Source organism: Salinibacterium sp. SWN248 (genome assembly GCF_015864575.1).
Lineage (GTDB): Bacteria > Actinomycetota > Actinomycetes > Actinomycetales > Microbacteriaceae > Rhodoglobus.
Map to the genome: position 1 here is coordinate 228,511 of NZ_JADYWW010000001.1, position 115,343 is coordinate 343,853.

Here is a 115,343-nt window from a genome sequence, read left to right on the forward strand (position 1 = left end):
GACCTCGGAAAGGGTCGCACCGAGGGAATCGCAGATGCGCTCCTCGAGACCGCCTCCAACGCCGTAATTGACGAGCTCCCCGGCATCTCGCGCGCCGAAGGTAACGACAACGCCAAGAGCCAGCTCATCGCTGACCCCGACACCAAGATCTGGTTGGGCACAAGCAACGACAACACGGCCGGCGTTTACCAGGCCCTGCTCGACTCCGGCGTAGCAGCGGATGACGACAGCTACCTCGTCGGCTCGCTTGACGCCACCAACGAGACGCTCGACATCGTGAAGGATGCCAACAGCATGTGGCGTTTCGCCTTCATCCTGCCCGCTCAGCTACTCGCAGAGAGCAACGCCTCGCTTCTGCTCAAGGCCGCGGCCGGCGAAGAACTCGAAGACACCGTGCTGACCTCGATTCAGGTCACTCCCGAGAACGCAGAATCTTTCTACGTTCAGTAAGCACGCAGCACTTGTCCCGCCGTCGACTCCATTGGGTGTCGACGGCGGGACTTCTAAAAGAGAGCAAGTCATGACATCCACCACTGAGAGCGTTCGACTCCGCTTCGACAAGATCACGATGCGCTACGGCTCAACTCTCGCGGTTGATGGCATCGATCTCTCCATCAAAGCGGGTGAAATCGTCGGCCTGCTCGGCCACAACGGCGCAGGCAAATCCACCCTGCTGAATGTGGCAACAGGGGCTGCCACAGCGACATCAGGCGCTCTCTGGCTCGACGGCGAAAAAATCCCTGCCGGATCTACACCAGGCGAGATTGCTCACAGCGGGATTACCGTCATCCACCAGGAGCCAGCACTTGCTTCTAACCTCTCGATCATCGACAACCTGTTCCTTGCTCGATCGAATGTGCCGGGCCGCGCAGAACGGTTGCGCCGCGGCCGCGAAGCACTTGACTCAGTCGGCGCGGAAGGACTCGCGCTTGACGTCCCCGTTGGGGCGCTGACTCTAGGCGAACGCCAACTCGTCGACCTGGCCAGAGGCTACCTCGCCGGTGAGATGAAAGTTCTCATGCTCGACGAACCGACGGCAGCCCTCGGCGCCGCCGAAACGGAAGCGCTGCACGACCTCATTCGCCGCCTCGCTAGTCAGGGAACCGCGGTCATTTACGTTTCGCACCGTCTTCCCGACATCCTCGAAGTCTGCGAACGCATTGTCGTTTTGCGTGGCGGCGAACTCGTCATGGATCATCCCGCCAGCGGAATGAGCCTCGCTGCACTTTCCGCAGCTCTAGCCCCCGAAGTCGACTTCGATTCCGAATGGCATCCCGAGATCGGTGAAGAACGTCTCGTGGTCAATGACGACGATGGGCCGTTAGTTTTCCGTGACGGCGAAATCGTGGGGCTCTTCGGCATGGCCGCCGGGGAACAGTTCGACCTCCTTGCCACACTCTTCGGCCTCGGCAATCCTGTCGACGCGACGCTCTCCGGGCGACGGTATCGCGCCCCTTCGCCGCAACATGCGATCACAAGTGGCGTGCACCTTGTCCCTGCCGACCGTGAGGTCGACGGGCTAGTCGTCGGCATGAGTGCCATCGACAACACTTTCCTTCCTTGGCGCGGCCGCCTCGGGCGCGCAGCAATGACGAAGCAGTACGCCACCATCCGGGACACCCTCAACGTCGTCGGCCCCGATGGCGACGCGCCCATTGCGAGCTTCAGTGGCGGAAACCGTCAGAAGCACCTGCTCGCCCGGTGGATGTTCCCCGTTGCCCCCAAGGTGCTCTTGCTCGCCCAACCAACGCAGGGGGTCGATATTGGCGCAAAACACGACATCAAACTCGCCCTCCGGGCACTCGCCGCAACGGGAGTGAGCGTCATCATCGCGTCAGCCGAGACCGACGAGATCGCTTCACTGTGCGACCGCAGCTACGTGCTCGCCCACGGACGCCACCAAGAACTACACCGCACTGGAGGCTACGAAGAGCGCCTCCTCAACACCCTTCTTGATCTCACTTCAGCCGAAAGAAGCCCCGCATGAACCGCATCAAAATCGCTCTCGCCCAGAACGGGACATTCATCGCTCTCCTCGTGATGATCATCTTCTTTGCGTCGATGAATCCGCGATTCCTCAGCCTTGCAAATGGCCAGACCATTCTTCTGCAGATCGCTGAGCTGGGAATCATTGCTCTGCCACTCGCCTTCCTCGTCATGTCAGGAACCCTCGACCTGTCCGTAGGTTCCGTCGCTAGCTTGAGCGCTGTCGTATCGGCCATGGTGATGCTCGAAACCAACTCTGCGCTGTGGGGCTTTGCGGCCGCAATTGTGGTCGGAGTGATCACCGGGGCGCTGAACGGACTTCTCGTTGCGTACCTCAAGCTCAATCCCCTCGTCATCACACTCGGGTTCCTCAGTGTGTGGGGCGGCTTAGCGTTGTTCCTCACGCAGGGTTCGACCCTGGTGGGATTCCCCGATTCCTTCAAAGCGCTCGGAACGATGACAATCGGGCCCGTGCCTCTTCAAATCATCATCCTTGCCGTCGGCGTTTTCTTGGCGTGGTACGTCCTGAATAGAAACTCGCTGGGCCGCAATGTGCTCGCAATCGGTGGTAACCCGCGGGCCGCTCACCTCATGGGCATCCGGGTTCCCCGCACGATCTTCTCGCTCTTCGTCGCTACCGGAGTTGCTGCCGCCATTTCAGGAACTCTGCTCGCCGCCAAACTACAGTCCGCCCCTCCTACGGTAGGCAACGGTATGGAGATTCAGGCCCTCACGGTAGTGCTGCTTGGTGGTGTCGCCCTTGAGGGAGGCATGGGCCGCATTACGGGCGTCGTGTCCGGTCTGCTCTTTGTGGGAGTGCTCCGCAACGGCCTCGTCATCATGGGCGTCTCGCAGTTCCTGCAGACCATCCTTATCGGTGCCACTCTGGTGGTCGCTGTGCTGCTCGACGGCTCAGTCCAGCGCCTGCTCAAGAAATCGTGGACGACGCTCGACGTCAAGAAGTCACCGAATTCCGATACGGCGAAGACCGAGGTCACAGCCTGAGCGCTTCAACCGCGCGATAGCACCTGCCGTTGCAGCAGGCACAGAGTGGAAGGTGGGAGAATTAGAGGATGAAGATCCTCTCGATTCAGTCAGCAGTCGCGTTCGGCCATGTCGGCAATTCAGCCGCGGTGTTCCCGCTGCAACGCATCGGCGTTGAGGTGTTGCCCGTTTATACGGTCAACTTCTCTAACCACACCGGCTACGGCGCGTGGCGCGGACCGATGATCGACCCGAGCGATGTGTCTGAAGTTATCGCCGGCATCGAGGATCGCGGCGTCTTCCCCCAGATCGATGTCGTGCTCTCCGGCTACCAGGGCGGCGAGGGCATCGGCGATGTCATCATCGACACGGTTGCACGCGTCAAGGCAGCGAACCCCCGCGCGATTTACTCGTGCGACCCCGTGATGGGCAATGCGAAATCCGGATGCTTCGTGGCCCCGGCCATCCCGATCCTGCTGCGTGAGCGCGTGGTCCCGGTCGCTGACATCATCACCCCCAACCAGTTCGAGCTGGGCTTCCTCACCGAAACCGACCCCGACACGATCGAGTCGACGCTCGCATCCGCCGACCTCGCCCGCGCCATGGGCCCGAGCACGGTTCTCGTAACGAGCGTTGAGCGCCCCGACCGTGAGACCGACACCATCGAAATGATGGTCGTGACGGATGCCGGAGCCTGGATCGTGCAGACCCCGCAGCTTCCGATGAAGGCCAACGGTTCCGGTGACGTCACGGCCGCTCTCTTCACCGCCCACTTCACCCGCACCGGCGATGCCGCGGATGCACTAGCCCGCACGGCATCCAGCGTCTTCGACCTGCTCACCAAGACCCTCGAGTCGGGCGAACGCGAACTGCAGCTCGTCGAGTCGCAAGAGTTCTACGCGAACCCGCAAATGCAGTTCACTTCGCGTCAGGTTCGCTAGTCGGCAGAAAACCGGGGCAAACCCCTACAGACCAATAAGAAAAGGCCCACCAATCGGTGGGCCTTTTCTTTTACTTCTACTGTGCGATTGCACTGTGCGCGAGGGGGGACTTGAACCCCCACGTCCTTTCGAACACACGGACCTGAACCGTGCGCGTCTACCAATTCCGCCACTCACGCGTGGGTTGAGTTGAACACTCAACTGAGTGAGATTATCACAGCGCCCGACCGTTCAACGATTCCATGCCCAGAAGTTCAACAGTGACGATTCCCAGCTTCGTCATATAGAGTCGATAGCTGTCCGTGTGCCTAAAGCCACGGGTTCAACCAGACTTGATCCAAAATCTGTCCCACCAGACAGAACTACAGACCACACCCCTGGGGGTTACCGCGTGAAACGATTGCTGATCATCAGCACAATCATGGCTGTTGTCGTGAGTGTGACTGTTCCAGCCGCAGCACACATGGAGCCTTCGTCGCGCGATATCGAGTCGACTGCTTCTGCAGCTTCGGCATCCGCAATTTTGCAACAGTCTGCTGCCGTCGCCACGACTGAGCCTGTTCAGAGTGTGCCGATCCAGTCCTTTGCTTCTTCGGTAGAAACCGAAATCAGCGCCGCAGAGCGCGACAAGCTCTCGATCAAAGAACCTGAGCCTGAGCCAGAGCCCGTTGCAGAGGTTTACTCCGCGGGGGCTTCCGGTTCATTTGCGGGAACCTACGACGGTGCCTTCGCTGGATTCCTTGCCGTCTGGCCCGCCAACGCTCCCGTCAACGACGGCTTCGGCTACCGCGGCTCAGAATTCCACGGCGGCATCGACATCATGACCGGCAGCGGGGCGACAATCGTTTCCGCTTCCCCCGGAGTTGTCACCCAAGTCACCTACGGTGGCGGCTGGGGCCAGTACGTCAAGATCGATCACGGCAGCGGAGTCTCAACCCTCTACTCGCACATGATTGCAGGATCGCAAATGGTCTCCCCTGGCCAAACTGTGGCAGCAGGCACCCCCATCGGCCTGAGCGGCAGCACCGGTTACGTCACCGTCGCCCACCTCCACTTCGAGACCTACGTCAACGGCACTCGTGTTGACCCGATGGGTCTCCTGCCCTAATTGCTCGACCGTGGGTAACGGGTTAGCCACAAGCACCGGCTAACATCGACGTACTACAACGAGCCACAACGAGGAGAGCTTTGGGTCTTCTGGACAACTTTGAACGAGGTCTCGAACGCGCCGTCAATGGCGCTTTCGCTAAGACCTTTAAAAGTGGTCTGCAACCCGTCGAAATCACGAGCGCCCTGCGCCGCGAACTCGACACGCAGGCCGCCGTTGTATCGCGAGAGCGCATCCTCGTACCCAACAACTTCACGGTGCGCCTCGGCCAAAGCGACTATCAGCGCATGGCTGGCCTCGGCAGCACGCTCATCTCCGAACTGACCGAGTTGGTGCAGCGTCACGCTACCGCCCAGCACTATTCGTTCTCAGGCGGCATCTCTATCGTTCTTGCCCCCGATGACTCTCTCAGCCAGGGAATGATCGAAGTCGATTCCGTCAACGTGAAGGGCACCGTGGCCTGGACTCCGGTACTCGACATCAACGGCACCCGTCACACCCTCAAACACGCCCGTACGATCATCGGTCGCGGCAGCGAAGCCGACATCACCGTCGACGACAATGGCATTTCCCGCAAGCATGTGGAGATCCTGTGGGATGGCAGCCGGGCCGAAGTTAACGACCTGAACTCCACAAATGGGTCAAAATTGAACGGATCTCCTGTTTCTCGTGCACCACTCGCGCCGGAATCCGTGATTGATATCGGTCGAACCCGTATCGTATTCCGTGTGCTTGCCCAATCTGCAGATGTCGACCAGCCCGCTGATCGTCGCGACGACGGGGGGTTCACCCTATGAGTGAACTAACCCTCCTTTTGTTGCGCGTCGCGTTCCTGGCCATCATGTGGGGCTTCATCTTCGCTATCGTCTACGCGCTGCGCTCCGATCTCTTCGGAGAAAAGGTGCGTCGGATGCCCGTACAGAGCGCAGCTCAGGCGCAACAAGCCGCCGCTCCCACCGCTCCTGCTCCCGCCGCAGCCCAGCCCACGCGCCCCGTACCGCCAGCTCCTGCCGACGGAAGCTCGCTTGATGCCACGCGCCTGGTAATAGTTTCTGGATCAAAAGAGGGGCTAGAGATTTCGCTCCCCGAAGAACAGCTGACTATCGGCCGCTCAAGCGAGTCCGGCTTGGTTATCCGTGACGACTACACCTCAACCCATCACGCACGCTTGTTGCGTTGGGCCGATAGCTGGGTTGTTCAGGATCTCGATTCCACGAACGGCACTTTCTTGGCTGGCCAGCGGGTGAGCGTTCCGACGCCCATTCCGTTGAATACGCCGATCAAGATCGGCACTACTAGCTTCGAACTGCGACGGTAATTGAATGGCCACTTCGGGCAACAGTGCTGCCGCATCCCATGTGGGTAAGGTTCGGGCTAATAACCAGGACAGTGCGTACGCCGGCAGTCATTTATTTATTGTTGCGGACGGCATGGGTGGCCACGCCGGTGGTGATGTCGCCTCGGCGATAACGATCAAGCACGTTGCAGAAGCCGACCACGTTTTCGAGACAGCGGAAGAAGCTGCTCAGGTATTGCACGACACGCTACTCGCCGCCAACCGCATCCTGTCTGACACCGTCATCGAACACAATGAGCTCACCGGTATGGGCACCACGGTCAGTGGAATGGTTCGTGTCGGCGACAAGATGGGCATGGCGCATATTGGCGACTCGCGCATCTATTTGCTGCGCAACGGCGCCATGAAGCAGATGACGCACGATCACACCTTCGTGCAACGTCTGGTTGAAAGCGGTCGCATCACGCTCGAAGAAGCTGCCGTGCATCCGCGCCGCTCTGTCTTGATGCGCGTGTTGGGCGACGTTGATGCGTCGCCCGAGATCGATACGGACGTTTTTGACACGCAGGCCGGTGACCGTTGGTTGCTGTGCTCCGACGGGCTGAGCAGCTTCGTCACCGAAGAGAAGATCGCGGCAATCCTTCGTCGCGTAACCGATTCGCAGGTCGCGACCGAGCGTCTTGTTCAGGCGGCTCTCGATCAGGGCGCCCCCGACAATGTCACCGTCGTGTTGGTGGATGTCGGTGACGACGCGTCGTCAGCCCACGAGCCGCCGCTCATGGTTGGTTCCGCAGCTTCCCCGCTCTCGTTCGAGCCGACGATCGTGAAGAAGCCGGTTCGTTTGCCGAACCTCCTGCTGCACCCGTTGAAAGCGACGCAGACCGACGACAGTCACTTCGAGCCAGAGTCTGACGAGTACTACCAGGCCATCATCCGCGAGGATCGCCGCCGCGTTCGCCGCCGCCGCATTTCGTGGATTACGTTCATCACTCTCACGATCGCAGCAATCGTGGCTGGTCTTGTTGTTGGCTACCAGTACACCCAGCAGCAGCACTTTGTGGGCACGGATGACGGCAAGGTCGCGATTTATCAGGGTGTGCAGCAGAGCATCGGCCCGATTTCGTTGTCCCACGTCTACCAAATCACCGACGTTCGCGTTGTCGATTTGCCGCTCTACTTGCGCACGAGCGTTGAGCACACCATCAACGCGAGCGACCTTCAGGATGCCCAACGCATCGTAGAAATGTTGTCTGATGCCCGTATCCCCTAGCGCTGATGCTCGGGCCTCGGCTGCAGCCGGCCCTCGAGCTATCACCGAAAACATCCGCCTCAAGCTGCGGGTTCCTGCCCGTCTGCGCAACCTTGAACTGCTGCTGATCATTGTGGCGATCGGCATCAACTTGGGTGCGATCGCGCTCGTGCAATTGGGCGCGCTTGGCCACCTTGGCTACACCGTCTTGGGGCTCTCGGGACTGCTTGGTGTGCTCGTGTTCGCAATGCACATCACGCTGCGTAAAACAGCGCGGGATGCCGACCCTCTGATCTTGCCGATCATTACGGTGCTCAATGGCCTCGGTATTGCCATGATCTACCGCATCGACTTGGCGGATGAATCCACTGGTTGGGGCAGCGGCGGCGTTCGCCAGATTGTCTGGACCGGCATTGCCATCGTCATCGCCATGGCGGTGCTGATCATCATCAAGAATCACCGGGTCCTGCAGCGCTATCGCTACATTGCGATGTTCAGCGGTATCGCACTGTTGCTGCTGCCGCTCGCTCCCGTGATCGGTGACACACGTTTCGGCGCGCGCCTGTGGGTCCAAATTGGTGCGTTCTCGTTCCAGCCGGGCGAGCTCGCCAAGATCGCCCTCGCTGTGTTCTTCGCCGGCTATTTGGTGTCGGCGCGAGATTCCCTCTCCATGGTCGGCCGCAAATTTATGGGAATGACCTTCCCGCGTGCCCGCGATCTCGGCCCCATCATCGTTGTCTTCGTGGCATCCATGCTCGTGTTGATCTTCCAGCGCGATATGGGTACCGCCCTGCTTTACTTCGGTCTGTTTCTTGTGATGATCTATGTCGCCACGGGGCGTTCGAGTTGGATTCTGCTCGGAATGGCCATGTTCTTGGGCGGCGCTTTTGTTGCCAGCCGCTACCTGACCTACATCTCCGGGCGCATTGATGCGTGGCTCGACCCCTTCAACCAGGAGGTCTACGAGGCAACCGGAGGAAGTTACCAGTTAGTCCAGGGCCTCTTCGGTTTCGCTGACGGTGGCCTTATAGGAACCGGCCTCGGACGCGGCAGTCCCGAGATCACGCCCCTCGCTGAGAGTGACTACATTGTGGCGTCGCTCGGCGAAGAACTGGGTCTTATCGGCATCTTCGCAATTCTGGCGTTGTACCTTCTGTTTGTGTCTCGTGGATTCCGCATCGGCTTTGCCGGTCAAGATGATTTCGGCCGCCTCTTAGGGGTCGGTCTCGCTTTCGTGATCGCTCTGCAGGTGTTTGTTGTCATCGGTGGTGTCACGCGAGTGATTCCGTTGACCGGTCTCACGACGCCGTTTTTAGCTGCCGGTGGATCGTCGCTGGTTGCTAACTGGATCATTGCAGCGCTTTTGCTGCGTCTCTCCGACACCGTGCGTCATCAGCCGCAACTCGTTATTGAGCCTTCGATCGAAAACCGATTGGTGGTGGGACAGTGAACCGTGAACTTAAGCGAGTGAGCACCGTCGTGCTTCTCATGTTCGTGAGCCTGTTTATCTCAAGTTCTGTGATTCAGGTCGTCACTGCCGACAGTCTGCAAGCGGACGGCCGCAATGTACGCACGCTCTACGCGAGCTATTCGGCCGAACGTGGCCCCATCCTCGTCAACGGCGAGCCGATCGCGTACTCCGAACCTGTCGACGACGAATTCAAGTTCTTGCGGGTCTACCCGAAGGGCGAGTTGTACGCGCCCATCACCGGCTACCTCACTCTGAACCAGGGAAACACTGGTCTGGAGAACTCGCTCAACGACTACCTCAGTGGTTCCTCCAACGATCAGTTCTTTGATCAAGTGAACTCGATCCTCACCGGACAGAACCCCACCGGTGCTGCGGTCGAACTGACAATCGATCCTGTGATTCAGCAAGCGGCCTGGGATGCACTCGGAGATCTCAAGGGCGCGGTCGTCGCCATCAAGCCCGATACCGGCGAAATTTTGGCCATGGTGTCCAAGCCGTCGTATGACCCCAACGAGTTGGCCGTTCACAACACGAGCGAAGTCATCGATGCGTACGACCGTTTGCTCGCTGACCCCGACGACCCGTTCTTCAACCGCACGCTTGCCGGACCTTTGGACCCTCCCGGGTCGACGTTCAAGCTCGTTGTCGCGGCTGCCGCTCTCGAGAGCGGCGACTACACCGCAGAGAGCACGTTCCCGAACCCTGCAGAATTGCAGTTGCCGGAGAGCACCTTCGTCATCAGCAACTCCGACAGCGCGACGTGTGGCTCGGGCAGCACCGCGTCAATTGCTACGGCCATCCGCCTCTCGTGCAACATCCCCTTCGCTCAGCTGGGTGCAGAGCTCGGTTCCAACGCTATTCGCGAGCAAGCCAACCTCTTCGGCTTCAACGAGAGCGTCTCCGTGCCACTGGCATCAACCGAGAGCGTTTACCCGCGCGCTCTTGACGCTCCCCAGACGATGCTCTCGGCCTTCGGTCAATCCAGCGTTCGTGCTTCCCCGCTGCAGATGGCCATGGTGTCGATGGCGATCGCCAACAGCGGCACTCTGATGCAGCCCAATCTTGTTGAGAGCATCGTGTCCTCCGATCTCACAACCATCCAGTCCTTCGAGCCAACTCTGTTCAGTCAGGCACTCAGTCCGCAAACCGCCGCCGCACTCACCCAAATGATGGTGGATGGGGTCAGTAACGGTGCTGCGAACACTGCCAGTATTGACGGGGTTGAGGTTGCAGGGAAGACCGGTACAGCGGAAAACGGAGAAGGCGAGCCATACACGTTGTGGTTCACCGGATTCGCGCCGGCAAATGATCCAGAAGTTGTTGTCGCGGTAGTTGTCCAAGACGGTGGCGGGCTAGGACAGTCCGGCACATCGAGTGGGCTCTCCGCACCAATTGGGCGTCAAGTACTAGAGGCGGTGCTAAACAGATGAGACCAACTAGTGGACTCACATTCGGCGGTAGATACCAGCTTTCCAGTCGCGTAGCGATTGGCGGCATGGGTGAGGTCTGGCAAGCAACAGACCTCGTGATCGGCCGAACGGTTGCGATCAAAATCCTTAAGGATGAGTACCTCGGCGACCCCGGGTTCTTAGAGCGTTTTCGCGCCGAAGCGCGCCACGCTGCCCTCGTCAACCATGAGGGCATCGCCAACGTCTTCGATTACGGAGAAGAAGAGGGCAGCGCCTACCTCGTCATGGAACTCGTTCCTGGCGAAGCTCTCAGCGCCATTATTGAGCGCGAACGCGTGCTCGACCCCGACCGCGTTCTCGACATCGTGTCTCAGACTGCCGCCGCTCTCCAGGCTGCTCACGCCGCAGGTCTCGTGCACCGCGACATCAAGCCCGGAAACCTTCTCATCACGCCAGAAGGCCGCGTCAAGATCACCGACTTCGGCATCGCGCGCATTGCCGACCAAGTACCGCTGACCGCGACCGGTCAGGTCATGGGAACAGTTCAGTACCTCTCGCCCGAACAGGCCAGTGGTCACCCCGCCTCCCCCACGACTGACATTTACTCCCTCGGAATCGTCGCCTACGAAGCTCTTGCCGGGCGTCGCCCGTTCACGGGCGAATCGCAAGTCGCGATCGCGATGGCACAGATCAACGAGACTCCACCTGAGCTGCCGATGACGGTGTCCGAACCGGTGCGCAACCTTGTGTACGCGTGCTTGGCTAAGTCACCTGGCGACCGCCCCGCATCCGCTTCGCATCTGTCCCGTGCAGCGCAGTCGTTGCGCCGCGGGGATGTCGCTGCTGCTGCCACCGCTGTTCCCGGCATCTTGGGCGATAACTCTCATGCCGCCACGGTGGGCCTCAACTACGGGAACAACACACAGGCAACTCGAGTTCTCACGACCGCGAACCCGGCCGGTGCTGCCGTCACCACCGGTGAGGTCCTCGAGGAAACCAAGCGCCGCAATCCGTGGACCTGGCCAATCGTTGCGTTGATTTCGTTGCTTGCGGTTGTCTTGATCGGTGCGATCATCGCGCTGCTCGCCAGCCCGGGCGACGAAGAGCCTGTCGCGACAAGCGCATCGCCGAGCGCATCGGAGACTGTAGCTCCCGAGCCAGAACCCACGTCCACGCTAGTCGCGCTCAGTGAGGATGAGCTCTTGGACCGCAAGCAAGACGCGGTCGCGCAAATCTTGGAAGAGAAGGAACTCGTGCTCGATGCTCAAATCGGCACCGAAGCGCCTTCGTCTGAGAAGGTCGGATTCTCATACCAGGCAGCCCCGACCGGCAACGTCTCTAAGGGCGAAACCATCACGGTCTACTTCTACGACAAGATCGCGGTGACGCCGAATCCGACGCAACCTTCTGCAACGACCCTGACTCCACTCGGCCCGTACTACGGAGACGAGCCTGTCACTGTGAAGTGGACGTCCTATCAGGGTTGCCCCGCTGGTCATCCCCTCACCTCGTTCAACTTCCTCGTTGTCGGTGGGCCAAGCGCAGGAGCTTCCAGCTATGCCGCGGGCGTGAACCAGTTCGAAATCACGTTGCCGCCAAATGAGGGCGACACTACAAAGATCTCGTACACCGCCGTGTGCACCGATCTTGAATCGCCGTCATCCGAACCCGTAACGGTCACTATCGTTGCCAGTCCGTGAGGCAATATCACTACTCGCAACGGATAGACTGAGGCGGTACTAACCGCGACAACAAACAGGAGTGAACCAGTGAGCGAAGGCGTGGCACAGGGCGTACGCCAGCTCGCTGGGCGATACCAAATTGGCGAGCTGCTCGGCCACGGTGGTATGGCCGATGTTCATTTGGGAATGGATACGCGACTGGGGCGCCGGGTAGCAATCAAGCTACTCAAGCCCTCGCTCGCTAACGATCCCGCTTTCCGCACCCGTTTCCGTCGTGAGGCCCACGACGCAGCAAAGATGGCGCACCCTACTATCGTGCGAATTTTCGATGCCGGCGAAGAGTCCGTAATCGATGAAACGGGTCATGAGACCCTCATCCCGTTCATCATCATGGAATACGTCGACGGTCGGCTGCTGAAGGACATCGTCGCTGAAGGCCCGATTGCTCCCGACGAGTCGGCGCGCATTGTGTCGCAAGTACTCACCGCTCTCGAATACTCACACCGCGCTGGCGTCGTTCATCGCGACATCAAGCCCGGCAACATCATGGTCACCAAGAGTGGCCAAGTGAAGGTCATGGACTTCGGAATCGCCCGTGCGGTGTCGGATTCTGCTGCCACGATCGCCGAGTCGAGCGCTATTGTCGGCACCGCCCAATACTTCTCGCCGGAGCAAGCCCGCGGCGAAGGGGTGGATGCCCGTTCCGATCTCTACTCCACCGGCGTTGTTCTCTTCGAACTTCTCACCGGACAGCCTCCGTTCACGGGAGAAAACCCTGTTGCCGTGGCCTACCAGCACGTCAACTCCGAGCCTGTTCCCCCGAGCACGATGGTGGCCGCGGTCTCCCCCGCTCTTGATGCTGTCGTATTGCGCTCGCTCTCCAAAGATCGCTTCGACCGCTACCAAAGTGCTGCCGAGTTCCGCACCGATGTTGAGGCTGCTGCTGCCGGTTCCGTTCCCGAACGCAAACAGCTCGCATCCACAGATTTCAATTCCACGCTCTTCGGCGTCAACCCGAACGCAACGGCCGGCAGTGATGCCACGTTCCGCCAGCTCGCGGTTGATGAGAATGACCGCACCCCACGCACTCAGAACCGTCCTCCGGTTGCCTGGATCTGGGGCGGCATCGCCCTCATGGCCGTCATTATCGTGTCCGTTGTGGTCTGGGCGTTCAGCCTCACTCCCGCTCAACTCAGCGGAACCAGCGCCGTAGATATCCCCGATGTCGCAAGCCTCACCTACGACGAGGGTGCCGCTCTGCTCACGGAGCTCGACCTCGTTCCCAAACGCGTAAACCAGGCCAGTGAAACCGTCGAAGAGGGCATCATTATCCGCACGGATCCTGGCCCCGGCCAGACTGTTCCGCTCGGTCTCGAGATCCAAGTTGTGGTGTCGCTGGGGCGCACCCCGGTGACTGTGCCCAATGTCAGCAATATGCAAGAAGACGCGGCGATCAAGCTCCTTGAGTCGGCGGGGTTGGTCTACGGAACAAGTTCCCAAACCTATTCGCCGAACCTCAAAAAGGGCACCGTTATTAGCTCTGACCCACGCGGGGATGCCGAGCGCAATGCAGACGGCGCCGTCATCCGTGAAGGCGAGACAGTCAACTTGGTTGTCTCCAACGGACTCGTGCAGGTTCCCGACGTCACCGGCAAAGACATTGGCGAAGCCAACACCACGCTCACTGGCTTGCAACTCAGCGTGAAGCTGAATGCGGACTTCGGATGCTCGGGCAATACGGTCAGCTACCAATCGATCGTCGGCGACCAAGCTCAGAAGTCCGAGATCACGCTCCAATACTGCGCCGGCTAAAACGGCAGCAACGAGCCACCGCCTAACTGAGCACGGCAAGATTCGGCCGTACGCCGCAGCGCGCGCCGATTCCTCTAGTTGTGAACGAGTGGCGTAAGCGTCTTCGCAAGTGCGGGAGCTTCGGTCATCCCGACCCGAGATAACCAGTTGCCGAGCATCAAGTAGCCACCCTCGGTGAGCACAGACTCGGGATGGAACTGAACGCCGTACACCGGCTGTGTCGCGTGCTGCACGCCCATGATGATTCCATCGTGCGTGCGCGCCGTGACCACGAGGTCGTCTGGCACAGTGCCGTCAACGATCGCGAGTGAGTGATAGCGCGTTGCCGTGAATGGCTGAGGAAGGTCACGGAAGATCAGGCTGTCGTCGTGTTCGATCTGCGAAGTCTTGCCATGCATGAGCTCAGCCGCGTGAGTGACCGTTGCGCCAAGCGCCTCGGCGATCGCCTGATGCCCGAGACACACTCCGAGCAACGGAATACCCGAGGCAAGAGCGGCGTGCACGATCGGGATGCTCACTCCAGCGTCGGCCGGCGTGCCCGGTCCAGGCGAGAGCAGCACGGCGTCGTAGTCAGCAAGAACAGCGGCTGCGTCATCCGCGCTAAAAGCGTCATTGCGCACGACCTCGGTTGTGGCACCGAGTTCAAGCAAATACCCGTTGAGGGTGTAAACGAAGCTGTCGTAGTTATCAACAACAAGGATGCGGGTCACTGTTGCACCGTCGCATCCAACGGGGTGACGAGGGGCAACGCCCACGGGAAGACCCACATGAACAGCGCAGCCACGATGGCCGCGGCCATCACCAACAACAGGAGAACGCGAATAATTGCGGGTCCCGGAAGCACCCGCCAGAGGGCAGCGTACATTAGCCAGCTCCTTCGAGATTGAGGGCGATCGCCGAGATCTCCGAGGGGGCACCCTCAGATCGCGGATACCAAGTGTCGTACACCGCGTAGGCGATGATGCGCTCGTCGGCGGTGTGGATGGGGTTGCAGCTCGTGAGCGTCATGATGCGATCACTGGCCGCTGCTCCCCCGAACTGAGGAACAGGCTCCAGAACTCCAACACCGGATGCCAGAACATATTCAAGAGAACGGTAAACGTAACGGTACCAACCGGCTTCGGTCTCAACATAAATGCTGTCACCGAGCTGAAGCTTGTCGATATCGAAGAAGGGGTCACCGTAGCCGGTGCGGTGAGCAGCAACCGCAAAGTTGCCGACCTCGCCGGGCATTTGGGTTCCGGTGTAGTGGCCAACGCCTTGTGCATTGAGCACGCTGTAGAGGCTCACGCTTTCGGCGATCGGAATCGCGTAGTCCTCGCCAAAACGCGGAACGATCAACGTGCCGAAGGCGATTGCTTGTCCGGGAGCTTCGTCGACCACGGGCACGCCGGGGTCGGCACGCTCATCCGGCGCCAGAGTGACAGCTTCGCCCTTGCTCCACTCTTGGCTGAGCTCGAGAGCGTCATCGCGCTGTGCATTGCTGACGAAATAGCTGTTTACCCAGGTCTGCCAGACAAGAAAGAGCAACACAACTACGCCGGCGGTAATGAAGATTTCACCAAGCACTCCGATGAAGGAGATAGGGCGGCGGGCCTTCGCACTGCGCCGCACGCGGCGGCCGTCTTCGAGAACCATAAGCGCAATTCTATCCGCAGACTCTGCGTGGTTTCCGCGCGGCCGTTCGGCACTCAGGGCGTTCGCGCTAGAATCTCTCCCATGGCCCGTAACTCTGCAGAAAAATCATCGTCGCGTCCCGCTGAAGACGCTCCCAACGCGGTCTGGTTCAAGCCCGTCATGTTTGGCTTCATGCTGATTGGGCTCGCCTGGATCATTGTGTTCTATGTCAGCAACCAGCAGCTGCCCATTGCTTCGCTCGGAAGCTGGAACATTCTTGTTGGTTTCGGAATCCTCTTCGTCGGATTCCTGATGACTACGCGGTGGCGTTAGAAATTACACGCGTGTAGTTATACCCAGTGTTAATAACCCTGTGGATAACTTTTAGTCAGCTATAGAACGAAGATCCGCACCAGCGTCAGGCTGATCAAAGCCACGACAACGAGCGCCACTAAAGCGATCTCGGTATTCGTGCTTCGCTTGTTGCGTTGACGCAAAAAGATGAGTGCGAGAACGGCACCCGTGATGAGTCCACCCACGTGGGCCTGCCACGAGATGTTCAGTCCGGGGATAAAGCCGGCGACCAAGTTGATCACGAGCACGATCAACAGCACTCGGTTGTTCACGCCCATGCGGCGCTGAATGACGAAGAACGCGGCGACGATTCCGAAGATCGATCCGGATGCGCCCAACACGACCGAGGTCGGGGCAAGCAGCAGCACGGCGACCGAGCCACCCAGCGCGCTGATCAGGTAGAGCGCGATAAACCTCGCTCGCCCCAGCGGAATCTCCAAGGTGCGCCCAAAGATAAAGAGCGTGAACATGTTGAAGCCGAGATGGAAAATGCTGCTCGTCGAATGCAGGAACGCAGAGGTGATCATCCGCCACGGCTCAACCGCCGTCAGGGGCGGGTAATACACAAGCGCTTGAGTCACGCCGAGACCTGGAATGAGCTGCAGCAAGAAGATTGCGACAGTCAGGCCAATCAGCGTGTAGGTGACTACAGGCTTGCCTTGAGAGGCTCGAGCCGCGCGAACCAGAACAGGTTTACGTTTCGGCCCATTGGCGCGGGCTTCTTTAATGCACTCGGGGCAATGTACGCCCACAGCTGCCTGCGTTTGGCAGCTGGGGCATACGGTGCGCCCACATCGTTGGCAGAGCGTAAAACTTTGCCGGTCAGGATGCCGGTAGCAATAATTGCCGCTGGCATCCGGGGATGTGGTCACGAAGGTTAGACCTCGTCGATCGTGACGGACTCGATGACGATGTCGGTGAGGGGCTTGTCGCTGCCGTCGGTGTCAACAGCTTCGATTGCGTCGACTACCTTGCGGGACTCGTCGTCAGCAACAGCACCGAAGATGGTGTGCTTGCCCTGAAGCCACGGAGTAGCAACGGTGGTGATGAAGAACTGCGAACCGTTGGTTCCCTTACCGCCGCGCGTTCCGGCGTTCGCCATAGCGAGGATGTAGGGAGCCGAGAAGTCGAGCTCGGGGTGGATTTCGTCGTCGAAGTTGTAGCCGGGGCCACCGATGCCCTTACCCAGGGGGTCGCCACCCTGAAGCATGAACTGCTTGATGATGCGGTGGAAGATCACGCCATCGTAGAGAGGTGCGTTGGTCTTCTGACCGGTAGCGGGGTGGGTCCATTCGATGTCGCCCTTGGCGAGACCAACGAAGTTAGCAACGGTCTTCGGCGCGTGGTTGCCAAAGAGGTTGAGACGGATTTCTCCGAGGTTTGTCTTGATTGTGGCAACTGCGGTGTGTTGAGACATAAGGTCAATTCTTACATAGCCAACCTGAGCCTATGATCCGGGTTATTCAGCGTGCTCACAGCCAAAGCAGTGCGCACACAGAAGAGGCCATGGCAGTATGGACTCACCGATCGACCATCTTTGGAGGTTTCCCGTGGCACTAACTCGCAAACGCCGGAAAGAACTCAAGCGCTTGAAAGGTCAAGCTGAAGACCTGTGGGCCGACCAAAAGGAGCTGCTTGACCATGCTTCTGCGGTCGTCCGAGAGGCTAGCCACCAGGCTGCCAACTACGCCCGCGAAGAAGTCAGCCCCAAGATTCACAACACGATCGACTCCCGGGTGAAGCCCGTTGTGTCGTCATCCGTTGCTGGAGCCCGCTCAGTGGCCGAGAGCACGCGCTCCAAGGTCAAGGGTGATGTATTGCCTGCAGTCACGTCAGCGCTCGGCACAGCCCTTGCCGCTCTCGAGGTAGCTAAGAATCAGCAGGTTCGGGATGCGTTCGCTCGCGTTTCGGGTCTCGCTGCGACTGCCGGCGAGAAGACCGGGCTTATGAAGGCACAACCGCAACCCAAGTCGGCCGGCTTCGGTCGCTACATCCTCATCGGTATCGGCGTAGTCGCTGCAGTGGGCGTCGCGTACGCCGCGTGGCAGACACTTCGCGCGGATGATGACCTGTGGATCGACGACGAAGCAGAGACGGCGTAGCCTTCCGCTGCTTCACACCGCACACGGTGTAGCTCCAACCTCTAATAGTTCTGGCCCGGTTCCCAAGGAACCGGGCCAGAACTATTTTTGTGCGTGGAGTGATCGCTCGCGCTGACTAAGTCAGGCAAGTGCTCCGTTGGCGACAACAACTTGGCCGTCGACCCCTCGGACGGCCCAGGCGCCGCAGCATTGGCTGTGACGTCTTTGCCTCGCAGCTCGCGGGAAGTGTCAGCGTGAGACTTTCCGCAGCCGCTTTACTCGCGCTGTACGGCCCATAGGAGGGGAATGGCGTGCACGCCACCGGGGTGGGAGAAGTTCACGCGTGCTCCGCCCTCCTGCACCCGTCTGGCGGCCCGCTGAGAGACCACAAACGTGCCGCGGATGTTGGTGCGGTGCATCCGATCTCGTCGGCGACATCGCCGCTCACTGCGAGTGACCCCCGGGAACGCAAAAACCCCGGCCAGAAGACTGGCCGGGGTTTTTGTTTCTTGCTGTGGAGCCTAGGGGAATCGAACCCCTGACCTCCTGCTTGCAAAGCAGGCGCTCTACCAATTGAGCTAAGGCCCCAATTTAAGGAACCTCTTGTGGAGATTCCAGTGGGGGTACGTGGACTTGAACCACGGACCTCTTCGTTATCAGCGAAGCGCTCTAACCGCCTGAGCTATACCCCCGTTGGGCAGATACGAGAGTACCGCATTCTGACCGTTTGGCGTAATCGACTAGTTGTTAGTGAAACCCACGAGGATTCCGCCAGTAAGTCGAACGCTGAAGTTATAAAGCATACTCGAAATTGCACCGAGTGCAGTACCGATCAAAACGTTCAGGATCGCAACGACCAGCGAGAATCCGCCGACCTGTGCGAGCGAGAACGTTGTCGCCACGCTAAAGGTTTCGTCGCTCAAAATATCGCGGAAGATCTCATCGAGTTTTCCGAAAATTCCGGTGGAGTTCAGCACGATCCACACCAGGAGCGATGCCACCACGAGAACGATTCCTAAGGACACTGCTACTAGGAATGAGAACTTAACAGCCGACCAGAAGTCGATGTACACCAGCTTCAGGCGAACCTGTTTCACTGATGTTTGGCGCTGCGACTTGCGCTGCAGCTTCTCTGCGACACTACTCATCTACCGACTCGTCCTTCCCAGCAGGGGCATCTTCGCTTGGAACACTATCGTTCCCAGCTTCAAGTTCTTTTTTCTCTAGATTTCGTTCGCTGTTTCGTGCGATTGCAATGATCTTGTCATCCGCCGCAAAGCGAGCAAAGACCACGCCCATAGTGTCACGGCCCTTGGCCGGAACCTCAGCGACAGATGAGCGTACCACCTTGCCACTGGCAAGGACCACAAGAACTTCGTCCTCATCCCCGACCATCAAAGCGCCCGCCAAGTCACCACGAGTGCCGTCAAGTTTGGCAACCTTGATGCCCAAACCACCACGACCCTGAACACGGTATTGGTCGGCAGCAGTGCGCTTTGCGAAGCCACCCTCAGTGACGACGAACACGAAGCCACTGTCGGGCACCACACTCGCGCTGAGCAGCTGGTCATCCTCACGGAAGCTCATACCCATCACACCCGACGTTGAACGACCCATGGGGCGCAACGCTTCATCGGATGCCGTGAAGCGAATCGACATTCCCTTGCGCGACACCAACAACACGTCGTCGGTGTTCTCCACCAGCAGGGCCGACACGAGTTCGTCACCTTCCCGCAGATTCACGGCGATGATGCCACCGCTGCGGTTGGTGTCGTATTCCGCGAGGGCCGTCTTCTTGACGAGACCGTTGAGCGTGGCCAGCACTAGGTAGGTGGACTGCTCGTAGTCGCGGATGTCGAGAATCTGAGCGATCTCTTCGCCGGGCTGCAGCGCCAAGAAGTTGGCAACGTGCTGCCCCTTGGCATCCCGGCCACCCTCTTGCAACTCGTAGGCCTTGGCGCGGTACACGCGGCCGGTGTTCGTGAAGAACAGCAACCAGTGGTGTGTCGTGGTGACGAACAAGTGGTCAACGATGTCATCGGCGCGGAGTTGCGCGCCCTTGACTCCCTTGCCTCCGCGGTGCTGGCTGCGGTAGTTGTCGCTGCGGGTGCGCTTGACGTAACCGCCGCGCGTCACAGTAACCACCATCTCCTCTTCGGGGATGAGGTCTTCCATGCTCATGTCGCCATCGAAACCCATCATGATTTCGGTGCGGCGGTCGTCGCCGTATTTGGCAAGCAACTCCGTCAGTTCTTCACTGACGATGTTGCTCTGGCGTTCCTTGCTCGCAATGATGGCCTTGAATTCAACAATTTCGAGCTCGATAGCATCGTGCTCGTCGATGATCTTCTGGCGCTCGAGGGCTGCGAGTCGACGCAGCTGCATGTCGAGAATTGCGCGAGCCTGAATTTCATCGATGTCGAGGAGATCAATCAATCCGTTGCGGGCATCTTCAACGGTGGGCGAACGACGGATGAGGGCAATAACCTCATCAAGAGCGTCTAGAGCCTTGAGGTAACCACGCAAGATGTGGGCACGTTCTTCAGCCTTGCGAAGGCGGAATTCGGTGCGGCGAACGATCACTTCGATCTGATGGGTAGCCCACTCAGTGATGAAGCCATCGATCGAGAGCGTGCGCGGAATGCCATCGACAATTGCGAGCATGTTCGCGCCGAAGTTTTCCTGCAGCTGCGTGTGCTTGTAGAGGTTGTTGAGAACAACCTTCGCCACAGCATCGCGCTTGAGCACGATGACGAGGCGCTGGCCCGTGCGGCCCGAAGTCTCATCGCGGATGTCGGCGATGCCGGCAAGCTTGCCGTCCTTGACGAGGTCGGCGATTTTCAGTGCCAGGTTGTCGGGATTCACCTGGTACGGGAGCTCGGTGACGACGAGGCACGTGCGACCCTGAAGTTCTTCGACATTAACTACGGCACGCATCGTGATCGAGCCACGACCCGTGCGGTACGCATCCTGAATTCCCTTGATACCCAGAATCTGCGCGCCAGTCGGGAAGTCAGGTCCCTTGATGCGCTGAATCAGCGCCTCAACGAGCTCTTCGTGAGAAGCATCCGGGTTGGCCAAGTGCCAGAGAGCACCCTCGCCAACTTCGCGGAGGTTGTGCGGCGGGATATTCGTGGCCATACCGACCGCGATACCCACTGAACCATTGACGAGCAGGTTCGGGAAGCGGCTCGGGAGAACCGTGGGCTCTTGAGTGCGACCGTCATAGTTGTCTTGGAAGTCGACGGTGTCTTCTTCAATGTCCCGCACCATTTCCATAGCGAGCGGGGCCATCTTGGTTTCCGTGTAACGGTGGGCAGCAGCACCATCGTTACCGGGAGATCCGAAGTTTCCTTGGCCTAGCGCCAGTGGATAACGAAGGCTCCACGGCTGAACCAAACGAACGAGCGCGTCGTAGACCGACGAGTCACCGTGCGGGTGGAACTGCCCCATGACATCACCGATGACACGGGTGCACTTGGAGAAACCCTTGTCTGGGCGGTAGCCACCGTCGTACATTGCGTAAATAACGCGACGGTGCACAGGCTTCAAACCATCGCGCACCTCGGGAAGCGCACGACCCACGATGACGCTCATCGCGTAGTCGAGGTAGGAGCGCTGCATCTCCAGTTGAAGATCGACCTGGTTAATCTTGTCGTGCCGGTCGTCTACGGGTGCATCTTTGAAGGTCTTCTTCGGAGTTTCTTCGTCAGCCATTAAGTGTCAATTCCAGTCTGTGTCAGTCGCGAGTGCGGGCGCCGTGTGCTCTGAACGAGCTAGATGTCTAGGAAGCGGACGTCTTTAGCGTTGCGCTGGATGAAGTTTCGGCGAGACTCAACGTCTTCGCCCATGAGGGTCGAGAAGATTTCGTCTGCTGCGGCAGCGTCATCCAGGGTGACCTGAAGCAACGTGCGAGTGGCGGGGTCCATCGTGGTTTCCCACAGTTCCTTGTAGTCCATCTCACCAAGACCCTTGTAGCGCTGGATCCCGTTATCTTTCGGCATGCGCTTGCCTTCTGCAAGTCCCATTTCGGTCAGGGCATCGCGCTCAGCATCGCTGTACACGTATTGGTGCTGCGCGTTGCTCCACTTGAGGCGGTAGAGCGGCGGCTGTGCCAAGTACACGTAACCCAAATCGATCAGCGGACGCATGTAGCGGAAGAGCAGAGTGAGAAGCAACGTCGTGATGTGCTGACCATCGACATCAGCATCGGCCATCAAAACGATCTTGTGGTACCGAGCCTTCTCGGGGTCGAAGTCTTCGCCGACACCCGCGCCGAACGCGGTGATCATTGCTTGGACTTCCGCGTTGCCGAGTGCGCGATCGAGGCGCGCCTTCTCGACGTTCAAGATTTTGCCTCGCAGCGGGAGAATCGCCTGGAACTCGGGGTTACGACCCTGAACGGCGGAGCCGCCGGCCGAGTCACCCTCAACCATGAAGATCTCAGACAGCGACGGGTCTTTACTCGAGCAGTCGCGCAGCTTTCCGGGCATTCCACTCGACTCGAGCAAACCCTTACGACGAGTCTGTTCGCGCGCCTTGCGGGCAGCGAGTCGAGCTTGGGATGCCTGAATAGCCTTGCGAATAACGTCGCGCGCCTGCGTGGGGTTGCGATCGAACCAGTCACCGAGCTGCTGGCCGGCAATGCGCTGAACGAATGCTTTGGCTTCGGTGTTACCGAGCTTGGTCTTCGTCTGACCTTCGAACTGAGGTTCGCCGAGCTTGATCGAGATAACCGCGGTCAGTCCTTCACGAACGTCATCTCCCGAAAGGTTGTCATCCTTTTCCTTGATGATGTTCTTGTCGCGCGCATAACGGTTAACCAGAGTGGTGAGCGCAGCGCGGAAACCCTCTTCGTGGGTTCCACCCTCGTGAGTGTTGATGGTGTTGGCGTAGGTGTGAACACTTTCGGAGTATCCCGCCGTCCACTGCATCGCTACTTCGAGCGAAATCTTCTTCTCAGTGTCTTCCGATTCAAAGGCGATGACATCCGGGTGGATGAGTTCGTTCTTCTTCGTCTTGTTCAAGTACTCCACGTAGTCAACGAGTCCACGCTCGTACATGTAGCTCTCGGCGATTTCTTCTTCACCGCGCTCGTCAGTGATGGTGATGCGCAATCCCTTGTTGAGGAAGGCCATCTGCTGGAAACGTGCGCGGAGCGTCTCAAAGTCGAACTCGACTGTCTCGAAAGTCTCTTTGCTCGGCCAGAAAGTCTGCTGGGTTCCTGTTTCGTCGGTGCTTTCACCCTGGGCAAGGGGACCTGTCGGCACACCGTTAGCGAAGCTCATCCGCCAGACGTGTCCCTGACGACGAACCTCGGTATCAATTTCTGCGGAGAGTGCGTTCACGACGGAAATGCCCACACCGTGGAGTCCACCCGACACGGCGTAACCGCCACCGCCGAATTTTCCACCCGCGTGAAGGATGGTCATAACGACTTCTACAGTGGACTTCTGTTCTTGCTGGTTCAGATCGACCGGGATACCACGGCCGTTGTCGCGAACCCGAACCGAGCCGTCTTTGCGAAGCCAAATGTTGATCGTGTCGCAGTAACCCGCGAGAGCCTCATCCACAGAGTTATCCACAACCTCATACACAAGGTGATGGAGACCGCGGGGGCCGGTGGAACCGATGTACATACCGGGGCGCTTGCGCACGGCCTCAAGACCCTCAAGGATCTGGATCTGATCGGCACCGTAACTGTCAGCGGCAACATGACCGTTGGCAATGATATGGCTTTCGGGCACGTCGTTCTCGGGCGTCGATGTCATCTGAAGTTAGGCTCCTGCCGCTAGTTCACGCTGGCCATTCGGAGAGGATAACTCCCTGAGGAGGCGCGTCCGACGGCTTCTGCGATTCTACCAAATTCCGAGAGGCTGCGGCGCTCAAATTGCCTTCTGCGGGAGTTTCTTTAGTAGCGTGACCTATTTTGCCTTCCTAGCCGTAAGTATCTCGCGGGCCCCTACCTGGAATTGATCTGGGGCCTCTTTTCCACGAAGGGGCGTTGGGCCCTTCAAAGCGCACGGATTCCACGCCTGCTTCTGGATGCTGTTGAGCAATCGTCGTTGTGATGTGTCCCCGCATGAGTCGAAGCTGAGTTGCCCACGCTGTCGAATCGCACCGAATGGTGAGAACACCCTCTTCAATTCCGATCGGTTCAGAATGTTCCGCAGTCTCGGCACCGACGATTGTTGTCCACGCTAAGAGCAATTCGGAGCGCGCCAGCGGAGAACTCCACCCCATACTCACGGTGAGGCTATCCATCACATCGCCTAATCCATGCGGATCGCGACCGGGAGCAAAAGGCACGCTTGTGCCGGGTTCTTTACGATTGCGCTTGCGCGCCATATAGGAACGTTTACTGGCATCGCCAAAAACATCGCGGAATCTGAGGTAGACCGCTACGTGTTCATCCACAGCGGGATCGCGGTCATTCATTGCTGATTACCTCCCCGGCGCTGATGTGAACCACATTCGCGGCGAGCTCGGTCGGAACGTCTCCGAAGACTGCGGCCGTAATGAGCACCTGCTCGAATCCTGCGATCGACGTCGCCAATCGTTCGCGACGAGATTGATCGAGCTCAGCAAAGACATCATCCAAAATCAGCACGGGGTCTCCGGCTGAAGACTCACGACGCAACAGCTCGGCGGATGCCAATTTCAGTGCGAGGGCGAATGACCAGGATTCACCGTGGCTGGCATACCCTCGCGCCGGCAACCCATTGAGTCCGAAGATGAGGTCATCGCGGTGTGGCCCTACGAGAGTTATTGCCCGGTCTCGTTCTGCTTTTCTTACGGATGCCAAGGCGGCAGTAAACGATGCAGTCGCGTCAGCGACCGAAATTATTTCACCGACTGCACTGGTGGCCACGGCGTTCTCAGGGTCATCCTGCCGCGAAATGATGCTCAGCGAGTTTGCTAATGACGCACCGTGATCGGCACCGACAATGCGTTCGTACGCACTCGAAACCTCCGGGCTTAAGTCGGCGACCAGTGCGCTGCGGGCGCTTATGATTTCGGAACCAAATGCAACGAGCCGCTCATCCCACACATCAAGGGTGCTTAATTGGGTGTCCCTAACACCGGATGCGCGTGCCGACTTCAGCAGCATGTTGCGTTGTTTCACGACACGTTCGTAATCGCTCATCACGCCGCTAAAGCGCGGAGAGCGAAGCACGAGAAGTTCATCGATGAAGCGTCGACGACCCGAAGGTTCGCCGCGCACGAGCGCCAGATCTTCGGGCGCGAAGAGAACACTCGAGAAGTAGCGCGGAAGTTCGCGGGTGCGGATGACCGAACGATTGATCTGGGCACGGTTAGCCCCAGATCGATTGATCTGTACCTCAGCCAGAAACTTTCGTTCGTTGTGTTCGAGACGAACTCGAACAATCGCGGCATCCGTCGACTGCCGAACCATGGCGTGATCTGTAGAAACACGGTGTGAACCAAGGGTGCTCAAGAAGCCGAGCGCCTCGACCAAATTTGTTTTGCCTTGACCATTCGAACCAACAATGAGGGTCGGTCCTGCCCCGAGTTCAAGAGTCAGGCCCTTGTAATTACGAAAGTCCTTGAGCTCCACATGAGTTACACGCATTGCGGCGAAGCTTAACTCTTGCGGACGCTATGCCCGCCGAACTGATTGCGGAGAGCGGCGACCGCCTTCATAGAAGGGGAGTCTTCTTGGCGAGAAACAAAGCGCGCAAAAATGGCGGCACTAATAGTCGGAACAGCAACGGCCTGGTTGAGGGCTTCGTGCACGGTCCAACGGCCCTCCCCTGAATCCTCGACGTAGCCAGCAATGTCAGCAAATTCGGGATCTTCTTCGAGAGCTTTGACGAGAAGTTCAAGCAACCAGGAGCGAACGACTGTTCCTCGCTGCCAGGCTTTGAAGGTGCCGGGAACGTCTTCGATGAGATCCTTGCGGCTGTCGAGGAGTTCGAAACCTTCGGCCCAGGCCTGCATAAGGGCATATTCGATGCCATTGTGGACCATCTTGGCGTAGTGACCTGCTCCAACGGGGCCAGCATGAACAAAACCCTCTTCGCGCGGGCCTTCGGGGCGAAGCGCGTCGAAGATCGGCATCGCTCGTTCGATATCCGTCTTGTCCCCACCGGCCATCAGCCCGTAGCCGTTTTCAAGTCCCCAGATTCCGCCAGACACTCCAACATCTACGAAGGAAAGTTTGAGTTCTGCGAGCTGATCACGGTGAAGTTGGTCATCGGTAAACCGGGTGTTTCCACCATCGATGACGAGATCGCCCGGTGTGAGCAATGCCGCAACATCGGTAATTACAGAATCTGTGATCGTGCCGGAAGGAACCATGACCCAAATAATTCGGGGTGAAGGCAGCGCATCTACAAGATCCGACAACGCTGTGACATCACTCACCTCAGGATTGGGGTCGTAGCCCGTCACTGTGAGGCCATGAGCTCGCATGCGCTCGCGCATGTTGCCGCCCATTTTTCCTAGGCCAATAATTCCAACATGCATGATTTCTGCCATGACCTACCTCAACAAAAGGTTGGGCTGCAGGAGGTACTTGTAGTTATCGCTGCCCGGCTGATCCTTCGACGACTGACTTGTAATGAGCACCGGGCCAGGCTTGTTCGGATTTTCGGTTTTGGTAAACGAAATTCGTACAAATTCTGAATGCACCGAACTCAAGCCATCAATCAAGAACTGAGGCTTGAGCGAAACGACCGTGTCATCGCCGGTCAAGAAGGCATCGATGGTCTCGGATGCCTGAGCTTGCTCGGATCCGATCGCTTCCAAAGTCACACCTTCAGTCGTGAAAGTGAAGCGCAACGCGGCTTCCCGCTCGAGCACGAGAGAGACTCGACGAACTGCCTCGATGAGCTCGCCCGTGTTCATGACAGCGAAGTTATCCACAGTCTCGGGAAAAAGTCGGCGAACCGGTGGAAAGTTGCCCTTGATAAGCAACGACGTCACAGTTTTTCTGTCTGCTTGGAACGCGATGAGCTCGCGTTCGTCAGAACTCGTGATGGCGACGGAAATCTCTCCGCTGTTGCCGAAAGTCTTTCCCACTTCAACCAAAGTCTTGGCCGGCACCAGGGCTGTTGCTGCTTCGACTCCGGATGCTCCGGCATCCCATTCGATGTCACGAACTGCTACTCGGTAGCGGTCAGTGGCAACAAGCGAGATGTTATTTTCAGAAACTTCGAGCTGCACACCTGTAATGACCGGGGTGACGTCGTCACGCGATGCAGCCACGGCGACCTGAGAAATTGCGGCGGCAAAGAGATCAGCCTTGAGCGTTCCGACCTTGTCGGAGATCTGAGGAAGTGAGGGATACTCTTCAACCGGCATGCTCGACAAGGTGAAATGACCGGTGCCACACGCAACAGTAATTTTGTTGTCTTCGGTGCTAAAACGCACGGGAGCATTGGGAAGTCGGCTGGCAATATCTGCCAAAAGCTTGCCAGAAACCAATACGCGACCGGGCTCTTCGACCTCGGCGATGATCTGTGTTCGAGCGGAAACTTCGTAGTCGAACGACGAAAGAGTGAGCCCTTCGTCGGTAGCTTCGATCAAGACACCGCTCAGAATCGGCAGCGTTGTTCGCTGCGGCAACAGTTTTACCGCGAACGAAACCGCCTCGCTGAAGACGTCACGATTGACTTGAAACTTCATGAACTACCCCTAACCGGATCACGCTCTGGCCGTTAATACTGGCACAGCCAATCCACTTGCGAACTACAGGTTATTTGGGATTCAAATTTCATTCTTTAAAGGTCACACTCTTAACCGTTGTGGATTCTGTGAATAACTCGACGGATTTCATGTAATTACTGGAAACTACATTCGTGTGACTTGTTGACGAGCAGTGGAGAACACTCGCACTCTTCGTGGAAACTCGAATCACAGGAATTCTTGATTCCACAGAAATTTTCTTGTGGTCAACAATCTTTCCGGCGAGTTGGGGAGGTTATCCCCAAGTTATCCCCAAGTAGGAAAACCTATTTTTGGCTGAAACGCTGGTTTTGTTTGATGCGGCTAGTGAGCTCGGTGACCTGGTTATAGATCGAGCGACGCTCTTTCATGAGCTCGGTGATCTTCTTGTTGGCGTACATCACGGTGGTGTGATCGCGGTTTCCGAACAGCTGACCAATCTTGGGCAAAGAGAGGTTCGTCATTTCTCGACAGAGGTACATCGCGATCTGACGTGCTGTGGCGATGGCTTGCGAACGAGAAGAGCCATAGAGGTCGTCAACCGAAAGCTTGAAGTAGTCAGCGGTGTGATTGATGATGTCGACTGGCGCGATGACGTTGTCTTCATCAAGAGTGATGAGATCTTTCAACACGGTCTGTACAAGAGCCATGTCGACTTCGGTGCGGTTGAGGCTCGCAAACGCGGTAACCCGAATCAACGTTCCTTCGAGCTCACGAATATTTGACGAGACCTTCGACGCCATGAATTCGAGGATGTCGTTGCCCACCTGCATCTTCTCGCTCTGGGCCTTTTTGCGAAGAATAGCGATTCGCGTTTCAAGGTCTGGCGCCTGGACGTCAGTAATCAGGCCCCACTCGAAGCGTGACCGCATCCGATCTTCAAAGCCGGTGAGGTGCTTCGGGGGCAGATCACTGGTGATGACCACTTGCTTGTTGTGATCGTGCAAGGTGTTGAAAGTGTGGAAGAAGGCCTCCTGAGTGGAGTCCTTACCCTGCAGGAACTGGATGTCATCGATAAGCAGAATGTCGATCTCACGGTAGCGAGACTGAAATACTGACGCCCGGTTATTAGCGATCGAGTTGATGAAGTCGTTCGTGAATTCTTCTGAGCTCACGTAACGCACTCGGATGCCGGGGTACAGGCTTTCGGCATAGTGCCCGATGGCGTGCAACAAGTGAGTTTTACCTAGACCCGACTCTCCATAAATGAAGAGGGGGTTGTAGGCCTTGGCCGGCGCTTCAGCTACGGCGACTGCCGCGGCGTGAGCGAAACGGTTGGATCCACCAATGACGAAATTGTCAAAGCTGTATTTGGGGTTGAGTCGCGAATCGCTGCGACGAGGTGTTGATGTTTCGACAGGCTTTTGTGGTGTCGGTTCGATGTAGGGCTGCTCGGTGCGCGGTATTTCTTGCGAAAGCGCATCTTGCTGGATTTCTGGGTTTACGACGGTGGCGAAGTTCGAAATGCCGTGTTCGTCGTCGAGAGCTGCAATCGCGTCGATGAATGGCTGGCGAAGTCGCTGCTCGAGCATTCCGCGCGTGAGCTCGTTGGGAACCTCGAGATAGAGGGTGCCGGCCATGACGCCTTTTGGTTCAACCAGGTTCACGAACCCCTGTAGTTGAGGGGTAATTCGCTCATCACCGTTGAGGTGTGTCAGAACTGTTTGCCACAGTCCTTTAGTCGGGTCGGGTGTTTCCGACATTCTTTTCCCATCCCTTGGCAGTATTTACTCACAGGCTTATCCACTGGTGAGTACAGCTATTCTCGCTGAAATACTGCGGTCTTTTGGCCGTTGTGCACTGATAGTCATCGTAGTTGTCCACAGCATGTCGTTACCAATAAGGATGTATTCTGTGTGGATAATGCGCCGTTGCACAAAGTGTGGTTTGACCGCACCCGTTTAACGCCGTAGTTTTAATCAGTTGACTTCTGGCCCTTGGGCCTACCAATTCTTCCCGGCTGCTAGAGCTGGGCCTTGGAGATATAGCTATGAGCAAGAGAACTTTTCAGCCCAACAACCGTCGCCGCGCGAAGGTTCACGGTTTCCGTCTGCGTATGCGCACCCGCGCGGGTCGCTCGATCCTGAGCGCTCGTCGCCGCAAGGGACGCACCGAACTCTCCGCGTAATCTCGTCCGGTGTTGTCTAAGGCAAACCGTGTGGCGCTTCCGAGCGATTTTCGCTTGGCGGTGCGTCGCGGTCGTCGTTTCACAGCACCGCACTGCGTTGTCCACATTGTGAACAATGAGCGGTCTCAGGGCGTTCGCTTTGGTTTCATTGTTTCTAAAGCGGTTGGCAATGCGGTTGTACGCAATCGAGTTCGGCGTCGGCTTCGCGCTGCTGCTGCTCAACTTCTTCCTCACGTCCAGTCGAATGTAGACATTGTGGTTCGTGCTCTGGCAGGTTCTGAGCAAGCTGAGTGCACTACGCTTCAGGCTGAGATTGCAGAAGGGATTGACCGCATCGTGGTGAAGGTATGAGTTCCGTCGTTACGTTCGCGCTGCTCATCCCGCGAAACCTCTGTGTTCTCATTTTGCGCGTCTACCGTGCAGTCATATCTCCGCTGTACGGAGACGTCTGCCGGTATTACCCGTCGTGCTCTCACTACACTCTTCAAGCTATTCAGCAGCACGGTGTTTTCCGTGGTGTGTGGCTTGGCTCTCGTCGAATCCTTCGCTGCCACCCGTGGGCAGAGGGCGGTATCGACGACATCCCGGCTCGCCGGCATGACCGCTACCAGATCACCCGGTTCGGCTTTGTTATAGCCGCAAGCCACGAAAGGGGCTAACCACTTCATGGATCTTTTTGCTTTCTTTGGCAATCTGCTTTGGCCAATCAAGTGGGTAATCGAGGCAATCCTCGTCGCCTTTCACGAAATCCTTACCTTCTTCGGAATGGATGCGGATGCTGGCCTGACCTGGGTTCTTTCGATCGTCGGTCTCGTCTTGGTTGTGCGCGCAGCATTGATTCCGGTCTTTGTGCGCCAGATCAAGAGCCAGCGTCGCATGATGGAAGTCGCGCCTCAGCTCAAGAAGATCCAGGACAAGTACAAAGGTAAGAAGGATCAGTTCTCTCGTGAGGCGATGTCTCGCGAAACGATGGCGATGTACAAGAACGCGGGAACCAACCCGTTTAGTTCGTGCCTCCCTCTTCTTCTGCAGATGCCGATCTTCTTCGGACTCTTTTCGGTGCTGCGCAACGCACAGCTCGAGGGAAACGCTCCTGGTGTTGGCCTCCTCAACGCTGAGCTCTCAGAATCCTTCGGAACCTCGTCACTGTTCGACATCGCTCCCCTGCACCTCGCGATCAGCACTGCAGAGGGCAACGTAGCCGTCATCGTCACCGCCGTCATCATGGTCATCCTGATGACCGGCTCGCAGTTCATCACCCAGCTTCAGATCATGTCGAAGAACCAGTCGGCTGAGATGAAAGCTAGTCCCATGTACCGCCAACAGCGGATCATGTTGTACCTACTCCCCCTCGTTTTCGCCTTCTCCGGGTTCACTTTCCCCTTGGGCGTCATGTTCTACTGGCTCGTTTCCAACTTCTGGACAATGGGTCAGCAGTTCCTCGTTATTCGCAATATGCCGACTCCCGGTAGTGAGGCAGCGCTCGCACGCGAGGCTCGTCTAGCGAAGCGCAATCAGCGCAAGGGAATCATTGAAGAGGCTCCCGAATCTGATTCCGGAACCGCGGTAATTGAGGAACCCAAGAATCCGCAGCGGGATCAACCCGTAAGTAAGAACCGTGCAAAGAAGAAGCAGGGAAAGAAGAAATGACGAACGTTTCTGACGTCGATACAACCGCAGTCGAGTCCGCTCCTGTGGAAGATCGCGAAGATCGCACAACTGCTCAGCTCGAAGAGGAAGGCGACATTGCCGCCGACTACATCGAGGAGCTGCTCGATATTGCGGATCTCGATGGAGACATCGAGATTGACGCCCGTGCCGGTCGCTCCTACGTCTCAGTGACGTCGAGCGAAGACACAAACCTCCGCCTCCTGTCTAAGCCTGAAACCGTCACGGCACTTCAGGAACTCACTCGCATCGCTGTGCAGAACAAGACGGGAGCATTCTCGCGTCTCATCCTGGATATCGGAGGTTCGCGTGAAGCGCGTGCTGCTGAATTGTCGAAGCTTGTAGACACGGCCGTGGAGCGTATCGAGGCAGGTGCGGATTCTGCCGCACTTCCGGCGATGTCGTCCTACGAGCGCAAGCTCGTTCATGATGTCGTTGCGGAGCGTGGGTTTGTTTCGCAGTCGAGTGGTGAAGGTCGCGACCGTCACACTGTCATCACGCGTTCATAGTTTCACGTGAAACATTGACTGACGAGTTAGGGCTTGAGCGCGAGCCGGAAATAGCTGCCGAGCTGTTTGGCGATCGCATTGATGTCGCGCGCGCCTATACGGAGAGCCTTGCTCTTCGAGGTGAGGAGCTTGGACTCATTGGTCCGCTTGAGGTGCCCCGTCTGTGGACGCGACACATCGTTAACTGTGTACTCGTCGCTCCCCTGCTTCGTCCAGGGCTTGTGGGAGATATAGGTAGTGGCGCCGGTCTTCCGGGTATTGTTCTCGCAATTGCGCGGCCTGATGTCGAGTTCGTCTTGATTGAGCCGATGGAACGCCGGGTTGATTGGCTCAAGGCAGAGTCTGAACGTCTCGGCTTATCCAACGTTGTAGTCGATCGTTCTCGTTCACAAGATGCTCCGTATGCTGAGGCCTTAACTCAGATTACTGCTCGCGCGGTCACTGCTCTTTCTAAGCTCATCCCCTCAACCGAACACCTTCTTGCGCCCGGCGGCGAGATGGTCTTCATGAAGGGTGCCCGCATCGATGAAGAGATTGAAGCTGCTGCCAAGGCGATTCGCAAGGCTCGACTCAAGGATGTTGAGTCACTTGTTCTCGGTGAGGGGATTACCCCCGAGATCACTAGGGTCTTTCGGGCTAGAGTGGACTGATTCGGCCACGCTCTGAGCTGCCTCCAGTCCTACCTATTGTCACCACCCCGAGAGAAAGTTTCACGTGAAACATCCCGAAAGCGAAGTCAACGAACAAGGCAAGTCGTTCGATGAAACCACGCCGCTTGCGCGGGAGATCGCGGATCTGACTCGCCGTCGCGAGGCAGTAGCCTCTGCTTCACTCCCCCTCCCGGAGAAGCCCCGGGTATTTACCGTGGCAAACCAAAAGGGGGGCGTCGGAAAGACAACCTCTACAGTCAACCTTGCTGCTGCTCTCGCCCGCACCGGCGCTCGAGTCCTAGTGATCGACCTCGATCCGCAAGGAAACGCGTCTACTGCTGTCGGCGTTGAGCATCGTTCTGAGACTCCCAGCGTCTACGACGTCATGATCAACGACGTTCCGATGGCGGAGGTCGTGCAGAAGAGCCCGGAATTCAACGCGCTTTACTGCGTTCCCGCCACGATTCATCTCGCCGGCGCGGAGATCGAGCTTGTCTCTCTCGTCGCTCGCGAACAACGCCTTCGTTCTGCGCTCGATGCTTTTCTTGCGGAGACGCTAGAACCGTTCCACTATGTGTTTATCGATTGTCCGCCGTCGCTTGGTCTCCTCACGATCAACGCTTTCGTGGCCGCTCAAGAGGTCCTCATTCCCATCCAGTGTGAGTACTACGCGCTTGAGGGTTTGAGTCAGTTGCTTAACAACATCAAGCTAATCGAGCGTCATTTGAACCCACGTCTTCGGGTCTCGACGATTCTGATGACGATGTACGACTCCCGCACTAATCTTGCCAACCAGGTGGTTGACGATGTGCGTCAACACTTCCCCAAGCAGGTGTTGACCACTGTTATCCCTCGCTCGGTGCGCATTTCTGAAGCACCCAGCTACGGGCAAAGCGTCATTAGTTATGACCAGAACTCCCCCGGATCGCTCTCCTATCTTGAAGCAGCGGCCGAGATTGCTTATCGAGGAGCACGCAAATAATGGCAGCACCAAAACGTACTGGTCTTGGTCGGGGTATCGGCGCGCTTATCCCCTCGTCGGATGAGAACGAAGAACGCCCCGTCGACGTCTTTTTCCCGGGTGGGGAACTGACACCCGAAAAACTTCGCTCGGTTCCTGGCGCTCGGTTAGCGAGCCTCTCCCCTCTTGATATCGTTCCCAACTCTCGCCAACCGCGTACTGAGTTCCGTCAAGAGGAACTCGAAGAGCTGATCGTCTCGATCCGCGAAATCGGTGTTCTCCAACCGATCGTGGTGCGCCCCGTCGTTGGTGCTCTTGAGGGTCAGCCTCAGTACGAACTCATCATGGGTGAACGTCGACTTCGTGCGAGCAAGCACTTAGGCCTCGCCACAATTCCTGCTGTCATCAAGAGCACCGCCGACGAAGACATGCTTCGGGATGCCCTGCTCGAGAACCTGCATCGCGCCAACCTCAACCCTTTGGAAGAGGCGTCGGCTTACCAGCAACTTCTGGCCGACTTCGGCATCACGCAGGAGCAGTTGGGCGAACGCATTGGTCGCTCGCGCCCCCAAATCACTAACACTTTGCGTCTTTTGCGCCTTCCAGAAAGCGTTCAGCGCCGCGTTGCCGCCGGAGTGTTGTCCGCGGGACACGCTCGAGCGCTCCTATCGCTTCCTGACAACGCCGGAATGGAGCGTTTGGCAGAGAAAATCGTCAATGAAGAGCTCTCCGTTCGTGCTGCTGAAGCAGCTGCGGGCTCGCTCTCGACCAAACCGCCGCGCTCCAAGCCCTCCCGGGGTAAGAAGCAAGGCCATCTGGATGAGATCGCGGAGCGCCTGGGCGACCGTCTCAACACTCGTGTGAAGGTATCGCTTGGTGCCAGCAAAGGCCAGGTCGTTATCGACTTCGCAACTGTGGCGGATCTAAATCGAATCCTCGAAGAAATCGGCGACACCGGCTTCAACTCTTAGCCAGCTCCTCGTCAGCCGACCCCGAACGCGAGGTCTTCTTGATCCGGGACTTTTTGGTTCCGGTTGCCTCAGTTTCGTTAGAGCGCTAGGTTCGCGGGCACAATCGCTAAACTTTTCTAGTTCTAGTTCTAGTTCTAGTTCTAGTTCTAGTTCTAGTTCTAGTTCTAGTTCGGGTGCGAGTTCTAGCCCGCTGATGGCGCTCGCGCTGTAGAAGCTGATCCCTGCTCTGTGCATCGGCACGAGCTGTGTGAATAGTCGTTGATCGAATCTAGGTTGCAGTGGGATTGCGTGTTGCCGCGCGCAGCTGATGCGTGCGGTGTGGTCACTCCCCCGCAAACCACTGGACGCGCGGGCACTGGAGCGGGATTCACGGCCGGCGCCTGATAGCCCTTGTATGCCAGGGGTGGTTCTCGGGACTTTCCGCTCGGGCCACACAAGTGGGACTGCCGCCCGGTGAACCGCCGCGACCTGTCGACGATTGGGCCCTAACCTCGGTTCAGCAACCCTATTGCTCCCGTTCGAAGGGCGAGCGCCTGAAAGGATCGCGCTCGCGCTGATTGGGAAGCGACTGTTCCACGTGAAACATTGACCGAGGCTTTGGCTCGCCCTGTCGTCGGGTCTCCATGTTTCACGTGAAACTGTGGCGCTGGCGCTGGCGCTGGCGCTGGCAACGGCAACGGCAACGGCAACGGCAACGGCTCTGCAAAGCTAGGAGCCCGAACCGGCTAGTTGCGGATGTTCCACGTGAAACATTGGGCAACCGGGAGGCATTTAGCGACGGAATCTTCCCCGCTGGGCCACCCGGTGCGCCAGCGGATCATTGCTCCGGCGTTTGTTGGAGGGATGAATGATTGCCCGAAAACGGCGCGAACCGAGTCGACGACGCGTTGTGCAGAAGGCGGGACCGCTCCCCCGGCGAAGGCGAAAGCGGCTGCTTAGCCCTCCATTGCGATGTCGGCGAGAGCAGCGTAAACCCAGCCTAGGTCATGTCCCGCAGCGACGAGTGCTTGGGGAAGGATGGAGGTCTCGGTGAGGCCGGGCAACACATTTGCCTCGAGGAACCAGGGCGTTCCTGCGCCATCTACGATGAGATCTACCCGTGACAGGTGACGAAGTCCGAGCGCGGAGTGGGCTGCGAGAGCGGCTTCGGCTGCACGATCGGCTTCACCATCGCCGATTCTGGCCGGGGTGTAAAAGCGCGTCTGACCAGCATTATAGCGAGCCTCGAAAGTGTAGGCGCCATCCACTGGTTCGATCTCGACGGCGGGCAGAGCAACTGGACCCATGCCGCTGTCGAGAATTCCGATGGCAATCTCGACACCGGTAATGCGTTGCTCGATGAGAGCCACGTCGCAGTAGTTGTAGGCGTTGACCATCGCCTGTGGAAGGTCTGAACGGTCAGTCACGATCGAGACACCCTGAGCGGAACCACCCTGAGCGGGCTTCACGACGAGGTCACCCGAGAGTTCATCGGCGAGCTCATCGAGGATGCTGTGGGCTCCGAGTTCACGGAAGGAATCACGGGACAACGCAATCGAGAGCGGCGTGCGTACTCCGACACGGGAAACGAGTGCCTTGGCGGTCGGCTTGTCCCAGGCGAGGCGGGCGGCATCCGCGCGGGAGCCGACATACGGAATGCCGATGAGATCGAGAAGACCACGCAGAGCACCATCCTCACCGCTGGCGCCATGCAGGGCTGGCCACACGACATCCGGCTTCGATTCACGAATGTAAGGAAGCAGCGTGGCATCCGGGTCGCGCAGCTCAACGATCTTGCCCTGAGCGCGCAATCCGTCGGCAACACGGCGACCGGACCGGAGGGAAACGTCGCGCTCGTGCGAGATTCCGCCGGCAAGAACGAGAACGCGGGTGGGTGAATCGTTCATGAGGGGGTCCTAGCTGAGGTTGGCTGGAGGGTTGATCATCGACGGTGTGGGAGGCGCAACCGTGAGAGGGGCTGTCTGCGAGAACGTGCTGAGCAACTCAAGCTCTCCGTTGATCACAGTGGAGAGCCGACGAATACCCTCACGGATGAAGTCAGGGGTTGGATAACAGAACGACAAGCGCATGTTGCTGCGCCCGTTTCCATCCGCGTAGAAGGCCGTACCCGGCGTGTAGGCCACTAACTCCTTGACCGCACGGGGCAACATCGACTTCGAATCGAGGTTGTCGGGAAGTGTGACCCAGATGTAGAAGCCACCGTTGGGCACAGTCCACTCGAGGTCGGGTAGATAGTCGTCGAGAGCGTCCAACATGGCATCGCGGCGTTCGCGGTAGACACCACGGAAGGTATCGATCTGCCCCTTCCAGTCAGAGACATTCATGTATTCGCTAATGATGTTCTGAGTGAAGGAACTCGGTGACAACACGGCCGCCTCGTTCGCTAAGATGAGTTTCTCTCTAATTGCGTGAGGCGCAAGCACCCAACCAACCCGAAAACCGGGGGCGAGAGTCTTCGAGAACGTGCCCAAGTAAACGACACCGTCTTCTTCGACGGAACGCATTGCATGCGGCGGCGGACCATCGAAATAGAGGAGACCGTAAGGATTGTCCTCGAGCACCAGAATGCCGTTTTCCCGGGCAATTTCCAACACTTCGAGGCGTCGCTCCCAGCTGAGAGTGACTCCAGCGGGGTTGCTGAAGGTCGGAACGGTGTACAAGAACTTGATGGTCTTGCCTGCGGCGCGCACCGAGGCAATATGAGCCCGCAGCGAATCGGGAACGAGCCCGGACTCATCCATCTCAACGTGCGTTATCTCTGCCTGGAATGACTTGAAAACGACCATTGCCGTGACATAGCTGGGGCCCTCGGCAATAACGACGTCGCCGGGATTGATGAAGAGCTTCGTGACGAGCTCGAGGGCGTGCTGAGAACCGGTGGTGACGACAACGTCATCCACGCTGGCTCGGATGCCCTCGAGGGCCATCACTTCAAGGATTTGCTCGCGAAGCGCAGGCAATCCTTGGCCGGAACCATACTGAAGTGCCGCCGGACCGCGATCGCGCATGACGCGATCGATGGACTCGGTGATGAGGTCTTGAGGCAACGCGGAAACATAGGGCATGCCGCCGGCGAGCGACACAACTTCGGGGCGCGAGGCCACGGCAAACAACGCTCGGACCTCAGAGGCGGCAAGGCCGGAGGCGCGATCTGCGTAGTGGTCGAACCACTGGTCGAGGTTGTTTGGCTGTGTTGTCATGGGCAATCCCGTTCGGTTGACTTTAAACAATAGGCGTTTGACCCTTGGGACTCGAAACTGAGCAAGGGTTATCGGGGTATCTCGGCCAAACCAGACTCGGCTTTGCTCCGAACAACGTTCAAAGCAGATGCATAGAAACCCATGCTGAACTCATGAGAGCTGCTCTCGTCGTGTGCAGAATCCGCCACAACCGCCGCCTCGCGCTGGCGCCCCTCGACCATGAAATTGAGAACACTAGTGAACGCTCGCACCACATGGACCGAATCAGAGATCGGGGACCTCACCGGCACCGTTGCAATCGTGACGGGGGCAAATTCTGGGCTTGGATTCGAGACGAGCCGTGCCCTGTTGAAGGCTGGCGCGCACGTTGTCATGACGATGCGCAGCGCCGAGAAGGCCAACGCGGCCAAGCAGGCACTGCTTGACGACCTTGGTGCGGTGTCTCTCGAGACGATGCTTCTTGATCTCGCGGATCTAGAGTCCATTCGACGTTTCAGTGAGATGTTTCACGGGAAACATTCGCGCCTCGACCTCTTGGTCAACAACGCGGGAATCATGATGACGGATGCCCAACTCACGATCGATGGGTTCGAATCCCAACTTGGCACCAATCACCTGGGCCACTTCGCGTTGACTGGTCACCTGATGGACCTGATTGAGTCAACACCCGCAGCGCGCGTGGTGAGCCTTTCCAGCCTCGCTCATCGCTGGGGTTTCATGGAGTTCAGCAACCTCATGTTCCACAATGGCTCGTACACTCCCCGGGCGGCCTACGGTCGCTCCAAACTGGCTAACCTTCTCTTCGCCTATGAGCTTCAACGCCGCTTCGACGCTGCTGGGGTCGATGCGATTTCTGTGGCAGCCCATCCGGGAACTGCCGGCACAGGCCTCGCAGATCATCTCTTCAACCGTTGGTACCTGCGTCCACTGAAGGCGCTGGTGTTCCTGGGGCTGCAAACACCCAAGCAAGGCGCGAGGCCGTCTCTGCGGGCAGCAACTGACCCTACAGCGCAGGGCGCCGACTTCTTCGGTCCCAGCGGCCGCAACCAACATCGGGGCGCTCCTGTGCGCGTTGAATCGAATGCAGCCTCCCATTCCCAAGTCGACGCGGCGAAGCTCTGGGCCGAATCAGAACGCCTCACGGGGGTTAACTACGAAAGCCTCCGCACACCCACCAAATAGTGGATGCCGGAGGCTTTCGACAGAGACTGAGCTTTAGGCCAAGAACTCTGCGAGGTCTGCTTCAATCGCAGGCTTCGGCTTTGCGCCGATAACGGTCTTCACGACCTCGCCGCCCTTGAAGACCTTCATCGCGGGGATGGAGGTGATCTGGTACTTCATAGCCATCTGGGGGTTGTCGTCAACGTTGAGCTTGACGATCTTGATCTTGTCGGAGTTCTCGCTGGCGATCTGGTCAAGGATCGGGCCAACTGCGCGACAGGGGCCACACCATTCAGCCCAGAAGTCCACCATGATGGTGTCCTTTGAGTTGATGACGAGTTCTTCAAAGTTGGCGTCGGTTACTTCTGTTGCTGCTGACATGACTAATTCCTTTGTTCGATGGGACGTTTAGGCGGAGACAGCTACGGGAGCTGCTGGTTCCGCGGGCTGGATTGCGCTGGCGACAAGTTCGCGGGGCAGTGATGCGAGGTAGTGCTCGGCATCGAGAGCAGCGACGGTGCCGGAGCCGGCGGCCGTTACTGCTTGGCGGTAGGTCGGGTCGATGACATCGCCGGCTGCGAAAACTCCGGTGATGTTGGTGCGAGAGGAACGACCATCCACTGCAACGGTTCCGTCGGCGTTGATGTCGAGCTGGCCGTGTACCAAGTGGGTGCGGGGGTCGGCGCCGATCGCGATGAACAACCCGCTGAGGTCAACGTGTGAGGTGGAACCATCCACGGTGTCCGTGAGATCGATGCCATCAACGAGGGTGGAACCAGTAATGCCGGTTACAGCCTTGTTCCAGAGGAACTCAATCTTCGGGTCGCTGAAAGCACGCTCCTGCATCGCCTTCGAGGCACGCAGCTCGTCCTTGCGGTGAATCACGTAAACCTTTTCAGCAAACTTGGTGAGGAACGTCGCTTCTTCCATGGCCGAGTCTCCCCCACCAACGACAGCGATCGTCTTCTGGCGGAAGAAGAAACCGTCGCACGTAGCGCACCAAGAAACTCCATAGCCGCTGAGGCGTTCTTCGTCGGGAAGGCCGAGCTTGCGGTAGGCAGAACCAGTCGCAAAGACAACCGCGAGAGCTTCGTGCACTTCTCCGTTGCCGAGCGTGACCTTCTTGACCTGGCCCTCAAGTTGAAGGTCAGTGACGTCGTCGAGAACAATCTCGGCGCCGAAGCGTTCAGCTTGCTTCTGCATTTCCATCATGAGCTCGGGGCCCTGGATGCCGTTGGCAAAGCCGGGGTAGTTCTCGATCTCGGTGGTCTTCATGAGCTCGCCACCGGCCTCAACAGAGCTCGCAATGACGAGTGGCGCAAGGTTTGCGCGCGCCGCGTAAATCGCAGCGGTGTACCCAGCTGGGCCGGATCCGATGATGATGAGTTGGCGCACTTTTCGTGTCTCCTTGGGATTGTGATTACCCGGTTCAACACATCCTAGCCACGGAGTATTCCGAGTGGCTGGGGCGTGCGGGGCTAACACCCAAGAGTTCGGAGTGCCGTCACTTTAAGTTCGATTCGTGGCGAGAAAAGTGTGCAGGAGCGGAATGATTAGCGACGGCGTAGGCGGGCCATGATCGGGCCCACGAACGCGAGATACTCATCATTCTTGGTGAGAGCCAGAACGGTTGCGTACACCAGGAGCATGGCTGTGCCTGCCATCGCGATCGAAGCAAAACCACCAACGAAGCCCGAGACGACGAACGAGCCTTCACCGAATCCGCCCAGCAGCATCAGGATGCCGTAGCCGACGCCAGCGGCCGGAATCATGGCTGCAGCAAACCACAGGATGCGGCGCATCAGCGGAAGCAGCGCGAATCCCGGTACGCGTTTGCGGATCACGAAGAGTGCCACCGTGGTCTGGATCGTGCCGGAGATCGTAATCGCGGTCGCGAGACCCATCGCGATGCGATCTACGGGGAACGTGGAAACGAAGAGAGCGGCAGAGATGTAGAGAACTACTTGGAAACTCTGCAAGAAGAACGGGGTGCGGGTGTCTTCGAACGAATAGAACACCCGCTGCAACACGTACATCATGCTGAACGGCACGAGCCCGACCAGATAGATCATGAGTACACCCGACAGCGCGACGACTTGCTCGTGATCGTTGCCGAAGAGGGCACTGAAGGGAAAAGCGATGACGATGAGTCCTATTGCCGCGAATACCAGCAACATCAGGATGGAGCGCAGCGCGCCCGAGACATCGGTGCGCATTGAGACGAGGTCTTTGTCTCTCGCGTGACCACTCATCCGTGTGAAGTAGGCCATTCCGATTGAGACGGCGATTACCGAGTGCGGGAGCATGAAGATGAGCCAGGCGGTCCCCATGGCGAAGACGGAGGCGCTGCCGGAGGCGCGAGAGGCAACGTTCGTTTCTACGACCGCGCCGATCTGGGTGACCAAGATCATGCCGAAGGTCCACGCGGCGGCCTTACCTGCCGTTCCCAGGCCAACCCCGCGCCACTGGAACTCGGGACGATAACGCAACCCCGCGCGGTGCCAGAAATAGCCGAGCAGGGTCGCTTGCACGGCAATACCGAGTGTCGCGCTTCCAGCGAGCACGGCAATCATGTCCGGAGTCCACGCTGTGGAGGAAAGGCCGTCGGCTGTGCCAAACAAGAACTGGAAGATGAGGAGGCCCGAGACCATCACCACGTTGTTGGCGACAGGAGCCCACGTGAACGGCCCGAACTTGCCGCGAGCGTTCAACACCTCACCGAGGAGTGAATACAGCGCGTAGAAGAGAATCTGCGGCAGACACCAATAGGCGAATGCGGTAGCGAGGGCGACCTCGTCGGCCCCGAACTTCGCGGTCGTCTGCGTGTAGAGGTCGACCAAGAGAGGAGCGCTGAACGTTGCCGCAACCGTCACGGCGACAAAGATCACGATTCCGAGAGTCACGAGGCGGTTGATGAACTTTTGGCCGCCGTCTTTATGCACGGCAGCGCGAACGATCTGAGGCACGATGACTGCGCTGAGCATTCCACCGGCCACAATCGCGTAAACACTCTTGGGCAACTGATTGGCGATGGCATACGCGTCTGCACCGGAGCCGATGACGCCGAGGGTTTGAGCGAGCAGAATTGCGCTCAGAAAGCCCAGGATGCGTGACACGAAGGTTCCGGACGCCAGAAGCGCACTCGCCCGACCGATGCTCGCTGCTTTGGGGGTGGGGAGCCCCAGCGAGGCGCTGGGAATGCCGGGCTCAGGCTCGGCTTCGGGACCGGGCTGGTTAGTCATTGACAGGCTTTCTGCGACGAACGATGCTGCGGACAAAGCCGACGGTAAAGATGACGACGACGACAGCGCCGAAGGCCAGCACGAGCGGGGTCTCCCAGCCAGCCTGCACGTTGATCTCGCTGACTGTTGTGGAGCCAACGCTGAGGCCGGTGCTGCTGGTGAGACTGATCTCGACATCCACAACACCGTTCGACAGCGACTGCACAGGAACCTCGCCCTTGGCTTGCGAGTTCGCTTCAATCGTCAGTTCTACGCGGCCGTCCCCCACGGCCAAGAGGCCGGTGCGCGGATCAACCGTGATGTAGACGGTGACGGCCTGGTCGAGATTGTTGCTCACGGAGACGGGGAGGAAGCCGTTGTCGGCCACGAGGAGGAAATTGCTGGCTTCCACGACGGTCACCGAGGTGCGTAGGTCGCGGGAATCAACGAGGAAGCGGTTGACCTCGGTGAGCCAGTCAGCGGGATCCTCGGTTTCCACAGTGCCAAGTACATCGAGCAACTCGAGCCGGCGTTCGGCAACAAGGGCTTCAGGGTCAGCGGCGATGGAGAAGAAGGTTCGTTCCGCTCGTGCGGCCGTGAACACGCGAGAAACGTCAGTAATGCGCGATTCGGACTGAGGCATGTCGTTGATCGTTGCCGTGACCGCTGGTGTCGACGCGAGTTCGGTGAGCGTGACCATCGTGATTGACGGGCTTGCCGTCATGGTGGCGAGAGCAGCGTCTAACCTCGCCGAGCTCAGCTCTAGTGAGTGGTCGATAGCGATGAGAACGGATGCGGTGCCCGCCGTTTGTGCTGCTCCGGCGTTGAGCACCGCTTCGCTGAGGGCGGTATCGGCCGCGGTGACGTCGCGGTCGACGGTAGAGCCGAGGGCATCATCCATTGCTGCTGAGGCGGTTGCGTCGGCGACGAGAGCAGTAACACCATCGATGGTGGTTACTGAGCCAGCGCCGGCCGGTCGAGACACATTCGTCGACGAGAGCACGATGGTGCTGTAGCCACGTTCAGTAAAGGCGGCGAGGTCGCTGGCAACAACGGTGTCAGTGCGGGGCCGAAGAAAACCATCGATCGCGTAGTCCCAGGAGAGCAGATCTTCTGTTGTCGGGTACGCCGGCACTGCGTTGGGGTCGTCTTCCATCGGATCAGATGTCTGCGTTGGCGCAGGCGTCGAATCTTCAGCGGCGCCAAAATTGGCCGCATTCAGTGCGAAATCGAAAGAGATCGGCTCCAGAGTGGCGCCCACCTCCGACTGAGTCGCCAGCGTGACATCCGCGTTGGCATAGGGCAAAGGAACGAGCTCATTGCTGATGAGCGAAAGCCGCTCAAGCCATTCCCGCGCAGAGTCGGGGGCGCTCGTGCCCAGCACGCGAATGGAGGTCACAATCATGGGGTCAATGGCTATCGCGACAGGCTTGCCTGCCATGGCATCCAGTTGGCGCGTGAGCAGACCGAGAGGTTCGGTGTAGTCGGCGAGAGTGTCGGCATCAAGAAGGCCGCCGTTGGTGCTGGGAACCGTCAGTGGTGCGATCACGGCGACATTGGTCGCAACGGATGCCGTCGTCAGCGCCGGAGCATCGGTGACAGTGGGCGCGGCGCTGGCTCCGCTCGCGGCAAGAGTAAGCCCGAGACCGAGCGCCAGGGCGGCACTAAAGACTCTTATAGGCAAGGGACTACCCCGTACTCTCGCGTGGCCAGCATGGTGTGAGTTTATTCGTCCTTGTCTGAATGGTGGGTGCTTTGCGCGGTTGGGGACAAATTGCACTCGGCGCTCGTGCGAAACTAGTCGCATCATGGAGAGTGTTGCCCACGCGATCGAGAGTCTCGGACAGCTTGCCGACTCTAAACCCGTAGCCACCTTATCGGCGCGCTTCGCTGCCGAAGGATTCGAACTCGCCCTTGTGGGTGGTCCGGTGCGGGATGCGTTCTTGGGCCGCAAGGTCACGGACCTCGATTTTGCGACCAATGCCACCCCTGACGACATCATGCGCATGGTGAAGCCGATCTCCGAGGCCCAGTGGGATATCGGTCGGGACTTTGGCACGATCGCTGCCCGCATCGACGGTGAGACGGTTGAAATCACGACGTACCGTGCCGATAGTTATGACGGTGCAACTCGCAAGCCCGTTGTCGCGTTCGGTGATTCGCTCGAGAAAGATCTGGAGCGTCGCGACTTCAGCGTTAACGCGATGGCCCTTCGGCTGCCTGAGCGTGTGCTCGTTGACCCGTGGGGTGGTGTCGAACATCTGCTCAGCAAGACGCTGACCACTCCTGGCTCCCCCGAGGTTTCATTTGGTGATGACCCGCTGCGGATGATGCGTGCCGCCCGCTTTACGTCCCAGCTAGGTTTCACGGTCTCCCCCGCGACCGTCGAGGCGATGAAGCAGCTCGCTCCGCGCCTCGACATCGTGAGCGTTGAGCGGGTGAGCGATGAGCTGACAAAACTGTTGAAGACGGATGACCCGGTGCCGGGCATCCGCCTCATGGTCGAAACCGGTCTCGCCGACCAGGTGCTGCCTGAGGTCCCTGCCTTGAAGCTTGAAGTGGATGAGCATGCTCACCACAAGGACGTCTACGAACACTCCCTCACCGTGTTGCGTCAGGCGATCGATCTCGAGAAGAGTCGCCCCGGCATTGAAGGCCCCGACCTGATCCTGCGTCTTGCCGCGTTGCTGCACGACATTGGCAAGCCATCGACCCGCAAGATCGAGCGCGGTGGCGTTGTGACTTTCCACCACCACGATGTTGTGGGTGCGAAGCTCGCGACGAAGCGTTTGCGCGCACTGCGCTTTGACAAGGAGACCATCACCTCGGTGTCGCGCCTTATTGAATTGCATCTGCGGTTCTTTGGCTACACCGAGGGCTCCTGGACCGATTCGGCCGTGCGCCGTTACGTTCGGGATGCCGGTGACCAACTTGAGCGTCTCCACATCATTACGCGGGCGGATGTCACCACCCGCAATGTGCGCAAGGCCGACCGACTGTCATTTGCCTACGACGATCTCGAAGACCGCATTGCGGCTATCGCTGAGGCGGAGGGAGTCGCTGCAGTTCGTCCCGATCTCGATGGAGAGCAGATCATGGCGATCCTGGGCCTCAAGCCCAGTCGTGAGGTGGGCGAGGCCTACAAGTTCTTGCTCGACCTGCGTCTGGATGAAGGGCCGCTCGGCGACGAGGAAGCAGAAGAGCGTTTGCGGGCGTGGTGGGCTGCGCGCCAGTAGACGCCCGCTAGCGAAAGCGGCTTTTCTTCTCGCCTTGAGTATTGGGGCGCCAAGCAACTACACTGGGCAGGTTGTCTGACTGCCCTTAGGCAGTTCGATGAACGTCAACACCCTCCTGTTACAGACCGTCTGTAACCGTTTAAGTCCGAAGGAGGTGGGTTTGTGACGCATCAGTACGAACTCATGGTCATCCTCGATCCAGAGATCGACGAACGCACCGTGGCTCCCAGTCTCGACAAGTTCCTCAATGTCATCCGCAATGACGGTGGCACCATCGATAACATCGATATTTGGGGTCGCCGTCGTTTGGCCTACGAGATCAACAAGAAGACCGAAGGCATCTACGCCGTCGTCAACTTCACCGCAGAGAGCAAGTCAACAGACGAGCTCGACCGCCAACTCTCACTCAGCGAAGCTGTCATGCGCACCAAGGTGCTGCGTGCAGAAGCTGGGTTCGCTCAGGTAGCTGCTGCCAAGAAGGTTGCTGAAGAGAAGGCCGCCCGCAAGGCTGCTGCTCCAGCAAAGACTCCTGCAGCCGCAACCAAGGCTCCTGCTGACGAAGCTAAGGCTGCTCCGGCACCTGCCGCTCCTGCTGCTCCTGCTGACGAAGCCAAGGCTGAAGCGGAAGCTAAGTAACCGTGGCCGGCGAAACAGTCATTACGGTCGTGGGGAACCTCACGGCAGACCCCGAACTGCGTTACACGCAGGGCGGACTTGCCGTAGCTAACTTCACCATTGCCTCTACGCCGCGCACCTTCGATCGAGCATCCAACGAGTGGAAAGACGGAGAAGCACTTTTCCTCCGCGCTTCCTGCTGGCGTGAATTCGCCGAGCATGTTGCCAGCTCACTGACCAAGGGAACCCGCGTAGTTGCGCAGGGTCGTCTTCGTCAACGTTCCTACGAAACCAAAGAGGGCGAAAAGCGCACGAGCATGGAACTGGAGATCGACGAAATCGGTCCCAGCCTCCGTTATGCAACGACGCAGATCACCCGCGCCCCCCGTGACAGCTCGGCCCCTCGTGGAGTCCAGCAGAACAACGGCGGCGGCGGCCAGGCAAAGGAAGAGCCGTGGGCAGCTAGCGCTCCCGCAGCCTCATCCGGCGATGTATGGAACACCCCTGGTAACTACTCCGACGAGACGCCTTTCTAGGCACTCGACGATCAGTCTTATTTACAGAAAGAAGTAACACTCATGGCAGGAAAGAGCAGCGGCGACCGCCGCAAGCCCATCCGCAAAGGCAAGGACGGCAAGAACGCCGCACCAGCCAAGTCGATCCGCGTAGGCGTTATCGACTACAAGGATGTCGCTACGCTTCGCAAGTTCATCTCCGAGCGTGGAAAGATCCGCGCTCGTCGTATCACCGGTGTTTCCGTTCAGGAGCAGCGTCTCATCGCCACGGCCGTCAAGAACGCCCGTGAGATGGCACTGCTGCCTTACGCCGGCGCGGGCCGTTAAGGAGCCACCGACATGTCAAAGCTCATCCTCACTCACGAAGTGACTGGTCTCGGCGCGCCTGGCGACGTTGTAGACGTAAAAAACGGCTTCGCTCGTAACTACCTCATCCCCCAGGGCTTTGCCGTGGCGTGGACTCGCGGTGGCGAAAAGCAGGTCGAGTCCATCAAGGCAGCACGCGCATCGCGCGAGCACGCCACTCTCGAAGAAGCTCAGGACCTGAAGGCTCGCCTTCAGGCAACCAAGGTGAAGCTCAGCGTTACCGCTGGTCGCGAAGGCCGTCTGTTCGGTTCAGTCAAGCCCGCTCACGTGGCTGACGCTGTTGCCGCTGCAGGACTTGGCGACATCGACAAGCGCAAGATCGAGATCTCGTCGGCAATCAAAACTGTTGGTGACCACGAAGCTACGATCCGTCTGCGTGACGACATCGTTGCGACGATCACTCTTCAGGTGGTTGCTAGCAAGTAACTGCTTTACAACAAGGACGGCGGGCCAATCGGCTCGTCGTCCTTGTGTTTTAAGGGCCGTTGTCAAGCCTTTTGTGCACAGGATTACGAAAAATACGGAACCCTCAATCTCGACTTTAGGCATGTTTTTACACATTGTGTGTGAAAACTAAAAGTGCAGGTCAGAACACTCTAATTCGCTTTATCCCCCGTTGTTTCCACAGTTGTTTCCACAGGTTGTTCACACGGCGCCCGGCGTTTCGTCCGAGTTGTGCACAGGTTTATACACATCCCCAGTTGTGGGTAGTTGATTCTGCTTCGTAGGGTAAAGCAGCCTTGGAGCGGGTCCCAGTGTGGAGCCTGCCCGAGTGTCAGGGGTTACTCGTATAAATGGAGTTACCCCACTAGGAGGAAAACCATGTCGATCGCGCACCTAGGCCTCTCGGGCGACGAACGCCAGTCCGGCGAATCGCGAGGCAGCTCACGTGGCGACCGCGTACCTCCCCACGACCTTCTTGCAGAACAGAGCGCCATCGGCGGAATGCTTCTGAGCAAGGATGCCGTTGCCGACGTCATCGAAACCGTGCGCGGAGTGGACTTCTACGTCCCGAAGCACGAAACCATCTTCAACGCAGTGCTCACCCTGTACTCGCACGGAGAACCCACCGACGTTATCGCCGTCACCGATGAGCTAACGAAAACGGGTGAACTCTCCCGAGCCGGTGGAGTCGAGTACCTCCACACGCTCACCGGTCTTGTTCCCACCGCAGCCAACGCTGGCTTCTACGCCACCATCGTCACCGAGAAAGCGGTTCTTCGCCGCCTCGTTGAAGCGGGTACCCGCATCGTCCAAATGGGTTATGCCAGTGAGGGCGAAGTGCTCGACCTCGTGAACAACGCACAGGCCGAGATCTACTCCGTGACCGGTGGAGTCGAAACCGAAGACTACGTACCCCTCACGACGGCCGTCGAGAGCGCGATTGATGAAATCGAAGCAGCTCGCGGCCGCGACGGCCAGATGATCGGTGTTCCCACCGGATTCGCTGAGCTCGATGAACTCACCAACGGACTACACCCCGGGCAGCTCATCATTTTGGCCGCGCGACCAGCTATTGGTAAGTCGACTCTTGGTTTGGACTTCGCTCGCGCAGCATCCATCCACCATGATCTGCCGTCGATTGTGTTCTCGCTAGAAATGGGTCGAAGCGAAATCGCTATGCGACTGCTTTCGGCAGAAGCCAGCGTTCCGTTGCAGCACATGCGTAAGGGTTCGGTACACGCCAACGACTGGACCACGATCGCTCAGACGCGTGGTCGCATCAATGATGCTCCGCTGTATATCGATGACAGCCCCAACATGACCCTCGTTGAGATTCGCGCCAAGTGCCGCCGGCTCAAGCAGAAGGTCGGCCTGCGCATGGTCATCATCGACTACCTGCAGCTCATGACGAGCGGTAAGAAAGTTGAATCGCGTCAGCAAGAGGTCAGTGAGTTCTCGCGTGCACTCAAGCTGCTTGCCAAGGAGCTTGAAGTTCCCGTCATTGCTATCTCCCAGCTGAACCGTGGACCTGAACAGCGCGCAGACAAGAAGCCGGCCCTTTCGGACCTTCGTGAATCGGGATCGCTCGAGCAAGACGCCGATATGGTGATTCTGCTGCACCGCGAAAGCGCGTACGAAGCAGACAGCCCCCGCGCCGGTGAGGCCGACCTGATCATTGCCAAGCACCGTAACGGACCGACTCGCACCGTCACCGTGGGCTTCCACGGTCACTTCTCGCGCTTCGTCGATCTACCGCCAGGATCGTAGGCGAGTCTGTCGGGCCTCCGCCGACAGGGGAAAGCCACAAGCGGCCTACACTAGAAGCATCCGCTTGTTGAGAAAGAAGGCGATCGCTTGACTAGTGCTCACGCTGAGCCGCTGCCGGCATCCACTGCGTGGTACGTGCCGCTAGCCCGCGCTATTCCCGCCATCGCCTTGGCGATTGTGATTACCTTCTCGGCCGACCATTCGTCGCGCCTCGGTCTTGTTACCCTCGCCAGCTTCACGCTCATCGTCGGCGCCGTGCTTCTGACCGCGAGCATCATGTCACCGCACCGGGGAATCGCCCGATCCTTTACGATCACGCAGGGCGTTGTTACGCTCGCCACCGCCGTCGCCGCGTTTGTTGCGACCGGCGGAGGTCAGGCCTACTTCGTCTTCTTGCTAACCGCGTTCGCCGCCATCACCGGCTTCCTTGAGCTCTACCTCGGGCTCCGTAGCCGCGGCCGCGATGCCTCATCCCGTGACTGGGTCTTCGTCGGCAGCCTCACCGCGCTGCTCGCGCTCGTCGTGTTGCTTGTACCGCCAGGATTCAGCCAGCCCTACACCGGCCCCGACGGAATCGACCGTGAGCTCACGGCATCCATTGTGGTGGTCGGTCTTCTCGGAGCTTATTGGGCCATTCTTGGGGTGTACCTCGTGATTGCGGCACTCTCGCTCAAGTGGAGTAGAACCGATCATGATGTTGTTACCGCAGTCGTGCAAGAGAAAGAAGAATAGTGGCCTCCCCAGACAAGCGTGATCGCACGCGCCCAGCCGAAATGCTCGGTCTTTCCGCAATTTTCGGGCTGTTCGCCGGTCTCGTCGTTTTCATGTCGACGCGTGAATTGATGCTTGCCCTGATCTTTGCCGGGGTTGCCTTCATCGTCTCGCTTATTGTTATCGCGATGCTCGTGCTCGCCGTGCGTCCAGACAAGGACGAACTTCTTGACATGGATGAACAGGACCGCGACGCCTCGCACTAGTCTGCTCTGACGCGCGGCTTTACTCGCTCACCCGCCTGAAACGGCTGAATCGGGCCCCGATTGATCTCTTTGGCGCGCCCATAAGTTGATCCGGCTGTCGACTAAAACTCCTTTGACTCCCAGTCTTTATTAAGGTTAGGCTTACCTAAGCAACACTCGCTGCAGCGGGTGTTGCCTTTTTACGCCCGACCGCTTTCGGTCATCCGAAACAACTAAGGACATCATGAACTTTGCACGAACCCGGCACGGAGTACTCGTTGGAGTACTGGCTCTCGCGCTTGCTGCCTGCAGCACCGCGACGCCTGAAGCTGCAGATTCAGACGGAGCAGAAGCATCCGTTCAGTTCGAGGACAACAACGGCAGCCAGACGCTCGCGACGCCGCTCACCTCGGTAGTCGCCACCGACAACCGCACGTTCGAGACTCTCGCCTCCTGGGGTATCGAACTCAGTGCCGCCGCGGTTGCCCTAATGCCCAGCACGATTTCGTACACGCAAGACGACTCGATCATCGACCTGGGCAACCACGGCGAGCCTGACCTCGAGGCTGTGGTTGCCGTCCAGCCCGATGTCATCATCAACGGGCAGCGGTTTGCGCAGTACCACGACGACTTCGCCAAGCTCGTACCTGACGCCGTGATCGTTGAGCTCGACCCGCGCGAGGGTGAGCCCTTTGACGCCGAGCTCAAGCGCCAGACCACCGTTCTCGGCGAGATCTTCGACAAGCAGGCAGAGGCCGAACAGCTGAATGCTGACTTCGACGCCGCCATCGAGCGCGTGAACGCGGCGTACAACAGCGAAGACTCCGTGATGGCTGTAATCACCTCGGGTGGAGAGATCGGATACTCGGCTCCGAGCGTCGGTCGTACCCTCGGCCCGCTCTTCGACATCTTCGACTTCACCGCCGCACTGGATGTCGATGACAGCAGCGAGGACCACCAGGGTGATGACATCTCGGTAGAGGCAATCGCTGACTCCAACCCCGACTGGATTCTCGTTATGGACCGCGACGCCGCAATTCTCGCCGACGACCCCACCTATGTGCAGGGCAGCGAAGTTCTTGAGAACTCCGAAGCACTCTCGGGCGTCACCGCGGTGAAGGAAAGCAACCTCGTATACATGCCGGCTGACACGTACACGAACGAAGGCATCCAGACGTACACCGAGTTCTTCAACGCACTCGCTGACGCGCTAGAAGCCAAGAACTAGCGTCACTCACGCCGTTCGGTGCTGGAGCGTGCCCCCGGGCGAACTTCAGCACCGAACGGTTCTGGCCTTCAATCAGAAACTCTCACTCACGGATGACGTCAACACTGGCCCGACGGCGGCCCGCCAACACGACCACCCTCTTCGACTGGAAACTCCTGCTCGCGACGGTGGGCGTTGTTCTGCTGCTGATCGCCTCCCTCTTCACGGGTGTCTACGACATCTTCGGGGCGGATGACGGCCAAAGAATGTTCGGCATCACGCGCGTTCCGCGAACGATCGCCCTGGTGCTCGCGGGCGCCGCGATGGCAATGAGCGGCTTGGTCATGCAGTTGCTGACGCAAAACCGTTTCGTGGAACCAACCACGACGGGCACTACCGAGTGGGCAGGTCTTGGACTGCTCACCGTCATGATCCTCTTTCCGGGAGCCAGCATCCTCGCCCGCATGAGCGGTGCGGTCGTAGCCGCGTTCATCGGCACCGGAATCTTCTTCCTCTTCTTGCGCCGCGTCACGCTGCGTTCCTCGCTGATCGTGCCGATCGTCGGCATCATGCTCGGCTCGGTGGTCGGCGCCATCTCCACCTACATTGCTCTCTCGACGGACATGCTTCAGAGCCTCTCCGTGTGGTTCGCCGGCAGCTTCACCTCGGTGATGCGCGGGCAGTACGAACTGCTCTGGATCGTTGCGCTCGTCGTCGTCGTGATCTTCCTGTTCGCCGACCGACTCACCGTGGCGGGGCTCGGCCAAGACATTGCGACGAACGTCGGCGTGAACTACAACCAGATTTTGCTGATCGGCACAGCGCTCATCGCAGTCGCGACCGGAGTGGTGACGGTTGTCGTGGGCAATCTGCCGTTTCTCGGCCTGATCGTCCCGAATATCGTGTCGATGTTTCGTGGCGACGATCTGCGCAGCAACCTTCCTTGGGTCTGCCTGCTGGGCATCGCGATCGTGACCGTGTGCGACATCGTCGGCCGCACGATCATCATGCCGTTCGAAGTTCCCGTGTCGCTCATCTTGGGTGTCGTGGGCGCGATCGTCTTCATTGCCCTCCTGTTGAAGCAGCGCCGTCGTGCATAGTCCCGTGGATGCGCAGGAGAGAGCGACTGTTGGCGTCGGGGCGCCGGGCGTGACTGGCCCCTTCCCGACGGTCAAGGCGCGTCGCCGCTACTGGATACTCCTCAGCATCCTGAGCGTGGCTGCTGTCGCAATCGCCGTTGGCCTGCTCGCGTGGGACAACCCGATGCCGGTGGGCACCGAAGGGTTCTGGCTCATCGCTGAGCTGCGCGCTACCAACGTGATCGTGATTGCGGTCGTGGCTTTCTGTCAGGCGATCGCCACCGTGAGCTTTCAGACGGTGACGAACAACCGGATCCTCACGCCATCCATCATGGGCTTCGAGTCTCTGTATGTGGCGGTGCAGACCTCTGCGGTGTACTTCTTGGGCATCAGCGGCATCGTCGCCCTACAGGGCCTCCCCCAGTTCTTGCTTCAGATCGCCCTGATGGTCGGGCTCTCGCTGCTGCTGTACGGCTGGTTGCTTACGGGAAAGTACGGCAACCTGCAGATCATGCTGCTCGTGGGCATCGTCATCGGCGGCGGGCTGGGAGCAGTGTCGACGTTCATGCAGCGCCTGCTCACGCCCAGTGAGTTCGACATCCTGACGGCCCGCCTGTTCGGCTCCATCTCGAATGCGGATGCCAGCTACCTGCCCATCTCGCTCGTGCTGTGCCTGGTGGCCGGCACCGCGCTGCTCTCGCAAGGTCGCCGCCTCAACATCATTGCGCTGGGTTCGGATACCGCCACGAATCTAGGAATCAGCTACCGCTTCGAGATCATGCGCGTGCTGTTCTTCGTCTCGATCTTGATGGCAGTCTCCACGTCGCTCGTCGGCCCGATGACCTTCTTTGGGTTCTTGGTCGCGACACTCGCTTACCAATTCGCGGACACCTACGACCATCGCCACATCTTCCCGATCGCGGTATTGGCCGGGTTTGTGGTGCTGGGCGGTGCGTACTTCGTGATGAAGAACCTGTTCTACGCGCAAGGAGTGGTGTCGATCATCGTTGAACTTGTCGGAGGAACCGTCTTCCTCATCGTCATTCTGAGAAAGGGACGACTGTGATCACCCTGAACAACGTGGGCAAAAGCTATGGCCACGAAATCACTATTGGACCGGTCGACCTCACGATCCCCGAGGGGGGCATCACCGCGCTGGTGGGTCCGAACGGTGCGGGAAAATCCACGCTGCTGACCATGATCGGCCGCCTGCTCGGGATCGACTCCGGTCACATCGAAGTAGCGGGCTTCGACGTCGCAAAGACGAAGTCGAAGGACCTCGCCAAGATCATCGCGATCCTGCGGCAAGAGAACCACTTCATCGCCCGACTCACGGTGCGTCAGCTCGTCGGGTTCAGCCGCTTCCCGTACTCGCAAGGTCGACTGACCGAAGCGGATGAGGTGGCGATCAACAACTCCATCAGCTTTCTGAACCTTGAAGGCCTGCAAGACCGCTACCTCGACGAGCTCTCAGGCGGACAGCGCCAACGCGCCTACGTTGCCATGGTGCTCGCGCAAGACACCGAATATGTGCTGCTCGATGAGCCCCTCAACAACCTCGACATGAAGCACTCGGTCCAGATGATGCGCCACCTCAAGCGCGCCGCCCAAGAACTCGGCCGCACCATCATCATCGTGCTCCACGACATCAACTTTGCCGGGCACTACGCCGACCATATTTGCGCCGTCAAGGATGGCCAGGTCACCGAATTTGGAACGCCCGCTGAGATCTTGACTGATGACGTGCTCACTCGAATCTTCGATACCCCGGTGCAGGTCATCGACGGCCCTAACGGTGCCCTCGCTGTGTACTACTAGCGCTGCAGCGGCACCCGCGTCCCCCCCCCCCGAGTCGCGATGGTGTGGTTAGACCGCCTTTCGGAAATTCAGGAGATTCTGCGGAGAGTGTTCGCGGCTGCCGCCACAACGCCCGGGTTGTTCTGTGTCTCAGTAGGCTCCCGCGCCAGATTTCCTGAGTTTCCGAAGGGGCGCGGCGCGGAGGGAAGTGGCGCGGCGCGCAGGCCGGCCGCGGAAACACTAAAGGCCGGCCTCACGACGAGACCGGCCTTCTATAGAGCGTGAACTACTTGGTGTCGCCGAGGTAGTCGACGAGCGAGCTGGCAAGGCCGACATAGGTCGCGGGAGTGAGCGCCTGCAGACGTGCTTTGGCATCCGCACCAATGTCGAGCCCTGAGATGAATTCGGTGAGGTCGACGGAGTTGATGCGCTTGCCGCGCGTGAGTTCCTTGAGGATGGCGTAGGGGTCGCTGATGGTGCTGCGGCCCGCGGTGACCTCGGCACGAATGACCGTCTGGATGGCCTCGCCGAGGATCTCCCAGTTGCTGTCGAGATCAGCGTCGAGAGCGACCGGGTCAAGGGCGATCTCCTTGAGGCCGCGCTCGATGTTGTCGAGAGCGAGCAGCGAGTGACCGTAGGCGACACCCACGTTGCGCTGCGTTGTGGAGTCAGTGAGGTCGCGTTGAAGTCGTGAAGTGACGAGCGTCTGAGCGAGCGACTCGAGCAGAGCGCTCGAGAGCTCGAGGTTGGCTTCAGCGTTCTCGAACCGGATCGGGTTGATCTTGTGCGGCATCGTCGATGAACCGGTTGCACCCGCCTGCGGAATCTGGCGGAAGTAGCCCATCGAGATGTACGACCACACGTCGGTGCAGAGGTTGTGCAGCACGCGGTTGGCGTGACTCGTGGCCTGGTACAGCTCCACTTGCCAGTCGTGGGATTCGATCTGCGTGGTCAGTGGGTTCCAGTCGAGCCCAAGCGACTCCACGAACTCCTTCGAGAGAGCTGGCCAGTTCTGCTCAGGGTCTGCAGCGAGGTGGGCGGCGAACGTGCCGGTAGCTCCGCTGAACTTGCCGAGGTAGCTGATGCCTTCAATGCGAGTCAGGATGCGGTCGAGACGGTACACGAAGACCGCGAACTCCTTACCCATGGTGGTCGGTGTCGCCGGCTGACCGTGGGTGTGAGCGAGCATCGCATTGTCGCGCATGAGCTCGGACTGCGCGCGAAGCGCATCGAGCACGATACGGAACTTAGGCAGCCAAACTTCGCGCACGGCATCCGAAATGGTGAGCGCGTAAGAGAGGTTGTTGATGTCTTCGCTCGTGGCGGCGAAGTGGGTGAGTTCAGCGATCGCGGTGAGGCCCAGCTCGTCGAGCTTGGCGCGCACCAGGTACTCGACGGCCTTGACGTCGTGGCGGGTGGTGGCTTCGAGGCGAGCGAGTTCATCGATCTGCTCTTGGCCAAAATCGGTAGCGAAGGCGCGAAGGGCGGTGACCTGGTCGGCGCTCATCGGGCTCGAACCAAACAGGCTCTTGCTCGTGAGGAAAATCAGCCATTCGACTTCAACGTGCACGCGGGCCCGGTTGAGGCCTGCCTCGGAGAGGTGCTCGCCCAGAGCCGAAACGGCGGGGCGGTAGCGGCCATCGAGGGGGCTCAGTGGTTGAACGGGCAACGGGCTCATGGGGCTCCCTGGTTGTTGGGGGTTGGTGCGTTGATGCCTGGCGTGATCTGACGAAAAAGCGAACTGCAGGCTTTCTCAATCATGCCGAGGACATGATCGAAGAGTGCGGCATCCGAATAGTAGGGGTCTGGCACATCGACAAGAGGAGCGAGTTCGTTGTCAAAGCTCAACATGGGCTGCACTTTTGACCGATCTTGATCGTTGGGTGCCCACGTGCGCAGAATTCGTTCCTGTCCTCGATCGAACGCGACAATGAGGTCGAACTTGTCAAACCATTCGGGGTCGAACTGGCGGGCGCGATGCCCAGAACCATTGTAGCCGCGTGCTGCAAGGGCACTAATGGTGCGGTCGTCGGCTGCTTCGCCTACGTGCCAGTCGCCGGTGCCCGCTGAGGTCACCGCGATGCGGTCCTGGAGCCCAGCTTCAGCAACGAGTTCTCGGAACACGGTTTCGGCCATGGGCGACCGACAGATGTTGCCGGTGCACACGAAACAGACCCTGAAGGCGGTCGAGTCGGAGAGTGCTCGCTCGAAGGTCATGGTTCATTCTGTCGCAGTTTCAACTCCTCAACATCGCTGGCTCAGGGATTTCCTTCCCCGATGCGTGCTGGCAACCAGTGCGTGGGGCGGTGTTTGGCGAGAGTTGTGGCATCGAAAGGCGATCAGTGAATACACCTCTGGATGCGACTGCCCGCGTCGCACTTGAATTTCAAGCCCAACAGCTCCGCATGATTATTGAACGGCTCAGCTCTGTGCGGGAGCTACTCCCCCGCGCAGGCATCGACTGGCGCGGCCCGGCCCAAGAGCTGTTCGATGCCGGGGTGCTTGAGCTGCACCGCGACCTAGCGCAAGCACGAACCTTGGTCGAGACGGCAGAACATCGAACGATGTTGGCGCTTCAGCAGATGGGCTCCTATGTCGGATGAACTCATCATCTCCGGTGGTGGCAGTGTTTCGGTATCTACGGAGGAAATGCTCGTTGCTGTCGGCGCACTCCAGCGCACGGCCGAAATGACGCGGGACATCGCTGGTGCCATTCAGATGGTGGATGCCCGGCTCACCATTAGCCAATTGGAGACGCTCGGCATCCCCACCGCTGCCGCCCGCGCCGAGGATGATCTCGACTTCGCTTTCTCTGATCTTCAGAGAGTCGCTCATCGTGCCGAGCACCTGAGTAATCTCGTGCGATTCGCTGCCGACAGCTACGGTTTGGCCGAAGCCTTCGCCGAGGGAGTCTCCCGCAAGATCATGGCCGATGCCGCGGCGTGGCTCGGTTTTTTGTTCCCGACGCACGCCGCAGTGTTGGCTTTGTCGGTGACAGCGGTGCCGATTCTATTGGGGGTCACAGCAGCAGCTCTCGTCACGGGCCGCAATCCAGCAGAAGTGTTCGTCAGCGAAAAGTTCACTGCTGAACTCAATGAACTCATTAGCGATCCGGCGTATGTGCTCGCCGTTCGCTTCGGTGTGATGAATGCCGATGAGTTCTTGGCGGGAGCCGCAGGGTTACCGCCATCACTAGTGAGTGTCTTGAGCGCCGCGGGTGTTCTGGGGCTTCCCACCGCAGCCGGGGCGATCCAGCGGCTAGGAGGTGTCGCCGGGGTGCTGAAAGAAACGCCGGTGCAACTGGTCAGTAAGAGCGACACCACTCGCGTGGAGCCCGCTCATTCTGTCGAGGAACGCGCCGACCGAATTGCCCAACCGACCCCAGATTTGCCGTTTCAGATCCGAATAGAAAAGACATCATTTCCTGGAGAGGACGACTCATTCGAGGTGTACGTTTCCGGAACCGTTGATTTCGCTTTTTCTGACTCCGAGCAACCGTTCGATGGCACGAGCAATCTCAGCCTTGCTGCAGATCACGAAGCAGCGGCGTATAGCGCTGTGGTTGCAGCGATGGCAGAAGCGGGTATTACCGCCGAAAGCGCGGTTGCTTTGACCGGGCATTCTCAGGGGGCAGCGATCGCCGCGCGGCTCGCAGAATCGGAAGACTACAACGTCACCGGTTTAGTCGGATTCGGAGGCAACACGGGTCAGATCACGATCCCACCAACGGTTCCCACGCTCCTCTTCGAGCACAGCGATGACATCGTTCCGGCTGCTGGGGGGATTCAAGGAAATCAGCACGCGGTGATCGTGGAGCGAGAGGTCTTTGCTGGCCGTCCGCTACCCGACGGTGTTATGGCGCCAGCCCATCAACTGGACGAGTATCGAGAAACGGCGCGCCTCCTGGACGGCACAGACAGTGAATTTCTTCGCGATGCTGTGTCGAATCTAACGCCGACCGTTCACAAGGATGCTGTAACCACCGTCACTAGTTACGAGTACGAGCGGGTGCAGCCTTAGCGCTTGCGGCCTACGACGGGCCGAACCAGGATGCCGATGAACCAGCTGATGAGACCCAAGACGAGCGCACCAAGCACTCCCCACCAGAACCCGTCAACAACGAGGCCGAAACCGAAGAGACCCGAGATCCAGCTCGTGAGCAACAGCAGCAGACCATTCACCACGAGAGCAAGAAGGCCCAGCGTCAGAACGTACAGCGGGAAAGCGACAATGCGGATCAGGTTGCCGAGCACCCCATTCACGATGCCGAAAACGGCAGCGACCAGCAGGAAGGTCACAATGACCTCAACCGTTCCGCCCGGAGCGAAAGGAATGATCTCGACCCCGGCAACAACCACCGTAGTCAGCCACAAAGCAAGAGCGTTGATCAGCAAGCGCACGATGATTCTCATACGACAACTATGCAGCACGCGTTTGTGCTGCCGCAATGACCATCCACTGAACTGCGCCAGAACCCGAGATGCGGTCCGAGACACGACCCGACGCATAACCGAACCTCCAATTCGACCGGCACATTCTCACAGGCGCGAAACGAACATGCCCACTCACGGCCCTAGGCTGGTGAGGTGACCAGCAAACGAGTACAGCTTCGGCCCGAAATCGCCGCCATCGTGCCCTACCGCCAGGGTGCGCCTGCTGCCGCGGATGCCTTCAAGCTGTCCTCCAACGAAAACCCTTACGAGCCGCTGCCGTCAGTGCTCGCGCAACTCTCAACCGACACCATCAACCGCTACCCCGACGCATCCGCCGCTGTATTGCGTGCGCAGATTGCTGAACGCTTCGGCGTAACCCCCGACAGTGTGCAGGTCGGGGCAGGTTCGGTAGCAGTGCTCGCGCAACTCGTGAGCGCCGCCGCAGCCCCCGGCGACGAGGTCATCTACGCCTGGCGCAGCTTCGAGGCGTACCCGCTTCTGGTTTCCGCCGCCGGAGCCACGAGCGTGCAGATCGCGAACCAGGGCGACCACCGGCACGACCTCGCAGCCATGAGTGCCGCCATCACGGCATCCACTCGTGTCGTGATTGTCTGCAGCCCCAACAACCCCACCAGCACTGTGGTTACGGATGCCGAATTCCGCGATTTCATGGCAACGGTTCCCGAGAACGTTCTTGTCGTTCTCGATGAGGCCTACCGCGAGTTCGTTACCGACGCCGATGCCGTGCGCGGAGAGACACTCGTCGGCACCTACCCCAACCTTGTATTGCTGCGCACCTTCTCCAAGGCTTACGGCCTTGCAGGCCTCCGCATCGGCTACGCGGTTGGCCCCGAATACGTGATGGATGCAGCGCGAGCGGTAGCGATTCCGCTTTCGGTAACGGAGATTGCGCAGAAAGCAGCGATCGCATCCCTCGAACATGAAGATGAATTGTTGGAGCGGGTGACCCGCATTAATACGGTGCGCGACAGGATCGTTGCCGGCCTCAGCGAGCAAGGCTGGGACGCGCCCGCCCCCAACGGCAACTTCGTCTGGTTGCCCACCGGGTCAGCAACCGACTGGGCTGCAGAGGTGTTCCGGTCGCACGGGATCGTCGTTCGTGCACTCGGCGAAGGCCTTCGTGTAAGTGTTGGCGAAGAAGAATCTGTGGAGAAACTCCTAAGAGCAGCGCAAGAGGTTGTCACTTCAAGGGAAACGATCTAACGCTGGCCGCGTTAGATTAGTCGAATGTCTTATACCGCCGCGACGGTTCAGCTGCTGTCTCCCGAGGGCACGCTCGTTCACAGCGATGCCAGCGAACAGTACCTCCCGTATGTCGACAAGCTCAGTGATGATGCTCTGCAGGAATTCCACCGCCACATGGTGGTGATGCGCCGCTTCGATATTGAGGCAGCCAACCTGCAGCGTCAGGGCCAGCTTGCCCTCTGGGTTCCGAGCCACGGCCAAGAGGCCGCTCAGGTCGGTTCAGCACTCGCCGCTAAGCCGCAAGACCACCTCTTTCCCTCCTACCGGGAGCACGTCATTGCGCTCATGCGCGGCGTTGACCCGATCACGATTCTCTCGATGTTCCGCGGGCTCAGCCACGGCGGGTGGGACCCGAAAGACCACGACAACTTCCACCTCTACACGCTGGTGATCGGCTCGCAGACCCTGCACGCCACCGGTTATGCCATGGGCATGAACCTCGAAGGCCGCTCGGGCACCGGCAATCCCGACACCGATGCGGCCGTCATGGTCTACTTCGGCGACGGCTCTACGAGCCAGGGTGACGTCAGCGAAGCAATGGTCTTCGCCGCCAGCTACCAAACTCCGCAGGTCTTCTTCTTGCAAAACAATCACTGGGCAATCTCGGTGCCCGTGTCACGCCAGTCGCGCACGCCGCTCTACCTGCGCGGCGAAGGCTTCGGCATCCCGAGCGTTCAAATCGACGGCAACGACGTTCTCGCAAGCTTCGCTGTGAGCAAAGCCAACCTGGATGCTGCCCGCGCTGGCGAAGGCCCCCGCTTCATCGAGGCTCTCACCTACCGCATGGGTGCCCACACCACGAGTGATGACCCCTCGAAGTACCGCGAGAACAGCGAACTCGAGTTTTGGGCCCAGCGCGACCCCATCACGCGCTTCGACACCTACCTGCGGAGCCGCGGCGCGAGCCAAGCCTTCTTCGACGACATCGCGGCTGAAGGCGACGACCTCGCTGCCGACATCCGCAAGCGCATCACCGAATTGCCGGTGCCGGCCACGTCGACGCTCTTCGACCATGTCTATTCCGACCCGCATCCGGTGATGGATGCGCAGCGCGCCGCACTCGCCGATTTCGAGGCATCGTTTGAGGAGGGCAACTAATGACTGAGACGATGACAATGGCCAAGGCCCTCAACGAGGGATTGCGCGCCGCCATGGGCAGCGACAGCAAAGTGCTTCTCATGGGTGAAGACATTGGGCCGCTCGGCGGAGTCTTTCGAGTCACCGAAGGTCTGCAGGCTGAGTTCGGCGACAAGCGCGTTCTCGATACTCCCCTGGCTGAGTCCGGCATCGTGGGTACCGCGATCGGGCTTGCCATGAGCGGATTCCGCCCGGTGTGCGAGATCCAGTTCGACGGTTTTATTTTTCCCGGCTTCGACCAGATCACTTCCCAACTGGCGAAGCTGACGGCGCGCCACGAGGGCACGCTTCAGATGCCTGTCGTGATTCGTGTTCCCTACGGCGGACACATTGGTGCCGTCGAGCATCACCAAGAGAGCCCAGAAGCCTACTTTGCGCACTCCGCCGGGTTGCGTCTGCTCAGCCCCGCTACGCCTCACGATGCGTATTGGATGATTCAAGAAGCCATTACGAGCAACGACCCCGTGATGTTCTTCGAGCCCAAGTCCCGCTACTGGCAGAAGGGCGAGGTTGACCGCGAGTCGGCCGGTATCGCCACTCATTCCAGCCGGGTAGTGCGTGACGGCACCGAAGTGACCCTCGTGGGTCACGGTGCGATCGTGTCGATGCTGCTGCAAGCAGCTGAGCTCGCCGCCGAGGAAGGCACGAGTGTCGAGGTTGTTGACCTTCGATCGCTCTCCCCCATCGACTACGACCCGATTGTGGCATCCGCCCAAAAAACGGGCCGCGTTGTTGTTGTTCAAGAGGCACCCGGGAATGTCAGCGTGGGCTCGGAGGTTGCGGCTACCGTGGCAGAGCGTGCGTTCTACTCACTCGAGGCGCCTGTGCTGCGCGTGAGTGGTTACGACACCCCGTTCCCTCCTGCCAAGCTGGAATCCGTGTACTTGCCCAGTGTTGACCGCATTTTGGATGCTGTCGACCGGGCATTGGCCTACTGACGAAGGAGGCCCCCGTGGCCGTATCTGAATTTCCTCTCCCCGATGTGGGCGAGGGGCTTACTGAAGCCGAGATCGTCTCCTGGAAGGTTGCGCCCGGCGACGAAATCGTCGTGAACCAGGTTCTCGTGGAGATCGAGACGGCTAAGTCGCTCGTCGAACTCCCCTCACCTTTCGCCGGCACCGTGCAGCAGCTGCTGGTCGAGGAGGGGTCGACCGTTGAGGTTGGCACTCCGATCATCAGCGTGCAGTCCGTTGGTGGCTCAGTCGAGCTGACCGCACCCGGTTCCGGTGAAGACGAAAGCCACGGGATGATGTCCGACGTTGGGGCAGAGAGCAGCGCGGCCGACGACGCTGCCGCTGCCGTCGCTGACACGGCATCCACTATTGCTAACGACGATGACAAGCCCGGAGCGGTTCTTGTTGGCTACGGCACAGGCGGGCATGTCAGCTCGCGTCGTCGCAAGGGTGGGCAGCCGACTAAGGATGCTGCCGTCGCCGCAGCGGCAGTGAAGTCTCGCCCGGTATCCGTGCCGGCGTCTTTCGCCAGCCCGATCATCGCGAAGCCGCCGATCCGCAAGCTCGCCAAAGACCTAGGCGTTGAACTCGCCGAGGTCGTAGCGACAGGGTTGGCTGGTGAAACCACTCGCGAAGACGTGATTCGTCACGCGTCGCAGGCGAGCGTCTTCCGCAACATCGAGACTCCCGAGTGGGGCGACGAGCGCGAAGAACGCATTCCCGTGAAGGGCGTGCGCAAGGCAATCGCGAAAGCCATGGTGCACAGTGCCTTCACGGCGCCGCACGTGAGTGTCTTCACCGACGTGGATGCCACGCGAACCATGGAATTCGTGAAGCGCCTGAAGAACTCCACTGACTTCGCTGGCGTACGAGTGAGCCCATTGCTGATCATGGCGAAGGCCGTGAGCTGGGCTGTGCGCCGCAACCCGACGGTGAACTCAAGCTGGACCGATAAAGAGATCATCGTTCACCACTACGTGAACTTGGGCATTGCAGCAGCAACGCCGCGCGGACTCATCGTTCCGAACGTCAAGGACGTTCAAGAGTTGAGCTTGCTCGAGCTCGCGAAATCCCTCGAACAGCTCACCCTCACCGCGCGTGATGGCAAGACGCAGCCCGCCGAAATGTCGAACGGCACGATCACGATCACCAACATCGGTTCGTATGGCATGGATACGGGAACGCCCATCATCAACCCGGGTGAGGCCGCAATCGTGGCTCTGGGTTCGATCAAGCAGAAGCCGTGGGTTGTCGACGGCGAAGTGCGGGCGCGCTACGTCACGACGGTCAGCGCAAGCTTCGACCACCGCATCGTTGATGGGGATGTCGCGAGCCGTTTCGTGGCCGACCTCGCGAGTGTGCTCGAAGAGCCTGCCCTCCTGCTCGACTAACAGCCGAGCATTCGACACTAATGACCCGGCGTTGCACTTAATTACCTGAAACGGTAGGTAATGTGGCCGCATGGTCACGAAGAAAAAGTCGTCTGCAGTAGCGCCAGCATCCGATTCGAAGCGCCCCGGAATTCACGAGCTGTGGACCGACCGCTTAGGAGCCTGGTCCATTCGGGCTCTGCAAGTGCTCTTGCTGCTCACGCTGGTTTCGGTGATCGTTTTTGCCCTCACGCAGCTCAAGCTCGTCGTCATCCCCGTGCTGATCGCCCTGATCTTCGCTGCTGCCGCGAGCCCGATTGTGGTGTGGATGCGGCGCCGCGGTGTCGGGCGTGCTCTGTCGACCTGGATCGCGTTGCTCGGCGGCATCGCGGTGTTCGGTGGCTTGGTCACCGCAGTCGTGTTTGCGGTGGAGGACCAGTGGTCCGAGCTCTCCGACTCGGCGGTTGAAGGATTCGAGCAGCTCAAGGACTTCGCGCTTGATGGTCCGTTCGCAATTGATCAGGCTGCCCTCGATGAGGCGTGGAATGCGGGTATCGACTTCGTGACGAGCGCGACCTTCGGCCTCGGCGCCATTCAGGGAGTGTCTGCGGCGGCGCAGATTGTCACCGGAATTCTGCTCGGTCTGGTCATCCTGTTCTTCTTCCTCAAAGACGGCGACCGCATTTGGGAGTTCTTCCTCAAGCCCATGTCAGGCGAACGCCTCGCACGAGGACACCGCATCGGCCACACCGCGGTTCGCACTCTCGGTGGCTACGTTCGAGGAACCGCAACGGTTGCCGCCGTCGACGCGCTCGGTATCGGTATTGGGCTCACGATCTTGCAGGTACCGCTCGCGCTGCCCCTCTCGGTGATCGTCTTCTTGGGCGCCTTCATCCCACTCGTCGGTGCCACCGTTGCTGGCATCCTTGCCGCGGTCGTCGCGCTCGTGACGAATGGCTGGGTTGTGGCGCTCATCGTGCTGGGCATCGTCGTTCTGGTCAACCAGCTCGAGGGCAACTTCCTGCAGCCCGTCGTGATGGCGCAGTCCCTGAGCATCCACCCTCTCGTTATCTTGGTGGCGTTGACGGCTGGCACGATCCTCGGCGGCATCGTGGGCGCTGTGCTTGCCGTGCCAATCGCAGCGGTGGGTTGGGCGATTCTCAAGACTTGGAACGAAAATGGCCACAAGCCGAGCGTTGCTTCGGCCCCTGAAAAGAAGAAGTAGCGCGCTAGCGGGGCCCGAGGGTGCGTTCGAGGAAGGGATTCCAGAACTTGCCCTGCGGGTCATACTCGCGCTGCAGTGCAAGAAAGTCGCCGCTGCGGGGGAAGCGTTCGTGGATGACGCCGGCGCCATAGTGGAACAACTTGCCCCAGTGCTGCCGCGGTGCGAAGGGCGCGAGAGCCTCTTCGATCACGGGGAGTAGCGCCGCGACCTCGGCCGGATGTTTAGCCCAGGTGAAGCCGATGCAGAGAACATCGCGCTGGTAGGCGGGGCTCATCCAGAGTGAGTCGGCGGCGGCGGTGCGGATCTCCGAGATCAGCAGGTGGGGCGAGATTTGAGTGCCCAGAGTTCGCAGCACCTCCAACGCTTCGACGCCGTGCTCGCGGGCCACGTAGTACTCGCTTTGGAGCTCGTCGCCGCCGTTAGACGGTTGACCGTCAAGGCGGAAGTGCGGCATCCGCTCTGACCACGGCCCGGGCACGCTGGCACGTTGGTTCACATTCTCGGGGGCGAGCTCTTCGGAGTCGTCGTACCAAACTCCACCGAACAGGGTGGATGCGACCTCGGGTTCGATTCCGTCGGCCAGACGGGTTTTCAGCCAGATCTGCATGACGGTGGGGCTCGCGAAGTCCGCGAGGAGACTGACGCTGTAGGCGCTGGCCATCACGTCATCCAGTTGTTCGAGCACGGTTTCCCACGGCGCGAAGCGGTAGACGTCTTGGCGCACGCGGTAGCTCGGTTCGATGTCGAGGGTCACGCGGGTGATGATTCCGAAGGCGCCGAGCCCGACGGCCAGCGCGGGCAGGTGCTCGCTGGTGCGATCGACGGTCACCAGCGAGCCGTCCGCCGTCACCAACTCGACCGCAGCGATGGCCGTGGAGAGGATGCCGTTGCCGTCTCCTGAACCGTGAGTGCCGGTTGTGGTCGCGCCGGCCACTGAGATGTGCGGCAGCGATCCGGTGTTGTGGAGGGCGAAACCGTGTTTTTCGAGTTCGTTGATCAGGATGCCGAAGCTGGTGCCGCCGGCAACGCTGACGGTCATCGTTGCCGGGTCGATCCGGATCGCGGGATCGAGTTCAGCCAGAGAAATCAGCGCGCCAGGGGTGTCGGCGATGTCGGTGAAAGAATGCCGGGTGCCGAGCGCACGCACACGGGGCCACTGGGCGACGAGTTGTTGCACCTCAGTGGCGGACGTCGGGTGCAGGACTGTCTCGGCGCTGTAGGTGAGGTTGCCTGCCCAGTTTGTGGTGGTGGATGACACGGCAATCCTTTCGATAACGGCGAATCGCTCGCCACGATCGAGATTATCGGCGAGACACGCGTGTTGCCTGATTCGCCGACAGCAATTCATCATGTACTCTATTGATAACGAATCTCATTACCACGACTGGCTTCGGCCTTAGAAGGACACTCTGATGTCTAGCTTCACCACTTCCCGACCACGCGCCCTCACCGCGGGTGCTGTTCTCGCAGTCTCTGCCCTCACCCTTGCCGGGTGCGCGGCGGCCACACCCGTTGAGGATGACGGCACGATCACCGTCGTTGCCTCCACGATCGTTTATGGCGACCTTGTCTCCACTCTCGGCGGCGACGCTGTGACTATCACGAGCCTCATCGACAGCGCAGCCCAAGACCCCCACAGCTACGAAGCCTCAGCCCGCGACCAGCTCGCTGTCTCGGAGGCAGAACTTGTGATCGTCAACGGCGGTGGCTATGACCCCTTCGCCGAAGCACTCTACGAAGCGGCCGGTGAGGGTGCGATTCTCGTGACCGCGGTTGACGAGTCAGGCCTCCTCGAGGACGACGATCATGCTGACGATGACCATGCTGACGATGACCACGCCGCGGATGAGGCCGACGACCACACCACGGATGACGGCCACGATCACATCGAAGGCTTCAACGAGCACGTCTGGTACAGCTTCCACGCCATGGAACACATCGCCGAGCACATCACCGAAGAGTTGATATCGCTCAGCCCCGACGATGCCGATCTGTTCAACACCAACCTGGACGGTTACCTCTCTGACCTTGAGGGTCTCGAGGCACAGGCCGACACGATCGCCGAGACCTCAGGCGACCGAGGTGCTGCTGTGACTGAGCCGGTAGCGGTCTACTTGCTTGAGGCTGTTGGGCTCCACAATGACACTCCGACCGACTTCACCGAGGCCATTGAAGAAGGATCTGATGTGCCCCCCTCGGCCCTTCTCGAAGTTCTCGCGCTCGTCGAGGACGATCACATCGCCCTGCTCGCGTACAACGATCAGACCTCAAGCCCTGAAACGGAGCGAGTGCGTCTGACTGCAGTGGAGGCGGGACTTCCGGTGGTGTCGTTCACTGAGACCCTGCCTGAGGGGTCAGACTATGTCGAATGGATGTCGTCAAACCTCGATGCACTTGCGGTGGCACTTGCTCAATGAGCACGGTGACCGCATGACCGCCGCTGCAGCGCAGGACGCAGCAACAACACTCGTGCTGAGTATCCGTGATGGGGTGCTCGGCTTCGGGTCGCGCACGCTCTGGTCTGGCCTCAATCTCGATGTCGCACCCGGCGAGTTTGTGGCGGTGCTCGGCTCGAACGGTTCCGGTAAGTCGAGTTTGTTGAAGGCGATCCTGGGGCAGCAGAAGCTGGATTCAGGCACGATTTCTTTGAACGGGCATCCGCTTCACCGCGGAGATCGTTGCATTGGCTACATTCCGCAGCAGAAACTTGCGGCGCCAGGCACTCCTCTGCGTGGTCGCGATCTCGTGACGCTCGGGGTGAACGGTCACCGTTTTGGGGTGCCAACGCTCCCCCACAGCGTCCGTGTTCGCGTGGATGAACTGATCGCGGACGTCGGCGCGACCGAGTATGCGGGTCAGCCCCTTGGTTCGCTGTCGGGCGGCGAGCAGCAACGGTTGCGGGTCGCACAGTCGCTGGCGGCCGACCCCGTGTTGTTGCTCTGCGACGAGCCTTTGTTGAGCCTTGACCTGCAGCACCAGCGTGGTGTCTCTGAACTCATCGACCGTCGACGTCGCGAACACAACACTGCGGTCATTTTCGTGACGCACGATGTGAACCCGGTGCTCGGCATGGTCGACCGCATCCTGTATTTGGCTGGCGGAAAGTTCACGATTGGCACCCCGGACGAAGTGCTGCGCAGCGAAGTGCTTACTGAGCTCTATGGCACTCCCGTTGAAGTTGTGCGGGTGGGCGGCCGCGTGATTGTGGCCGGAATCCCCCAGGGCGATCACCACCACGAGGAGGAGATCGCGTGACCTTCGCAGACTTCTGGAGCCAGGTCGTCAATTTCAGCGACTACGGCCAACTGCTCAACCTTGTGCGTTTCTCGCTCATTGCCGCGGCAGTGCTCGGTATCGCCGGTGGGCTCATTGGCGTTTTCGTCATGCAGCGCGACATGGCTTTTGCTGTGCACGGCATCAGCGAACTCTCGTTTGCGGGAGCAGCAGCAGCCTTGTTGTTTGGTGCCAATGTGGTGGCGGGTTCCATTGCCGGCTCGCTTGTAGCCGCCATTCTGATCGGGATGCTCGGGGCGAAGGCTCGCGATCGAAACTCGATTATTGGCGTGCTCATGCCGTTTGGGATGGGTTTGGGCATCCTGTTTCTGGCGCTCTACCCCGGACGCAGTGGAAACAAGTTTGGGCTCCTCACCGGCCAAATTATTTCGGTTGATAGCGAGCAACTTGGCTTGCTGATCGTGATCAGCGTTGTCGTGTTGGCCGCTCTGTTTGTTGTCTGGCGACCGCTTACGTTCGACAGCCTCGATCCTGAGGTCGCTGCGGCGCGCGGTGTTCCTTCGCGGTTGCTTTCGCTCGGGTTCATGGTGCTGCTCGGCCTGATGGTGGCCGTTGCGGTGCAGATCATTGGTGCGTTGCTCGTGATGGCGTTGCTTGTGACGCCGGCGGCGGCCGCCATGCAGGTCTCGTCGTCGCCGCGTCTGGTTCCGGTGCTCAGCATGATCTTCGGCTTTGTCTCGGCCACCGGCGGCGTTCTGTTGGCGATTGGCGGCTCGCTGCCGATTAGTCCGTACATCACGACGATTTCGTTCCTGATTTACCTGGTCTGCCGGGTGATAGGCGCGCGCCGTGCTCGTGGGGGTCGCCGCAGCGTGAGCCGCGCATCCGGAGCTGAACTGACCACAGCTACCCCGGCAGGGAAATAGTTAGAGTGGTGACTATGAAGCGCAATACGTGGCAGCGAGAAGCGGTGCGGGATGCTCTGACTCAGTCAGAGGGTTTCGTGAGCGCTCAATCGCTGCACGGTGCGCTGCGCGACGCCGGTAGCTCAATCGGCCTCGCCACTGTCTACCGCGCTTTGGCAGACCTTGCCGGAGCGGGCGACGCTGACTCGCTGCAACAAGACGGCGAAAGCCTCTTTCGGGCCTGCACGCCCGATTCGCACCACCACCATTTGATCTGCCGCGAGTGCGGAACAACCGTGGAAATCAAGGCGGATGCCGTCGAACAGTGGGCGAAAAGTGTGGCCGCGGAACACGGCTTTACCGATCCGCATCACATTGTTGACGTTTTCGGGTTGTGCCCAGCCTGCTCTAGCACGTAACATATACCGTTGATCGAGCGGTATCTTCCGCTCTCGCAGACACATCCCACCCTGATTGAATTCGTGCCAAAACGCGGGTTTGAGAAGAATGCAGTGTGTGTGCCGACAAGTGATCTTGGGTAAGGCTTTGTCCTTACGGTAACTAGAACAGGAGTATCACCATGGCAGCAACCTGCCAAGTGACCGGCGCCATTCCCGGCTTCGGACACGCAATCTCGCACTCGCACCGTCGCACCAAGCGTCGTTTCGACCCGAACATCCAGAAGAAGACGTACTACGTACCGTCGCTTCGCCGCAACGTAACTCTTCAGCTGTCCGCAAAGGGCATCAAGGTAATTGACGCTCGTGGCATCGAATCCGTTGTCAAGGACCTCCTTGCACGTGGGGAGAAAATCTAATGGCAAAGGCACAGGACGTACGTCCGATCATCAAGCTCCGTTCAACTGCTGGAACGGGCTACACCTATGTGACGCGCAAGAACCGTCGCAACAACCCCGACCGCCTCGTACTCAAGAAGTACGACCCGGTGGTTCGCAAGCACGTTGAATTCCGCGAGGAGCGCTAAACATGGCTAAGAAGAGCAAGATTGCAAAGAACGAACAGCGCAAAGTTATCGTTGCGCGTTACGCCGAGCGTCGTCTCGAGCTGAAGAAGGCTCTCGTCGACCCCGCCGGAACTGACGAGTCACGCGAGGCTGCACGCCTCGGACTTCAGAAGCTCCCCCGCGATGCTTCGCCGATCCGCGTACGCGGTCGCGACGCCATTGACGGACGTCCCCGTGGATACCTCAAGCAGTTCGGTGTTTCCCGTGTTCGCTTCCGTGAAATGGCTCACCGGGGCGAGTTGCCCGGAATTACCAAGTCAAGCTGGTAGATTCCAAGCGGTTCCGACGTTTTCTAACGTTTCGGAACAACTAACTGCACTACGTCCGAGGAGGACCACCTTATGGCTGACAAGTCGCTAAACCGTACTGAATTCGTAGCGGCGGTTGCCGCAGAGTCTGGCCAGAGCCAGGCTGCCGTTTCCGGCGTCGTTGACGCATTCTTCTCCGTACTCTCGAAGTCGGTCGGCGAAGGAACCAAGGTTTCGATCCCCGGATGGATGGCTGCAGAGCGTACCTTCCGCGAGGCTCGCACCGGCCGTAACCCGCAGACGGGTGAAGCTATCGAGATCAAGGCCAGCCACGGCGTAAAGCTCAGCGCAGGCAGCAAGCTCAAGGCAGCAGCCAAGGGCTAAGTAACAACTTTAAAAGGGCGACATCCTTCGGGATGTCGCCCTTTTTGCGTTCCCGCCTACTCTCAGGCGAGTTCGGCGTCGGGCTAACTCCCGTTTAACCGCGAGTACTCTTGAGGGGTGCTAAGAATCAGCCGGATCGCCGGACCCGCCCTGCTGATCCTTGTGGCAGCAATCGCGGCTATCGTCGGTCTCCAGTTCGGCGGCGGCGCTGCGGTTCCCATCCTTCTTGACCCCGGTGCTGTTGTGCGCTGGGGATTGCCGATCGCCAAACTCTTCGTCAACCTCGGGCTTGCGGCAACCATCGGCGGGCTCATGATCGCCGTCTTCGCGATGAGCCCCAAGCGCGACGAATTCGCCATCACCCTCGACTTTGCCGCCGCTGGCGCCGCTGTGTGGGCTGTGGCATCCGCTATTACGGGGTTTTTCACGTTTTTGGCGGTGCGCAACCAGCCCATTGACCTCTCCAGCGCCTTTGGTGACGTTCTCGCAAGTTTTCTGACCTCTACCGAACTGGGTCAGGCGTGGCTTGCCACGGTGCTCATAGCGGCCGTTGTGACCGTTTTGTGCTTCGCGGTGCGCAATATGAGCGCGTTGGTATTCGTGCTTGTGCTCTCCGTTGCAGGACTCATCCCCATGGCGCTGCAGGGCCACAGCGGCGGAACCGCCGACCACGATGCCGCCACGAGCGCCATCTTCTTGCACCTGATCTTCGCCGCACTCTGGCTCGGTGGACTGCTCGCGATTGCGATCGCCCGCCCCACCCTCACTAAAGATCGACTGAGTCTCGTGCTGCGACGCTACTCATCGGTGGCGCTCGTGAGCTTCATCGTGGTGGCCGCCTCCGGCTATGTGAGTGCAGAAATTCGGGTCGAGAACCTGACGAACCTGCTGTCGCCCTACGGAATCCTCGTTCTCGTTAAAGTTTTTGCTCTGATCGTGTTGGGCCTCTTCGGCGCTGTGTATCGCAATTATGCGATCGGCCGGCTCGAAGCCAGCCCCCGCAAGAAGCGCGGATGGTTCTGGTGGATTGTTACCGCCGAGCTGGCCTTCATGGGGCTCGCTTCTGGCGCGGCCGCCGCTCTCGCGGCGACACCCACGCCGGTTCCGGAGATCGTGGCAGCTGACCTGCCGGACTCCTCCTCCGCGGCTTACCTCACCGGCTCCCCGCTGCCCCCGACCGTGACCGCAAGCAACCTGTTCACCCTGTGGAGCTTCGACCTCATCTGGGTGCTGATCTGCGCGTTCGCGATCTTCTTCTACCTTGCCGGCGTCTGGAGACTTCACAAGCGAGGAGACTCCTGGCCGATCTACCGCACCGTGTTCTGGGTGTTAGGAATGCTGCTGCTGTTCTACATCACCAACGGTGGTGTCAACGTGTACGAGGGCTACCTGTTCTCGATGCACATGCTCGGACACATGACCCTCGGCATGATGATCCCGGTGCTGCTCGTGCCCGGTGCTCCCGTGACGCTGGCAATGCGCGCGATTACCAAACGCACTGACGGCAGTCGCGGTGCGCGTGAATGGATTCTCAGGATCGTGCACTCGCGGTACATGGCCGCGATCGGGCATCCGGTAGTTGCGGCACTTATCTTCGTCGTCTCGCTGTGGGTTTTCTACTACACACCGCTGTTCCGTTGGGCTTCCACCGACCACGTCGGGCACGAGTGGATGATCATCCACTTCTTGGCCTCTGGCTACTTGTTCGTGCAGTCACTCATCGGTATAGACCCGTCGCCGCACCGCACCGCGTTCCCGATTCGCTTGCTCATTTTGCTCGCCACAATGGCGTTCCATGCCTTCTTCGGCTTGGGCCTCATGACCGGCACCGGGCTGCTGCTGGCTGACTGGTACGGCGCAATGGGCTGGGACAACGGGGTGACGGCGCTCGAGGACCAACGCATCGGTGGCGGCATCGCCTGGAGTGTTGGCGAGATCCCCACGATCGCGCTCGCCATCTCCGTGGCGATCATGTGGTCACGCAGCGACCGCCGGGCCTCCGTGCGCTACGACCGCAAGGCCGACCGCGACGGAGATGCAGAGCTGGATGCCTACAACGAGATGCTCGCTAAGCGCTAAGCGCTAAGCCTGCCCGGCTAGGAGCGCGAGTGGAGTGCGTGTTCCGCTATGTAGGCGCGCAATTCGTTCGGATCCGCGGGCATATCGATCTGGTGCTGCGGAAGGTCGAGCATCTCGCGGTAGGCCTCGTCGGTGGCGGGAATGCGGCCGAGCGCTTCGGCGATAACGTCGGGGAACTTGGCCGGCTTTGCCGTTTCCAAGACCAGCATCGGAACACCGGGCTCGATGTGGGCATGGGCGACAGTGACACCGTCGGCGGTGTGCGGATCGAGAAGCACCTGGGTGCTCTCGAAGACTGACCGGATGGTGTTGACGCGATCCTGGTGGGTGCTCGTGCCGCTGACGATTCCGAACTCTTCCAGGAAGCGTGGCTGCTCTGACGTGAGGTCTACGAAACCGTCGTTGCTGAGTTGCTGCCAGAGGCCACGGAGGCGTTCCGCATCGCTGCCGAGAAGGTCGAAGAGAAAACGCTCGAGGTTGGATGCTTTAGAGACGTCCATGGACGGGCTCGAGGTGGCGAGCGTATTTGCTGCGTTACGAGGGCGGTAGATACCCGTCCTGAAGAACTCGTCGAGGACATTGTTCTCGTTTGTCGCTACGACGAGCTTTCGAATGGGCAGACCCATCGTTCGCGCGTAGTGACCCGAAAGTACGTTGCCGAAATTGCCGGACGGTACCGAAAAAGAGACCTCAAAGTCTGCCCGGTCGTGCACGTCGACGGCATCGGTCACGCGCAGCCACGACCAGAAGTAGTAGACGATCTGTGCCGAGATTCGCCCAAAGTTGATGGAGTTCATCGCGCCCAAATTGTGCGCCTGCTTGAAGGCCGCATCACTCGAGAGTTCTTTGACGAGCTCTTGGCAATCGTCAAAAACACCGTCGACCACGAGGTTGTGGATGTTCGGCTCCTGCAGCGAATACATCTGCGCCCGCTGAAACTCACTCATGCGGCCGCGGGGCGACAGCATGAAGGCGCTGAGTCGTTCCCTGCCGCGGATCGCGTACTCGGCGGCTGAACCGGTGTCACCGGAGGTGGCGCCCAGAATGTTGAGCACGCCGTCAGATTTCGCGAGAGCGAAATCCAGTGCTTCGCCAAGAAACTGCATGGCGATGTCTTTGAAGGCAAGCGTCGGGCCTTCGGACAAACCGACAAGCGTAAGACCGTTGCCGAGATCGCTGACGGGAACAATCTCACTCGTAGAAAACTTGGCCGGGTCGTACGCTGCGCGGCAAATGCGCGCGAGGTCGTCTTCTGAAATGTCGTTAGCGAACAGTGAGATGACCGCCGTCGCGAGTTCGGCAAAGTTCAGATCGCGCCACGACTCGAGCAGGGCTGAATCGACCTGCGGGAGTGGCCCGGGGACCGCCAGCCCACCGTCGCTCGCGAGTCCTTCGAGGATGACATCGGTGTACGAGCCGAGGGCGTGGCCTCGCGTAGAGGTGTACTGCAATCGGTCCTACCTTTCGTGACGCTGAGGCATCAGTTTATCGGCTGGGGAAGACTAGTACTGCGGTGTGATGAGCAACTGGTCGTCCGGCAAGAAGGTAACGAGGTAACTCGCGGTGAAATCAACGTCTTCATCGAAGCTGGAAACAGAGCCATCGAAAATGGAGCGGACATCGACCTTGAGGTGCGCTGCGGCATCCGTCTCCGGCATGAGCCAGCTTCCCGTCTCTGCACCGGGCACGAGCGAAACCTCGGGGTAGCTCGCCAGACTCCACTCCGGAGTAGTGACGATGCGGTTGGCCATGGGCTGGCCAAATGGACAGCCGGTCGGCAGCAGCACAACCTGGGTGGCGCACTCATCGAGGTAGTCGTTCACCTCGCGTTGCACCTGGGAAATCATGGTCTGGTTTGCGACGGCATCAAGCCGCGCCCGGATAGTGCCGCCGGGGTCGGTGGCAGCCACGACGATTGGCTCGGCGGTGAGGAACGTGGATGAATGGCTGAGCTCGAAACTGCTGGGCGCCAACACTACGTAGGGCGCAGGAGTGTCTTGGGCGGGCGTGACAAATTCGGAGCCGTTGGCGGTGAACTCTTGAGTGTTCGAGACGGTGAGGCGCACGATCGTGAGGGGCGCGGTGACGAACTTCCAATCGGCGAACACACCGAAACGGGTGCCGTCGCGTTCCACCGTGAACGTGGTGTGAGAAGTCTCGCCATCGAGTTCGAACACGAAGGTGACGGTTTCGGAACCGTCGTCGTTGATCTCCCGCGAGACCAGCGCAACATCCTCAATCGTGCTGAGTGCTGAGGGCCGCAACAGATCGTGCGAGCCCGCAAGCAGCATCGAACCAGCGCCGGTCGTGTCAATGGGCGTCGCGCCCGAGCCATCGTCGGACGAAGCCCCATGGTCTTCGGCCAGTTCGATGTCAGCAATCTGCAGAGCGGATGCCATGTCGTGGCGAGCGAGGGCGCCAAGATAACTGCGCACAAAGCCGCTCGCGCTGAACAGGGTTGCGTTCACAATGAGGACAGTCGTGATGAAGGCGACAACGATCAGCCCAAACACGATTGACCAGGTAACAAGCTCGCGACGCATTCACACATCCTAAACCGCTGAGGCGTGCCGGAGATGAACCACAGATTGTGGCGCGCGGGCACGTGACCGGCAAGGCGCGGCATTAGGGTGATTGGGTGTCCGAAATTACCCTGTCGCCCGAGCAAGCAGCCGTTTTTGCTGCCATCGAGACGACGCGGGAGAACCTCTTCGTCACGGGGCGAGCCGGCACCGGTAAATCCACTCTGCTCAACCACCTCGCGCACAACACGTCGAAGCAGATTGTGATCTGTGCTCCGACCGGTGTTGCGGCGCTTAATGTGGGCGGACAGACCATCCATTCGCTGTTCCGACTGCCTATCGGGGTAATCGCCGACCACGAGCTCGAACAGACTGATCAACTCCGCAAGCTGCTCAACACCATCGAAACCCTCGTGATTGATGAGGTGTCGATGGTCAACGCCGACCTTCTCGATGCGATCGACCGCAGCCTGCGCCAGGCTCGTCAGCGCAAGAAGGAGCCCTTCGGCGGGGTGCAGGTGGTGTTGTTCGGTGATCCGTATCAACTGGCCCCGGTTCCGGGCGACCCGGATGAGCGGGCCTACTTCGAAGACCGCTACGAGTCGATTTGGTTCTTCGACGCTCTCGTGTGGCAACAGACCGACCTGACGATTTACGAACTCACGAGCATCCATCGCCAGCATGAGGATGAGTTCAAATACATGCTCAATGCTGTGCGCCACAACGGCGTCACCGCTGAAATCGCAGGCCGCCTCAACGCGGTGGGCGCGCGCCCCGCACCCAACGACGGCACGATTACCCTTGCGACCACGAACAGCACCGTCACGCGCATCAACGCGACAGCGCTCGCGCGACTCCCCGGTCGGGTACTGACAGCGAAGGCCGAGATTTCGGGAGAGTTCGGCGGTCGCGCCTACCCCGCCGATGAATCCCTTGAGCTCAAGGTGGGCGCGCAAGTGATGTTCTTGCGCAACGACACTCAAGAGGGTGGAACGCAACGCTGGGTCAATGGCAGCGTCGGCACTGTCGTTAAGATCGCTGACACCGTTTGGGTCGAGATCGACGGGCGCGATTACGAAGTGAAGCCCGTCGCCTGGGAGAAGTTCAAATACTCCTACTCGGCGCGCACGAAAGCGCTTCGCAAAGATGTCGTTGCCGAGTTCACGCAGTTTCCGCTGCGGCTCGCCTGGGCGGTCACGATTCACAAATCACAGGGCAAGACCTACGACAGCGCGATAGTGGATCTCGGGCCACGCTCCTTCGCTCCCGGCCAGACCTATGTTGCCCTCAGCCGCATCAGCAGGCTGGAAGGGCTGTACCTGACTCGGCCGCTTCGCCCGAGCGACATCATCGTCGACGAGAACGTCGTGCGGTTCATGTCCCGGGCCCAGCCCATCCCGGCTATTCAGGCCTGACTCCCCCGGGCTCGCGTGAGCTGCTTGAGCTACTTCACGCTGCCGGCCGTGATGCCTTCGACGATCTGCTTGTTGAAGACGATATAGATCACGATCATCGGCAGCGTCACGATCGAGAGCGCTGAGAACAGCAAGCCGTAGTCGGTTACATACCGGCTCGAGAATGCAAGCAATCCGGTCGGGATTGTCTTGAGCGCATCATCCTGAATGTAGAGCAGGGCGAGCAAGAATTCGTTCCAGCTCGAGAGCGCGGAGAAGATTGCGACGGTCGCGAGCCCGGGGCGCAGCAGGGGCAGCGCGATCGAGCCGAAGATGCGAAGGTCGCTTGCGCCATCGATGCGGGCGGCCTCGAAGAGTTCGTCGGGCACGGCGTCCAGATAGACCTTGAGCAGGTAGACCGCGAGCGGCAGGCCCATCGCGGTATACGGAATGATCAAGGCCCAACGGGTGTCGGTGATGGCCAGCTGAGTGAACATCGTGGACTGCGCGATGAAGTACGACTGCAGCGGAAGCAGCAAGCCGAGCGCCAGTAACCCCATAAACAGGTTACGGCCGCGGAAGCGATAACGACTGAAGGAAAAAGCTGCGGCAGCGCCCAGCAGAAGGATGGCGAGCACCGAAGCTCCGGTGACGATCACGCTGTTGAGCGCGTATTGCCCGATGTGGCCAACCTCGAACGCTTCGACCCAGCGGCCGAAGTCGATCTCGGTCGGGAGGGCGAAGGGCGTCGCAAAGATAGCGGAGTTCGATTTGAAGCTGGAGAACACCATCCAGAGCATCGGAAAGAAGAACACGACAGCGATGACGATGAGCGCTGCGGTGAAGAGCACGTCGGCGATCCGAAGGGGAGCGCGCCAGCCAGCGTGATGCTTCGCGGTGTGCGTGCGGGCTAATCCGGATGACTTCTTGCGAGAGTCGATACTCATGAGCGCACCTCCTCAGGCTTCTCGCGGTTGACTCTCGTGAAGATCAGGCCAAGCCCCACAACGACGACGGTGAGCACGACAGCCATGGCTGATCCGTAACCAACATTCTGGAAAGTGAATACAGACTTCACGAGATAGGTGGTGGGGATCTCGGTGGCACCGTACGGCCCACCGTTCGTCATGACGTAGAAGAGATCAAAGCCTTGGAAACCGCCTGTAATGCACAGCAACAGCGCGACCGTGATCGCATTGCGGATCATCGGGACCTTGATGCTGCGGAATAGTTGCCATTCGCCAGCGCCGTCTAGGCGAGCGGCCTCAATGACCTCGGTGGGCACCTGATTGAACGCAGCGTAAAAGATAGTCATGTAGAAACCGGCATATACCCAACCGGAGACGACACTCACGGCGATCAACGCAGTGGAGGTGTCACCAAGCCACACCCGCTGGAGGTCCTCAAGACCCAAGGATTGTAGGGCGGCATTGAGCAGACCGAAGTCGTTGTTGTAGACGAACGCCCACAGGACTGCCACGACGACCATGGGGAGCATCACGGGGGTGAAGATCGCGACGCGGAACCAGAGAGAACCGCGGCGGCGCACGCTGACGAGCCCGGCGAGCACCAAACCGACAACAACCTCAAGCACGATCGTGATCGCGATGTAGATGAGCACGTGCACAAAGGAATCACGGAACAAGACGTCTTGCGCAGCCTTGACGTAGTTGTCGATGCCGACAAAAACCATGGCGCCATAGCCGTTCCACTCCGTGAAACTGTAGGCAAACGTCATGATGACGGGGAACAACACGGCGAAGCCGAAGACGCCCATTGCGGGCACCAAGAACAGGTACGGGGTTACCGTGCGGTTCGGCTTCATACGGTGGTTCCTTCGAGGGAGTGCTGGTCGTCCACCTTCGGGTGATGGACGACCAGCACGGTTGGCTAACTAATAGGGGAGATGGTTAGCCAAGCTTTTGATCGATACCGGCAGCGGCATCCGCGGGGGACTTCTGACCGCCCAGAACCTCTGCCAGTGCGGCGTAGAGAGCGTTCGCGGTCTCGAGGTCATAGCCGTTGTCGGGCGGCAGCACGATCGCCGGAGCGGTCTCGAGCAGAGCCGTGAGTGACGCGGTGCGCGAATCAATGTCTTCGCCCGACGCAGCCGACAGGGTCATCGGAGTGAGCTCGGCACCAATGAACTGTTGAACGTTCTCGTCGTTGTTGAGCAGGGCCAAGAACTCGGCGGCCTCATCCTGTTTGGTGCTCTTGGCGTTGACGACGTACCCGGTGACAACACCGATGACGCTCTCCTGGTTGCCTTCACCCGGCATGGCTGGCAGGTTCACGTAGTCGAAGTTGAGGTCGGGTGCCTCATCGATCGCCCAGCTCACGAGCCACGAACCAATCGCGTGCATGGCGGCCTTGCCCTGGAAGAAGAGCTGAGCACCCTCGTTGTCATCAACCGCGTTGACGCTTTCGTTGACGCAGTTGTGGTCAGCGAGCTCTTCGACGTAACCGAAGGCTTCGATCCACTCGGGAGTGTTGAAGTCGGCGTCGCCCGAGAGCGCTGCGCTGTAGGCCTCTTCTCCGACAACACGCGAGGTCAGGTGGGCGAGCCAGTTGCCAGCAGCCCACAGGTCCTTGTTGCCGGAGGCGATCGGGATGATTCCCTCGGCGTCGAGCGCGTCGCAGGTGGCGAGCAGTTCATCCCACGTCGTGGGAGGCGTGAGCCCGGCATCCGCGAAAATATCTTCGTTGAACCAGAGCACGTTGGTGACGTCAGCGGAATGAGGCACCATCACCACGGCACCATCGACGGTGAGCGAGGTGAAGACTTCGTCATCGAAGAGACCAGCAATGGGGCCGGATGTCACGGCTTCCGTGAGGTCGGCAGCAAACCCATCAGCGGCACGCTGTTCCAGTCGCGCTCCCGCCCATTCAAAGTAGATGTCTGGAGCGTTGCGGCCGTTGAGCAGGTTGGGGAGCCCGATGGTTTGGTACAGATCGTCGTCTTGGTAGTTCATCTCGACGGTGACGTCGGGGTTGGCGGCTTCGTACTGTGCCGCTACGTCATCCCAGACGCGGATCTGAGCTTCTCCGGGAGAACCCATGGCAATGCGGAGCACGTTGTCGTCGGAGCTTCCGCCGTCGGCTGAACAACCGGCAAGGATCAGTGCTGTGGCGCTGAGGGCAGCGACAGCAGCGAGAGACTTCTTTCTCGTGACGGGCATGATCATTCCTTTGCTGTAGGTGATGCAGTGTCGGGCGATGCAGTGCGGGGTGATGCAGGTGTTGCGGGTGGTGAGCCCCCGGCAGAAACGAGTTCTGCCAAAGTCATATCGAGCAGGTCGCCGAACACGCGACGGTGGGCTGCGCGAAGGGTATCGAGATAGGGGAGAAGCCGGTTGGGGCCAGCGGTGGCGAGGCGACCGGCGGCGGCGAGCTCTGCGATCTCCACGAGCGCACGCGCGCCCACTCGGAACGATTCAAGCCACGGCCGCACTTCCGCAATGAGTTGCGGGTTTGCCACGGGGCCGTCGAGCAACCGGTTTGCGGCACCGAGCATGGTGTGGGCAACCACGAGCAGGTCGGCGGCAGCAGTCGCGGCATCACCGTACTCCGACTCAAAAGTGAAGCGTTCGAGGGCCTCGCCCAGTACCGGCGCGTCGTCGGCCGAGAGGCATGAGGAACGAACCGTGTCAGCAAACAGGCTGAAGTCGTCGAGGTTGTCTGGACCAACGACATCCAGCAGTGCTTGCTTCCAACTGGTCTCTGGATCGTAGTTTTCGGGGTCGCGCAGGTAGTCGGCGACGGTGGCGAAGGGAATCTTGGATGATTCGAAGAGTTCCATGCCGTTGGCAATGATGCCCGTGGAGAAGCGGTGCAAGTGCGGATCGCGACCTTGGTAGGGGCCGATGTGGAGCTCGTGGGCCATCGCCACATCGTTCACCGGGTAGTTATCCCAGTAGGTAGCGGGGCGGCCGGTTGCCCGGGCGAAGACGGCAGCGTCGGCAAGGTCGAGGGTAGCGGAGCAAATGGCGCGGCCGGTCCAGAAGAGGTCGATGCGCGGATCAATGCCGCGCCCGAGGCGGGTGATGTAGTCCTCGTCGCCGTAGCCCCAATACTGCGTGGGGCACACCGTGAGGCGGGTGTCGGCGTCGAACTGCGAAAAGACATTCCCGATGAGCGATCGGTGGGCGGTAACGAGATCGGGGAATGCTGCCACGTCGGACGGATGCTGCAGCCGGACCGGGATGTCATCCAGAAGCAGTCCAAAGCTGGTGACGCCCAATTCGCGCACGGCGCTGAACTTGGCGAGCAGCATCTCGATGTCGTCGCTGCTTGAGTACTTCATGGTGAGCCCGGGGGAGAGGCAATACATGAAGGTCATGTCGTTGTCGTCACAGCGCGTGATGAGTTCGGCCAGGCGCGCGAGCTCGGCGCCAGCGTAGGGGGTGCGCCATTCGTGACGAACGAGCGGGTCATCTTTGGGCGAGTACACAAAGGTGTTCATGCCGCGGTTGCTGAGGAAGCCGATGAGGTCGAGGCGTTGTTCGTGGCTCCAGGGCGCGCCGTAGAACCCCTCGATGACGCCGCGAATGGCGAAAGCTGAGGAGTCGAAGCTGGCTCGGGAGTGTGGCGTCATGGTGTGGTTATCGGGGTGGTGAATTTGAGGTTGCTGGCATCGCCGCTGGTGGTGTTGCTGCTCTCGTAAATATCGGGAGTGACTCCGGCATCAACAGAGAGCTGGATAGCTTCAGCCATGACGGCATTGAGAATGGCCGCTCCCACCACAGTAGAGGTGGCAGACACTCGGCTGCTCAACCCGGCGATGTCAACGGCCGCGTCGCCGACGGCGCCACCGTTATCGATCACGACGGTGGCGAGTTCGTGCAGTCGCGGCATCGTTGTCGCTCGGGCCTCGGGGGAGGTGGCGTGCGTCAGGCTTGTGAGGGCAATGACGGGGGTGCCATTGGCCATCACCTGCTGCACGAGTTCAGACGTGACGGCGTTGCTGCCGGAGTTTGATGCCACGATCAGCACGTCATTCGAGGCGATGGGGTGATCGCGCAGCAGTGCCGAGGCGAGCCCGGGCAGTCGTTCGAGGGAGGTGCTGAGCGGGGCACTCGTGTGCAACATGAGGCCTTCGAAGAGCAGCGGCTGAACGTTGACGAGGCCGCCGGCGCGGTAGTAGAGCTCTTCAGCGAGCATGTGGGAGTGCCCGGTGCCAAAGATGTGAACCGTGCGGTGGTTGATAAGCACGTCGGCAACGAGGCGGGATGCCGCCATAATGTTGGGAGCTTCATCAGTGGTCAGTCGCTCGATGAGGTGCGTCGCGCGCGCCAAGTAGCGCGCAGCGGGTGACTGCACATCGAGAGTCGAGGGGCTCGTGAGAGTCATGCGGGTGTTCCTTTTTTCCACACGTGGATGAGATCGCGATAGAGATTGTCGGTGTCGCCAGTGCCCAGCAGCAGCGCACCTTCGAGAGCGGACGCATCCGCCGGGCGGAATGACATGCCTTCACTGGCGAGATGTTCTACAAGGCGGGCGAAGAGGAGAGTGTTCGGTCCCAACAGTTTGCCGCCAAGAGCCAGCGGAGCATCGTCGCCCACCCACCGAACTCCGACACGAGCGGTAAGGAAGAGCTCGTAAGCCGCTTCGATCACAATGGCGTCGGCGGCGGCATCCCCCTCAGCGGCTGAAGCGAGCACGCCACGGGCGAACTGGGCAATGCGGTTGACCGGGCGGTGGGCGCTATGGAGGCGTGCGGCGATATTCGTGAGGCCATCGAAGTGTTCTGCTGCTCGCGCCGTCAGGGTGGTGCGCGGTCCGCGGCCGTCGAGTTCCTTGAGCACCGCAGAAATACCGCGACTGCCGATCCAGAACCCGCCACCGGCATCCCCCAGAAGATAGCCATCGCCGTCAACCGCGTGGGATTCTCCCGTGGGGCGCAGAGCGAGACAGGCAACGCCAGTGCCGGTGATGAGCGAGACGCCAGATTCGATGGAGAGTGCTCCGGCGTGGGAGGTGACGGTGTCATCCGCGATCCACACCTCGCTGGCTCCCGTGGTTGCTGCGACAAGTTCTGCGAGACGCGTGGAGGAGGCGGCATCCGCAGGGGACGTAGTGAGACCCATCACGACCCGATCAACGGGCTCGAACTTGCCGTGTGCCCAGGCGCTCGCCACTGCGGCCGCAACCGTGCGCATGGTGTCGCCCTCAAGGCGGCTCACCCCATCGACTTCAACGGTGCCGGGCTGCGCACTGCTTTTGAGGCGGATTCCGGATTGGCCGCCATCGACAGCGAGAACCCGAAGCATTAGCTGTTCCGGGATTGCTCGGCCGAGAACGCGCCGCCTGAGACCTGAGCTGTGAGCTGGTACTTGTCGCCGCGATAGAAGCAATTGGCGATCATGATGATGTTTCCGCGGGCATCAGAGTCGACCATCCGGATGCGCAGGCAAGCCTGATTCTCGGAGATCGTGAGAAGCTCGCGCACGCGCTCGTCGGGCAACACAGGCTCGATCGACACATTGGCGGCACCGGGGGAGATGCGGTAACGGCTGCTGAGGAGTTCGTAGAGGGACCCACCGAGGTCGCTGCCGTTGATGCCGGGAACGAGGGCTTGGGGAATCCAGACGGTCTCAACTGCCATCGCTTCGCCACTGCCCAAACGCAGGCGCGTGAAGCTGACGACAGGATCACCGGCAGAGATGTGCAATTGAGTGGAGATCGCGGCATCCGCTGGGGCCACCCGGTAAGCAAGAAGGCGGGCGCCCGGTTCAAGGCCGCGGTCGCGCATATCTTGGGAGAACGAGGTGAGACCGAGCAAGCGCACGAAGGGCTGCGGGGTCACGTAGGTGCCGGAACCATGGCGTCGCTCGACGAGGCCTTCGGCGACGAGAGCGTCGACGGCGCGACGAATGGTCATGCGTGCGACACCCCAGCGGGCACTGAGATCGCGTTCGCTTGGCAGGCTCTTGCCCACCTCTGTCGACGCTACGAGTTCTCGCAAGCGTGCTCTCAGGGTGTGTCTGGTGGTTTCCTCGACAACGGTCACGCTCTCATTAGAGCCCATTTTTGCTACCGCGGTAAAGAGTCAATTAGACCACTCCGGGGTACATTTGTCCGAAATATACTTGAAACATACAAGCAAATCAGCGATTATTGCCCGCAAGTTCGGGGTCAACGCTGCCTGGTCTAGACCACTCCGTTGCCAACGTGAGACCTCGGAACTAGACCAGTTGACGCGGGCGATATGGTGAATCCATGAGACACATTCGGCCTGCGGGTCTCTATGACCTCCCCGGCACCTACCGAGTCTGTCTTCAGACAGCGGATGCCGGGGCTGATGGGAGCGCTCTCTACGAGAATCCCGACCTCCTCGGCCACATCTACGTCGGCCCGTATGTGGTCGGTGCGCCCGATCTCGCGTTCGTGATCGTGGATGAACTCGGAGTCGCCGGCTACGTTCTTGGCGCGGCAGACACACGCCAGTTTGAGGCGTGGCAAGAACGTGAGTGGTGGCCGGTATTGCGCACCCAGTACCCGGCGACGGTGGGCGATTCGCTCGACGATGAACTCATCTCGCACCTTCACTCTCCGGTGGAGGCGCCCGCGGCTGTCGTGGCCGACTATCCAGCGCACCTGCACATCGATCTTCTGCCGCGCGCGCAGGGGCAGGGCCTGGGGCGAACGATGCTCGAGACGCTGTTCGAGGCGCTGCGCGCTCGCGGTGTTAGCGGCATCCATCTGGATGTGGGCGAAGATAACCACAATGCCATCGCGTTCTACCGCCACCTTGGTTTCACAGAACTTGCTCGGGGCGCCGACTCGATTTATATGGGAATGGAACTCTCGTGATTCTGCCTGAACCGACTGCAACCCCGCTTCGCGGTGGACCAACGTTGCGCTGGGGCGTTCTTGCCCCGGGTGGGATTGCCACCGACTGGGTTGCCGCCATGCATGCCAACACCGATCAGCGAGTGGTGGCTGTCGCGTCGCGCTCTGCTGATCGTGCCGCAGAGTTCGCCAGGAAGCACGGCATCGAGCGCAGCTATGGCAGCTATGACCAACTGGTGGCCGACCCCGAGGTCGACATCATCTACGTTGCCGCGCCGAACGTTTTTCACCGGCCGCTGGCATTGCTCGCCATTTCGGCAGGCAAGCACGTGCTCATCGAGAAGCCGCTCGGTATCGATGCCGCTGATGCTCGCGTGATTGTGGATGCCGCCCGTGCTGCTGGAGTGTTCGCCATGGAAGCCATGTGGACGCGCTTCTTGCCGCAGACCACGATTATCGCGCAGCTCCTCGCCGGAGGGGAGCTCGGCGATCTGAAGGTTGTCACCGCCGACTTTGGGGCTAACTTTGGCGCCCCCGCCGGCCAGCCCGTGTTTGACCCGACTATGGGTGGTGGCTCGCTGCGCGACATCGGCATCTATCCGGTCTGGTTTTCTCGCTTCGCTCTCGGCGCCTCCACCTCGGCGTTCGCTCGGGGGCGGATGCTCGACACGGGCGTTGACGGGCAGGCGGCCATGATTCTCGACCACGCCACCGGTGCCCAAGCTGTGTTGCACACGACCATGCAGGCCGACACCCCCACGGAGGCCCGCATCAACGGCACCCGTGCTCGCGTTGAGGTGCGCACACCGTTTTATGCGCCGAACGGGTTTGCGGTGGTGCGCGACGACGAGCGCACCGAGTTCACCGACGGCACCGGACTCCGCGGCCGCGAGGGGCTGTCGTTTCAGACGACGGCGATTGCCCAGCACATTGCGGATGGGCGCACCGAAGCTCCCGAGCATCCGCTGGATGTCTCACTAGAGATTCTGGAGACGCTCGACACGATGCGCGCCCAGATCGAGGCGGGCTAGCGGGCTGAAAACCCCAAGCGGACCATGCCGGTTCGGCGACACGGCCCGCGCGGCGGGGCTAGGCGGCCGCTTTTGCGCGCGACAGGTCGATGAATAAGTCCGTGTTGAACTTGTAGGCGGCGAGTACTTCGTTAATGACGCGGTCACGCTCGGCGTCATCCCACTCGACAGCATCGAGCTGGTCGCGATACGTGATTTTGAACTCTTTGGGCTTGGCAATCTGGTCGAAGAGGTAGAAGCCGACACCGTTGGTTTCGAACCCGAACTGGCGCTGCATGAGCGTGCGGATGACTTGGCCACCAGAGAGGTCGCCGAGGTAGCGCGTGTAGTGGTGCGCGATGAATCCGCCAGCCCAGTCCTGGGCTGCGATCTCGCGCACGCGGGCCGCATAGGCGGCGGCGGTGGGGAGGGGAGCGATCTGGTCGCGCCAGTCGGCGCCGATCAGAAACTCGAGGTCCGCTTCGATCGCGGGCAGGCGCGTGAGCTGCGAGGTGATGAAAGGCGCGGCAACTGGGTTGCTGGCGAAATGGTCAGCAGCGGCTTCAATGGCTTCGTAGATGAAGTAGTGCTGGGCCACCAACGCGATGTAGTCCTCGCGGGTTCCCTTTCCCGTCATGAGGTCTTTCATGAAGTCAGCGCCTTCGCTGTCTCCGTGGCTCGACCACGTGCGCTCACGAAGAGCCTGCGAGAACGGAATTACTGCCACGGGGGTCTCCTAGCAAAAGCGGGGTTAGGTGACCCTCACTCTAGCGAAGGCGAATTGGGCGAAACATCATCCGAAAGTTGGGTATTCGGCGGGACTGTATCGTGAGCACGTGAGTGCAACTGAACAACCCCGGGTGATGGCAACGACTAAGCAGTGGTTGGCGCTGGGGGTGCTGATGCTGCCGACTCTGTTGGTGTCGATCGACAACACCGTACTGAGCTTTGCCCTGCCGAGCATTGCCCGCGATCTACGCCCGAGTGCGGTTGTGCAACTCTGGATTGTTGACGTCTATCCGCTGGTGCTGGCCGCACTGTTGGTGGGGATGGGCAACCTTGGCGATCGCTTTGGCCGCCGTCGGCTGCTGCTCGTCGGCGCTTCGGGGTTCGGCATCGTTTCGGTGCTCGCGGCCTTCGCGCCCGACGCCACGTCGCTTGTTCTCGCTCGCATTCTGCTGGGCGTCTTCGGCGCGATGCTGATGCCCTCGACGTTGTCGTTGCTGCGCTCGCTGTTTGTGGATCGCCGTCAGCGGCGCCTCGCGATCGCGATTTGGGCCGCCGGGTTCTCGGCGGGTTCTGCCATCGGGCCACTCGTCGGGGGAGTGCTGCTGGAGAACTTCTGGTGGGGATCGGTGTTTCTCGTCGCCGTGCCGTTCCTGCTGCCGCTGCTGATCTTCGCGCCCGTTTTGATTCCCGAATCGAAGGATCCGACCCCCGGGCCGTTTGACCTGGGCAGCATCCTTTTGTCGATTCTCACGCTCGGCCCGGCGGTGTACGCGATCAAAGAACTCGCAACTGAGGGCGTGGGAGTGCTGCCCATTGCCCTGTTAGCAATTGCGGCGCTGTCTGGCGTTCTTTTTGTGCGCCGGCTGCTGGGGCAGGCCAACCCCATGCTCGATATGCAACTCTTTCGCGTGCCCTCCTTCAGCGGTGCCGTGCTCGTGAACCTCGTGAGCGTCTTCTCGTTGCTCGGTCTGCTTTTCTTCCTCACCCAGCACCTTCAGCTGGTGGAGGGATTGAGCCCGTTCGACGCTGCTCTCGCGCTGACGCCCGGCATTCTCGTGATCATTGTGGCGGGGCTCGTGGTGGTGCCGCTTGTGCGTTTCGTGCGGCCGGGCTATCTGATGGCGGGCGGCCTCACGCTGTCGCTGCTTGCGTACGGCTCCATCGCTCTGACCGGTAGCGATGCCACGGTGCAGAGCTACATCGTGGCGTTCTGTGTTCTCGGTGCCGGAATCGGTTCGGCCGAGACCCTGTCGAACGACCTCATCATTTCGAGCGTGACGCCAGACAAAGCGGGGGCGGCATCCGGAGTCTCAGAGACCGCCTATGAACTTGGCGCAGTGCTGGGAACCGCGGTATTAGGCAGCATTTTGACCGCGTCGTACCGTTCGACGATCGACATTCCCCAGGGTCTGAGTGCTGTGGATGCGACCGCAGCACGTGAAACGTTGGGTGGTGCCGTAGAAGTTGCGTCCACTCTTCCCGGAGGGCTTGGCGAAGAACTGTTGGAGTCAGCGCGTCACGCCTTCGATTCAGGCGTAGTGGCCACATCGTGGGTTGCCGTCGGCCTCATGGCCGTTGCTATCACAATCACTCTGGTGACCTTGAGGTCAGTGCGGAGCTAGTGACCTTCGTGGTTGGGAAGGTTGAACATGTCGTCAACGCCTTCGTCAGTGCCCTCGTCAGTGGGAACATCGCGCTGCGGAGTGAATGAGCCATCGTGTTCGCCATGGGGCTGGGCATAGATTCCAGCCTCCGTGGCAGCAAGAGCAGGGGTCGTCAGGGCAGCGACTGCCAGGGCGCCAACAGTGAGAGCGATGAGGTAGCGTCCAGCACTGGGTGCTGACGCAGTGGCGTTCGTGCCTTCACGAGTTCGACGAGAGTGGAGCGCTAGGGTGCCCGCCACAAAAAGTTGGAACAGGGCAGCGATTCCCCACGGCACGACATCCAAGGACGCACCGAGCGCCGGATTCTGGAAGACGGATGCTGCGGTAAGCAGCAGCCCCCAGGTGACAAGTGGCGCTACCGCTACGACCATGGCGATGCGAGCAAACGGCAGTGTGTCGCGGGTGAAGGCCAGAATGCCCCACCCGAACTCGACGACACCAAGAATGGCGAGAGGGATGCCCAGCGCGAGAGGGGAACCGATCACGAGTGCAACATGGATTAGGCCGGTGCCTACTGCGGCAAAAGCGATCCAAGTTCGGGTAATTGCGGACATGACGGTTCTCCTCTCGGTGCGTGATCTGGGACTAGTGGTGCGAGTTATGCGGTGACGCCTGCTGCGCGCTTGTCGGCACCGAGGCCAACAGCGAGCAAGACGGCAGCGCTGGCAAAGTGCAGCACGTTGTCAGCAGCGTTTAGGGCCAAAATGTTCAGCGCTGAACCTACGAGGAAGAGACCGAGGAAGCCGAGCGCCAGATAAGCAAAACCGATTACGGAGTTCACGGTTCGGGCTGCCTTCACGTTGGAGAGGCCGGCCAGCAGCAGGGCAGCACCAATGAGAAGGTGAGCCACGTTGTGGAAGATGTTCACTTCGAACAGGCCCAGCAGCAGTCCACCCTCAGTGGCGAAGAATCCGACACCGTTCGTGACGGTGAAGCCGAGCAGTCCGACGAGAATGTAGACCGCGCCGAAAACTGTTGCCAACAGGCGGTTAGGTGATTTAGTCATTACAGTGCCTCCTCTGCGCAAACCCAGTGCTCGCGCGGTTGACTTTTATTCGTAGCCGTCGCCGAACTGGTTTGGAGCGCGTATTAGCGAGTCGGGGTGGAGTGAGGATGCACCACCCGTTCGGAGAGGATTACGCGCTCACGCCGGTCACACGGCTGTCGGCACCGATGCCAACGAGTAACAGCACGACGGCGGCCGCAAAGTGCAGAACGTTGCCGGCGGCATTGAGCGCCAGAACGTTGAATTCTGACCCGATAAGCAGCAGCCCGGCGAAGCCGAGGAGGAGAAGGGCGAAGCCCAATCCGGAATTGACCGCGCGCGCAGCAGCCCGGTTCGAGAGCGCTGCCAGCACCAAAGCCGCGCCAACCACTAGGTGGATAACGTTGTGGAAACCGTTCACTTGGAACATGCTGGCGAGCATTCCACCCTCGGTCGCGAAGAAGCCAGCTCCGCCGGTGACAGTGAAGCCGAGCAGACCAAAGAGAACAAAGAATCCGCCGACAATGGCCCCGAGCATACGGTTGGGCGAGCGAGTCATGGTGGTTCCCCTCTTGTGCGCACACTAGGTGAGTGCGCGGTGCTGCTTCCTATTCGTACTCCTCCCCGGTGCCGTTTCGCTAGGGCAAGGGAGGGTGAAACGATGAAGTGGATGCCGCCGAGTTGCTAACTGTGTGGTCGAGCTTCGACGCCCAATTTTGCACACGCGGCGTCGTAGAGCTTCACGATCTCGTGGCGGATCTCCGCGCGCTCGGTAATCTCCGTGCTCCAGGGCACGGTCACGTGATGTTCGATGCCGTCGACATCCGAATACTGCCACGTTCCCTCGGTGCCATCGAGCGACACCATGGCCGCAGAAATGGCGGAGGATTCTGCGAAGGCGCGCACAATGAGCAAGTTGTCATCGTTGTGGTCGCTGTTCATATGGGCGAGTACTGCGGACACAATTTCTTCACTGAAAGTAGTCACGGCTCTACGGTAGCTGGGAGTCGCCGGGTTTGGGGTTGCTCCATACCCTAGAGGGGTATAGCGTGGCGCCCATGGATGGAATGACCGAGCACGACACGCAGACCTCCCACAAGCAGCACTCTGGCCACTCTGGCCATAGCGATCATGTCGCTCAATTCCGCCGTCTGTTCTGGATCATGCTGGTCATGGCAATCCCAGTTGCCGGGTTCAGCATGATGTTCGCCCAGATTCTCGGCTACACGCTGCCCGAGAACATGGTCGTGCAGTGGATCTCCCCCGTGCTCGGCACCGTCATGTTCGTCTGGGGCGGCAAGCCATTCCTCACGGGCGGCTTCTCTGAGCTGAAAGCCCGTAAACCGGGAATGATGCTGTTGATTTCGATGGCGATCACGGTCGCGTTTGTCGCCTCGTGGGCATCCACTCTCGGCCTGATCGCGAACGAGCTCGACTTCTGGTGGGAGCTCGCGCTACTGCTCGTCGTCATGTTGCTCGGCCACTGGGTCGAAATGCGTTCGCTCGCCCAAACTTCGAGTGCTCTCGATTCTCTGGCGGCGTTGCTTCCGGATGAAGCGGAGAAAGTTGAGGGTGACAACTTCGTCTCGGTGCACCCGGCTGACCTCGTTGTTGGAGACGTCGTGATCGTTCGCCCCGGCGGGCGAGTACCCGCCGACGGCGAAGTGATTGACGGTTCGGCGGAGCTGGATGAGTCGATGATCACCGGAGAGTCGCAGCCGGTTGAGCGGGCCGTGGGCGACCGCGTCGTGGCGGGAACCGTTGCGACCGATAACTCGATCCGGGTGAAGGTCACCGCGATTGGCGAGGACACGGCGCTCGCGGGCATCACGAAGCTCGTCGAAACGGCGCAAAGCTCGTCGTCACCCGCGCAGCGCATCGCCGACACCGCGGCGGGCTGGCTGTTCTGGTTCGCTCTCGGTGCCGCGGCGATTACCGCTACAGTGTGGACGCTCGCGGGGAGCCCCGATGATGCGATCGTGCGCACCATCACCGTGCTTGTGATCGCGTGCCCGCATGCTTTGGGTCTTGCGATTCCGCTTGTCGTCTCGATTTCTACCGAGCGTGCTGCTCGCGCCGGGGTGCTCATCAAGGATCGTCTCGCTCTTGAAACCATGCGCAAGGTTGACACTGTGTTGTTCGACAAGACTGGCACCCTCACCAAGGGCGAGCCCGCTGTCACGCACGTGGTCGCTGTCGGGGAGTCGAGTGACGATGAGGTGATTCGGCTCGCTGCCGCCGCAGAGTTCGACAGCGAGCATCCGCTGGCCAAGGCCATTGTGACGGCAGCGAAAGATCGTGACCTCGACCGGGCGACAGCCTCACAATTCAGCTCGTCGAGCGGCGTAGGTGTCGAAGCCACCGTCGACGGAGCCACCATCAGCGTTGGTGGACCGAGCATGCTCCGCCAGCACGACCAAACCGCGGTCGAGGTGACCGCGACGTGGGCGGCTGAGGGCGCAATCATTCTGCACGTGCTCTCGGGCGGGCACGTGATTGGTGCGATCGGTCTCGCGGATGAAGTGCGCGAAGACTCCCGCCAGGCTGTCGATGCACTCCACGATCGTGGCATCACCGTGGTCATGATCACGGGCGACGCGGATGCCGTTGCTCAGTCAGTAGCCGCCGAACTCGGCATCGACCGGGTGTTCTCGGGCGTGCATCCCGAAGACAAAGCGAGCAAGGTTGCTGAACTGCAGAAGGCAGGCGGCACTGTTGCCATGGTTGGTGATGGCGTGAACGATGCGCCAGCGCTCGCCCAGGCGGATGTCGGAATCGCGATCGGCGCTGGAACAGACGTTGCGATTGCTTCCGCCGGTGTCGTGCTCGCCAGCGACGACCCGCGCTCAGTGCTTGCCGTGATTGAACTCTCGCGCCGCAGCTACGGCAAGATGCGCCAAAACCTGTGGTGGGCTGCCGGCTACAACCTCATCTCGGTGCCCCTCGCTGCTGGCGTGCTTGCCCCCATCGGCTTCGTGCTGCCCATCTCGGTGGGCGCGCTACTGATGTCGGCCTCGACCGTGGTCGTTGCCGCCAACGCTCAGCTGCTGCGCCGCCTCGACCTGCGGCCCGAGGCGGTTATCGCGCGCAAGGACTAACCAGCGGCCGAGCTCTCACAGTGCGCGCGCTTCGGCGTCGGTAGCGCTTCGGTGTCGACGTCGCTGTGGCGTCACCGTGATGTCGTCGCCAGGGTGGTTTCAGGATTGGGGAGGGCAGTCCGTGGAATCGAAATCGTCGGGTTCTGCGCCGATGCTGTTCAGTGCCTTTGTGAGGACCGCGAGTTCGTTCGCGTCGAGACGGTCGAGCACGCGCCGACGGGCGCTGTCGCGGTGGCTGGGCCAGGCCGCTTTGAGGCGTTTCAGGCCGACGTCGGTGAGTACGACATCCGCGCCCCGACCGTCGCTAGCGGAGCGTTCTCGGGCGACAAGCTCGAGGGCTTCGAGGCGGTTCACGGTGCGAGTCGCGCCGCTGATGGTCATCGATAGCCGGGTGGCGACTTCGTTGATGCGCAGGCGCTGGCCTTCTGCCTCAGAGAGGTAGGTGAGGGCGAAGTAGTCGGTGAGAGGCAACTGCTGGTCGCGCTGAAGGTCGGCATCGAGCACGCGCGGTACGACGCTAATCGCCCGCGAGAGTGCCTGCATTAGAGCCTTTTCGTCGCGGGTCATGCCGTTGTTGTGGTGAGCCATAACGCAATTGTACTTGATCAAGCAAGTAAGTGTTATAGTTGCCCAGTCAAGTAAATTCTCACCGGGCGACAGGCTCGAGATCGGTAAAGGCGAGACCATGAACGAACACGAAAGCGCGACCGCGGTAGTAACGGGCGCGGCGAGCGGGCTCGGCAAAGACATTGCCGAGGAGCTCGCAGCGAAGGGTTACACCGTGTACGGAACGACGCTCAGTAGCGAGCCGGCAAGTGGCAACCCGCGCATTGTTCTCTCCCGCGTTGACATCACGAACCCTGATGCCGTGCGTATCTGGGCCGCAAATGTTGCGGCCAAGTCGGGGGGAAAGGTCAACCTGCTCATCAACAACGCGGGCATCCTGACCCCAGGCCCGCTTGAGCTAGTGCCTCTTGACGCGATTCGCCAAGAATTCGAAGTCAACACCTTCGCGCCGCTCACTGTTGTCAACGCGTTCCTGCCGCAGCTGCGTGCAGCTCAGGGGCGAATCGTTCAGATCAGCACCATTTCGGCCGCATTTCCGATGGCGTTCAACGCGCCATCCGCTGCCTCCAAGATCGCCGTTGAAGCGCTGATGAAGGCCTACCGCACCGAACTTCACCGCTTCGGGGTTGAGGTCACGATTATCCAGCCCGGCAGCATGCTCACGGGAGGCCCCGCCAAGTCGGCCGCTCTCCTCGGCGAACTCACGAACTCTCTTACCGACGACCAGCGCGAACTTTACGGCGAAGCTCTTGCTCGTTTTGCGGCGGGGTTCAACGACGGTCAAGCGAAGGGCCTCACTTCGGCGGCAGCCGCATCCGAAGTTGTGGACATCGCCGAACGCACCCCTGCCCCCAGCACCGCCACGATCGGTGACGACGCTGCGCAGCTCGTGCAGTTCCTTAGCTCCTCAACCCCCGAGGAGCAGGACGCCCTGCGTCTCACTCTTGCCTAACCAACACCGCCTAACCCATCCCACCCATAGAAAAGGAAACAGATCATGATTGAAGCAGTAGACCCCACCGACGAGCGTGCCGTTCGTAACAAGAACAACCTCATCGACTTCTATGAGCAAGCCATCAACCAGAAGAACTCGGTTGAGGCGGCAAACAAGCTCGTCGCCGACGAATACATTCAGCACAACCCGCTGCTGCCGGATGGCGCTGCCGGACTCGGTGCTACCTTCGCCGCGCTGACGGCTCAGCGCCAGAACGCGCGCGTCGTCATCCACCGCATCATTGCTTCTGGCGACTGGGTGTGGGCACACGTCAACTTCCTCAACCTGTACAACGATGACGCTGACGACCTGGGCGTGGCAGGCGTCGACATTTGGAAGATGGATGCCGACGGCGTTGCCCTCGAGCACTGGGATGTTCTTCAGCCCATCACGGCCGCGGTCAGCCCCGTCAACGGTCACGGAATGTTCTAACCGAACCCTGTTGCGGCAGTGCGCCGCGGATGTTGGCCTCGGTCGAACACCCGGCGTACTGCCTCTCTGTCTAAAATCTTTACCTCAGAATTGGAGCCCTCATGGACTACGGTCATCCGTTGAAATTCGGCGCATTTGTGACACCCGCGAATGCATCGCCGCAAGCACCCGTCGAAACGGCGCAGCTCGTGGAGTCTTTGGGCTTCGATCTCGTCACTTTTCAAGACCACCCTTACCAACCCTCGTTCCTCGACACCTGGACGTTGATCTCGTACGTTGCGGCGAGAACTGACCGCATTCACATTGCGCCGAACGTCATGAACGTTCCGTTGCGTAATCCCGCTGTCGCGGCGCGAGCGGCGAGCAGCCTCGACCTTCTATCGGGCGGGCGCATCGACATGGCGTTGGGGGCGGGGGCGTTCTGGGATGCTGTGGTCGCCATGGGCGTTCCGCGGCTCACTCCCGGAGAATCGATCACCGCACTCGAAGAGGCGATCGACATCATGCGCGGAATCTGGGATGCCGGAAACCGCCACCTATTGCGCTTGGATGGCTCCGTGCACAGCGTTCGCGGCGCCCAACGCGGACCGCTCGCAGCCCACGATATTCCGATCTGGATTGGCGCTCTCAAACCGCGCGGCCTGCGCCTCATTGGCCGCAAAGCCAATGGCTGGCTGCCGTCGTTGGGGTATCTCCAGCCCGGAGATTTCGCACGTGGCAACGCCACCATCGACAAGGCTGCAGTGTCGGCCGGCCGCGATCCTCGCGAAATTCGCCGGCTCGCCAACATCACCGTTCCTCAGACTGGTCTGGATGGCTGGGCTGAGCAGCTTGCAACGCTGGCGTTAGAAGACGGTGCGAGTACGTTCATCCTGGCCAACGACAGCGCGATGGTCTTGCAGCTCTTCGCCGAAGAAGTGATGCCTGCGGTACGCGAATTGGTCGCGACGGAGCGAGCCCGCACGGGCCTTGAGCCGGCCGAAGTGAAGAGCGCCGCAGCGGTCGCCGCGCGGCGAAGTGGGATTGACTATGACGCTGCGCCCGAGGGCGTGCGCGTTATCGAGCCCGGCGACTACAACTTTTCCAGTGTGAAATCCACCTACATGCGCGGCGGTTCCCCGGGGCTGGTATTGCAGCCCAGCACCGTGGAAGAGGTTGTCGAGAGCGTCGAGTTCGCGCGCACTCATCGCCATCTTGAGCTTGCTGTGCGCAGCGGAGGCCACGGTATCAGCGGCCGAAGCACCAACGATGGTGGCCTGGTCATCGACCTCAAAGAACTGAACTCGATCGAGATTCTCGACCGCGAAGCGAAGACCGTACGCATCGGGCCGGGTGCTCGGTGGTCTGACGTCGCGACCGTCTTGGGCGACGAAGGCTGGGCGTTGAGCTCCGGCGACTACGGCGGAGTAGGAGTGGGTGGGCTCGCGACGGCGGGCGGCGTCGGCTGGCTCGCACGCCAACAGGGGCTCACGATCGACCATCTCATCGCCGCCGACATCGTGTTGGCCGATGGCTCGCTCGTGCACACCAGCGCTGAAGAGAACCCGGAGCTGTTCTGGGCGATCCGCGGTGCCGGCGCCAACATGGGAATCGTCGTCAGCTTCGACTTTGTGGTGGAGGAAGTCGCCGACATCGGATTCGCCCAGCTGGGTTTCGATCCCGGAAACATGCCGGAGCTGCTCGAGCGGTGGGGTGCTGCGATGGAGGAAGCTCCCCGCGACCTCACGACCGAGCTTGCGATCGTTCGCCAAAACTCGGCGCCGTACGTTGGCGTCAACGTCTTGGGTGCTGTGGCGTCAGACGAACCAGACACCATCCTGAACCGACTGCAGCCGCTCGCCGAAATCGCACCCCTCACCAGCCAATCCGTTCAGCTTCTGCCGTACAGCGCGCTGATGGGCAATGCCAGCCCGGCACCACATTCCGGGCGGGGCGAACCCGTTTCAGCATCCGGCCTGATCGAGCACCTCACGCCTGACGTTGCCGAGGCGTTGGCGCGCTTCATCGAAAGCGGGGCCAGCACGTTCATCCAGATTCGCTGCGTCGGCGGTGCCGTCTCAGATGTTGCGGCGGATGCCACGGCCTACGCTCATCGGTCAGCAAACTTTGCGATCAGTGCGGGCAGCTCCAACGCCCAACGCCTCGCCAAAGAGTGGGCCAAGGTGAAGCCCTTCCTCAGCGGAACCTACTTGAGCTTCGAAACATCGCTCGACCCTGAGCGAATCCACGATGCCTTCCCGCCGCCGACACTCTCGCGTCTTCGCGACATCAAGGCGCGCGTTGACCCGCAGGGGCTGTTCCGCGACAACTTCTCGGTGATTCCGGCGGCGCAGGCGTAACGCCGCCGGAGGGACAGTCTGCTGGGGGAGAGCTAGCGGCCGAGCCAGCCGCCATCTACGTTGAGGATCGTTTTCGAGCGGTCGGGTCGTCTTGCTGCGCCTGAGTGACCTCCTCGGCGTTGTCGATGCGGATTCCTACGTGCCGGGTCGAGAGTGTCTCGCTCGGCGTGGCTGAACGGCGTCCGTTTAGGAACAAATAAATAGTGCGATTTATCGATGATTCGATCGATATTTGTAAAAAGGCATTGTGTGAAGTGAGCCGATAGGTTCCGGCGACCATGGCGTGGGTAAAACTGCTTCGATCCATCCATAGGGCACAGTGAGGGACGTAACTATTCGAGTGGAGGTTTTTAGCACGTCGGTCGAGATTGATTTCGACTCATTCAAATAGGCGATTAGGGGCGAGAAGAGAGAGCGCGTGATGGCAGAAGACAGTTGGTCCCAGGAGGCGTTCCGTCAGAAATGGCAGGAACAGGCGGACACGATGGGTCGCTTCAACTTGGCGATCTTTGGAAAGACAGGGGTGGGTAAATCCACGCTGATCAATGCGGTCTTCGGGGAAGAGGTTGCTCCCACCGGGATCGGTGAGCCGGTCACCAAGGAAGATCATCTCTACTTACATCTCGCAGGATTCCTCGGCCTGCTTGATACTCGCGGCCTAGAGATTGGGAAAGACACCGACGAGCTGATCTCGGAGCTCGGTGAGTATGTCAAGCGGATGCGTGAAGGCGAGCTCGCAGAGCACATTCACGTGGCCTGGTATTGCGTTCGCGCGACCGATCGTCGGTTCGAGGACACAGAGGCTGAATTTATTCGCCAACTACACAAACTTGGTCTTCCCGTAATTGCAGTGATGACCCAAGTGCCGTCGCGCCATGGGGAGCATCATGGTGACGCGGTCACACTTGCCGAACACATGGCGGAGCTTGATTTGCCGATCGTTGGCGGCCGCCCAATCCTAGTGATGGCTGCCGGAGACGACTTTACCGGTCAGGTCGAACATGGTTTGCAGGATCTGTTGGATGCCACGTTTCGTGTTGCTCCAGAAGGAGTCGAAGCAGCCCTTGCCGCAGCGCAAAAGATCGACATGGGCCGCAAGCGGAAACAAGCTCAGAACGTTGTCCGCGTGGCTTCGTCGCTCGCGTTAACTGTTGGGGCGATTCCCATCCCGATAGCCGACGCCGGCGTACTGATTCCGATCCAGCTCGGCATGATGGCGAAGGTGGCGGCCATCTACGGCGTGAGGATGGAGACGGCAGCATTGGCGTCAACTGTCGCTACAACCCTTCTTGCTTCAGCAGGTAAGAGCGCCGTTGTGGGGCTTTTGAAGTTGATACCTGGCGCGGGCACGATTGTGGGCGGCGTGATATCCGCGGGTGTCGCGGCCTCGTTCACTTTGGCGGTCGGCTACGCGTGGGCGGCCGTATGTGGCGAGCTAACCCAAGGTCGTCTCAAGGATGCCAATGGGGCACTCGATAGTGAAATGGTGCGTGAACTTTTCCAGAAGCAATTCGCGATTTGGTTTGAGACGGTACGTGCGGGCAAGAGCGGAAGCGCCATCTAGAACTGTTCCAATCGGGGGTGCATTCTTCGCGGGGGCTCCTGAAGCGCCCACGGTTCGAAGGTTGAATCTGCGTGCACACGAGCCGGTTTAGTACGACGGCGGTTAGTGAGCACGTGCTCGTAGGTCTCCAGTATTTGCCTGTGTGAGTTGCCGCTGTCACTTTGCTTGACTTGGGGGATGAGTTCGGCTCAGTGGTCCCCGTCACTCATGAGGAACTAGAGGGATCGCGCCATGCGGCCCTCCAGCAGATCATTGTGATCGAATCCTCGGAAATGCAGTTGGTGTTCGAGCTGCGGATCAACTGGTGTCTCCGCTTCGGTGAGGTGGCTGATGCTGAATGTGGCCATGCGGAGCAGCGTTAGGCTCTCTACGACGCGATGGCTGTCTTTTGGGGACAACTCCGGTTGGGAGCCGGCGATCTCAGACCGGTGCTGCCCCACGAATCCTGATTCGATAATCTGAGCATGCTTGAGTTGGTCCTTTCTTCCCTTTCAGGATCATTCGCATCGTCGGGGAGGACTCGAGCAAGTATTAGGTGAAGAAGCGTTAGGGCCCGGTGGCCACGCACTTAGAAGCTTTCAGGTGCTTCCTGACAGCCGTGACTCCTAGATCAATCAATGACTGGAATCAGGGCGTCTCGAAGTAGATCGTGCACAAAGGCGCTAAGAGGTGTCCCTGAGAAATCCGCGAGATCCTTCAGCTGTTCGTAGACGTGATCTTCCGCCCGGGCGTTGATAGCGCCCATATTCTGTTGCATCTCGCCGAAATTTCACAGACGAAAGGACTGAGTACAAAATAGTGCACTGTCCGGGAGCGACCAGAACACCGGAGGAGTCCCATGCTTCGCGAGCATGGAGCCTCACTTTCCTAGGGTTTCGAGACGATCCGCCTAGCGGAAGGGCGAGATCTGCAAATTGCGTGCTCTTTCGCCGCCTCGGTTCGGTTGCGAGACTCAGATTTGAGCTGGAAGAGCATCTTGGCATCACCATGAGCGATGGGGGAACCTGCCGAGAACAAGGGCTGATCGGTCAAGTGCATCCTCATGAATGCCCATTCGAGCCAGTATGAGCAGCGTCAGGATGGCTCGGGTTTGGGCATTGATCGTCTTAAGGTCTTCGCCTGAGTCACCGCGGCGAGGTACGTGTGCTCCAGTGTGTGCGAGCTTATTGCGCACACGCTTGAAAAGCTTTATCCAGTCCGCTCGGTTGATTTCAAGATGTTCCATTCGTGTTGAGCCGATAGCTTCGACAAGCTCTTGAAGTCTGGTGTCGAGCGTAGGGCGGTTTTCTTGAAATTTCTCATAGAGGAATTCACGGAATGGGGCAAAATCCGCTCCAGGAAAAGCCACTTTGACTCTGGCCCTATTCTCATTGAGGAATTCTGGGGGAAAGCGTTGATCGCTTGACCCCACGCTCGAGTGGATATTCTCTGTGGCGGCTAACGCCGACGCGGTGGATTGCTCTCGTAGCCCTCTGTTGAGATGGAGATATGTTGTTATGACTTGAGGTGCAGGAAACTCTTCGTCCAACAATTTCCACCAGCTTTCAACTAGTTCCCCAAACTGCTGCTGGTCGGGTGTGACGATCATCTGACAGGCTCCGAGCCTCCTCACAGTACGCTCTCGAAAAGTATCCCGAAGGTACACGGGGTAAAGGTGCGTCGGATCTGTACCCATCCACTCTCCGAGAAGTGGAGCCCCAGACTGGTAGCAAAAGGTTAGAAGGGCTTGAAAGTCTTGGAGAAGCAACTCATGGAACTGCGCCGGAGCGGGCGGCTGCACGGCGAATACGACACGAGCATCCTGATCTCGATGGTTGATCATCGCACCGCTTTGGAGTCGCTCGTTCGTTTCGACGCGGCTAGGGTATTCGAGCGTTACGGTGACCGTGTAAGGCACATCGAACATGTCTTGGTAGGGGCTATTCAAAGTTGCGACCGTGTGGTGGGGCAAATCTCCATCAGCGGTTCCTTCAGGAACGGGCTGTCGGAACCTGCTCCAAACCCCAAGGTCGTGGAACGAAACGGCTGAATATCGAAAACAAGCAGCGGCGTCTTCGTCAAGGTGCGCACCCACGATTACATGTGTGTAATTTCGGACATGGTCCGTCCCGTTGCTTGCGTGCTCGAGGTAGCCGCTTGCGCGATCCCAAAGTGTGACCTGTTTCGCTCCCTCCTCGCCATCGACTGAGCCGTGAATTGTGGACGCATCCCCGAAAGCGAACACTGCCTGCCCGATGGGTGGGGCCGTCACAGTTAGGCGACCTAACCCTCGTTCGACCGAGAGAACTCCTGGGTAGCAAAGGGCGGGGCTGCCCTTGGGCCACCAATTGCCGGTAAATGAAGTATTAGGAGTCCAGTCCGGAAGAAGGCGAGGCGTGATCATGCAGCCAGTCTCTCAGCAGGTGGCCTTTAGGGCTAAGAATCAGACGCGATAGGCGTTCGAATAGTTCACCTGTTGTATTGAGGCCGATTCTTCGGGAATCGCTGTTAGGGCGGGTACGCTGTGCTGTCCCGGCAAATTGCTGCTCTCGTGACATTCGAACAGACGCCGCCTCCAGAACTTCAGCGGGCGGGCAACGATCCTACGTGTAAGACCAACTGCGCTCGAACGGTTCTCGGCATGCACGCACGGACCCACGCCGAGGGGCAAATGCAGGCGGGGTTCGTCTCTCAGGGCCGACTTGGCATGCTCCAGATCGGGATCCCCAACTGGCATCACTTCTAGCCGAGATCGGGAGCTCGGGATGTCTCGGTCTTTTGAGTTTCGAGCACCCTATAAAGAGTGTCCGGATCTGAATCTTGAAAGGGCTCCTTAGATGGCGCTACAAGACGATGTCAGCAATTACAGGTGCTGCTTTCGCTGCACGTTTACGGCATGCCCAGAAACAACTGTCGGCACCCACCGACGAGGATGGATGCCAACAGTCTGAGGGTGAGGACTAGCGGCCGAGCCAGCCGCCATCCACGTTGAGGATTGCGCCCGAGACGTAGTCGGAGGAGCGCGAGGCGAGGAACACGGTGGCACCCGCGAGGTCGCTGCCGACGCCCCAGCGACCGGCGGGGATGCGGTCGAGGATTGCCTTCGAGCGGTCGGGGTCGTCTTGCAACGCCTGGGTGTTGTCGGTCGCGATGTAGCCGGGGGCGATCGCGTTCACGGTGATGCCCTTGCCGGCCCACTCGTTCGAGAGTGCTTTCGTGAGACCGGCGATGCCCGACTTTGCTGCCGTGTAACCGGGAACGTTGATGCCGCCCTGGAAGCTGAGCAGCGATGCCGTGAAGATGATCTTGCCGCGACCGCGCTCGATCATCGAGCGAGCGATGGCCTGCGTGAGGGTGAACTGACTCGACAGGTTCACCTGAATGACCCGATCCCACAGCTCGGTGGGGTGGTCGACGGCGGGGGCGCGCTCGATGGTTCCGGCATTGTTGACGAGAATGTCCACATTGCGGGTCGAGAGAGTCTCGCCCAGAGCGGCTACGGCATCCGGGTCGGCGAAGTCACACGCGATACCTTCGAAAGTGCGGCCGTACGAGGTGACTGCCTTTTCGATGTCGCTGCCCGAAGCTTCGATCGTGGCGCTGACGCCGATGATGTTCGCGCCGGCGGCGGCGAGTGCCTCGGCCATGGCGAAGCCGATTCCGCGACGGGCGCCGGTGACGACCGCGGTGGTTCCGGTGAGGTCAAACATGCCGTTCATGGGGTTGCCTTTCTCTGCCGTGCTCACTTTTGGCCCGCGACATCCACGAGAATTTTCATTGCTTTACCGGCGGCAAGGTCAGCAAAAGCTTCGCTGGTTTGTGAGAGCGGCACAATGCGCGTGATCAACAGATCGGCCGGGATGACGCCGCCATCAAGCAGTTCGATCGCCTTTTCGAAGTCGGTGCGCTGGTAGACGCGCGCTCCCATAATCGTGAGTTCGCGCCAGAAGACGCGCTGCAGGTTGATCTCGCGCGGCGTGGGGTGGATGGCGACAACCACGAGAGTTCCGCGCACCTTCGCGAGGTCGGTCGCGCCGAGCACGGCGGCCGCAGCACCCGAAACTTCGAAGACAACGTCGGCTCCGGCGTCCCCGGTCCACTCGTTGACCCAGGCGACCTGATCAACTTCGAGGGGGCTGAGGGTTGTGAAGCCGAGGGCGTCGATCTGAGCACGGCGGGCAGCATCGATTTCGATGACGGCAACCTCAGCGCCAAATTCGCGGGCGACGGAGGCGATGAGAACACCGATGGGGCCGCCACCGATAATCACGGCCTTGTCGCCGGGCTTGAGGCCCGAACGGCGCACATCGTGCACGGCAACAGCGGTGGGTTCGACGAGTGCGGCGTGATCGAGGCGCAGCTCGGGCGGCAACGCAACGAGCGTTTCGGCGGGAACGTTCCATTTGCCCTGCAGGGCGCCGGGGGAGTCGATGCCGATGAAGTCGAGGTTCTGGCAAATGTGCTGGTTGCCGGCGAGGCAGGCGGGGCAGGTGTTGTCCCACCAGAGCGGCATGACCGTGACGTGGTCGCCGACGTTCCAGCCGTCAACGCCATTGCCGAGAGCGGAAATGGTGCCGCTCATCTCGTGACCGAAGGTCAAAGGCAACTGCACGCGGGCATCCATATTGCCGTGCAGGATGTGCATATCGGTGCCGCACAGCCCGTTGTAGGCGACCGCAATTTGAACTTCGCCGGCGGCCGGAGGCTTCGGTTCGTACTCTTTGACCTCAAGGCGTTGCTCGCCTACATAACTCACGCTCAGCACTGGTGCGCTCCTTTGCGATTAGTGGTGCGCCCAGGTCGAGTGTGAGCCGGATGCCGGAATGCGGCCCGTCTGAAGCACTGTTTCCCTTGCGCCTATTTCTGCGTCATACTAGCATGATCAAACGATTGTTCACGAGTATCTACAGAAGGCTGAACAGCAATGACTGACCACCACGGCGCACCAACGGAGTCTGCGCCACTGGACCGCCCCCTCGAGGGAATCCTTGTTCTGGACTTCAGCCAATTCTTGGCCGGACCAGTCGCAGCGATGCGTCTCGCCGACCTCGGAGCCCGCGTCATCAAGATCGAACGCCCCGGCACGGGAGACATCGGTCGCACCCTCGCTTTCGCCGGTCGCGAGTTCGACGGCGACACTGTTTCGTTCCACGCGATGAACCGCAACAAGGAGTCGATCACCGCTGACCTCAAGGTCGCCGACGACCTCGCCTACGTGAAAGAGCTCGTCGAACGTGCCGACGTGATCATCCAGAATTTCCGCCCCGGCGTAATGGAGCGCATCGGGCTCGACTTTGAATCCGTGCGCGCCATCAACCCCGGCATCGTCTACGCCAGCGCGACCGGCTACGGCGAAGAGGGCCCGTGGAAAGATCGCCCGGGGCAAGACCTGCTCGCTCAGTCGATGTCGGGCATCCCGTGGCTCAACGGCTCCAAGACCGACGGCCCCGTGCCGGTCGGGCTCTCGATCGCCGACCACCTGATGAGCTGCCACATCGCCCAGGGAGTCACCGCGCTTCTCGTGCGCAAGTTCCGCACCGGCAAGGGCGGCCTCGTGCAGACCAGCCTGCTCGAAGCGATGCTCGACCTGCAGTTCGAGCTGCTGAGCACCAAGCTCAACGACGACAGCATCACGGTGCAGCGCCACGGCGAGCACTCGGCTCATGCCTTCTTGGCGGCGCCCTACGGCACGTATCCCACCACTGATGGTTACATCGCCATGGCCATGAATCCACTGCCGAAACTGGGCGACCTGCTCGGCATTGCAGAACTCAGCGCCATGCTCGACCCGCAGCTCGCCTGGGATCGCCAAGAGTATGTCGAAGAAGTTCTCGCCGCGCACTTCGCGACCGGCACCACCCAGCAGTGGCTCGACATTCTCGATGCCGGCGACGTGTGGTGCGCTCCCGTACTCACGCTCGACGAACTGCTGGCCTCAGGCGGCTTCGAAGCGATTCGGATGACGCAGCCCGTCAGCCGCGGAGGCAACGACCTGCTGACGACCCGCAGTCCCATCCGCGTTGACGGCCAAATTCTCACGAGCACTAAAGCAGCCCCGACTCTCGGAGAAGACAACGACAGCGTGCGGGCCGAGTTCCCGTCGCGCGCTGCTGCCGCAGCCGCAGCTGCCGGCGCCGCTCCCGCCGCAACTCAGGAGGCCTCCGCATGAGCCCGACCATCGTTCGCGGAATGACGTGGGAACACGAACGCGGCTACGGCAGCGTCGTGAAGGCGGCCGAAGCGTATCGCTCGGTGGCTCCCGATGTCGAGGTGCAATGGGAGTACCGCTCACTGCAGGCTTTTGCCGACCAAGATCTGGAGAGTCTGGTTGAGCAATACGACCTGCTCGTGATCGATCATCCGCACATTCCGGTTGCGGCAGAAGACAAACTCTTCACTCCGCTGAACGGGCGCGGCTTTGACGCCGAGTTGGCCACGCTGGCAACGCAGTCGGTCGGGCGCTCGCACGAGTCGTACCAACACCTCGGCCAGCAGTGGGGCCTCGCGCTCGACGCTGCCGCGCAGGTTGCCGCGTACCGCCCCGATCTTCTTGAGGCACCGCCTCGCACCTGGCCCGAGGTGATCGCGCTCGCCGAAGAAGGCCGGGTGCTCTGGCCGTTCAAGCCGGTCGACTCCTACTCGAGCCTCATCACGATTGCCGCAGGACTCGGCGAAGACCCGATGGCGACGTCCGGTGTTTTCCTCTCCGAAGACGTACTGACTCGTTCGATGGAGTTGCTCACGCGCTTGGCCCGCTTGGTGCCCGCTGACAACGCCGGCTTCAACCCGATTCAGGTCGCTGATGTGCTCGCCGAGAGCGACACCTTCGCGTACTCGCCGTTGCTCTTTGGTTACACGAACTATTCGCGTGCCGGCTACCGGTCGAACCGCGTTCAGTACATCGACATCCCGAGCTCGACGCGCGGCCTTGCCGGTTCGCTGCTCGGTGGCGCTGGAATCGCAGTCTCGTCACGCAGCCAGGTCATGGATGCCGCGATCGCGCACGCCTTCTGGCTCGCCTCGGGCGACGTGCAAGAGAGCTCGTACTACGACGGTGGCGGCCAGCCCGGCAATGCGGTCGCGTGGGAAAGCGCCCGCACCAACGCCGACAGCCTCGACTTCTTCACCGGCACGCGCGCAACGCTCGAAGGCGCCTACCTGCGCCCTCGCTTCGCGACCTACATCGAACTGCAAAATGCGGTGTCCCCGCTCGTGACCGCAGCCCTCTTGGGCGAGATCACAATTGCTGAACTACGCGAACGCCTCGATGCGGGCGTCGCAGAATGGCTGGTGCGCTGATGCTCACGAAAGACCGCTGGTATGACGACCACGAGGTAGGGGAGCGTCGCGAGACCGTCGGCCGCACCATCACCGAAGCCGACATCGTGCTGCACGCTGGCCAGACCGGCGACTTCTTTCCGCACCACATGGATGCCGAATGGATGGCGACGCAGCCCGCCGGGCAGCGCATCGCGCACGGCACGCTAATCCTCTCCGTTGCGGTGGGAATGACAGCGGGCGACATTAACCCGCAGGCGATGAGTTATGGCTATGACCGCATCCGCTTCATCCGCCCCGTTTTTATCGGCGACACCATTCGAGTGACGGCGGAGATCAACGAAATGTCGTTGCACGCGAAGCGACCGGAGGAGGCGGGCTACCTGCACGAACTGGTGACGGTAACCAATCAACATGGTGACACCGTGATGGTGCTGACCCACCTGTATTTGGTCAATCGACGTACCAGCGAGTAGTTGCCCGAATACACTGGCAACCATGGCTACTTTGAGTGATGTTGCAACCCGCGCCGGAGTCTCGGTGTCGGCGGTCTCGCGTGTGCTGAGCGAAAAGCCGGGCGTGCGGGTGAGCGTGGCAACCCGGCAGCGCATTCACGATGCCGCGAAAGAACTCAACTACCGGCCCAACTTCACGGCGCGGGCGCTCAAGTCATCGCGCACGCACGCGGTCGGCCTTGTCGTGCCCGGCGTCACGAACGCCATCTTCGCCGAGCTCATGCGCGGTGTCGAAGAGGAAGCCAGAACCAAGGATTACATGGTGCTGATCGCGAGCACCGAACGGTTGCCCGAGGGCGAAGAGTCCATCCCGCGCCTCATGGGCGAGGGCCGAGTCGATGGTGTTCTCGTGCAGTTCGGCGACCACTTGAGTGGCGACGACCTGCGCACCGTGACCGACAGCGGCCTGCCCGTGATCTCCATCAACACGATCAACCCCGGCAGCGGTGGCTCGGTGCGTCTTGAAGATGAGGCCGGGATGCGCCTCGCGACCGAGCACCTCATCGAACTCGGCCACACCCGCATTGGGTATGCCGGCGGTGTGCCCACCTCGGAGTCAGGTCAGCGTCGTCTCGCCGGATTCCTCGAGGCGATGGCTGCGGCGAAGCTCACGGTCGAACCCGAACTTGTCACTGACTTTGGGTACTACCCCAAGCAGGGCGCTCAGGCTCTGGATGCGATGGCCGAGTTGTCGACCCCTCCTACCGCGGTGGTCGTGGCCAACATCAACGCTGCTCACGGTGTGCTCTCTGAGGCACGACGGTTGGGCATCCGCGTTCCCGAAGACATGTCGATCGTGGCCATGCACGACACGTGGACGGCCGAAATTGCGTGGCCGCCGCTCACGTGCGTGCGCTTGCCGCTGTATGAACTTGGCCGTGCCGCCATGGCGAGTCTGTGGGATAACATCAACTCCGGAACCGCCGAAGACCGTGTCATTGCCGATCCAGCACCGGAGCTGATCGTGCGCGAATCTACTGCGCCACCGGCGCGCTAACACTCCCTGGAGACGTCAACAGTGAAGACCAGATCAACTCAGCGCGGACTTGAACTGACCGAGATCGGCCTCGGTGCCGCCCAACTCGGCAACCTCTACCGTGAAACCACCGACACTGAGGTTGAAGAGGGCGTTGCTGCCGCGTGGGACGCCGGAGTTCGTTACTTCGACACCGCACCCCACTACGGCCTCGGGCTCTCCGAGCGCCGCCTCGGCGAACAACTGCGCACCCACCCGCGCGACGAATACGTAATCTCGAGCAAGGTCGGCAAGCTTCTCGTGCCCAACCCCGGTGGAGAAGACCGGATGGATGACCAGGGCTTCGCCGTGCCCGCCGTCACCACACGACAGTGGGATTTCAGTCGCGACGGCATCCTCCGCTCAGTCGAAGAATCTCTCGCCCGCACCGGACTCGACCACATCGATGTGCTCTACATGCACGACCCCGACGACCACTTTGAGCAGGCGTCGACGGAGGGCATCGCGGCTCTCATCGAGCTACGCGAACAGGGCGTGGTGAAAGCCGTCGGTGCGGGCATGAACGCGGCGGCGCCGTTAGCTGAGCTAATTCGCCGTGCGGACGTCGACCTCGTGATGTGCGCTGGCCGCTTCACTCTCATCGACGACGACGCACTTGCCGACCTGATGCCGCTCGCTCTCGAACGCAACGTCGGCATCGTGGTTGCCGGCGTCTACAACTCCGGATTGCTCGGTCGCAATCGTCCAAGCCCCGACGCGACTTTCGACTACGGGCCTGTTCCGCCCGCCATTCTTGAGCGGGCCAACCGTGTAGCTGACGCGTGCGAAGCCCACGGTGTGACGCTGCCCGAAGCCGCTATTGCATACGTGCTGCGGCATCCGGCTGTCGTCTCGGTGGTGGTCGGCGCTCGCGGTGGCGACCAGGTGCGCTCGAACATTGAGCGCTACGAAGCCGCGATGCTCGACGGGCTGTGGGCTGACCTCGAAGCTGCCGGGCTGGTCGCTGCGCTCTCCTAGAACGTTGCAGGCGTGGCCCAGGTGCGGCCGGGTATCGCGCTCTCTTTCCGTTAACGAAGTGAGGGGCCGAGCCAACCGGCCCGACCCCTCATCGCTTTCGTGCGGTTTCTACTTGACGGTCACACTGACCGGTTGTGAGGCGGTTTCGCCGTGAGGGTTCACGAACACCACGACGAGCTGGTGCTTTCCGGGAGCGATATCTGAAAGCTCCACAGCCACATACTGCGCGAGCGGAGTTTCTGCCGTCAGCGCCCCTTCGCTCACGACAACACCATCGAGCTCGAAGCGATACTCGGTGGCATTCGTGCCCCACCAGAGGTTCGCGAACGCCGTGAACGTCGACGCCTTGGCCCAGTTGTTGTGGCTCACCGTCGGGCGACCGGGGTCAGCAGACGTGACCGTCACTGTGGTGGTGGATGTTGATCGCACGCCCTGCGAGTTGACGAGTTCGCCAGTGTAGACGTACGTTCCATTCGGCTTGTCGGTGAAGTCGATGCTGGCCTTCTGCGCGTAGACCGACGTCGATTCCGGCAGAACCGTGTTCACCAATTCGCCGTTCTCGTAAAGACGGAGAACGCTGCCCTGGGTGCCCCACCACATGTTCATATCCACGCGATAGTTGCCGTCGTGCAAGCCATAGGCCCACCCGCTGGTGTTGGAGAGCGTTCCGCGCGACGGCAGTTGAATTGCCCCATCGTCGAAGGGAAGCACGGTGAGAGTCACCGACTCTTCGGTGACCAGTCCATCTCCGTTCGTTGCTGTTGCCGTGAGTACGACATCCGTGCCCACGAGCGCAGCAAGTTCTTCAGCAGAGATCGTTGCATCTGCGGCAACATCCTCGCCGTTGAACGTGACAGCAAGCGACTGGATGCCGCTCTCGGCATCACTTGCAGTGACAGCCAGCTCAAGGGCAGCATCCGCAAAGATGACCCCGGATGGCAATCCGGCGAGAACGGGAGCAGTCTCGTCGGTGGCAATCGTCGGCTCGCAGAGCGCGGTGAGGTAGTCGTCAGAAGCGACATCCGGGTCGGCGGAGACAGTGACAGCCTGGCAACCAGCGCCCACGTCGGGGAGTGTCGCGAACCCGCCCTCAACATCGACACCGGTCAGTGTTCCATTGAGGTAGACCCCGGTAGTTCCGTCAGGAACCGGCACGACTAGATCGGCCGTCGTGTTTCCGGGGATCTCCGCGACGAGACGAATTGTGCCGTCTTCTGCATGGTTGAAGGCTGCACCAATCTGACCCTTGACGGTCGGAACGGTGATGCGCGCCTCGTCAACGCCACCCGGCTGCGGCTTCACTTGGAACGTTTCGTAACCCACCTCGATCGGTTCGATGCCGAAGAGGCCTGCAGGCACATGGAATGCCGGTGAGGCAGCCCAGGGGTGCGAGTAGGTGAGGTTGTTCTTCTGCGAGGGGTCCCACGCTTCCATCGTTGCGCCAGCACCGAGGTTGATCATGTTCATCCAGCTCGACGTACCTTCATCGGTGAGGAGGCCAACTGCGGCATCCGCAGCTCCACCATCGAAGAGGCCCGAGATCGAGAAGCCGGCGCAATACACGCTGCACGCCATGCCCTTCGAGGCGACAAAGTCAGCAACCTGCGCAGACTCGTCATTCTCGGGAACTCCGAACGACAGAGCGAAAGCACTCGCGTGGAGTGAGTAGTGACCGGTGAGGACGCCGTCGGCATCCATTCCATCGTCGTAGCTGCCGGTGTCTTCGTTGTAGAGCAACTCGTTCATAGCGTCACGCATGCGTTCGGCCTGAGCGGTGTACGTTGCAGCATCGTCATCGAGACCGAGTGCATCTGCCATAGAGGCCATGTCGACGAGCGAGCGGTACGCCAAGGCATTAATCACCGTGTTGTACTCGCGGAACTCGTAGTTGTCACGCTGGCTAGTGGGCCAGTCGACGATGTCGCAATCGGTGCGGCTAGCGCAGCCGTCTGACCCGGAGGACTTGAATACAAGGCCCGTTTCGGAATCGATCCATTTTGTCGGCATCTTGTCGACGAGCGAGTCGTATGACGTCTCGACCTGTTCGAGATTGCCAGTCTGGCGCCAGGCATCATGGACCGCCAGCACCACGTACATCGGCCATTCGGTAGGCCACGTGCGGTTGTTCGCGAAGTAGTCCATCGAGTAGCGGCCGAGCGAGAGATCTTCCATGAGGTACAGCGACGACTTGAGCTGAAGGTAGCCGTCTGCTTCATAGTTGATGCGCTCGCGAGTCCAGGAATCGGTGTAGAAGTTCGCATTGAGCGCTTCGATCGAATTCTTCGACAGCGAATAGACCTGGTTGAGGTTGTCATCGGATGACGTGAAGGTCGATGCTTCTTCGTTGAACGGATAGACGAGTGCCAGCGCCTGAAGGTTCTCGGCGGTTACGGGCTCGGGCGCATCCAGAATCTCGAGGTAGCGGAACACTCGCATGCCCCACGTTTCCATCGTCTGCTCACCGTCGGTGAGTGTTGCAACATCCCGGTACTCGTTGGTGTTCGTGGTGAGCTTGTACTTCACCGTGTTCTCGGCCGAGGTGATTTCACCGAAGCGAAGTTCGACGGTATCGCCCGCTGTGCCATCGGCAATGTCGTAACTGACGCCACCGATCCACGTGCGACCGAAGTCAACGAAGTAGTTTCCATCACCCTTATCGACGATAGAAATCGGGTCGTGAAGCTGCTGCTCGACCTTGGCGATCGGCGTAGCTTGCAGATCAGGGAAGGCCGGCTTCTCGACTGCGCCCGACCATTCGGAGTCATCGAATCCCACGGTGGTGTAACCGGTGGGGAACTCGCGGAGGTCGAGGTTCTCCTTGGGAGCGGTGTAGCGCGACGAGCTGATCGATCCAGCATCCGGAAGCACCGGTGAACCAGGAAGAGCGGTCCACGATTCGTCACTGCCGAAGGTCTCCGTTGAGCCATCCGCATAGGTCACGACGAGCTCACCGATGAACTTCTGAAGAGAAGCATTGGCCGAATAGGCCTGGATGCCAATAGCGTTCAGGTCGCCCTGTTCGAGTAGCGCGGTGACATCGAACCCGTCGTAGCGGTTCTCCGTGCCGATGCGGTTCGTCGGGCCGAGGCCGACAAACTCCCCGTTGACATACGCCTTGAACGCGAACTGGCTGTGCGTGCGGAAGTCTCCAGCAGTGGCGAAGAGCGTTGCTCCGGTGATGGCCTGGTCGCTGAGTTCAACCTCGGTGCGCAGGAACGCCCAGCTGGTAGTGATCGTTCGCGCTCCGGGAACGGAAAGGAGGCAGGCGCTGGACTTGCCCACCGTGATAACCCCGTTGTCGACAGAGCCGCACGCGAGTGGGCTAGAGCCAGCCGGGTCAAAAGTGAACAGTTCTTCGCCATCCGGTGCGGTGACCGTGAGGGCGCTGACCGTTCCGCCTTCGGAACCACCGGTGCGGAAGCCGACGCCGCCGGAAGCGAATGCAGTATTGGTGCGTTCGTCAACTTGTACGCCAGCGACCAATGTTGTGATGGTCGAGCCCGACACGGTGATCTGAATATCGACCGGCACGTCTGGCGTGATGGAACCGCTCGGAAGCGATACGGCGGGAAGAGCGACGTACTTGCCGTTGGTCAGCGTGTGAGGAACGAGCTGGTTCTTGTCGGCTCGGAACTGCCACATGTAGGCGTTGGAGCCATCGACGCCGCGCACGAAGATTCCGAGGGCAACGGTCGTGCTGATCGTGGTGTCGAGGGTGTAGTCAACCCACGGGGCAGAGGCGCCAGGATACTCGGAGGAAGCCCAGATGGGTTCAGCATCCCAGTCACTGCCGACCGCTGTGCCAAACCATGTTGGACTGGCGGATGCCGATTCAGCGTCGTCGGAATCCCACGTGGTGACACTCCAGAAGTAGCGAGTGGCGGCAGCGAGAGGCTCTCCGTCATAGGCGACATCAGTTTGGTCGGTGGAGGCAACCTTGCCGGAATCCCAGACGTCACCGTTGCCGTTCGCAGCGGCATCCGCGGTGCTCGAGACCCGAATTTGGTAGGCAGACTGAACGATCGTGTTGACGTACCACGAGAACGTGGGGTCTTCGAGATCATCGAGATCGGCGGGCTTCTCGAGCCCGTTGATGCGCAGGCCAGTCGGGGCGGTTGTGGCCGCGGCGGCGTGCGCAAAGGTTGAGGTGCTGAGGGCGAGTGAGGTGATCAAGAGCAGGAAAGCCAACGCGGCGGCGACTGCTCGGGATGGACGGAGGACTCTTGGCGACATTGCCAGTTGCATCGGCTTCCTTGCCTTTTGCGATCGCAGAGCGACCGGGACTGCTTCCTGAAATTCGACTCTGAATCGATTCAGGCTGAATCGATTCAATAGTGACGCAGCGTTCTACCCCTGTCAAGGGGTGTGGTGAACCACTAATTCACACCCTTGTGATCAAACGATTGATCAGATACCGTAACCACTATCGCTCGCTATTAGAAATGAGGAGCCCTTTCCATGGGACTCACTGACACAGCCCTAACCATTACCGCCGTGCGCGCAGTGTTGCTTTCGCACCGGTACCAGCCCGGAGAAGAACTGACGTGGGTAGGTGGCACCATTTGGTCGTGGGATGCCGCGCTCGTCGAAGTAACCCTCTCTGATGGAACCACCGGAATCGGGGAAGCGGGAGCGGGCATCATGGCCGCCGCCGCCGTACCCGGAATCGTCGATGCCTTCCGCCCCTACGTTCTCGACCACGAGTTCGCTCACCCGCTCGACGTCGCTGACCACCTTCGCGCGTACACCGCCTTCTGGGCGCGCGGAGGAATGCTCAACGGCGTTGCTGGAGCAATCGAAACTGCAGCCGTGGATGCCGTCGGCAAGCGCCTCGGCGTTCCCGCCTACGAGGTGCTCGGTGGCCTCAAGCGCGACTGGATCGAGTCGTACGCCAGTGGCGGCCTCGGCACCACCTTCGGCGAGGTTTCCGACTGGGCCGCGGCTCAGATCGAAGCCGGCTTTGGCACTGTGAAGTTCCGCGCCATGACCGATCCAGACACCACCATCAAGCTGCTCGACCACGTGACCGCGCTGCTGCCCGAGGGCGTGCAGTTCGTCATCGATGCTGTGCAGGCCTGCGCCTCTGACCCGTGGCCCGTCGACGAAGCAATTCGCGTCGGCAAGAAGGCTGCCGAACTCGGAGCCCGCTGGTACGAAGAGCCCTGCCAGGCGGATGACGTGGCTGGCTACGCCGCCGTGCGTGCGGCCGTGAACGTGCCGATCTCCGGTGTCGAATCCAACGGAACCGTGCGGGACTTCGCGCAACTGCTCGACGCCAACGCGCTCGACGTTGCTCAGCCCGACGTCACTTTCGTGGGTGGCCCCAAGGCCTTCGCGCAGGTCGCCGAGCTCGCTCACGCCGCCGGCGTGAAGACCGTGCCTCACGTGTGGGGCAGCGGCGTTACGTTCGCCGCCAACCTGCACACCGTGCTTGCGAACCCCTACGTTGAGCTCTTCGAGTACTGCACCCTGCCCAACCCGTTGCGCGAAGCAATGCGGGTGGAAGAGGTCGACTTCAAGGATGGCGGAATCGTGGCTCCGAAGGCTCCCGGCCTCGGCATCCAGCTGACTCCCGAAATCGAAGCGCTGTTCCCCTTCAGCCCCGGAGGTGGACATGTCATCCGCTAACGCCGCCGGCGCCGCCACCAGCGACTCGGGTTTCACGCCGCAGCCCGGCGACGAACGCTTGACGACCGCGATTCTCAGTGACTCGTGCGACGAATCAGGGCTGCGCCACCAGGTACTCAACCAGCGGTACGCTCCCATCACGCCGGGTTCGCGTGCCTTTGGCCGTGCCCGCACGGTGCGCTTCGCTCCGGCGCTCGAATCAGATCTCGATGACCCGTACAAAGAGTCGATCGACTTCATTGACGGCATCGGCGCTGGCCAGATGATTGTCATCGCCACCGACAGCAGCAACGACTCGGGCTTCTGGGGCGAACTGTTTAGCGCGGCGGCCCTGGGCGCGAAAGCCTCTGGAGTCATCACCGACGGCAACCTACGCGATACCGACAAGATCGCCGAACTCGGCTTTCCGTCGTTCTCGCGTTCGCGCCGCCCCATCGACTTTCGAGCCCGGATGCGCGTCATCGCCTCCGACGTTGTTGTCGAGCTGGGTGGGGTGCTGATTGCGCCCGGTGATCTCGTGATGGCCGATGATGACGGAGCAGTCGTGATCCCGCAGTCGCGCGAAGAAGAAGTGCTCACGCGGGCTCGCGCCCGAGCATCCAATGAATCGACGGTTCTCGCAGAATTGCTCGCCGGAGATTCATTGCGCACCGTGTGGGAACGGCACGGCATTCTCTAAACTGGCCACCTGCGAAGGGACTACACCGTGGTTTTTCCAATCATCGACGCTCACCAGCACATCTGGAACCCCAATCGGGCTCACTATGACTGGCTCGACGAATCACTGGCACCGATCAATCAGGTGATGACCCTTGATCAACTCCTTCCTGAGTTGCGGGATGCCGGTGTCGATTACACGGTTCAAGTGCAGTCAGCAGACAACTTCGATGACACGCGTTTGATGACGGAGTGCGCGGCCGCTAACCATGAGGTTGCGGCGATCGTGGGCTACGCGCCCCTCGATCGTCCCGCGCAGGCGGCCCGCACGATCGAGTCGTGGGAGGGTGACACTCGCATGGTGGGGGTGCGCACTCTCATCCACAATAAAGAAGACCCGGAGTGGTTGCTGCGGCCCAATGTCGACGAGGGGCTCACGGTGCTGGAGCGCGCCGGGCTCACCTTCGACGTGGTTGCCGTTCTGCCGGAGCACTTGGCGCTGATTCCTGAATTGTCGCGGCGGCATCCGGAACTTCGCATGGTCATTGACCACTTGGCGAAACCGCCCATCGGGCTCCAGGAGCGCGAGCCCTGGTGGTCGGCTATCGCCGCGGCGGCAGAAAACCCGAACGTCTACGCCAAGGTCAGCGGGCTGTATTCGGCGGCTGGTGATCCGCAGCAGTGGACGACCGAATACGTGCGTCCGTTCTTTGAGCGGGCCCTCGAGGTTTTCGGGGCGAAACGCTTGATGTACGGCGGCGACTGGCCCATTTCGGTGCTCGCCGGCGGGTACACGCGAGTGTGGCAGGGCCTCCAGCCGCTCTTTGACAGCGTGGATGCCGCGGACCGCGAGCAGTTGCTTGGCCGTACTGCGGCAGAGTTCTACCGCATCGATCCCGCTCGCATTGGTTGCTAAGGCGCCGAGCGAAAATCGCCAGATAACAGTTGAAAAACCTTTGATCAAACGTTTGCACAACTTCCGCGGTTGGTATAACGTTTGAGCACCGGAGAATTCGAGCCGTTCCAGGGCCTTGTTCTCTCCACTACGAAGCAGTAGAAATCTCACCAAGGAGTGTCAATGAAGACCAAGAGGTTCCTTTCCGCCAGTGCAGGAGTGGCCATAATTTCGGCCGCTGCACTCGTTCTATCCGGCTGTTCAGCTGACGGAGGCGCCACCGCCCCCGAGCAGACTGACTCGGGTGGAAAAATCACGGTGTGGGTTGATCCGCCCCGTGTTCCCGCCGCAGAAGCTTTCCAAGAGGCACACCCCGAGATCGAAATCGACGTTGTGCAGATCGATGGAACCGTTGGTGGCCAGACCGTGAAGCAGGCATTCGCCAACTTCGACTCCGCCGGCTCCGGATGGCCTGACGCCATCTTCTTCCCCTCCAACGACGACATTGCGTGGGCAACTGGTGCTGCCAGCAACTACGCTGCCGACCTCACCGATCTGCTTCCCGATGTCATCGATGGTTACGACCCCGCAGTGCTTTCGTTCTGCGACATCGATGGTCAGATCCGCTGCCTCCGCAACGACGCTGCACCCGACGTGTTCTGGTACAACAAGGCCTTCTTCGACGAGAACGGCTACACGCTGCCCACCACGTGGGAAGGCTACGGCGACCTAGCTGTGGAGATTGCAGCAGACCACCCCGACAAGATCAGCGGATTCCTCGGCGACGCCTACGCCGTCAACCGTTACCTTCAGGCCGCGGACTGCCCCACGAACGACCGTCTCTCAGAGTCGGAAGTTCACATCAACCTCGATGACCCGAACTGTGTTCGCGCCAACGAACTGCTCACACAGATGTATGA

Annotated in this window: 111 protein-coding genes, 3 tRNA genes and 2 pseudogenes (2 of these 116 only partly in view); 69 read left to right on the top strand and 47 right to left on the bottom strand. The window is 60.1% G+C overall.

Going from position 1 to position 115,343, the window contains the following annotated elements; genetic code table 11:
• From I6E73_RS01020 to pdxY, 4 genes are all read left to right on the top strand, one after another.
• On the top strand, positions 1-450 hold the 3' portion of the coding sequence (locus I6E73_RS01020; protein ID WP_197106907.1) for a sugar ABC transporter substrate-binding protein. The gene continues 543 nt to the left of window position 1, outside the view; 450 of the gene's 993 nt are visible here — the last part of the coding sequence; its start codon lies off the left edge, out of view; the stop codon is at positions 448-450.
• Between the two features lie 70 nt (positions 451-520).
• Positions 521-1,987, top strand: coding sequence for an ATP-binding cassette domain-containing protein (locus I6E73_RS01025; RefSeq protein ID WP_197122420.1), 1,467 nt, complete (start codon positions 521-523; stop codon positions 1,985-1,987).
• Positions 1,984-2,991, top strand: coding sequence for an ABC transporter permease (locus I6E73_RS01030; protein ID WP_197122422.1), 1,008 nt, complete (start codon positions 1,984-1,986; stop codon positions 2,989-2,991). Before I6E73_RS01025 ends, I6E73_RS01030 begins: the two co-directional genes overlap by 4 nt.
• Before the next feature lie 68 nt (positions 2,992-3,059).
• On the top strand, positions 3,060-3,911 hold the full coding sequence (pdxY, locus tag I6E73_RS01035) for a pyridoxal kinase PdxY (RefSeq protein WP_197122424.1): 852 nt from the start codon (positions 3,060-3,062) through the stop codon (positions 3,909-3,911).
• A gap of 95 nt (positions 3,912-4,006) precedes the next feature.
• Here pdxY and I6E73_RS01040 read toward each other — a convergent pair.
• Positions 4,007-4,090: transfer RNA gene (locus I6E73_RS01040), tRNA-Leu, on the bottom strand.
• 212 nt (positions 4,091-4,302) lie between these two features.
• Between I6E73_RS01040 and I6E73_RS01045 the strand changes: the two genes are divergently transcribed.
• From I6E73_RS01045 to pknB, 8 genes are all read left to right on the top strand, one after another.
• Positions 4,303-5,019, top strand: a complete 717-nt coding sequence (locus I6E73_RS01045) for a M23 family metallopeptidase (RefSeq protein WP_307784130.1) — start codon at positions 4,303-4,305, stop codon at positions 5,017-5,019.
• 80 nt (positions 5,020-5,099) lie between these two features.
• Complete coding sequence (locus I6E73_RS01050) at positions 5,100-5,816, top strand: DUF3662 and FHA domain-containing protein (protein WP_197106901.1); 717 nt, start codon at positions 5,100-5,102, stop codon at positions 5,814-5,816.
• Positions 5,813-6,337 carry an FHA domain-containing protein gene (locus I6E73_RS01055; RefSeq protein WP_197106900.1) on the top strand — a complete coding sequence of 175 codons (525 nt, stop codon included), beginning with the start codon at positions 5,813-5,815 and terminating at the stop codon, positions 6,335-6,337. Before I6E73_RS01050 ends, I6E73_RS01055 begins: the two co-directional genes overlap by 4 nt.
• A gap of 4 nt (positions 6,338-6,341) precedes the next feature.
• Positions 6,342-7,586 (top strand): Stp1/IreP family PP2C-type Ser/Thr phosphatase, encoded by a 1,245-nt coding sequence (locus tag I6E73_RS01060; protein ID WP_197106899.1) that lies wholly within the window; start codon positions 6,342-6,344, stop codon positions 7,584-7,586.
• On the top strand, positions 7,570-9,015 hold the full coding sequence (locus tag I6E73_RS01065; protein WP_197106898.1) for an FtsW/RodA/SpoVE family cell cycle protein: 1,446 nt from the start codon (positions 7,570-7,572) through the stop codon (positions 9,013-9,015). Before I6E73_RS01060 ends, I6E73_RS01065 begins: the two co-directional genes overlap by 17 nt.
• Entirely contained in the window at positions 9,012-10,466 is a 1,455-nt protein-coding gene (locus tag I6E73_RS01070) for a penicillin-binding protein 2 (protein ID WP_197106897.1), read from the top strand. The genes I6E73_RS01065 and I6E73_RS01070 overlap by 4 nt, the downstream gene beginning before the upstream one ends.
• A complete protein-coding gene (locus tag I6E73_RS01075) occupies positions 10,463-12,145 on the top strand; it encodes a protein kinase (protein ID WP_197122426.1) in 1,683 nt (560 codons plus the stop codon). The genes I6E73_RS01070 and I6E73_RS01075 overlap by 4 nt, the downstream gene beginning before the upstream one ends.
• A 69-nt stretch (positions 12,146-12,214) precedes the next feature.
• Positions 12,215-13,939, top strand: coding sequence for a Stk1 family PASTA domain-containing Ser/Thr kinase (pknB, locus tag I6E73_RS01080; RefSeq protein ID WP_197122428.1), 1,725 nt, complete (start codon positions 12,215-12,217; stop codon positions 13,937-13,939).
• A gap of 74 nt (positions 13,940-14,013) precedes the next feature.
• On the opposite strand, the gene I6E73_RS01085 is transcribed toward pknB, so the two are convergent.
• From I6E73_RS01085 to I6E73_RS01095, 3 genes are read right to left on the bottom strand one after another with little or no spacing between them, the layout of a single operon-like run.
• The gene (locus tag I6E73_RS01085; protein WP_197122430.1) at positions 14,014-14,649 is read right to left on the bottom strand and encodes a gamma-glutamyl-gamma-aminobutyrate hydrolase family protein; all 636 of its coding nucleotides are present in this window, start codon (positions 14,647-14,649) and stop codon (positions 14,014-14,016) included.
• The gene (locus I6E73_RS01090) at positions 14,646-14,804 is read right to left on the bottom strand and encodes a hypothetical protein (protein WP_197122269.1); all 159 of its coding nucleotides are present in this window, start codon (positions 14,802-14,804) and stop codon (positions 14,646-14,648) included. Before I6E73_RS01090 ends, I6E73_RS01085 begins: the two co-directional genes overlap by 4 nt.
• A complete protein-coding gene (locus tag I6E73_RS01095) occupies positions 14,804-15,577 on the bottom strand; it encodes a class E sortase (protein WP_197122432.1) in 774 nt (257 codons plus the stop codon). Before I6E73_RS01095 ends, I6E73_RS01090 begins: the two co-directional genes overlap by 1 nt.
• A gap of 81 nt (positions 15,578-15,658) precedes the next feature.
• Between I6E73_RS01095 and I6E73_RS01100 the strand changes: the two genes are divergently transcribed.
• Positions 15,659-15,889 (top strand): cell division protein CrgA, encoded by a 231-nt coding sequence (locus I6E73_RS01100; RefSeq protein ID WP_197109161.1) that lies wholly within the window; start codon positions 15,659-15,661, stop codon positions 15,887-15,889.
• Between the two features lie 59 nt (positions 15,890-15,948).
• On the opposite strand, the gene I6E73_RS01105 is transcribed toward I6E73_RS01100, so the two are convergent.
• Both I6E73_RS01105 and I6E73_RS01110 read right to left on the bottom strand, forming a co-directional pair.
• A complete protein-coding gene (locus I6E73_RS01105; RefSeq protein ID WP_307784129.1) occupies positions 15,949-16,662 on the bottom strand; it encodes a rhomboid family intramembrane serine protease in 714 nt (237 codons plus the stop codon).
• Positions 16,663-16,787: 125 nt separating this feature from the next.
• Entirely contained in the window at positions 16,788-17,327 is a 540-nt protein-coding gene (locus I6E73_RS01110; protein ID WP_197106889.1) for a peptidylprolyl isomerase, read from the bottom strand.
• 133 nt (positions 17,328-17,460) lie between these two features.
• Between I6E73_RS01110 and I6E73_RS01115 the strand changes: the two genes are divergently transcribed.
• Positions 17,461-18,012, top strand: coding sequence for a hypothetical protein (locus I6E73_RS01115; protein WP_197106888.1), 552 nt, complete (start codon positions 17,461-17,463; stop codon positions 18,010-18,012).
• Between the two features lie 494 nt (positions 18,013-18,506).
• Here the strand turns inward: I6E73_RS01115 and I6E73_RS01120 are convergent.
• From I6E73_RS01120 to dnaA, 10 genes are all read right to left on the bottom strand, one after another.
• A tRNA-Ala gene (locus I6E73_RS01120) sits at positions 18,507-18,579 on the bottom strand.
• A gap of 30 nt (positions 18,580-18,609) precedes the next feature.
• Positions 18,610-18,683: transfer RNA gene (locus I6E73_RS01125), tRNA-Ile, on the bottom strand.
• A 48-nt stretch (positions 18,684-18,731) separates the two neighbouring features.
• On the bottom strand, positions 18,732-19,139 hold the full coding sequence (locus tag I6E73_RS01130; protein ID WP_197106887.1) for a DUF3566 domain-containing protein: 408 nt from the start codon (positions 19,137-19,139) through the stop codon (positions 18,732-18,734).
• Positions 19,132-21,708, bottom strand: a complete 2,577-nt coding sequence (gyrA, locus tag I6E73_RS01135) for a DNA gyrase subunit A (RefSeq protein WP_197106886.1) — start codon at positions 21,706-21,708, stop codon at positions 19,132-19,134. Before gyrA ends, I6E73_RS01130 begins: the two co-directional genes overlap by 8 nt.
• 59 nt (positions 21,709-21,767) lie before the next feature.
• A complete protein-coding gene (gene gyrB / locus I6E73_RS01140) occupies positions 21,768-23,762 on the bottom strand; it encodes a DNA topoisomerase (ATP-hydrolyzing) subunit B (protein ID WP_197106885.1) in 1,995 nt (664 codons plus the stop codon).
• Positions 23,763-23,928: 166 nt separating this feature from the next.
• Positions 23,929-24,429, bottom strand: a complete 501-nt coding sequence (locus I6E73_RS01145) for a DUF721 domain-containing protein (protein WP_197122434.1) — start codon at positions 24,427-24,429, stop codon at positions 23,929-23,931.
• Positions 24,422-25,585, bottom strand: coding sequence for a DNA replication/repair protein RecF (gene recF, locus I6E73_RS01150; protein WP_197122436.1), 1,164 nt, complete (start codon positions 25,583-25,585; stop codon positions 24,422-24,424). The genes I6E73_RS01145 and recF overlap by 8 nt, the downstream gene beginning before the upstream one ends.
• An 11-nt stretch (positions 25,586-25,596) precedes the next feature.
• A complete protein-coding gene (gene gnd, locus I6E73_RS01155) occupies positions 25,597-26,481 on the bottom strand; it encodes a phosphogluconate dehydrogenase (NAD(+)-dependent, decarboxylating) (RefSeq protein ID WP_197110104.1) in 885 nt (294 codons plus the stop codon).
• A 15-nt stretch (positions 26,482-26,496) separates the two neighbouring features.
• Positions 26,497-27,642, bottom strand: a complete 1,146-nt coding sequence (gene dnaN, locus I6E73_RS01160; RefSeq protein ID WP_197106882.1) for a DNA polymerase III subunit beta — start codon at positions 27,640-27,642, stop codon at positions 26,497-26,499.
• Positions 27,643-27,968: 326 nt separating this feature from the next.
• Positions 27,969-29,384, bottom strand: a complete 1,416-nt coding sequence (gene dnaA / locus I6E73_RS01165; protein ID WP_197106881.1) for a chromosomal replication initiator protein DnaA — start codon at positions 29,382-29,384, stop codon at positions 27,969-27,971.
• Positions 29,385-29,671: 287 nt separating this feature from the next.
• Between dnaA and rpmH the strand changes: the two genes are divergently transcribed.
• The 8 genes from rpmH (at position 29,672) to I6E73_RS01205 (ending at position 34,568) form a co-directional block, all read left to right on the top strand.
• Positions 29,672-29,809 (top strand): 50S ribosomal protein L34, encoded by a 138-nt coding sequence (gene rpmH / locus I6E73_RS01170; RefSeq protein ID WP_055810406.1) that lies wholly within the window; start codon positions 29,672-29,674, stop codon positions 29,807-29,809.
• Between the two features lie 9 nt (positions 29,810-29,818).
• On the top strand, positions 29,819-30,160 hold the full coding sequence (gene rnpA, locus I6E73_RS01175; protein WP_307784192.1) for a ribonuclease P protein component: 342 nt from the start codon (positions 29,819-29,821) through the stop codon (positions 30,158-30,160).
• The gene (gene yidD, locus I6E73_RS01180; RefSeq protein ID WP_197106880.1) at positions 30,157-30,468 is read left to right on the top strand and encodes a membrane protein insertion efficiency factor YidD; all 312 of its coding nucleotides are present in this window, start codon (positions 30,157-30,159) and stop codon (positions 30,466-30,468) included. Before rnpA ends, yidD begins: the two co-directional genes overlap by 4 nt.
• Positions 30,469-30,475: 7 nt before the next feature.
• A complete protein-coding gene (gene yidC, locus I6E73_RS01185; RefSeq protein WP_197106879.1) occupies positions 30,476-31,459 on the top strand; it encodes a membrane protein insertase YidC in 984 nt (327 codons plus the stop codon).
• Positions 31,456-31,986 carry a R3H domain-containing nucleic acid-binding protein gene (locus I6E73_RS01190; protein ID WP_197106878.1) on the top strand — a complete coding sequence of 177 codons (531 nt, stop codon included), beginning with the start codon at positions 31,456-31,458 and terminating at the stop codon, positions 31,984-31,986. The genes yidC and I6E73_RS01190 overlap by 4 nt, the downstream gene beginning before the upstream one ends.
• Positions 31,987-32,000: 14 nt before the next feature.
• Positions 32,001-32,636, top strand: coding sequence for a 16S rRNA (guanine(527)-N(7))-methyltransferase RsmG (gene rsmG / locus I6E73_RS01195; RefSeq protein WP_197122438.1), 636 nt, complete (start codon positions 32,001-32,003; stop codon positions 32,634-32,636).
• Between the two features lie 64 nt (positions 32,637-32,700).
• A complete protein-coding gene (locus I6E73_RS01200) occupies positions 32,701-33,618 on the top strand; it encodes a ParA family protein (protein WP_307784193.1) in 918 nt (305 codons plus the stop codon).
• A complete protein-coding gene (locus I6E73_RS01205; RefSeq protein WP_197122441.1) occupies positions 33,618-34,568 on the top strand; it encodes a ParB/RepB/Spo0J family partition protein in 951 nt (316 codons plus the stop codon). Before I6E73_RS01200 ends, I6E73_RS01205 begins: the two co-directional genes overlap by 1 nt.
• Before the next feature lie 935 nt (positions 34,569-35,503).
• On the opposite strand, the gene I6E73_RS01210 is transcribed toward I6E73_RS01205, so the two are convergent.
• The gene (locus I6E73_RS01210; RefSeq protein WP_197122443.1) at positions 35,504-36,454 is read right to left on the bottom strand and encodes a D-alanine--D-alanine ligase; all 951 of its coding nucleotides are present in this window, start codon (positions 36,452-36,454) and stop codon (positions 35,504-35,506) included.
• Positions 36,455-36,463: 9 nt separating this feature from the next.
• A complete protein-coding gene (locus tag I6E73_RS01215; protein ID WP_197122445.1) occupies positions 36,464-37,768 on the bottom strand; it encodes a PLP-dependent aminotransferase family protein in 1,305 nt (434 codons plus the stop codon).
• Positions 37,769-38,005: 237 nt separating this feature from the next.
• Here I6E73_RS01215 and I6E73_RS01220 point away from each other — a divergent pair, with 237 nt between their 5' ends.
• Positions 38,006-38,950 (top strand): oxidoreductase, encoded by a 945-nt coding sequence (locus tag I6E73_RS01220; RefSeq protein ID WP_197122447.1) that lies wholly within the window; start codon positions 38,006-38,008, stop codon positions 38,948-38,950.
• Positions 38,951-38,983: 33 nt separating this feature from the next.
• Here I6E73_RS01220 and trxA read toward each other — a convergent pair whose 3' ends face one another.
• The 4 genes from trxA to I6E73_RS01240 form a co-directional block, all read right to left on the bottom strand.
• A complete protein-coding gene (gene trxA / locus I6E73_RS01225; protein ID WP_197106872.1) occupies positions 38,984-39,310 on the bottom strand; it encodes a thioredoxin in 327 nt (108 codons plus the stop codon).
• A gap of 27 nt (positions 39,311-39,337) precedes the next feature.
• The gene (gene trxB / locus I6E73_RS01230) at positions 39,338-40,324 is read right to left on the bottom strand and encodes a thioredoxin-disulfide reductase (protein WP_197106871.1); all 987 of its coding nucleotides are present in this window, start codon (positions 40,322-40,324) and stop codon (positions 39,338-39,340) included.
• Between the two features lie 158 nt (positions 40,325-40,482).
• Positions 40,483-42,171 carry a murein biosynthesis integral membrane protein MurJ gene (gene murJ, locus I6E73_RS01235; protein WP_197122449.1) on the bottom strand — a complete coding sequence of 563 codons (1,689 nt, stop codon included), beginning with the start codon at positions 42,169-42,171 and terminating at the stop codon, positions 40,483-40,485.
• Complete coding sequence (locus I6E73_RS01240; RefSeq protein ID WP_197122451.1) at positions 42,164-43,834, bottom strand: DUF6049 family protein; 1,671 nt, start codon at positions 43,832-43,834, stop codon at positions 42,164-42,166. Before I6E73_RS01240 ends, murJ begins: the two co-directional genes overlap by 8 nt.
• Before the next feature lie 124 nt (positions 43,835-43,958).
• Here I6E73_RS01240 and I6E73_RS01245 point away from each other — a divergent pair, with 124 nt between their 5' ends.
• From I6E73_RS01245 to I6E73_RS01300, 12 genes and pseudogenes are all read left to right on the top strand, one after another.
• On the top strand, positions 43,959-45,386 hold the full coding sequence (locus I6E73_RS01245; protein ID WP_197122453.1) for a CCA tRNA nucleotidyltransferase: 1,428 nt from the start codon (positions 43,959-43,961) through the stop codon (positions 45,384-45,386).
• Positions 45,387-45,569: 183 nt separating this feature from the next.
• Positions 45,570-45,911: pseudogene (gene rpsF / locus I6E73_RS01250) on the top strand (30S ribosomal protein S6); the annotation flags it as partial.
• Positions 45,912-46,024: 113 nt separating this feature from the next.
• Positions 46,025-46,537 (top strand): single-stranded DNA-binding protein, encoded by a 513-nt coding sequence (locus I6E73_RS01255; protein ID WP_197106866.1) that lies wholly within the window; start codon positions 46,025-46,027, stop codon positions 46,535-46,537.
• Positions 46,538-46,579: 42 nt separating this feature from the next.
• On the top strand, positions 46,580-46,843 hold the full coding sequence (gene rpsR / locus I6E73_RS01260) for a 30S ribosomal protein S18 (protein WP_009773575.1): 264 nt from the start codon (positions 46,580-46,582) through the stop codon (positions 46,841-46,843).
• A 12-nt stretch (positions 46,844-46,855) separates the two neighbouring features.
• Positions 46,856-47,308 carry a 50S ribosomal protein L9 gene (gene rplI / locus I6E73_RS01265; protein WP_197106865.1) on the top strand — a complete coding sequence of 151 codons (453 nt, stop codon included), beginning with the start codon at positions 46,856-46,858 and terminating at the stop codon, positions 47,306-47,308.
• A 396-nt stretch (positions 47,309-47,704) separates the two neighbouring features.
• Positions 47,705-49,093 (top strand): replicative DNA helicase, encoded by a 1,389-nt coding sequence (dnaB, locus tag I6E73_RS01270; RefSeq protein ID WP_197106864.1) that lies wholly within the window; start codon positions 47,705-47,707, stop codon positions 49,091-49,093.
• 87 nt (positions 49,094-49,180) lie between these two features.
• On the top strand, positions 49,181-49,825 hold the full coding sequence (locus I6E73_RS01275; protein WP_197106863.1) for a hypothetical protein: 645 nt from the start codon (positions 49,181-49,183) through the stop codon (positions 49,823-49,825).
• Positions 49,825-50,070, top strand: a complete 246-nt coding sequence (locus tag I6E73_RS01280; protein ID WP_197106862.1) for a hypothetical protein — start codon at positions 49,825-49,827, stop codon at positions 50,068-50,070. Before I6E73_RS01275 ends, I6E73_RS01280 begins: the two co-directional genes overlap by 1 nt.
• A 223-nt stretch (positions 50,071-50,293) precedes the next feature.
• Entirely contained in the window at positions 50,294-51,277 is a 984-nt protein-coding gene (locus I6E73_RS01285; RefSeq protein ID WP_197122455.1) for a siderophore ABC transporter substrate-binding protein, read from the top strand.
• Between the two features lie 92 nt (positions 51,278-51,369).
• On the top strand, positions 51,370-52,356 hold the full coding sequence (locus I6E73_RS01290) for an ABC transporter permease (RefSeq protein WP_100387803.1): 987 nt from the start codon (positions 51,370-51,372) through the stop codon (positions 52,354-52,356).
• A complete protein-coding gene (locus I6E73_RS01295) occupies positions 52,349-53,401 on the top strand; it encodes an iron chelate uptake ABC transporter family permease subunit (RefSeq protein ID WP_374189156.1) in 1,053 nt (350 codons plus the stop codon). Before I6E73_RS01290 ends, I6E73_RS01295 begins: the two co-directional genes overlap by 8 nt.
• Positions 53,398-54,153 (top strand): ABC transporter ATP-binding protein, encoded by a 756-nt coding sequence (locus I6E73_RS01300; RefSeq protein ID WP_197122457.1) that lies wholly within the window; start codon positions 53,398-53,400, stop codon positions 54,151-54,153. Before I6E73_RS01295 ends, I6E73_RS01300 begins: the two co-directional genes overlap by 4 nt.
• Positions 54,154-54,418: 265 nt before the next feature.
• Here the strand turns inward: I6E73_RS01300 and purB are convergent, their stop codons facing one another.
• Both purB and I6E73_RS01310 read right to left on the bottom strand, forming a co-directional pair.
• Positions 54,419-55,810 carry an adenylosuccinate lyase gene (purB, locus tag I6E73_RS01305; RefSeq protein ID WP_197122459.1) on the bottom strand — a complete coding sequence of 464 codons (1,392 nt, stop codon included), beginning with the start codon at positions 55,808-55,810 and terminating at the stop codon, positions 54,419-54,421.
• Positions 55,807-56,349: a low molecular weight protein-tyrosine-phosphatase gene (locus tag I6E73_RS01310; RefSeq protein WP_197122461.1), complete on the bottom strand. Its 543-nt coding sequence runs from the start codon at positions 56,347-56,349 to the stop codon at positions 55,807-55,809. Before I6E73_RS01310 ends, purB begins: the two co-directional genes overlap by 4 nt.
• A gap of 125 nt (positions 56,350-56,474) precedes the next feature.
• Between I6E73_RS01310 and I6E73_RS01315 the strand changes: the two genes are divergently transcribed.
• Together I6E73_RS01315 and I6E73_RS01320 are read left to right on the top strand one after the other, a co-directional pair.
• The gene (locus tag I6E73_RS01315) at positions 56,475-56,735 is read left to right on the top strand and encodes a hypothetical protein (RefSeq protein WP_197109176.1); all 261 of its coding nucleotides are present in this window, start codon (positions 56,475-56,477) and stop codon (positions 56,733-56,735) included.
• On the top strand, positions 56,725-58,152 hold the full coding sequence (locus I6E73_RS01320) for a hypothetical protein (protein ID WP_197122463.1): 1,428 nt from the start codon (positions 56,725-56,727) through the stop codon (positions 58,150-58,152). Before I6E73_RS01315 ends, I6E73_RS01320 begins: the two co-directional genes overlap by 11 nt.
• On the opposite strand, the gene I6E73_RS01325 is transcribed toward I6E73_RS01320, so the two are convergent.
• Complete coding sequence (locus tag I6E73_RS01325) at positions 58,149-58,544, bottom strand: phage holin family protein (protein ID WP_197106851.1); 396 nt, start codon at positions 58,542-58,544, stop codon at positions 58,149-58,151. The two genes, I6E73_RS01320 and I6E73_RS01325, sit on opposite strands and share 4 nt — an antisense overlap.
• 174 nt (positions 58,545-58,718) lie before the next feature.
• Here I6E73_RS01325 and I6E73_RS01330 point away from each other — a divergent pair, with 174 nt between their 5' ends.
• From I6E73_RS01330 to I6E73_RS01350, 5 genes are all read left to right on the top strand, one after another.
• Positions 58,719-59,789: a histidinol-phosphate transaminase gene (locus I6E73_RS01330; RefSeq protein ID WP_197122465.1), complete on the top strand. Its 1,071-nt coding sequence runs from the start codon at positions 58,719-58,721 to the stop codon at positions 59,787-59,789.
• A 24-nt stretch (positions 59,790-59,813) separates the two neighbouring features.
• Positions 59,814-60,929 (top strand): thiamine pyrophosphate-dependent dehydrogenase E1 component subunit alpha, encoded by a 1,116-nt coding sequence (locus tag I6E73_RS01335; RefSeq protein WP_197122467.1) that lies wholly within the window; start codon positions 59,814-59,816, stop codon positions 60,927-60,929.
• Complete coding sequence (locus tag I6E73_RS01340) at positions 60,929-61,906, top strand: alpha-ketoacid dehydrogenase subunit beta (protein WP_197106848.1); 978 nt, start codon at positions 60,929-60,931, stop codon at positions 61,904-61,906. Before I6E73_RS01335 ends, I6E73_RS01340 begins: the two co-directional genes overlap by 1 nt.
• A 14-nt stretch (positions 61,907-61,920) precedes the next feature.
• A complete protein-coding gene (locus I6E73_RS01345; protein WP_197122469.1) occupies positions 61,921-63,312 on the top strand; it encodes a dihydrolipoamide acetyltransferase family protein in 1,392 nt (463 codons plus the stop codon).
• Between the two features lie 70 nt (positions 63,313-63,382).
• Positions 63,383-64,516: an AI-2E family transporter gene (locus I6E73_RS01350; protein ID WP_197106846.1), complete on the top strand. Its 1,134-nt coding sequence runs from the start codon at positions 63,383-63,385 to the stop codon at positions 64,514-64,516.
• A 4-nt stretch (positions 64,517-64,520) separates the two neighbouring features.
• Here the strand turns inward: I6E73_RS01350 and I6E73_RS01355 are convergent, their stop codons facing one another.
• The gene (locus I6E73_RS01355) at positions 64,521-65,774 is read right to left on the bottom strand and encodes an FAD-binding protein (RefSeq protein ID WP_197122471.1); all 1,254 of its coding nucleotides are present in this window, start codon (positions 65,772-65,774) and stop codon (positions 64,521-64,523) included.
• 154 nt (positions 65,775-65,928) lie between these two features.
• On the opposite strand from I6E73_RS01355, the gene I6E73_RS01360 reads away from it, so the two are divergent.
• From I6E73_RS01360 to I6E73_RS01400, 9 genes are all read left to right on the top strand, one after another.
• Positions 65,929-66,933, top strand: coding sequence for a metal ABC transporter solute-binding protein, Zn/Mn family (locus I6E73_RS01360; protein WP_197122482.1), 1,005 nt, complete (start codon positions 65,929-65,931; stop codon positions 66,931-66,933).
• 13 nt (positions 66,934-66,946) lie between these two features.
• Complete coding sequence (locus I6E73_RS01365) at positions 66,947-67,771, top strand: metal ABC transporter ATP-binding protein (protein ID WP_231600498.1); 825 nt, start codon at positions 66,947-66,949, stop codon at positions 67,769-67,771.
• Complete coding sequence (locus tag I6E73_RS01370) at positions 67,768-68,676, top strand: metal ABC transporter permease (RefSeq protein WP_197122484.1); 909 nt, start codon at positions 67,768-67,770, stop codon at positions 68,674-68,676. The genes I6E73_RS01365 and I6E73_RS01370 overlap by 4 nt, the downstream gene beginning before the upstream one ends.
• A 14-nt stretch (positions 68,677-68,690) precedes the next feature.
• On the top strand, positions 68,691-69,074 hold the full coding sequence (locus tag I6E73_RS01375) for a Fur family transcriptional regulator (RefSeq protein WP_197109184.1): 384 nt from the start codon (positions 68,691-68,693) through the stop codon (positions 69,072-69,074).
• Between the two features lie 161 nt (positions 69,075-69,235).
• Positions 69,236-69,472: a 50S ribosomal protein L28 gene (gene rpmB / locus I6E73_RS01380; protein WP_129072582.1), complete on the top strand. Its 237-nt coding sequence runs from the start codon at positions 69,236-69,238 to the stop codon at positions 69,470-69,472.
• Positions 69,472-69,639 carry a 50S ribosomal protein L33 gene (gene rpmG, locus I6E73_RS01385; RefSeq protein WP_009773536.1) on the top strand — a complete coding sequence of 56 codons (168 nt, stop codon included), beginning with the start codon at positions 69,472-69,474 and terminating at the stop codon, positions 69,637-69,639. The genes rpmB and rpmG overlap by 1 nt, the downstream gene beginning before the upstream one ends.
• 2 nt (positions 69,640-69,641) lie before the next feature.
• Positions 69,642-69,947, top strand: coding sequence for a 30S ribosomal protein S14 (rpsN, locus tag I6E73_RS01390; RefSeq protein ID WP_197106841.1), 306 nt, complete (start codon positions 69,642-69,644; stop codon positions 69,945-69,947).
• A 72-nt stretch (positions 69,948-70,019) separates the two neighbouring features.
• Entirely contained in the window at positions 70,020-70,310 is a 291-nt protein-coding gene (locus I6E73_RS01395) for an HU family DNA-binding protein (protein ID WP_100387826.1), read from the top strand.
• A gap of 117 nt (positions 70,311-70,427) precedes the next feature.
• Positions 70,428-72,389, top strand: a complete 1,962-nt coding sequence (locus I6E73_RS01400; protein WP_307784127.1) for a cytochrome c oxidase assembly protein — start codon at positions 70,428-70,430, stop codon at positions 72,387-72,389.
• A gap of 17 nt (positions 72,390-72,406) precedes the next feature.
• On the opposite strand, the gene thrC is transcribed toward I6E73_RS01400, so the two are convergent.
• Complete coding sequence (thrC, locus tag I6E73_RS01405) at positions 72,407-73,840, bottom strand: threonine synthase (RefSeq protein WP_197122486.1); 1,434 nt, start codon at positions 73,838-73,840, stop codon at positions 72,407-72,409.
• Between the two features lie 51 nt (positions 73,841-73,891).
• Complete coding sequence (locus I6E73_RS01410) at positions 73,892-74,932, bottom strand: hypothetical protein (protein ID WP_197122487.1); 1,041 nt, start codon at positions 74,930-74,932, stop codon at positions 73,892-73,894.
• Between the two features lie 95 nt (positions 74,933-75,027).
• On the opposite strand from I6E73_RS01410, the gene I6E73_RS01415 reads away from it, so the two are divergent.
• Positions 75,028-76,326: an ATP-dependent RecD-like DNA helicase gene (locus I6E73_RS01415; protein ID WP_197106838.1), complete on the top strand. Its 1,299-nt coding sequence runs from the start codon at positions 75,028-75,030 to the stop codon at positions 76,324-76,326.
• Positions 76,327-76,355: 29 nt separating this feature from the next.
• Here I6E73_RS01415 and I6E73_RS01420 read toward each other — a convergent pair whose 3' ends face one another.
• From I6E73_RS01420 to I6E73_RS01450, 7 genes are all read right to left on the bottom strand, one after another.
• Positions 76,356-77,252, bottom strand: coding sequence for a carbohydrate ABC transporter permease (locus tag I6E73_RS01420; RefSeq protein WP_231600500.1), 897 nt, complete (start codon positions 77,250-77,252; stop codon positions 76,356-76,358).
• The gene (locus tag I6E73_RS01425) at positions 77,249-78,130 is read right to left on the bottom strand and encodes a carbohydrate ABC transporter permease (RefSeq protein WP_197122489.1); all 882 of its coding nucleotides are present in this window, start codon (positions 78,128-78,130) and stop codon (positions 77,249-77,251) included. Before I6E73_RS01425 ends, I6E73_RS01420 begins: the two co-directional genes overlap by 4 nt.
• Before the next feature lie 85 nt (positions 78,131-78,215).
• A complete protein-coding gene (locus I6E73_RS01430; protein ID WP_197122499.1) occupies positions 78,216-79,484 on the bottom strand; it encodes an ABC transporter substrate-binding protein in 1,269 nt (422 codons plus the stop codon).
• A 2-nt stretch (positions 79,485-79,486) separates the two neighbouring features.
• Positions 79,487-80,899: a protein O-GlcNAcase gene (locus I6E73_RS01435; protein ID WP_197122508.1), complete on the bottom strand. Its 1,413-nt coding sequence runs from the start codon at positions 80,897-80,899 to the stop codon at positions 79,487-79,489.
• Entirely contained in the window at positions 80,896-81,654 is a 759-nt protein-coding gene (locus tag I6E73_RS01440) for an SIS domain-containing protein (RefSeq protein ID WP_197122510.1), read from the bottom strand. The genes I6E73_RS01435 and I6E73_RS01440 overlap by 4 nt, the downstream gene beginning before the upstream one ends.
• Positions 81,651-82,574: an N-acetylglucosamine kinase gene (locus tag I6E73_RS01445; RefSeq protein ID WP_197122512.1), complete on the bottom strand. Its 924-nt coding sequence runs from the start codon at positions 82,572-82,574 to the stop codon at positions 81,651-81,653. Before I6E73_RS01445 ends, I6E73_RS01440 begins: the two co-directional genes overlap by 4 nt.
• Positions 82,574-83,314, bottom strand: a complete 741-nt coding sequence (locus I6E73_RS01450) for a GntR family transcriptional regulator (protein ID WP_307784194.1) — start codon at positions 83,312-83,314, stop codon at positions 82,574-82,576. Before I6E73_RS01450 ends, I6E73_RS01445 begins: the two co-directional genes overlap by 1 nt.
• A 209-nt stretch (positions 83,315-83,523) precedes the next feature.
• Here I6E73_RS01450 and I6E73_RS01455 point away from each other — a divergent pair, with 209 nt between their 5' ends.
• The gene (locus I6E73_RS01455; RefSeq protein WP_197122514.1) at positions 83,524-84,117 is read left to right on the top strand and encodes a GNAT family N-acetyltransferase; all 594 of its coding nucleotides are present in this window, start codon (positions 83,524-83,526) and stop codon (positions 84,115-84,117) included.
• Entirely contained in the window at positions 84,114-85,127 is a 1,014-nt protein-coding gene (locus I6E73_RS01460; protein WP_197122516.1) for a Gfo/Idh/MocA family protein, read from the top strand. The genes I6E73_RS01455 and I6E73_RS01460 overlap by 4 nt, the downstream gene beginning before the upstream one ends.
• 58 nt (positions 85,128-85,185) lie before the next feature.
• Here I6E73_RS01460 and I6E73_RS01465 read toward each other — a convergent pair whose 3' ends face one another.
• Positions 85,186-85,833, bottom strand: coding sequence for a heme oxygenase (biliverdin-producing) (locus tag I6E73_RS01465; RefSeq protein WP_197122518.1), 648 nt, complete (start codon positions 85,831-85,833; stop codon positions 85,186-85,188).
• A 136-nt stretch (positions 85,834-85,969) separates the two neighbouring features.
• Here I6E73_RS01465 and I6E73_RS01470 point away from each other — a divergent pair, with 136 nt between their 5' ends.
• On the top strand, positions 85,970-87,457 hold the full coding sequence (locus I6E73_RS01470) for an MFS transporter (protein WP_197125020.1): 1,488 nt from the start codon (positions 85,970-85,972) through the stop codon (positions 87,455-87,457).
• Here the strand turns inward: I6E73_RS01470 and I6E73_RS01475 are convergent.
• The 4 genes from I6E73_RS01475 to I6E73_RS01490 all read right to left on the bottom strand — a co-directional run bounded on the left by I6E73_RS01475 (position 87,454) and on the right by I6E73_RS01490 (position 89,471).
• Complete coding sequence (locus I6E73_RS01475; RefSeq protein WP_197122520.1) at positions 87,454-88,053, bottom strand: hypothetical protein; 600 nt, start codon at positions 88,051-88,053, stop codon at positions 87,454-87,456. The genes I6E73_RS01470 and I6E73_RS01475 overlap by 4 nt on opposite strands.
• Before the next feature lie 44 nt (positions 88,054-88,097).
• On the bottom strand, positions 88,098-88,505 hold the full coding sequence (locus tag I6E73_RS01480) for a DUF4383 domain-containing protein (protein ID WP_197122522.1): 408 nt from the start codon (positions 88,503-88,505) through the stop codon (positions 88,098-88,100).
• 130 nt (positions 88,506-88,635) lie between these two features.
• Complete coding sequence (locus tag I6E73_RS01485) at positions 88,636-89,043, bottom strand: DUF4383 domain-containing protein (RefSeq protein ID WP_197122524.1); 408 nt, start codon at positions 89,041-89,043, stop codon at positions 88,636-88,638.
• Positions 89,044-89,168: 125 nt separating this feature from the next.
• On the bottom strand, positions 89,169-89,471 hold the full coding sequence (locus I6E73_RS01490) for a DUF2470 domain-containing protein (protein ID WP_197122526.1): 303 nt from the start codon (positions 89,469-89,471) through the stop codon (positions 89,169-89,171).
• Positions 89,472-89,542: 71 nt separating this feature from the next.
• Here I6E73_RS01490 and I6E73_RS01495 point away from each other — a divergent pair, with 71 nt between their 5' ends.
• Positions 89,543-91,582: a heavy metal translocating P-type ATPase gene (locus tag I6E73_RS01495; RefSeq protein WP_231600502.1), complete on the top strand. Its 2,040-nt coding sequence runs from the start codon at positions 89,543-89,545 to the stop codon at positions 91,580-91,582.
• A 99-nt stretch (positions 91,583-91,681) separates the two neighbouring features.
• Here I6E73_RS01495 and I6E73_RS01500 read toward each other — a convergent pair whose 3' ends face one another.
• Entirely contained in the window at positions 91,682-92,170 is a 489-nt protein-coding gene (locus I6E73_RS01500; protein WP_197122529.1) for a MarR family winged helix-turn-helix transcriptional regulator, read from the bottom strand.
• Between the two features lie 97 nt (positions 92,171-92,267).
• On the opposite strand from I6E73_RS01500, the gene I6E73_RS01505 reads away from it, so the two are divergent.
• The 4 genes from I6E73_RS01505 (at position 92,268) to I6E73_RS01520 (ending at position 97,478) form a co-directional block, all read left to right on the top strand.
• A complete protein-coding gene (locus I6E73_RS01505) occupies positions 92,268-93,101 on the top strand; it encodes an SDR family NAD(P)-dependent oxidoreductase (protein ID WP_197122531.1) in 834 nt (277 codons plus the stop codon).
• A gap of 45 nt (positions 93,102-93,146) precedes the next feature.
• The gene (locus I6E73_RS01510; protein WP_146983527.1) at positions 93,147-93,575 is read left to right on the top strand and encodes a nuclear transport factor 2 family protein; all 429 of its coding nucleotides are present in this window, start codon (positions 93,147-93,149) and stop codon (positions 93,573-93,575) included.
• Positions 93,576-93,676: 101 nt separating this feature from the next.
• Positions 93,677-95,914 (top strand): LLM class flavin-dependent oxidoreductase, encoded by a 2,238-nt coding sequence (locus I6E73_RS01515; RefSeq protein ID WP_197122533.1) that lies wholly within the window; start codon positions 93,677-93,679, stop codon positions 95,912-95,914.
• Positions 95,915-96,335: 421 nt separating this feature from the next.
• Positions 96,336-97,478 (top strand): GTPase family protein, encoded by a 1,143-nt coding sequence (locus I6E73_RS01520; protein ID WP_231600681.1) that lies wholly within the window; start codon positions 96,336-96,338, stop codon positions 97,476-97,478.
• 215 nt (positions 97,479-97,693) lie between these two features.
• Here the strand turns inward: I6E73_RS01520 and I6E73_RS01525 are convergent, their stop codons facing one another.
• The 5 genes and pseudogenes from I6E73_RS01525 to I6E73_RS01540 all read right to left on the bottom strand — a co-directional run bounded on the left by I6E73_RS01525 (position 97,694) and on the right by I6E73_RS01540 (position 102,222).
• Entirely contained in the window at positions 97,694-97,936 is a 243-nt protein-coding gene (locus tag I6E73_RS01525) for a YfbU family protein (protein WP_307784280.1), read from the bottom strand.
• 524 nt (positions 97,937-98,460) lie between these two features.
• Entirely contained in the window at positions 98,461-99,066 is a 606-nt protein-coding gene (locus I6E73_RS14950) for a HEPN domain-containing protein (RefSeq protein WP_374189162.1), read from the bottom strand.
• Between the two features lie 174 nt (positions 99,067-99,240).
• Positions 99,241-99,861: pseudogene (locus I6E73_RS14955) on the bottom strand (hypothetical protein); the annotation flags it as partial.
• Between the two features lie 556 nt (positions 99,862-100,417).
• A complete protein-coding gene (locus I6E73_RS01535) occupies positions 100,418-101,176 on the bottom strand; it encodes an SDR family oxidoreductase (protein WP_129072562.1) in 759 nt (252 codons plus the stop codon).
• Positions 101,177-101,199: 23 nt separating this feature from the next.
• Complete coding sequence (locus tag I6E73_RS01540) at positions 101,200-102,222, bottom strand: zinc-binding dehydrogenase (protein ID WP_197122415.1); 1,023 nt, start codon at positions 102,220-102,222, stop codon at positions 101,200-101,202.
• A 159-nt stretch (positions 102,223-102,381) separates the two neighbouring features.
• On the opposite strand from I6E73_RS01540, the gene I6E73_RS01545 reads away from it, so the two are divergent.
• The 5 genes from I6E73_RS01545 to I6E73_RS01565 are packed head-to-tail and all read left to right on the top strand — an operon-like array spanning position 102,382 to position 107,243.
• Positions 102,382-103,626 carry a CaiB/BaiF CoA-transferase family protein gene (locus tag I6E73_RS01545; protein ID WP_197122543.1) on the top strand — a complete coding sequence of 415 codons (1,245 nt, stop codon included), beginning with the start codon at positions 102,382-102,384 and terminating at the stop codon, positions 103,624-103,626.
• Complete coding sequence (locus tag I6E73_RS01550; protein WP_197122551.1) at positions 103,623-104,756, top strand: extracellular solute-binding protein; 1,134 nt, start codon at positions 103,623-103,625, stop codon at positions 104,754-104,756. Before I6E73_RS01545 ends, I6E73_RS01550 begins: the two co-directional genes overlap by 4 nt.
• Positions 104,741-105,211, top strand: coding sequence for a MaoC/PaaZ C-terminal domain-containing protein (locus tag I6E73_RS01555; RefSeq protein ID WP_197122553.1), 471 nt, complete (start codon positions 104,741-104,743; stop codon positions 105,209-105,211). The genes I6E73_RS01550 and I6E73_RS01555 overlap by 16 nt, the downstream gene beginning before the upstream one ends.
• Before the next feature lie 22 nt (positions 105,212-105,233).
• Positions 105,234-106,247 carry a LacI family DNA-binding transcriptional regulator gene (locus I6E73_RS01560; RefSeq protein WP_197122555.1) on the top strand — a complete coding sequence of 338 codons (1,014 nt, stop codon included), beginning with the start codon at positions 105,234-105,236 and terminating at the stop codon, positions 106,245-106,247.
• A 21-nt stretch (positions 106,248-106,268) separates the two neighbouring features.
• Complete coding sequence (locus I6E73_RS01565) at positions 106,269-107,243, top strand: aldo/keto reductase (RefSeq protein WP_197122557.1); 975 nt, start codon at positions 106,269-106,271, stop codon at positions 107,241-107,243.
• Between the two features lie 108 nt (positions 107,244-107,351).
• Here the strand turns inward: I6E73_RS01565 and I6E73_RS01570 are convergent, their stop codons facing one another.
• Entirely contained in the window at positions 107,352-111,476 is a 4,125-nt protein-coding gene (locus I6E73_RS01570; RefSeq protein WP_197122559.1) for a family 78 glycoside hydrolase catalytic domain, read from the bottom strand.
• Positions 111,477-111,701: 225 nt separating this feature from the next.
• Here I6E73_RS01570 and I6E73_RS01575 point away from each other — a divergent pair, with 225 nt between their 5' ends.
• From I6E73_RS01575 to I6E73_RS01590, 4 genes are all read left to right on the top strand, one after another.
• Positions 111,702-112,871 carry a mandelate racemase/muconate lactonizing enzyme family protein gene (locus tag I6E73_RS01575; RefSeq protein ID WP_197122561.1) on the top strand — a complete coding sequence of 390 codons (1,170 nt, stop codon included), beginning with the start codon at positions 111,702-111,704 and terminating at the stop codon, positions 112,869-112,871.
• Positions 112,858-113,550 carry an RraA family protein gene (locus I6E73_RS01580; protein WP_197122563.1) on the top strand — a complete coding sequence of 231 codons (693 nt, stop codon included), beginning with the start codon at positions 112,858-112,860 and terminating at the stop codon, positions 113,548-113,550. Before I6E73_RS01575 ends, I6E73_RS01580 begins: the two co-directional genes overlap by 14 nt.
• Before the next feature lie 27 nt (positions 113,551-113,577).
• The gene (locus tag I6E73_RS01585) at positions 113,578-114,444 is read left to right on the top strand and encodes an amidohydrolase (RefSeq protein WP_197122565.1); all 867 of its coding nucleotides are present in this window, start codon (positions 113,578-113,580) and stop codon (positions 114,442-114,444) included.
• A 162-nt stretch (positions 114,445-114,606) separates the two neighbouring features.
• Positions 114,607-115,343: the 5' portion of an ABC transporter substrate-binding protein gene (locus I6E73_RS01590; protein WP_197122567.1), read on the top strand. The gene runs 589 nt beyond the window's last position; only the first 737 of its 1,326 coding nucleotides appear in the window; its start codon is at positions 114,607-114,609; the stop codon falls past the right edge of the window.

Bases quoted from the DNA above. Each gene is read 5' to 3' on its own strand.
- I6E73_RS01025 (WP_197122420.1), top strand. From the start codon at position 521: ATGACATCCACCACTGAGAGCGTTCGACTCCGCTTCGACAAGATCACG.
- I6E73_RS01030 (WP_197122422.1), top strand. From the start codon at position 1,984: ATGAACCGCATCAAAATCGCTCTCGCCCAGAACGGGACATTCATCGCT.
- pdxY (WP_197122424.1), top strand. From the start codon at position 3,060: ATGAAGATCCTCTCGATTCAGTCAGCAGTCGCGTTCGGCCATGTCGGC.
- I6E73_RS01055 (WP_197106900.1), top strand. From the start codon at position 5,813: ATGAGTGAACTAACCCTCCTTTTGTTGCGCGTCGCGTTCCTGGCCATC.
- I6E73_RS01060 (WP_197106899.1), top strand. From the start codon at position 6,342: ATGGCCACTTCGGGCAACAGTGCTGCCGCATCCCATGTGGGTAAGGTT.
- I6E73_RS01065 (WP_197106898.1), top strand. From the start codon at position 7,570: ATGCCCGTATCCCCTAGCGCTGATGCTCGGGCCTCGGCTGCAGCCGGC.
- I6E73_RS01075 (WP_197122426.1), top strand. From the start codon at position 10,463: ATGAGACCAACTAGTGGACTCACATTCGGCGGTAGATACCAGCTTTCC.
- I6E73_RS01090 (WP_197122269.1), bottom strand. From the start codon at position 14,804: ATGTACGCTGCCCTCTGGCGGGTGCTTCCGGGACCCGCAATTATTCGC.
- I6E73_RS01095 (WP_197122432.1), bottom strand. From the start codon at position 15,577: ATGGTTCTCGAAGACGGCCGCCGCGTGCGGCGCAGTGCGAAGGCCCGC.
- I6E73_RS01100 (WP_197109161.1), top strand. From the start codon at position 15,659: ATGGCCCGTAACTCTGCAGAAAAATCATCGTCGCGTCCCGCTGAAGAC.
- I6E73_RS01110 (WP_197106889.1), bottom strand. From the start codon at position 17,327: ATGTCTCAACACACCGCAGTTGCCACAATCAAGACAAACCTCGGAGAA.
- I6E73_RS01130 (WP_197106887.1), bottom strand. From the start codon at position 19,139: ATGAGTAGTGTCGCAGAGAAGCTGCAGCGCAAGTCGCAGCGCCAAACA.
- gyrA (WP_197106886.1), bottom strand. From the start codon at position 21,708: ATGGCTGACGAAGAAACTCCGAAGAAGACCTTCAAAGATGCACCCGTA.
- gyrB (WP_197106885.1), bottom strand. From the start codon at position 23,762: ATGACATCGACGCCCGAGAACGACGTGCCCGAAAGCCATATCATTGCC.
- I6E73_RS01145 (WP_197122434.1), bottom strand. From the start codon at position 24,429: ATGAATGACCGCGATCCCGCTGTGGATGAACACGTAGCGGTCTACCTC.
- recF (WP_197122436.1), bottom strand. From the start codon at position 25,585: ATGCGTGTAACTCATGTGGAGCTCAAGGACTTTCGTAATTACAAGGGC.
- gnd (WP_197110104.1), bottom strand. From the start codon at position 26,481: ATGCATGTTGGAATTATTGGCCTAGGAAAAATGGGCGGCAACATGCGC.
- dnaN (WP_197106882.1), bottom strand. From the start codon at position 27,642: ATGAAGTTTCAAGTCAATCGTGACGTCTTCAGCGAGGCGGTTTCGTTC.
- dnaA (WP_197106881.1), bottom strand. From the start codon at position 29,384: ATGTCGGAAACACCCGACCCGACTAAAGGACTGTGGCAAACAGTTCTG.
- rpmH (WP_055810406.1), top strand. From the start codon at position 29,672: ATGAGCAAGAGAACTTTTCAGCCCAACAACCGTCGCCGCGCGAAGGTT.
- yidD (WP_197106880.1), top strand. From the start codon at position 30,157: ATGAGTTCCGTCGTTACGTTCGCGCTGCTCATCCCGCGAAACCTCTGT.
- yidC (WP_197106879.1), top strand. From the start codon at position 30,476: ATGGATCTTTTTGCTTTCTTTGGCAATCTGCTTTGGCCAATCAAGTGG.
- I6E73_RS01190 (WP_197106878.1), top strand. From the start codon at position 31,456: ATGACGAACGTTTCTGACGTCGATACAACCGCAGTCGAGTCCGCTCCT.
- I6E73_RS01205 (WP_197122441.1), top strand. From the start codon at position 33,618: ATGGCAGCACCAAAACGTACTGGTCTTGGTCGGGGTATCGGCGCGCTT.
- I6E73_RS01210 (WP_197122443.1), bottom strand. From the start codon at position 36,454: ATGAACGATTCACCCACCCGCGTTCTCGTTCTTGCCGGCGGAATCTCG.
- I6E73_RS01215 (WP_197122445.1), bottom strand. From the start codon at position 37,768: ATGACAACACAGCCAAACAACCTCGACCAGTGGTTCGACCACTACGCA.
- trxA (WP_197106872.1), bottom strand. From the start codon at position 39,310: ATGTCAGCAGCAACAGAAGTAACCGACGCCAACTTTGAAGAACTCGTC.
- murJ (WP_197122449.1), bottom strand. From the start codon at position 42,171: ATGACTAACCAGCCCGGTCCCGAAGCCGAGCCTGAGCCCGGCATTCCC.
- I6E73_RS01245 (WP_197122453.1), top strand. From the start codon at position 43,959: ATGGAGAGTGTTGCCCACGCGATCGAGAGTCTCGGACAGCTTGCCGAC.
- rpsR (WP_009773575.1), top strand. From the start codon at position 46,580: ATGGCAGGAAAGAGCAGCGGCGACCGCCGCAAGCCCATCCGCAAAGGC.
- rplI (WP_197106865.1), top strand. From the start codon at position 46,856: ATGTCAAAGCTCATCCTCACTCACGAAGTGACTGGTCTCGGCGCGCCT.
- dnaB (WP_197106864.1), top strand. From the start codon at position 47,705: ATGTCGATCGCGCACCTAGGCCTCTCGGGCGACGAACGCCAGTCCGGC.
- I6E73_RS01285 (WP_197122455.1), top strand. From the start codon at position 50,294: ATGAACTTTGCACGAACCCGGCACGGAGTACTCGTTGGAGTACTGGCT.
- I6E73_RS01290 (WP_100387803.1), top strand. From the start codon at position 51,370: ATGACGTCAACACTGGCCCGACGGCGGCCCGCCAACACGACCACCCTC.
- purB (WP_197122459.1), bottom strand. From the start codon at position 55,810: ATGAGCCCGTTGCCCGTTCAACCACTGAGCCCCCTCGATGGCCGCTAC.
- I6E73_RS01310 (WP_197122461.1), bottom strand. From the start codon at position 56,349: ATGACCTTCGAGCGAGCACTCTCCGACTCGACCGCCTTCAGGGTCTGT.
- I6E73_RS01320 (WP_197122463.1), top strand. From the start codon at position 56,725: ATGTCGGATGAACTCATCATCTCCGGTGGTGGCAGTGTTTCGGTATCT.
- I6E73_RS01325 (WP_197106851.1), bottom strand. From the start codon at position 58,544: ATGAGAATCATCGTGCGCTTGCTGATCAACGCTCTTGCTTTGTGGCTG.
- I6E73_RS01335 (WP_197122467.1), top strand. From the start codon at position 59,814: ATGTCTTATACCGCCGCGACGGTTCAGCTGCTGTCTCCCGAGGGCACG.
- I6E73_RS01340 (WP_197106848.1), top strand. From the start codon at position 60,929: ATGACTGAGACGATGACAATGGCCAAGGCCCTCAACGAGGGATTGCGC.
- I6E73_RS01350 (WP_197106846.1), top strand. From the start codon at position 63,383: ATGGTCACGAAGAAAAAGTCGTCTGCAGTAGCGCCAGCATCCGATTCG.
- I6E73_RS01360 (WP_197122482.1), top strand. From the start codon at position 65,929: ATGTCTAGCTTCACCACTTCCCGACCACGCGCCCTCACCGCGGGTGCT.
- I6E73_RS01365 (WP_231600498.1), top strand. From the start codon at position 66,947: ATGACCGCCGCTGCAGCGCAGGACGCAGCAACAACACTCGTGCTGAGT.
- I6E73_RS01375 (WP_197109184.1), top strand. From the start codon at position 68,691: ATGAAGCGCAATACGTGGCAGCGAGAAGCGGTGCGGGATGCTCTGACT.
- rpmB (WP_129072582.1), top strand. From the start codon at position 69,236: ATGGCAGCAACCTGCCAAGTGACCGGCGCCATTCCCGGCTTCGGACAC.
- rpmG (WP_009773536.1), top strand. From the start codon at position 69,472: ATGGCAAAGGCACAGGACGTACGTCCGATCATCAAGCTCCGTTCAACT.
- rpsN (WP_197106841.1), top strand. From the start codon at position 69,642: ATGGCTAAGAAGAGCAAGATTGCAAAGAACGAACAGCGCAAAGTTATC.
- I6E73_RS01395 (WP_100387826.1), top strand. From the start codon at position 70,020: ATGGCTGACAAGTCGCTAAACCGTACTGAATTCGTAGCGGCGGTTGCC.
- I6E73_RS01410 (WP_197122487.1), bottom strand. From the start codon at position 74,932: ATGCGTCGCGAGCTTGTTACCTGGTCAATCGTGTTTGGGCTGATCGTT.
- I6E73_RS01420 (WP_231600500.1), bottom strand. From the start codon at position 77,252: ATGAGTATCGACTCTCGCAAGAAGTCATCCGGATTAGCCCGCACGCAC.
- I6E73_RS01425 (WP_197122489.1), bottom strand. From the start codon at position 78,130: ATGAAGCCGAACCGCACGGTAACCCCGTACCTGTTCTTGGTGCCCGCA.
- I6E73_RS01430 (WP_197122499.1), bottom strand. From the start codon at position 79,484: ATGCCCGTCACGAGAAAGAAGTCTCTCGCTGCTGTCGCTGCCCTCAGC.
- I6E73_RS01435 (WP_197122508.1), bottom strand. From the start codon at position 80,899: ATGACGCCACACTCCCGAGCCAGCTTCGACTCCTCAGCTTTCGCCATT.
- I6E73_RS01440 (WP_197122510.1), bottom strand. From the start codon at position 81,654: ATGACTCTCACGAGCCCCTCGACTCTCGATGTGCAGTCACCCGCTGCG.
- I6E73_RS01445 (WP_197122512.1), bottom strand. From the start codon at position 82,574: ATGCTTCGGGTTCTCGCTGTCGATGGCGGCCAATCCGGAATCCGCCTC.
- I6E73_RS01455 (WP_197122514.1), top strand. From the start codon at position 83,524: ATGAGACACATTCGGCCTGCGGGTCTCTATGACCTCCCCGGCACCTAC.
- I6E73_RS01470 (WP_197125020.1), top strand. From the start codon at position 85,970: ATGGCAACGACTAAGCAGTGGTTGGCGCTGGGGGTGCTGATGCTGCCG.
- I6E73_RS01475 (WP_197122520.1), bottom strand. From the start codon at position 88,053: ATGTCCGCAATTACCCGAACTTGGATCGCTTTTGCCGCAGTAGGCACC.
- I6E73_RS01480 (WP_197122522.1), bottom strand. From the start codon at position 88,505: ATGACTAAATCACCTAACCGCCTGTTGGCAACAGTTTTCGGCGCGGTC.
- I6E73_RS01485 (WP_197122524.1), bottom strand. From the start codon at position 89,043: ATGACTCGCTCGCCCAACCGTATGCTCGGGGCCATTGTCGGCGGATTC.
- I6E73_RS01495 (WP_231600502.1), top strand. From the start codon at position 89,543: ATGGATGGAATGACCGAGCACGACACGCAGACCTCCCACAAGCAGCAC.
- I6E73_RS01500 (WP_197122529.1), bottom strand. From the start codon at position 92,170: ATGGCTCACCACAACAACGGCATGACCCGCGACGAAAAGGCTCTAATG.
- I6E73_RS01505 (WP_197122531.1), top strand. From the start codon at position 92,268: ATGAACGAACACGAAAGCGCGACCGCGGTAGTAACGGGCGCGGCGAGC.
- I6E73_RS01510 (WP_146983527.1), top strand. From the start codon at position 93,147: ATGATTGAAGCAGTAGACCCCACCGACGAGCGTGCCGTTCGTAACAAG.
- I6E73_RS01515 (WP_197122533.1), top strand. From the start codon at position 93,677: ATGGACTACGGTCATCCGTTGAAATTCGGCGCATTTGTGACACCCGCG.
- I6E73_RS01520 (WP_231600681.1), top strand. From the start codon at position 96,336: ATGGCAGAAGACAGTTGGTCCCAGGAGGCGTTCCGTCAGAAATGGCAG.
- I6E73_RS14950 (WP_374189162.1), bottom strand. From the start codon at position 99,066: ATGATCGTCACACCCGACCAGCAGCAGTTTGGGGAACTAGTTGAAAGC.
- I6E73_RS01535 (WP_129072562.1), bottom strand. From the start codon at position 101,176: ATGAACGGCATGTTTGACCTCACCGGAACCACCGCGGTCGTCACCGGC.
- I6E73_RS01545 (WP_197122543.1), top strand. From the start codon at position 102,382: ATGACTGACCACCACGGCGCACCAACGGAGTCTGCGCCACTGGACCGC.
- I6E73_RS01550 (WP_197122551.1), top strand. From the start codon at position 103,623: ATGAGCCCGACCATCGTTCGCGGAATGACGTGGGAACACGAACGCGGC.
- I6E73_RS01555 (WP_197122553.1), top strand. From the start codon at position 104,741: ATGGCTGGTGCGCTGATGCTCACGAAAGACCGCTGGTATGACGACCAC.
- I6E73_RS01560 (WP_197122555.1), top strand. From the start codon at position 105,234: ATGGCTACTTTGAGTGATGTTGCAACCCGCGCCGGAGTCTCGGTGTCG.
- I6E73_RS01570 (WP_197122559.1), bottom strand. From the start codon at position 111,476: ATGTCGCCAAGAGTCCTCCGTCCATCCCGAGCAGTCGCCGCCGCGTTG.
- I6E73_RS01575 (WP_197122561.1), top strand. From the start codon at position 111,702: ATGGGACTCACTGACACAGCCCTAACCATTACCGCCGTGCGCGCAGTG.
- I6E73_RS01580 (WP_197122563.1), top strand. From the start codon at position 112,858: ATGTCATCCGCTAACGCCGCCGGCGCCGCCACCAGCGACTCGGGTTTC.